The sequence below is a fragment of the Frankia sp. Mgl5 genome (genome assembly GCF_023242985.1).
Lineage (GTDB): Bacteria > Actinomycetota > Actinomycetes > Frankiales > Frankiaceae > Parafrankia > Parafrankia soli.
The window spans coordinates 1-113,805 of the sequence record NZ_JALKFY010000851.1 but is presented as its reverse complement, the minus strand read 5'-3'; the positions used below and the strand labels follow the sequence as shown (position 1 = coordinate 113,805).

The 113,805-nt window shown below is 71.4% G+C and carries 102 protein-coding genes, 6 pseudogenes and 1 riboswitch (1 of these 109 only partly in view); of the genes and pseudogenes, 65 read left to right on the top strand and 43 right to left on the bottom strand.

What is annotated here, in order from left to right; all coding sequences use genetic code 11:
* The 8 genes and pseudogenes from MXD62_RS37285 to MXD62_RS39985 form a co-directional block, all read left to right on the top strand.
* A protein-coding gene (locus tag MXD62_RS37285; RefSeq protein ID WP_248834024.1) for an ATP-grasp domain-containing protein crosses the window boundary here: on the top strand, window positions 1-750 show its 3' portion. The gene continues 603 nt to the left of window position 1, outside the view; only the last 750 of its 1,353 coding nucleotides appear in the window; the start codon falls outside the window, past its left edge; the stop codon is at window positions 748-750.
* Entirely contained in the window at window positions 743-2,200 is a 1,458-nt protein-coding gene (locus MXD62_RS37280; RefSeq protein WP_248834023.1) for a hypothetical protein, read from the top strand. Before MXD62_RS37285 ends, MXD62_RS37280 begins: the two co-directional genes overlap by 8 nt.
* A 10-nt stretch (window positions 2,201-2,210) precedes the next feature.
* Entirely contained in the window at window positions 2,211-3,536 is a 1,326-nt protein-coding gene (locus tag MXD62_RS37275) for an MFS transporter (protein WP_248834022.1), read from the top strand.
* Window positions 3,537-3,609: 73 nt separating this feature from the next.
* A complete protein-coding gene (locus MXD62_RS37270; RefSeq protein WP_248834021.1) occupies window positions 3,610-4,563 on the top strand; it encodes a GNAT family N-acetyltransferase in 954 nt (317 codons plus the stop codon).
* Between the two features lie 109 nt (window positions 4,564-4,672).
* Window positions 4,673-5,353, top strand: a complete 681-nt coding sequence (locus MXD62_RS37265) for a class I SAM-dependent methyltransferase (protein ID WP_248834020.1) — start codon at window positions 4,673-4,675, stop codon at window positions 5,351-5,353.
* Window positions 5,354-5,707: 354 nt separating this feature from the next.
* A complete protein-coding gene (locus tag MXD62_RS37260; protein ID WP_248834019.1) occupies window positions 5,708-6,148 on the top strand; it encodes a hypothetical protein in 441 nt (146 codons plus the stop codon).
* Window positions 6,145-7,113, top strand: coding sequence for a tyrosinase family protein (locus MXD62_RS37255; RefSeq protein WP_248834018.1), 969 nt, complete (start codon window positions 6,145-6,147; stop codon window positions 7,111-7,113). The genes MXD62_RS37260 and MXD62_RS37255 overlap by 4 nt, the downstream gene beginning before the upstream one ends.
* 277 nt (window positions 7,114-7,390) lie before the next feature.
* Window positions 7,391-7,885, top strand: a pseudogene (locus tag MXD62_RS39985) (alpha-hydroxy acid oxidase); the annotation flags it as partial.
* 119 nt (window positions 7,886-8,004) lie between these two features.
* Here MXD62_RS39985 and MXD62_RS37245 read toward each other — a convergent pair.
* Window positions 8,005-8,472 (bottom strand): SRPBCC family protein, encoded by a 468-nt coding sequence (locus MXD62_RS37245; protein ID WP_248834016.1) that lies wholly within the window; start codon window positions 8,470-8,472, stop codon window positions 8,005-8,007.
* Between the two features lie 348 nt (window positions 8,473-8,820).
* Here MXD62_RS37245 and MXD62_RS37240 point away from each other — a divergent pair, with 348 nt between their 5' ends.
* A complete protein-coding gene (locus MXD62_RS37240) occupies window positions 8,821-9,501 on the top strand; it encodes a DUF4232 domain-containing protein (RefSeq protein ID WP_248834015.1) in 681 nt (226 codons plus the stop codon).
* A 380-nt stretch (window positions 9,502-9,881) separates the two neighbouring features.
* On the opposite strand, the gene MXD62_RS37235 is transcribed toward MXD62_RS37240, so the two are convergent.
* The 4 genes from MXD62_RS37235 to MXD62_RS37220 all read right to left on the bottom strand — a co-directional run bounded on the left by MXD62_RS37235 (window position 9,882) and on the right by MXD62_RS37220 (window position 12,713).
* Window positions 9,882-10,478: a GNAT family N-acetyltransferase gene (locus MXD62_RS37235; RefSeq protein ID WP_248834014.1), complete on the bottom strand. Its 597-nt coding sequence runs from the start codon at window positions 10,476-10,478 to the stop codon at window positions 9,882-9,884.
* 73 nt (window positions 10,479-10,551) lie between these two features.
* The gene (locus MXD62_RS37230) at window positions 10,552-10,722 is read right to left on the bottom strand and encodes a hypothetical protein (RefSeq protein WP_248834013.1); all 171 of its coding nucleotides are present in this window, start codon (window positions 10,720-10,722) and stop codon (window positions 10,552-10,554) included.
* Between the two features lie 533 nt (window positions 10,723-11,255).
* Window positions 11,256-12,107 (bottom strand): phosphotransferase, encoded by an 852-nt coding sequence (locus MXD62_RS37225; RefSeq protein WP_248834012.1) that lies wholly within the window; start codon window positions 12,105-12,107, stop codon window positions 11,256-11,258.
* Between the two features lie 105 nt (window positions 12,108-12,212).
* Window positions 12,213-12,713: a hypothetical protein gene (locus MXD62_RS37220; protein ID WP_248834011.1), complete on the bottom strand. Its 501-nt coding sequence runs from the start codon at window positions 12,711-12,713 to the stop codon at window positions 12,213-12,215.
* A gap of 25 nt (window positions 12,714-12,738) precedes the next feature.
* Between MXD62_RS37220 and MXD62_RS37215 the strand changes: the two genes are divergently transcribed.
* Window positions 12,739-13,392, top strand: coding sequence for a hypothetical protein (locus MXD62_RS37215; RefSeq protein ID WP_248834010.1), 654 nt, complete (start codon window positions 12,739-12,741; stop codon window positions 13,390-13,392).
* Window positions 13,393-14,197: 805 nt separating this feature from the next.
* On the opposite strand, the gene MXD62_RS37210 is transcribed toward MXD62_RS37215, so the two are convergent.
* Together MXD62_RS37210 and MXD62_RS37205 are read right to left on the bottom strand one after the other, a co-directional pair.
* Window positions 14,198-14,428 (bottom strand): hypothetical protein, encoded by a 231-nt coding sequence (locus tag MXD62_RS37210; protein WP_071062883.1) that lies wholly within the window; start codon window positions 14,426-14,428, stop codon window positions 14,198-14,200.
* A gap of 398 nt (window positions 14,429-14,826) precedes the next feature.
* Window positions 14,827-15,213 carry a metalloregulator ArsR/SmtB family transcription factor gene (locus tag MXD62_RS37205; protein ID WP_248834009.1) on the bottom strand — a complete coding sequence of 129 codons (387 nt, stop codon included), beginning with the start codon at window positions 15,211-15,213 and terminating at the stop codon, window positions 14,827-14,829.
* 156 nt (window positions 15,214-15,369) lie between these two features.
* A riboswitch (cobalamin riboswitch) is annotated at window positions 15,370-15,585 on the top strand.
* 9 nt (window positions 15,586-15,594) lie between these two features.
* On the opposite strand from MXD62_RS37205, the gene MXD62_RS37200 reads away from it, so the two are divergent.
* The 3 genes and pseudogenes from MXD62_RS37200 (at window position 15,595) to MXD62_RS41175 (ending at window position 17,377) form a co-directional block, all read left to right on the top strand.
* Window positions 15,595-16,170 carry an ATP-binding cassette domain-containing protein gene (locus tag MXD62_RS37200; protein ID WP_308301384.1) on the top strand — a complete coding sequence of 192 codons (576 nt, stop codon included), beginning with the start codon at window positions 15,595-15,597 and terminating at the stop codon, window positions 16,168-16,170.
* Window positions 16,167-16,994 (top strand): (2Fe-2S)-binding protein, encoded by an 828-nt coding sequence (locus MXD62_RS37195; RefSeq protein ID WP_248834008.1) that lies wholly within the window; start codon window positions 16,167-16,169, stop codon window positions 16,992-16,994. Before MXD62_RS37200 ends, MXD62_RS37195 begins: the two co-directional genes overlap by 4 nt.
* Window positions 16,991-17,377 (top strand): annotated as a pseudogene (locus MXD62_RS41175) (hypothetical protein). The gene MXD62_RS37195 and the pseudogene MXD62_RS41175 overlap by 4 nt, the downstream one beginning before the upstream one ends.
* An 86-nt stretch (window positions 17,378-17,463) precedes the next feature.
* Here the strand turns inward: MXD62_RS41175 and MXD62_RS37180 are convergent.
* Complete coding sequence (locus MXD62_RS37180; RefSeq protein ID WP_248834005.1) at window positions 17,464-18,369, bottom strand: SAM-dependent methyltransferase; 906 nt, start codon at window positions 18,367-18,369, stop codon at window positions 17,464-17,466.
* A gap of 292 nt (window positions 18,370-18,661) precedes the next feature.
* On the opposite strand from MXD62_RS37180, the gene MXD62_RS37175 reads away from it, so the two are divergent.
* The 3 genes and pseudogenes from MXD62_RS37175 (at window position 18,662) to MXD62_RS37165 (ending at window position 19,821) form a co-directional block, all read left to right on the top strand.
* A complete protein-coding gene (locus MXD62_RS37175; RefSeq protein ID WP_248834004.1) occupies window positions 18,662-19,216 on the top strand; it encodes a GNAT family N-acetyltransferase in 555 nt (184 codons plus the stop codon).
* An 88-nt stretch (window positions 19,217-19,304) separates the two neighbouring features.
* Window positions 19,305-19,526 (top strand): annotated as a pseudogene (locus MXD62_RS41170) (ABC transporter ATP-binding protein); the annotation flags it as partial.
* A gap of 7 nt (window positions 19,527-19,533) precedes the next feature.
* Complete coding sequence (locus tag MXD62_RS37165) at window positions 19,534-19,821, top strand: hypothetical protein (RefSeq protein WP_248834003.1); 288 nt, start codon at window positions 19,534-19,536, stop codon at window positions 19,819-19,821.
* On the opposite strand, the gene MXD62_RS37160 is transcribed toward MXD62_RS37165, so the two are convergent.
* Window positions 19,793-20,239 carry a helix-turn-helix domain-containing protein gene (locus MXD62_RS37160; RefSeq protein ID WP_248834002.1) on the bottom strand — a complete coding sequence of 149 codons (447 nt, stop codon included), beginning with the start codon at window positions 20,237-20,239 and terminating at the stop codon, window positions 19,793-19,795. The genes MXD62_RS37165 and MXD62_RS37160 overlap by 29 nt on opposite strands.
* A 110-nt stretch (window positions 20,240-20,349) precedes the next feature.
* Between MXD62_RS37160 and MXD62_RS37155 the strand changes: the two genes are divergently transcribed.
* Window positions 20,350-21,219, top strand: coding sequence for an SDR family oxidoreductase (locus MXD62_RS37155; protein WP_248834001.1), 870 nt, complete (start codon window positions 20,350-20,352; stop codon window positions 21,217-21,219).
* A 61-nt stretch (window positions 21,220-21,280) separates the two neighbouring features.
* Here the strand turns inward: MXD62_RS37155 and MXD62_RS37150 are convergent, their stop codons facing one another.
* From MXD62_RS37150 to MXD62_RS37135, 4 genes are all read right to left on the bottom strand, one after another.
* Window positions 21,281-22,153, bottom strand: coding sequence for a helix-turn-helix transcriptional regulator (locus MXD62_RS37150; protein ID WP_248834000.1), 873 nt, complete (start codon window positions 22,151-22,153; stop codon window positions 21,281-21,283).
* Window positions 22,154-22,208: 55 nt separating this feature from the next.
* Complete coding sequence (locus MXD62_RS37145; RefSeq protein ID WP_248833999.1) at window positions 22,209-23,000, bottom strand: SAM-dependent methyltransferase; 792 nt, start codon at window positions 22,998-23,000, stop codon at window positions 22,209-22,211.
* 109 nt (window positions 23,001-23,109) lie between these two features.
* Window positions 23,110-24,159, bottom strand: a complete 1,050-nt coding sequence (locus MXD62_RS37140; protein ID WP_308301383.1) for a hypothetical protein — start codon at window positions 24,157-24,159, stop codon at window positions 23,110-23,112.
* Window positions 24,160-24,607: 448 nt separating this feature from the next.
* Window positions 24,608-26,038 (bottom strand): serine/threonine-protein kinase, encoded by a 1,431-nt coding sequence (locus MXD62_RS37135; RefSeq protein ID WP_248833997.1) that lies wholly within the window; start codon window positions 26,036-26,038, stop codon window positions 24,608-24,610.
* Window positions 26,039-26,523: 485 nt separating this feature from the next.
* Here MXD62_RS37135 and MXD62_RS37130 point away from each other — a divergent pair, with 485 nt between their 5' ends.
* The 9 genes from MXD62_RS37130 to MXD62_RS37090 all read left to right on the top strand — a co-directional run bounded on the left by MXD62_RS37130 (window position 26,524) and on the right by MXD62_RS37090 (window position 37,629).
* Entirely contained in the window at window positions 26,524-27,240 is a 717-nt protein-coding gene (locus MXD62_RS37130; RefSeq protein ID WP_248833996.1) for an FHA domain-containing protein, read from the top strand.
* A gap of 105 nt (window positions 27,241-27,345) precedes the next feature.
* Entirely contained in the window at window positions 27,346-28,461 is a 1,116-nt protein-coding gene (locus MXD62_RS37125) for a serine/threonine-protein kinase (RefSeq protein ID WP_248833995.1), read from the top strand.
* Complete coding sequence (locus tag MXD62_RS37120; protein WP_248833994.1) at window positions 28,458-30,125, top strand: hypothetical protein; 1,668 nt, start codon at window positions 28,458-28,460, stop codon at window positions 30,123-30,125. The genes MXD62_RS37125 and MXD62_RS37120 overlap by 4 nt, the downstream gene beginning before the upstream one ends.
* Window positions 30,118-30,657: a hypothetical protein gene (locus MXD62_RS37115; RefSeq protein WP_248833993.1), complete on the top strand. Its 540-nt coding sequence runs from the start codon at window positions 30,118-30,120 to the stop codon at window positions 30,655-30,657. Before MXD62_RS37120 ends, MXD62_RS37115 begins: the two co-directional genes overlap by 8 nt.
* Before the next feature lie 84 nt (window positions 30,658-30,741).
* Window positions 30,742-33,240: an Hsp70 family protein gene (locus MXD62_RS37110; RefSeq protein WP_248833992.1), complete on the top strand. Its 2,499-nt coding sequence runs from the start codon at window positions 30,742-30,744 to the stop codon at window positions 33,238-33,240.
* Window positions 33,221-34,282 carry an OmpA family protein gene (locus MXD62_RS37105; protein WP_248833991.1) on the top strand — a complete coding sequence of 354 codons (1,062 nt, stop codon included), beginning with the start codon at window positions 33,221-33,223 and terminating at the stop codon, window positions 34,280-34,282. Before MXD62_RS37110 ends, MXD62_RS37105 begins: the two co-directional genes overlap by 20 nt.
* Before the next feature lie 127 nt (window positions 34,283-34,409).
* Entirely contained in the window at window positions 34,410-35,816 is a 1,407-nt protein-coding gene (locus MXD62_RS37100) for a hypothetical protein (protein ID WP_248833990.1), read from the top strand.
* A 230-nt stretch (window positions 35,817-36,046) separates the two neighbouring features.
* A complete protein-coding gene (locus tag MXD62_RS37095) occupies window positions 36,047-36,895 on the top strand; it encodes an SAM-dependent methyltransferase (RefSeq protein WP_248833989.1) in 849 nt (282 codons plus the stop codon).
* 89 nt (window positions 36,896-36,984) lie between these two features.
* Complete coding sequence (locus tag MXD62_RS37090; RefSeq protein ID WP_248833988.1) at window positions 36,985-37,629, top strand: nitroreductase family protein; 645 nt, start codon at window positions 36,985-36,987, stop codon at window positions 37,627-37,629.
* A 54-nt stretch (window positions 37,630-37,683) separates the two neighbouring features.
* On the opposite strand, the gene MXD62_RS37085 is transcribed toward MXD62_RS37090, so the two are convergent.
* Window positions 37,684-38,988, bottom strand: a complete 1,305-nt coding sequence (locus MXD62_RS37085; RefSeq protein WP_248834028.1) for an RNA polymerase sigma factor — start codon at window positions 38,986-38,988, stop codon at window positions 37,684-37,686.
* Complete coding sequence (locus MXD62_RS37080; protein ID WP_071062959.1) at window positions 38,988-39,407, bottom strand: YciI family protein; 420 nt, start codon at window positions 39,405-39,407, stop codon at window positions 38,988-38,990. Before MXD62_RS37080 ends, MXD62_RS37085 begins: the two co-directional genes overlap by 1 nt.
* Window positions 39,408-39,607: 200 nt before the next feature.
* Between MXD62_RS37080 and MXD62_RS37075 the strand changes: the two genes are divergently transcribed.
* Window positions 39,608-39,931, top strand: coding sequence for a YdeI/OmpD-associated family protein (locus MXD62_RS37075; protein WP_248833987.1), 324 nt, complete (start codon window positions 39,608-39,610; stop codon window positions 39,929-39,931).
* Between the two features lie 11 nt (window positions 39,932-39,942).
* On the opposite strand, the gene MXD62_RS37070 is transcribed toward MXD62_RS37075, so the two are convergent.
* Complete coding sequence (locus MXD62_RS37070) at window positions 39,943-40,569, bottom strand: TetR/AcrR family transcriptional regulator (RefSeq protein ID WP_251082909.1); 627 nt, start codon at window positions 40,567-40,569, stop codon at window positions 39,943-39,945.
* Between the two features lie 68 nt (window positions 40,570-40,637).
* Between MXD62_RS37070 and MXD62_RS37065 the strand changes: the two genes are divergently transcribed.
* The 4 genes from MXD62_RS37065 (at window position 40,638) to MXD62_RS37050 (ending at window position 46,218) form a co-directional block, all read left to right on the top strand.
* On the top strand, window positions 40,638-41,561 hold the full coding sequence (locus MXD62_RS37065) for a TIGR03620 family F420-dependent LLM class oxidoreductase (RefSeq protein WP_248833985.1): 924 nt from the start codon (window positions 40,638-40,640) through the stop codon (window positions 41,559-41,561).
* A gap of 206 nt (window positions 41,562-41,767) precedes the next feature.
* A complete protein-coding gene (locus MXD62_RS37060) occupies window positions 41,768-44,137 on the top strand; it encodes an efflux RND transporter permease subunit (protein ID WP_248833984.1) in 2,370 nt (789 codons plus the stop codon).
* A gap of 396 nt (window positions 44,138-44,533) precedes the next feature.
* Window positions 44,534-45,472, top strand: a complete 939-nt coding sequence (locus tag MXD62_RS37055) for an ATP-binding cassette domain-containing protein (protein ID WP_248833983.1) — start codon at window positions 44,534-44,536, stop codon at window positions 45,470-45,472.
* Complete coding sequence (locus tag MXD62_RS37050; protein WP_248833982.1) at window positions 45,469-46,218, top strand: hypothetical protein; 750 nt, start codon at window positions 45,469-45,471, stop codon at window positions 46,216-46,218. The genes MXD62_RS37055 and MXD62_RS37050 overlap by 4 nt, the downstream gene beginning before the upstream one ends.
* 115 nt (window positions 46,219-46,333) lie before the next feature.
* On the opposite strand, the gene MXD62_RS37045 is transcribed toward MXD62_RS37050, so the two are convergent.
* Together MXD62_RS37045 and MXD62_RS37040 are read right to left on the bottom strand one after the other, a co-directional pair.
* The gene (locus tag MXD62_RS37045) at window positions 46,334-46,996 is read right to left on the bottom strand and encodes a response regulator transcription factor (RefSeq protein ID WP_248834027.1); all 663 of its coding nucleotides are present in this window, start codon (window positions 46,994-46,996) and stop codon (window positions 46,334-46,336) included.
* Window positions 46,997-47,061: 65 nt separating this feature from the next.
* Window positions 47,062-48,735 (bottom strand): histidine kinase, encoded by a 1,674-nt coding sequence (locus MXD62_RS37040; RefSeq protein ID WP_248833981.1) that lies wholly within the window; start codon window positions 48,733-48,735, stop codon window positions 47,062-47,064.
* 367 nt (window positions 48,736-49,102) lie between these two features.
* On the opposite strand from MXD62_RS37040, the gene MXD62_RS37035 reads away from it, so the two are divergent.
* Both MXD62_RS37035 and MXD62_RS37030 read left to right on the top strand, forming a co-directional pair.
* Window positions 49,103-49,753 carry an MOSC domain-containing protein gene (locus MXD62_RS37035; protein WP_368862508.1) on the top strand — a complete coding sequence of 217 codons (651 nt, stop codon included), beginning with the start codon at window positions 49,103-49,105 and terminating at the stop codon, window positions 49,751-49,753.
* Window positions 49,754-49,970: 217 nt separating this feature from the next.
* Entirely contained in the window at window positions 49,971-50,198 is a 228-nt protein-coding gene (locus MXD62_RS37030; RefSeq protein ID WP_248833979.1) for a hypothetical protein, read from the top strand.
* A gap of 21 nt (window positions 50,199-50,219) precedes the next feature.
* Here MXD62_RS37030 and MXD62_RS37025 read toward each other — a convergent pair whose 3' ends face one another.
* Both MXD62_RS37025 and MXD62_RS37020 read right to left on the bottom strand, forming a co-directional pair.
* Complete coding sequence (locus tag MXD62_RS37025) at window positions 50,220-51,212, bottom strand: alpha/beta hydrolase (RefSeq protein ID WP_248833978.1); 993 nt, start codon at window positions 51,210-51,212, stop codon at window positions 50,220-50,222.
* 774 nt (window positions 51,213-51,986) lie between these two features.
* The gene (locus tag MXD62_RS37020) at window positions 51,987-52,808 is read right to left on the bottom strand and encodes a siderophore-interacting protein (protein ID WP_248833977.1); all 822 of its coding nucleotides are present in this window, start codon (window positions 52,806-52,808) and stop codon (window positions 51,987-51,989) included.
* A 235-nt stretch (window positions 52,809-53,043) separates the two neighbouring features.
* Here MXD62_RS37020 and MXD62_RS37015 point away from each other — a divergent pair, with 235 nt between their 5' ends.
* Window positions 53,044-53,574, top strand: coding sequence for a pyridoxamine 5'-phosphate oxidase family protein (locus MXD62_RS37015; protein ID WP_248833976.1), 531 nt, complete (start codon window positions 53,044-53,046; stop codon window positions 53,572-53,574).
* A gap of 106 nt (window positions 53,575-53,680) precedes the next feature.
* Window positions 53,681-54,394 carry an NAD(P)-binding domain-containing protein gene (locus tag MXD62_RS37010; protein WP_285224311.1) on the top strand — a complete coding sequence of 238 codons (714 nt, stop codon included), beginning with the start codon at window positions 53,681-53,683 and terminating at the stop codon, window positions 54,392-54,394.
* A 173-nt stretch (window positions 54,395-54,567) separates the two neighbouring features.
* Here MXD62_RS37010 and MXD62_RS37005 read toward each other — a convergent pair whose 3' ends face one another.
* A complete protein-coding gene (locus tag MXD62_RS37005; RefSeq protein WP_248833974.1) occupies window positions 54,568-55,854 on the bottom strand; it encodes a DUF1214 domain-containing protein in 1,287 nt (428 codons plus the stop codon).
* 409 nt (window positions 55,855-56,263) lie between these two features.
* On the opposite strand from MXD62_RS37005, the gene MXD62_RS37000 reads away from it, so the two are divergent.
* On the top strand, window positions 56,264-57,817 hold the full coding sequence (locus MXD62_RS37000; RefSeq protein WP_248833973.1) for an MFS transporter: 1,554 nt from the start codon (window positions 56,264-56,266) through the stop codon (window positions 57,815-57,817).
* 97 nt (window positions 57,818-57,914) lie between these two features.
* Here MXD62_RS37000 and MXD62_RS36995 read toward each other — a convergent pair whose 3' ends face one another.
* Window positions 57,915-58,481, bottom strand: coding sequence for a TetR family transcriptional regulator (locus MXD62_RS36995; protein ID WP_071062980.1), 567 nt, complete (start codon window positions 58,479-58,481; stop codon window positions 57,915-57,917).
* A gap of 103 nt (window positions 58,482-58,584) precedes the next feature.
* On the opposite strand from MXD62_RS36995, the gene MXD62_RS36990 reads away from it, so the two are divergent.
* Window positions 58,585-59,481, top strand: coding sequence for an SDR family oxidoreductase (locus MXD62_RS36990; protein ID WP_248833972.1), 897 nt, complete (start codon window positions 58,585-58,587; stop codon window positions 59,479-59,481).
* 13 nt (window positions 59,482-59,494) lie between these two features.
* Here the strand turns inward: MXD62_RS36990 and MXD62_RS36985 are convergent, their stop codons facing one another.
* On the bottom strand, window positions 59,495-60,844 hold the full coding sequence (locus MXD62_RS36985; protein ID WP_248833971.1) for a cytochrome P450: 1,350 nt from the start codon (window positions 60,842-60,844) through the stop codon (window positions 59,495-59,497).
* Between the two features lie 317 nt (window positions 60,845-61,161).
* On the opposite strand from MXD62_RS36985, the gene MXD62_RS36980 reads away from it, so the two are divergent.
* The 4 genes from MXD62_RS36980 to MXD62_RS36965 all read left to right on the top strand — a co-directional run bounded on the left by MXD62_RS36980 (window position 61,162) and on the right by MXD62_RS36965 (window position 65,536).
* On the top strand, window positions 61,162-62,412 hold the full coding sequence (locus tag MXD62_RS36980) for a cytochrome P450 (protein ID WP_248833970.1): 1,251 nt from the start codon (window positions 61,162-61,164) through the stop codon (window positions 62,410-62,412).
* Between the two features lie 41 nt (window positions 62,413-62,453).
* Window positions 62,454-63,245 carry a dienelactone hydrolase family protein gene (locus MXD62_RS36975; RefSeq protein ID WP_248833969.1) on the top strand — a complete coding sequence of 264 codons (792 nt, stop codon included), beginning with the start codon at window positions 62,454-62,456 and terminating at the stop codon, window positions 63,243-63,245.
* 206 nt (window positions 63,246-63,451) lie between these two features.
* Window positions 63,452-64,597 carry a thiolase family protein gene (locus tag MXD62_RS36970; protein ID WP_248833968.1) on the top strand — a complete coding sequence of 382 codons (1,146 nt, stop codon included), beginning with the start codon at window positions 63,452-63,454 and terminating at the stop codon, window positions 64,595-64,597.
* Window positions 64,598-64,855: 258 nt separating this feature from the next.
* Window positions 64,856-65,536: an NUDIX hydrolase gene (locus tag MXD62_RS36965; RefSeq protein WP_248833967.1), complete on the top strand. Its 681-nt coding sequence runs from the start codon at window positions 64,856-64,858 to the stop codon at window positions 65,534-65,536.
* Here MXD62_RS36965 and MXD62_RS36960 read toward each other — a convergent pair.
* A complete protein-coding gene (locus tag MXD62_RS36960) occupies window positions 65,517-65,990 on the bottom strand; it encodes a MarR family transcriptional regulator (protein WP_248833966.1) in 474 nt (157 codons plus the stop codon). The genes MXD62_RS36965 and MXD62_RS36960 overlap by 20 nt on opposite strands.
* 177 nt (window positions 65,991-66,167) lie before the next feature.
* Here MXD62_RS36960 and MXD62_RS36955 point away from each other — a divergent pair, with 177 nt between their 5' ends.
* Window positions 66,168-67,919 (top strand): DHA2 family efflux MFS transporter permease subunit, encoded by a 1,752-nt coding sequence (locus MXD62_RS36955; RefSeq protein WP_248833965.1) that lies wholly within the window; start codon window positions 66,168-66,170, stop codon window positions 67,917-67,919.
* Between the two features lie 109 nt (window positions 67,920-68,028).
* Window positions 68,029-68,847 carry a DNA-formamidopyrimidine glycosylase family protein gene (locus MXD62_RS36950; protein ID WP_248833964.1) on the top strand — a complete coding sequence of 273 codons (819 nt, stop codon included), beginning with the start codon at window positions 68,029-68,031 and terminating at the stop codon, window positions 68,845-68,847.
* Between the two features lie 21 nt (window positions 68,848-68,868).
* Here MXD62_RS36950 and MXD62_RS36945 read toward each other — a convergent pair whose 3' ends face one another.
* From MXD62_RS36945 to MXD62_RS36935, 3 genes and pseudogenes are all read right to left on the bottom strand, one after another.
* Entirely contained in the window at window positions 68,869-69,360 is a 492-nt protein-coding gene (locus MXD62_RS36945; RefSeq protein WP_248833963.1) for an SRPBCC domain-containing protein, read from the bottom strand.
* A gap of 37 nt (window positions 69,361-69,397) precedes the next feature.
* Window positions 69,398-69,555 (bottom strand): annotated as a pseudogene (locus MXD62_RS36940) (thiolase family protein); the annotation flags it as partial.
* Between the two features lie 6 nt (window positions 69,556-69,561).
* Window positions 69,562-71,181 carry a dolichyl-phosphate-mannose--protein mannosyltransferase gene (locus tag MXD62_RS36935; protein ID WP_248833962.1) on the bottom strand — a complete coding sequence of 540 codons (1,620 nt, stop codon included), beginning with the start codon at window positions 71,179-71,181 and terminating at the stop codon, window positions 69,562-69,564.
* 178 nt (window positions 71,182-71,359) lie between these two features.
* Between MXD62_RS36935 and MXD62_RS36930 the strand changes: the two genes are divergently transcribed.
* Window positions 71,360-72,241 carry an alpha/beta hydrolase fold domain-containing protein gene (locus tag MXD62_RS36930; RefSeq protein WP_248833961.1) on the top strand — a complete coding sequence of 294 codons (882 nt, stop codon included), beginning with the start codon at window positions 71,360-71,362 and terminating at the stop codon, window positions 72,239-72,241.
* A 53-nt stretch (window positions 72,242-72,294) separates the two neighbouring features.
* Window positions 72,295-73,209: an alpha/beta hydrolase family protein gene (locus MXD62_RS36925; protein WP_248833960.1), complete on the top strand. Its 915-nt coding sequence runs from the start codon at window positions 72,295-72,297 to the stop codon at window positions 73,207-73,209.
* Window positions 73,210-73,275: 66 nt separating this feature from the next.
* Here MXD62_RS36925 and MXD62_RS36920 read toward each other — a convergent pair whose 3' ends face one another.
* From MXD62_RS36920 to MXD62_RS36900, 5 genes are all read right to left on the bottom strand, one after another.
* On the bottom strand, window positions 73,276-73,902 hold the full coding sequence (locus MXD62_RS36920) for a peroxiredoxin (RefSeq protein ID WP_248833959.1): 627 nt from the start codon (window positions 73,900-73,902) through the stop codon (window positions 73,276-73,278).
* 144 nt (window positions 73,903-74,046) lie between these two features.
* Entirely contained in the window at window positions 74,047-74,271 is a 225-nt protein-coding gene (gene tatA / locus MXD62_RS36915; RefSeq protein WP_248833958.1) for a Sec-independent protein translocase subunit TatA, read from the bottom strand.
* A gap of 82 nt (window positions 74,272-74,353) precedes the next feature.
* Window positions 74,354-75,292 carry an alpha/beta fold hydrolase gene (locus MXD62_RS36910; RefSeq protein ID WP_248833957.1) on the bottom strand — a complete coding sequence of 313 codons (939 nt, stop codon included), beginning with the start codon at window positions 75,290-75,292 and terminating at the stop codon, window positions 74,354-74,356.
* Between the two features lie 12 nt (window positions 75,293-75,304).
* Window positions 75,305-75,970 carry a TetR/AcrR family transcriptional regulator gene (locus MXD62_RS36905; protein WP_248833956.1) on the bottom strand — a complete coding sequence of 222 codons (666 nt, stop codon included), beginning with the start codon at window positions 75,968-75,970 and terminating at the stop codon, window positions 75,305-75,307.
* A 1-nt stretch (window position 75,971) separates the two neighbouring features.
* Window positions 75,972-77,321 (bottom strand): NAD(P)/FAD-dependent oxidoreductase, encoded by a 1,350-nt coding sequence (locus tag MXD62_RS36900; protein WP_248833955.1) that lies wholly within the window; start codon window positions 77,319-77,321, stop codon window positions 75,972-75,974.
* 93 nt (window positions 77,322-77,414) lie between these two features.
* On the opposite strand from MXD62_RS36900, the gene MXD62_RS36895 reads away from it, so the two are divergent.
* From MXD62_RS36895 to MXD62_RS36840, 11 genes and pseudogenes are all read left to right on the top strand, one after another.
* A complete protein-coding gene (locus MXD62_RS36895) occupies window positions 77,415-78,203 on the top strand; it encodes an SDR family oxidoreductase (RefSeq protein ID WP_248833954.1) in 789 nt (262 codons plus the stop codon).
* On the top strand, window positions 78,175-79,059 hold the full coding sequence (locus MXD62_RS36890; protein ID WP_248833953.1) for an SDR family oxidoreductase: 885 nt from the start codon (window positions 78,175-78,177) through the stop codon (window positions 79,057-79,059). The genes MXD62_RS36895 and MXD62_RS36890 overlap by 29 nt, the downstream gene beginning before the upstream one ends.
* Window positions 79,060-79,336: 277 nt before the next feature.
* Window positions 79,337-80,692, top strand: a complete 1,356-nt coding sequence (locus tag MXD62_RS36885) for a hypothetical protein (protein ID WP_248833952.1) — start codon at window positions 79,337-79,339, stop codon at window positions 80,690-80,692.
* Window positions 80,692-81,987, top strand: coding sequence for a transporter substrate-binding domain-containing protein (locus MXD62_RS36880; RefSeq protein ID WP_248833951.1), 1,296 nt, complete (start codon window positions 80,692-80,694; stop codon window positions 81,985-81,987). Before MXD62_RS36885 ends, MXD62_RS36880 begins: the two co-directional genes overlap by 1 nt.
* A 51-nt stretch (window positions 81,988-82,038) precedes the next feature.
* Window positions 82,039-82,566: pseudogene (locus MXD62_RS36875) on the top strand (flavin reductase family protein); the annotation flags it as partial.
* Window positions 82,567-82,892: 326 nt separating this feature from the next.
* A complete protein-coding gene (locus tag MXD62_RS36870) occupies window positions 82,893-83,828 on the top strand; it encodes an aldo/keto reductase (protein ID WP_248833950.1) in 936 nt (311 codons plus the stop codon).
* A 167-nt stretch (window positions 83,829-83,995) separates the two neighbouring features.
* Window positions 83,996-84,442, top strand: coding sequence for a peroxiredoxin (locus MXD62_RS36865; protein WP_248833949.1), 447 nt, complete (start codon window positions 83,996-83,998; stop codon window positions 84,440-84,442).
* 617 nt (window positions 84,443-85,059) lie between these two features.
* Entirely contained in the window at window positions 85,060-86,193 is a 1,134-nt protein-coding gene (locus tag MXD62_RS36860; RefSeq protein WP_248833948.1) for an ABC transporter substrate-binding protein, read from the top strand.
* 58 nt (window positions 86,194-86,251) lie between these two features.
* Entirely contained in the window at window positions 86,252-87,583 is a 1,332-nt protein-coding gene (locus tag MXD62_RS36855) for an ABC transporter substrate-binding protein (RefSeq protein ID WP_248833947.1), read from the top strand.
* Between the two features lie 81 nt (window positions 87,584-87,664).
* A pseudogene (locus MXD62_RS36845) lies at window positions 87,665-88,163 on the top strand (PadR family transcriptional regulator).
* Between the two features lie 277 nt (window positions 88,164-88,440).
* Window positions 88,441-90,180, top strand: coding sequence for a glycosyltransferase (locus tag MXD62_RS36840; protein WP_248833945.1), 1,740 nt, complete (start codon window positions 88,441-88,443; stop codon window positions 90,178-90,180).
* Window positions 90,181-90,186: 6 nt separating this feature from the next.
* Here MXD62_RS36840 and MXD62_RS36835 read toward each other — a convergent pair whose 3' ends face one another.
* Together MXD62_RS36835 and MXD62_RS36830 are read right to left on the bottom strand one after the other, a co-directional pair.
* Window positions 90,187-91,500: an FAD-dependent oxidoreductase gene (locus MXD62_RS36835; RefSeq protein ID WP_248833944.1), complete on the bottom strand. Its 1,314-nt coding sequence runs from the start codon at window positions 91,498-91,500 to the stop codon at window positions 90,187-90,189.
* A gap of 30 nt (window positions 91,501-91,530) precedes the next feature.
* The gene (locus MXD62_RS36830) at window positions 91,531-92,775 is read right to left on the bottom strand and encodes a hypothetical protein (protein ID WP_248833943.1); all 1,245 of its coding nucleotides are present in this window, start codon (window positions 92,773-92,775) and stop codon (window positions 91,531-91,533) included.
* A 587-nt stretch (window positions 92,776-93,362) separates the two neighbouring features.
* On the opposite strand from MXD62_RS36830, the gene MXD62_RS36825 reads away from it, so the two are divergent.
* Window positions 93,363-93,950 (top strand): TetR/AcrR family transcriptional regulator, encoded by a 588-nt coding sequence (locus tag MXD62_RS36825; RefSeq protein ID WP_248833942.1) that lies wholly within the window; start codon window positions 93,363-93,365, stop codon window positions 93,948-93,950.
* A gap of 68 nt (window positions 93,951-94,018) precedes the next feature.
* Here the strand turns inward: MXD62_RS36825 and MXD62_RS36820 are convergent, their stop codons facing one another.
* Entirely contained in the window at window positions 94,019-94,375 is a 357-nt protein-coding gene (locus MXD62_RS36820) for a group 1 truncated hemoglobin (protein WP_248833941.1), read from the bottom strand.
* A 289-nt stretch (window positions 94,376-94,664) separates the two neighbouring features.
* Entirely contained in the window at window positions 94,665-96,305 is a 1,641-nt protein-coding gene (locus MXD62_RS36815) for an aldo/keto reductase (protein ID WP_248833940.1), read from the bottom strand.
* Window positions 96,306-96,547: 242 nt separating this feature from the next.
* Here MXD62_RS36815 and MXD62_RS36810 point away from each other — a divergent pair, with 242 nt between their 5' ends.
* Together MXD62_RS36810 and MXD62_RS36805 are read left to right on the top strand one after the other, a co-directional pair.
* Entirely contained in the window at window positions 96,548-97,807 is a 1,260-nt protein-coding gene (locus MXD62_RS36810; protein ID WP_248833939.1) for an aromatic ring-hydroxylating dioxygenase subunit alpha, read from the top strand.
* 89 nt (window positions 97,808-97,896) lie between these two features.
* A complete protein-coding gene (locus MXD62_RS36805; RefSeq protein WP_248833938.1) occupies window positions 97,897-98,319 on the top strand; it encodes a PPOX class F420-dependent oxidoreductase in 423 nt (140 codons plus the stop codon).
* Here the strand turns inward: MXD62_RS36805 and MXD62_RS36800 are convergent.
* The 7 genes from MXD62_RS36800 to MXD62_RS36770 form a co-directional block, all read right to left on the bottom strand.
* On the bottom strand, window positions 98,291-98,830 hold the full coding sequence (locus tag MXD62_RS36800; RefSeq protein ID WP_248833937.1) for a nuclear transport factor 2 family protein: 540 nt from the start codon (window positions 98,828-98,830) through the stop codon (window positions 98,291-98,293). The two genes, MXD62_RS36805 and MXD62_RS36800, sit on opposite strands and share 29 nt — an antisense overlap.
* Before the next feature lie 87 nt (window positions 98,831-98,917).
* Window positions 98,918-99,475 (bottom strand): nuclear transport factor 2 family protein, encoded by a 558-nt coding sequence (locus MXD62_RS36795; protein ID WP_248833936.1) that lies wholly within the window; start codon window positions 99,473-99,475, stop codon window positions 98,918-98,920.
* A gap of 173 nt (window positions 99,476-99,648) precedes the next feature.
* The gene (locus MXD62_RS36790; protein ID WP_248833935.1) at window positions 99,649-100,509 is read right to left on the bottom strand and encodes an SDR family NAD(P)-dependent oxidoreductase; all 861 of its coding nucleotides are present in this window, start codon (window positions 100,507-100,509) and stop codon (window positions 99,649-99,651) included.
* Window positions 100,510-100,627: 118 nt separating this feature from the next.
* On the bottom strand, window positions 100,628-101,812 hold the full coding sequence (locus MXD62_RS36785; RefSeq protein ID WP_248833934.1) for an amidohydrolase family protein: 1,185 nt from the start codon (window positions 101,810-101,812) through the stop codon (window positions 100,628-100,630).
* 12 nt (window positions 101,813-101,824) lie between these two features.
* Complete coding sequence (locus tag MXD62_RS36780; protein ID WP_248833933.1) at window positions 101,825-103,138, bottom strand: acyl-CoA dehydrogenase family protein; 1,314 nt, start codon at window positions 103,136-103,138, stop codon at window positions 101,825-101,827.
* Window positions 103,135-104,271 carry an acyl-CoA dehydrogenase family protein gene (locus MXD62_RS36775; RefSeq protein WP_248833932.1) on the bottom strand — a complete coding sequence of 379 codons (1,137 nt, stop codon included), beginning with the start codon at window positions 104,269-104,271 and terminating at the stop codon, window positions 103,135-103,137. Before MXD62_RS36775 ends, MXD62_RS36780 begins: the two co-directional genes overlap by 4 nt.
* Window positions 104,272-104,505: 234 nt before the next feature.
* On the bottom strand, window positions 104,506-105,066 hold the full coding sequence (locus MXD62_RS36770) for a TetR/AcrR family transcriptional regulator (protein ID WP_248833931.1): 561 nt from the start codon (window positions 105,064-105,066) through the stop codon (window positions 104,506-104,508).
* Window positions 105,067-105,349: 283 nt separating this feature from the next.
* On the opposite strand from MXD62_RS36770, the gene MXD62_RS36765 reads away from it, so the two are divergent.
* From MXD62_RS36765 to MXD62_RS36740, 6 genes are all read left to right on the top strand, one after another.
* Complete coding sequence (locus MXD62_RS36765; RefSeq protein ID WP_248834026.1) at window positions 105,350-106,654, top strand: cytochrome P450; 1,305 nt, start codon at window positions 105,350-105,352, stop codon at window positions 106,652-106,654.
* Between the two features lie 118 nt (window positions 106,655-106,772).
* Window positions 106,773-108,368, top strand: a complete 1,596-nt coding sequence (locus MXD62_RS36760) for an SMP-30/gluconolactonase/LRE family protein (RefSeq protein WP_248833930.1) — start codon at window positions 106,773-106,775, stop codon at window positions 108,366-108,368.
* 6 nt (window positions 108,369-108,374) lie between these two features.
* Window positions 108,375-109,220: an SDR family oxidoreductase gene (locus MXD62_RS36755; RefSeq protein WP_248833929.1), complete on the top strand. Its 846-nt coding sequence runs from the start codon at window positions 108,375-108,377 to the stop codon at window positions 109,218-109,220.
* 92 nt (window positions 109,221-109,312) lie between these two features.
* Window positions 109,313-110,695, top strand: a complete 1,383-nt coding sequence (locus tag MXD62_RS36750; RefSeq protein ID WP_248833928.1) for an aromatic ring-hydroxylating dioxygenase subunit alpha — start codon at window positions 109,313-109,315, stop codon at window positions 110,693-110,695.
* An 86-nt stretch (window positions 110,696-110,781) separates the two neighbouring features.
* Window positions 110,782-112,608 carry an NAD(P)/FAD-dependent oxidoreductase gene (locus MXD62_RS36745; RefSeq protein ID WP_248833927.1) on the top strand — a complete coding sequence of 609 codons (1,827 nt, stop codon included), beginning with the start codon at window positions 110,782-110,784 and terminating at the stop codon, window positions 112,606-112,608.
* 42 nt (window positions 112,609-112,650) lie between these two features.
* Entirely contained in the window at window positions 112,651-113,592 is a 942-nt protein-coding gene (locus MXD62_RS36740) for an SDR family NAD(P)-dependent oxidoreductase (protein WP_248833926.1), read from the top strand.
* Window positions 113,593-113,805 lie beyond the last annotated feature (213 nt).

The following is a 113,805-nucleotide window of genomic DNA, read 5'->3' as shown; positions in this document are numbered from 1 at the left end:
GTCACCCGGGCGGACACCCTGGCCGACCTGCGCGCCGCCCACCGCCGGATGGCCGATGACCCGCGCCGTGACCTGGGCCGGGCACTCGACGGCCGGGTCCTCGTCGAGGAGTACATCGCCGGACCGGAGGTCAGCGCCGAAGGCTACGTCACCGACGGGCGGAGCACCGTCGTGGCGGTGACCCGCAAGATGCTCGGACCGGAGCCGTTCTTCGTCGAGACCGGGCATCTCGTGCCCGCCGACCTCACCGCCCCGGCCCGCGCGAAGATCGACCGGTACGTCGCCACCGTCACCGCCGCTCTCGGCGTCACCACCGGGCCGTTCCACTGCGAGCTGCGCCTCGCCGGCGGCCGGGACCCGGTACTGATCGAGCTCGGCGCGCGGCTGCCCGGCGACCACATCGTCGACCTGGTCGAGGCGGTGACGGGGGTTTCGCTGCCGCGGGCCGCCGTCGCCCTCGCCGCCGGCCTCGACGCCGACGTGGCCGTGCGCGCCCCGCAGGCCAAGCATGCGGGCATCCGGTTCTTCACCGCCCCCGGGCTGGCCAGCTACTCGTCGGTCCGGGGCCTGGACGCGGTAGGGCGCGAGCCCGGCGTGTGGGACGTCGAGGTCGCGGTCGCGCCGGGTGAGTCGATCGCACCCGCGGAGGACTTCCGGTGCCGACTCGGCCACGTGCTCTTCGTCGCGGACTCCGCCGCCGAGGCGGAGCAGCGCTGGCACCACCTCGGCGAGCAGGTGCGCTTTGACTAGGCCCAACCCCGGGTCCAGCTCCGGGGCCGGATTCAGGCCCGGGGCCGGGCCCGGGCCCCGGGCGGGGCCCGACCAGATCCACCCGGGCACCCCGGTTCACCTGGTCCTCAACCGGTTCGGCGACGAGTTCGGCGACTACGCGCGCTACACCCCGCCGGGCTGCCGTCTGGTGCACATCACGACCCCCGGCGGTCTGGCGGCCGTCGACGGCAGCCGGTTCGGGCGTCCGGCGGACGCCGACGAGCCGCTGGAGATCGCCGTCGTGCCCGACACCCGGTTCGAGACCGTCCTACCGGTGGCGGAGGAGCTGGCGGCCCGGTGGGGCCCGTTCGCCGGCGTCGCCGGCCTGTCGGAGTACGACCTGACCACCGCCGCCCGTCTGCGCGAACACCTGGACGTCCCCGGTGCCCGGCCCGCCTTCGTCCACCGTTTCCGGGACAAGCCGACGATGAAGGCGATGGTCGCCGCCGCCGGACTCGCCGTCCCCCGGTTCGTCGAACTCACGTCGGCGACGGACGTCGATGTCGTCGTGGAACGACTCGTCCTGCCACTGATCCTCAAACCACGTTCGGGGGCGGCGTCGGTGGGCGTGGTGAAGGTGCGTTCCCTGCCCGAGCTGCACGCCGCCCTGCCGGCCGTCGAGGCGGCCGGGTTCGAGGCGGAGGAGTACGTCGACGGGCCGATCCTGCACGTCGACGGGGTCCGCCGCGGCGGACGGTTCCGTTTCGTGAGCGTGTCCGAGTACGTGCACACCTGCCTGGACTTCGCCGCGGGCGCGCCGCTGGGATCGGTCCTGCTCGACCCGGGACGGCGACGTGACCGTGTGGTCGCCTTCGCCGCCCGCTGCCTGGACGCGCTGGAACTGGCCGACGGCACGTTCCACCTCGAACTGATCGAACCGGCCGCGGGCGAACTCGTCTTCCTCGAGGTGGGTATGCGCTCCGGCGGCGCCGAGGTTCCGTTCCTGCACCGTGACCTGTTCGGCGTCGATCTCGTCGGTGAGGCGTTCCGCGCCGCGCTGGACCTGCCGCCCCTCGGACGTCTGCCGGCCGGCGGGCCGCTGGGCGGGGGGCCGGCGACCGGCCGCGTGGCGCCGTCCGGCGGGTGGCTGATCTTCCCGGAGCCGCGGCCCTGGCCGAGCCGCCTGGTCAGCGTCACATCGATGCGGCACCGGGTTCCCGAGATCGTCGCGGAGCGGATCCCGGTGCCGGGCCGGGTCTTCGACGGCACGGGCGGCTACGAGGACGTCGGCGGGAGCTTCCGGCTGCTGGGACCGGACGAGGCGACCGTCCGCGCCGCGATCCTCAGGATCATCGACGGCTTCCGGATCGTCACGGAACCCCTGGTACCGGCGGGACGGTCAGCGCCGCCGGCCACAGCCGAACCGGCGACTGCGACGGCGACGCCGGGGCTGTCGCCGTCCCGGCCCGTCGCCGCCACCGCCGGATGACGTGCGCGCCATGACACCGGACGACCCTGACGACGGGGGACGCGGGGGGCCGCTGCGGACCTACTTCGTGCTGCGCGCGGTGGGGGCGCTGGCGAACCAGCTGCTGCAGTTCGCCGTCCCCGTGCTGGTCTACGAGGCGACGGGAAGCGCGGCCTGGTCCGGGGCGGCGCTGTTCGTGGAATGGCTGCCCCGGCTGACCTCCCTGCCCCTGGCCGGCCCGCTGGTCGACCGTTTCTCGCTCCGGCGGGTCTATGTCGTCAGCGACGGGGTGCGGTGCGCGGCGGCCTGGCTCGTCGCGCTACTCGTCACGGTCGACCCGTCGGCGGCACGGACCGGCCTGATCGCGCTGGCCCTGATCGCCGGGGCGTCGTTCGAGCAGTCGTTCGTCGCCGGCGAGAAAGCCATGCTGGTGCTGGTCGTCCCGGCGGGGATGCAGCGGGCGCAGTCGCTGCTCGGCGGGATCGACCAGGCCATGCTGCTGGCCGGGCCGGCGGTGGGCGCGGCGCTCCTGCCGGCCGGCCCGGCTGTGACTGTCACGGTGATCGCCGCGCTGTTCACAGTCAGCCTGCTGCTGGCCCGCACCCTCCCGCGCACCGACCACCCCCCGGCGGGTGCGGCTGCGGATGTCGTCGGCGCCGCGGCCGCCCCCGCGACGACGCTGCGCCTCGCCGACCTGCGGTCCGATCTCGCCGCCGGCGTCCGGCGGGTCGTCGGCTCGCCGGTGCTGCGGCTCGTCGTGGCCGTCGCCTTCACGGTGAACCTGGCCCTCGGCCTGCTGCTGGCCAGCGGCCCCGCGCTCGTCCAGACCTCCCACGGGCGCAGCGGCAGCGCCCTGGGAGTCGTCTACCTGCTCGGCGGCCTCAGCTCGATGGCCGTCCTCGGGGTGACCAGCCGGGTGATCAACCGGATGGGGCTGGTCGCGGTCGGCGTCTCCTCAGCCCTGCTCTCCCTCGCCGCGTGCACGGTGCTGGGTGTGGCACCAGGATTCGGCTGGTTCGTGGTGCTGGCCGTCATCTTCCTGACGGCCGAGAGCGTCTTCACGGTGTTCATCCGCGTGGTGCGGGCCCGCCTGGTCCCGGAGGCGGAGTTCGGCCGGGTCGTCGGCGTGATCGTGCTGTTGAACCTGGCCTCGATGCCCCTGGCCGGTCTGCTGGTGGCCGCCGGTGCGGGGTTCCTGCCGCTTCCGTGGCTCGTCACCGCCAGCGGGGGCGTCGCGCTGGTCGTCGGCGCGGGCCTGCTGCGGCGGTTGTGGCAGCTCATGCCGCAGACCCGGACCTCGGACGCGGACGGTCCCTGGGTGGTCCACGCCCTCGAAACCGTCGACCTCCCACCCTGACCCCCTCTTGAGCTGATGCCCACCGACCAGCCCCCGGCCTCGCTCTCGGCCGTGCACCCCAGCGGGAGACCACGTGAGTACTCCGCGACCCCACACCGGTTTCCGGCCCCGTGCGGACATCGTCGAAAGCCGCCCTTCCGATACCCGGACCAGGCCCCGGCCGGCCGCCGCCCTCGCTGCCGTCGACGACCTCCCCGTCGCCGTCCCCGTCCGGTTCGTGGTCGGCTCGGCCCGGGATACCCCGCTGCGCATGGTTTTCCGGCCGGCCCGCCCGGAGGACCTGGTGGACGTCCACCGGATCTCCGACGCCCAGGCCGTCGAACCTTCCGCTGTCGTCCCTTCCGCCGTCGGACGGATTCCCGTCAGGCGCGGCCCTGGTGCCGTCGCCGACGCGGCGGAGTTCCACGTCCTGACAGTGGACGACGTGGTGGTGGCGACCGTGGGCCTGCGACCGCTGACCCCGGGGACGGCGGGGACGGCGGGGACGGCGGAGCTTCACGACCTCTGCGTGGCGCGCGACTGGCGGCGACGCGGATTCGGTCGGCTGCTGCTGGCCTGCGCCCTCACCCGGGCCGCGGCGGCCGGTTTCGACCAGGTCGTCCTGCTGCCCCGGACAGCAGCCGGATGGTTCCACCGCCACGGCTTCACCCCGGTGGGCCTCGACGTCCTCCCGGCCGACCGCCGGGCTTTCGTCGACGAGTCCCACGGCCCGCTTCTCCTCGGCCGCGGCAGCGAACCCGGCCACGCCGTGGACCTGCTGTCCCGGCTGTCGGACCTGCGGGTGACGTTCACCCGCTCGGGCCGGGAACTGCGCTGGGATCCGGCGGAGGACACGATTCTCCTGCTCGCAGACTCGGCCGGTGTCCCGCTCGACTCGATGTGCTGGAGCGGGGTGTGCGGCACCTGCCGGTCCACGCTGGTGTCCGGGACGGTCCACTACCTCTCGGAACCCACGTGCGACCTGGCCGAGGGGGAGATCCTCCCGTGCGTCACGGCCCCGGTCACCGACGTCGTCCTCGACGTCTGACCTGGTCGCTCGTCAGGAGAGGTGACCAGGAGAGGCGACACAGCGCGACCGTCAAGATCATCGGTCGAAGTGTGTGGCGGGGCGGGGCGGTCTCTGCTCAGGTTGTCGGATGCGACAGCGTTACGACGAGTTCGCTGACTGGTACGACGCTTATGCGACCCGGGGCGTGGGACTGCCGTTCGCCCGTGCCGCGGACCGCCTCCTGGCGAGGCTCCTTGGCCCTGGCCACGGCCGTCTGTGCCTTGACCTGGGCTGCGGCGGCGGTGCGCACGCCCCCGCGTTGACCGGCCTGGACTGGCAGCTGATCGGCGTCGACATCTCCGCGCCCCAGATCGACCTTGCCCGCCGCAAGGGCCTCGCCGCGGTGGTTGCCAGCGCCGAGCGGCTCCCACTCGGTGACCGGTCCGTCGACGCCGCCACCATGATCATGACGACCACTGACTTCGACGACCTGCCCCCGGTGTTCGCCGAGGCCCACCGCGTGCTGCGCCCCGGCGGACGCCTGGTGGTCGTCGGCGCGCATCCCTGCTTCGGCGGCGTCTTCGTCGAACGCGACAGCCAGGGCACCTGCACCGTCCACCCCGGCTACCGCCGCCACCGGCGCGTCGAGCGACATCCTCTGCTCGGTGACGGGATCCGCTCCCGGGTCGGGGTCGTCAACGTCCCGCTACCCGTGCTGCTGAACGCGTTGACGGGCGCGGGGCTCGTCCTCGGGGAGACCGCGGAAGACGACGGCGACCAGCCGATCCCGGAACTGCTCGGACTCGCAGCCGCCCGGCCAGGCCACTGACGACCCCGACCACCCGACCACCCGACCGCGCGACCACCCGACCACCCGACCGCGCGACCACCCGACCACCCGACCGCGCGACCGCGCGACCACCCGACCACCCGACCGCGCGACCACCCGACCACCCGACCGCGCGACCACCCGACCGCGCGACCACCCGACCGCGCGACCACCCGACCGCGCGACCACCCGACCGCGCGACCGCGCGCCGCACCATCCTCGACACCCGGCTGTTGTGTCGCGACCGGGTCGCTGGCCGGCCGCCCTCACTGTCGCCATCCCGACTTTCCGTGAGTGTTGCGTCACCCTCCGCGCCTCTGGTGAGATGCGGACGACAACAGTCAGGAGGGTGCGGTGGACGAGCAGGGTGCCGGTTCGGCGGAGGATCTCGCGGCGTACTTCCTCTCCGGGGAAGGCCTGCGCGATGTGGGGGAGCCCCCGCACAACCACGGCAACGGGCCTGGGGACGGCACGTCGACGAGCACGCGTGAGTTCGACTATCAGGGCCATCGGGTGAAGATCGAGACCACCTACCGGATCACGATCGACGGCAGGCCGCTCGCCGGCCACGTCGAGGTGCTGCCATCCGGAGCGGTCCACTACCACCGCTTCCCGCAGTACGCGCCCAGCTCCGCCGTCGACGTGGTGAAGACCGTCATCGACACCCTCTGGGAGAAACCACCCGTCCGCGACGAGCTCGCGGACACCGACGGACCCGGCCAGCCGAACCACGAGCACACCGGGCACCACGAGCACACCGGGCACACCGGAAGCGATCATGGAGACCACCGGTGACCGCCGTCCGGACCAACATTCTTCAGGACCCCACCGCGGCGCGGCGCTACCTCGCCGCGGCCGCCGACCTGAGCAGCGAGCTCACGTCGGTCACCGCGCGCTCGGCGGGCCAGGTCCTCGCCCGGGTGATCCCGGGGTTCCGTATGCGCGGCATCGAGCAGCCCCTGTCGGTGTGGGACCTGTTCGTCGTCTGGCACTGGGCCGCGATGCAGCTGGGAACGTCCTCCGATGCCGCGATGCGCAACCGGGCCCACGGCGGCCCGGTCTTCCTGCCCTGGCACCGGATGTACCTGCTCCGAATGGAGCAGCAGCTCCAACGCCACAGCGGCGACCCTGACGCCGGCCTGCCCTACTGGGACTGGGCGACCGACGGCGGCGATCTCCCGACCACCCGGCAGCGCACCCAGCGCCTGTGGAGCGACACGCTCCTGGGCAGGTCACGCGGCACCGTCACGGCCGGTCCGCTCGCCGCGCACCTCGTCCGCATCGAGGAACGCGACGACGGCATCTGGTCCATCCCGCCCCGGCCGGTCGAGCGCGCCGCCGGCACCCAGACCCCCACCCTTCCCCGGTCCTCCGACGTGCGGGCCGCGTTGGACAACGACGACTACGACAGCGCCCCCTGGGACGCCTCCCCCTCTCTCGTCACCCACCGCAACCTCGTCGAGGGCTGGGTGAACGGGCCGCAGCTCCACAACCGCGTGCACGTCTGGGTCGGCGGCGACATGCTGCCCGGCACCTCCCCGAACGACCCGGTCTTCTTCCTCAACCACTGCAACGTGGACCGCATCTGGGAGTCCTGGATGACCAGCCACGGACGGAGCTACGAGCCCGGGAACAACGAGCCGGGAGCCCCGGCCGGGCACCGGATCGACGACGCCATGATCGCTCTGCTCGACGCGTCGCTCACCCCGCGGCAGGTGCTCGATCCGGGCACCTGGTACTCCTACGACGTCCTGCCCTGACACCGGCCGCACCCCCGGCCACCGCAGCCGCCGGCCGGAAGTAGGTCGGCCACGTCGTCTCACCGGCGCCCGACATCCCGTGACTTGCTTCCAGTCCGTCAAATACGAACAATGCGGGCGGTGCGACGGTGGGGGGCCTGCCGCGCGCGGGCCACGGCGTCCTGACCGCCGGCACGGGCGTGGTGGGTGCCGGTACCCCGGTCGTCGGCGACCGGCCCCATCCCGCCTCCGCGCGCCCTGGTACGGCGGTCACCTCCTGCCGACCGCCGTACCGGGGGACGTCGCCATTGCCACGGACCTCACCTTCGACGACATCACCTGGCTCCGGGAGATCAGCCGGCTGCCCGTCGTCGTCAAGGGAATCCTGCGGGCCGACGACGCGCTGAGTGCCGTGCGGGCAGGGGCCCGCGCGGTCATTGTCAGCAACCACGGCGGTCGCCAGCTCGACGTCGCCATCCCCACGGCCACCGCCCTTCCCGGCATCGCCCGCGCCCTGGTGGGCACCGGCGCCGAGACCTACGTCGACGGCGGTATCCGCAGCGGCGTCCACGTGCTGGCGGCCCTCGCCCTCGGAGCCCGCGCGGTCCTGCTCGGCCGGCCCGCCCTGTGGGCGCTGGCCACCGCCGGGGCTGACAACGTGCACCGGCTGCTGAGCACCGTCACCGCCGAGCTGCGGCACGCCATGACCCTCGTCGGTGCCCGAAGCCCGGACGAGATCACCCCGGACCTGGCCGGGCTGGTCGACACCGCCGACGCTCAGCGACCGGGGTAACGGTCGACTCGACGGCACGATCTCCCATGGCGTCCCCCGACCCCAGCTGAGCCCCACAGCGCCGTCCACATTCCGGCTTGACCCGACTCGTCGCGGTTACGTCCACGCCGGAGATCGGGCTACCGCGGCCGTTCGACCGTGCGGGCGAGGATCCCCAGGGTGGCCCGCAGGCCGGCCTCCGGGATGACCGGGAAGACACCTTCCCGGTACTCGTCACCGATCGCGCTCCAGTCGTAGTACGACGTCACCAGCGTGCCGCCCTCGCTCGCTTCGAGGCGGTAGCCGTACCGGTGCCCGATAGGCGGCCAGTCTCTGACGGTGATCGTCCACTCGATCTCGGTGTTCGGAACGAACCCGGTGATCACGACGGTGACGTCGTACTTCCCCAGCGGGAAGTCGTTCAGGGACTCCCGGTCCATGTGGACGACGAACTCGTCGTCGATCCCGGTGACCGGATTGCCCTGCGCGGACTGGAGCATCCCGGAGCTGTCGATCGCGACGTGTCCGTGCGGATCGCACAGCACCGCGAAGATTCTCTCCGGCGATGCAGCGATCTGCCGCCGTACCTCGAATCGTTCGGTCTCCATCCCGCCAGTTTTGCAGGGGTCCAAGAGACGCGGGCGGGGAGTGCTTTACCACCCGATCGGACCAGCCGGGTTCCCGCCCTCCGGACCAGCCCGCACCCTGGGTGTCACGCACCGTTACCGGGGAAGGAAGGTGGTCGACAAAGGCGAGACACCGTTGCTGGATGCGGTGCCGCGACCATCCGAGAAATCTCACCGAGGCTCCGCAACTGGATGCGTATCAGGCACCGCATGAGCATTCCGGCGTCGCGCCGATCCGGGCGCCGGACTGGGGAGGTCGCCGTGAACGGGCCGCACACGCACGGAAAGCCGACCAGGAGCAGGCGTTCGACTCGACCGGGACACTCGAGCGTGCTGGGGCAGGTGAGCTGGCACCGGTCGTCGGACGGGCCCGGACCGCTGGACCGGCAAGAGCCGCTTTCCCGGCCGGTTTCCCGCCGGCACGCGGCTCGTTCCCGGGAGGCGTTGCTGCTCGCCAGCGCCGCGCTGACCGCCGCCGGTTTCATCGGGCTGGCCGTGGGAGGCGGTGCCAGCGCCGTAGCGGGCGGTCCCCCGGCGGGCATGTCGTCCGGCGGCATGTGGTCGGGCGGTGCCGCTGGTCCGTCCGGGATGTGTCCGGGCTCGTCGCTGACGCTGAGCTCGACCCGCCCGGACCCCGGCGCGGGCAACATCTTTCAGCAGCTCGTCCTGACCAACACCGGCCCGGCGGCCTGCTGGCTGCAGGGATTCCCCCACGTGTCCTTCGTCGGCGACAACGGCCAGCAGGTCGGCGCCCCGGCCGCCCACATCGGCCCGACAGGCCCGGTCGTGTTCCTGAAGCCGGGCGAATCCGCGCGGGCAGTCCTGCACACGGTGCAGCCTGGCCTGCAGATGGGCTGTGACCAGCCGGGGGAGACCGGGCCCGTACGGGCCCTGAAGGTCCACCCGCCGGGGTCGATGCACTCGCTGCTACTCCACCCGCCGGCGGTCGCCACAGCCTGCACATCGACGGCCGTCCACCAGATGGACGTCACCACGGTCATCGTCGGCTGAGCGCACGGCGGGCGTGCGTTTCGCCGCCCGGGAGCGGGATCGTACCGCTCCTGGGCGGCGGAACCTTCTTCAATGCCAGCGGAGTGCGTCGGCGTCCCGCATCAACCATCGCGCATCGTTCTTTTCCGCGAGTCAACTACACGGCGTCGGCCGTGCTCCGCCGCAGAGGCAAATACCGGCCCGACCAGCGCTTCCCGGACCTTCCGTGCCGATGCAGGGCACTCGGACCTTTTGGGTTACTGCGGCTTTGCCCGTCCCCAGGCAACGCGCCGATGGTGGTGAGCAGCAGGCTGCTGGTCCCTGCGCGAACGGGGCGGGCTCCTTCGCCGCCCCGGCCAGGACGAAAGTGGCTCGACGGGTTTTTCTGACTCTGACGACGATTACGTGATGGGCCTGAGCCGGTGGGGCATGTCACTGACGTCGCTGGTGATGAGCGAATAAAGCCACACGTCGCGGCGGCTCCCACCGATGTCCAGATACTGTCTGAGCCGTCCCTCCCGGTGGAAGCCCGCGCTCTCGAGTACCCGGATGGACCCGTGGTTGGCTGGTTCGACGTGGCCTTCCAGCCGGACGATGGCGGCCAGGCCCAGTGCCCAACTGCTCAGGAGGGTCAGGGCGGTGCTGGCGGCCCCTGCACGTCTCCGACTGGCGACCGTCCAGTAGCCGACTCCGACGACACCGGACTGTTGGCGGTGGAGCAACGTCATCAGGCCGATGGCCGTGTCGGTATCGGCCTCGGTTATGGCGAGGCTGAGTCCCTCTCCCGATGTGTGGCGTCCCCATTGCCGCTGGATGAAAGCGTGACCGGCCGCCGCAGTGAAACGGCTCGGCACCGTCGTACCCCGGGGGATGACCGGGTCCCGGCTTGCCTCCTCGACGCAAAGAAGATCTTCAGCGTTCCACGGACGAAGCTGTATCCGCCCCTCCCGCAGCTGGGGAGGCAGCGGAATAACACCGGGTCGATAGACGGGATCCACTCACCCATTCTCGCGAGCTTGGTGGCTCGCGCCCGGCGGCCGATGGACGTCGATGCTCCCTGAAGATCAGGTTCTAGGGCGTCGAGACGGCGTGGATGGTTGCCAGCCAGCTCGGCGGAATGCTGGGAACCGAGACCATGGAGACGATTCGGTCGTAGGTGCCGGGCAGCGGGCCGGTGGCGTCCACGGTCAGCGCCGTCGGGTGCAGGTCGAGGGCGGCCAGCCGGCCGGCGGCGGCGGACACCAGGTACGGGTCGACGCCCAGGGTGGTGACGTGCCGGGACCCGTAGCGGCGGGCGAGCAGGGCCGCCCCGTACCCCGACCCGGTGCCGCGGTGTGTCGACGAGCGCCCGGTGCCAGCGGGAGCCGGGATGGGTGACCTGGTCCGCCAGGGTGCGGGCGTGGGCCCGCCAGCTGGTCATGTCCACGCGTGTGGGCTTTCTGAAGTTCGCCGTTCGTGAGTTCCGGATGAGTCCGGGGCCGGCGGGGCGGTGCGCCGCCCGGGGTTGATCACCGTGCTGTAGCCTCCGGCGTCCTGCCAGGAGCCGACCACCGGCTGTCCGATCCACGCGACGGTGTGAGTCTCCTTCATCGAACCGCATGCTCTCGCCGAAGGTGCTGCGAACCGCCGTAGCCAGGGTGGCGCCGCAGAGGTCGATCTGCCGGGTGGGGCGAATGCCGTCGAGTTCACGGACGCCCGGTGACCTGTTGTGGTCTACGAAGCCGTGCACGATGGCGGGCAGGTCACGGTGCACGAACGCGACACACGATCAGCGGTTACCGGTGGGCGTGCAGCCGTGCGCGAAAGGCGTCCCATTGCGGGCGCAGCAGTGCCAGCCGCTTGTCGCGGAATTCGCCCGCGTCGAGTTCGGTGTGCAGGCGCAGTTCGCGGGAGAGCACCATCGCCTGGTTGATCAGGAACGGCACCGCGATTCTGGCTTCGCCCACCAGCGCGTCGACGGCGTCCTGAGCGCCGGGGGTGTCGGCGAGCAGGGTGTGCAGCATCGCCAGGTCGAAGCCGGGCAGGAACAGGCCGGTGAACTCGAAGTCCAGCAGCGCACACCCGCCGGCCTCGGCGAGCAGCAGGTTGGCCGGCAGCGGGTCGCCGTGCCCCACCTGCCCCGGCGCAGGAGCGGCATCGAGGAGGGCGTGCAGGGCGGCCCGGTCGTCTGCGTCGAAGAACCCGGCGCGGTGGTAGCGCTCGACCCGGTCGGGGTAGTCGAACACCGGCGCCAGTACGCCGGGCGGCGGGGCCCACTGGGCGAAGGTGGTGACGGTGTCCAGCACCGCGTCCAGCGTTGCCGCGGACAGCGGCCGCGGGGGATAGCGCTCGACGTCCACCGGATGGCCGGGAATGCGTTCGATGATCAGGACACTGCGCCCGTCGGTGTGCACCAGGTTGGGCACCCGTACCGGCGGCAGGTTCTCAGCGAATGCCTGGTAAAGCCGGATTTCGTGGATGAACCTGGCCTGCCAGAACTCCTCGCCGCCGCGCAACGCCTTGATCACCACGGGCAGGCCGTGCCGGTCGCCGAGCGCGAGCAGGGACTTGTCGCTGGCACGCAGCACCTCGCCGAGCACTGCGCCACCGAGATTGACGGTCGCCCGGTCATGCGACGTGCTGGTCATCGGCGTCCCTCACAGCCTGGGTCGGCCGGTCGATCAGATCGACTTCGATGGTGGCGCGACGACGAAGACGCGGGACGTGCGACGCCGCCGGCGGGAACGAGGCCGTCAGAACTCGGGTAGCCCCGGGCAGCGCCATCCGCCGAGTGTCCGCAGGGCGGGATCGTCCAGACCGTACACACGATGGGTCTCCGAGAGCTTCGTCCACCCGGTCCCGTTCCACCCGTAGAGCGTTTCGTCGCCCTCGTACCCGGGAGAGGCACCGTCGACGCGGCTGTAGCTGGTCAGGAGGACAGTCGACTGGGTCCCCTGCCGTCCGCAGGTGACGCCGGCGAATCCCAGGGAGGCCGAGTCGATAACCCAAGTGTTCTCGTCGGCGCCGGGTGTGTTCACGTCGGCCAGCCGGCCGTTCCGGTAGGTGTACATCTCGAACGACTGCAGATGTGCGCCCTGGGAGGTGACGAGAACGATCTCGCTACCAGGAGAGCCGTCGACCGCCGCAGTCCCGTGCCAGGGGCTCGCTTCCTCTGCGATAAGACCGGCGGAGACGTTGCGGTTAATGATCTGCCCGTTCGCGAGCAGCGCTGTGAGGCGCCAGTCGTCGGCCAAGCCGTCCCGGCCCAGATGTGTCAGCGTGATCTGGTCAGCCGCGCCGTCCCCGTCGATGTCGGCGTCGGAAACCGATGTGCAGCCCGCCGACCCGCCACAGGCATTCGCCTGCTCGGCTGTCCCGCTGATCGTGTCGCGACCGTGTCGGGACGTGACCGATTTACCGCTGTCGAAGCCGCTGAAAGACTGCCGAGGTCAGAACCGTGACGACTGCCACGACGCCCGCAATGAGGCGCCGGTTGATTCCCCGTCTCGCTGGCCTGCCGGAAGAACACACCGCGTACCCCCGCCCGTGGATTATCCGGGCCAGCAGTATCTCAGCCGGGTCGGGTCGACCCAGGTCGTTCGGGGAATGCCGACCTGGCTGGGACCGGCCAGGGTTCGCTCACCCGGCCGCGCAGCGGTGGCGATCGCCCTCGGCACCAGAGCCGCCGAATCGTTCGACCGTCCGTGTCAGGGCATGGCCCTCGCTCATCTGGCTGCCGCCACCGGGTACGTCCGTAAGGATCATCCGGCCCCTGACGTGGCCGCCGCATCAGCCGTCGCCGCACTCGACATCATCGAACACGCCCCGAACGCGGAAGTGCATGACCGTGCTCGCCGGCTTGCCACCGAGCTGTCCGCGTGGAAATCCGAGCCACTGGTGCAGGAACTCGACCAGCGAACAGCCGCCCTCTGAGCCGCCCCGGGTTCCTTGGTCGGGCCGGCCTGCACTCGAATTCGGGCGGCCCGTCGAGCCTGCGTTATCGACCTTGTGTTGGATCGATAGACGAGGTCGAGGAGAGCGTCCTGCGTCGACGTGGTCGCGTGCTCGTCAGGTCGGGCAGTCTGCACCGAACCCGGGGCGGTTCACCGCCTGACGGCGGGCGGGTCAGCCCACGAGGTCTACGTCTACTTCGACTCGTGTTTCGGCAACGGCATCGAGGATGGAACCACGCTGCGAGCTCTGACCACCGACAACTGCGCCCCGCTCTGGTCAGGACGCGTCGTGCACTGGGGCGGAAGCGCCGCACCCTTCAGGGTCTGCCACCCCGGCAGCGTGCCAGCCGTGAACCCGACGAAGACAAGCTGACGGAGGGCCCGGCGGCCCCGTTCGAGCAGGCCGGGCGTGAAACCCGACCACTCGGCGGTCCACGGGGCATCCGCCCCCGAAAGTGTGGCGCTGGGCTCCTTCAGGGACTTCCAGGACTTCCAGCCCGAGAGGGGTGCCGCTCGGAAGTCGGGCCAGTAATGGCCATTCCGCTGGTGGACACCGGGACCTCGACAGCAACGACGACAACGAGCCGGACAGGTGCACGCCCCTGCCCGGCGGCCGGAGCCCCACATCTCCGGCGGCACGGGCCGGGAGCACGTCCCCCGTTTATCCGGCTCTGTTCCACTCCCGGCCCTGGGCACCTGACCCGGCCAATGGGTCCTCGCATTGGACCGCTCGCGACCTCGGCCGGCCGCCTAGCTGACGAGGTTGCGGCCGGGGGTACTGATGTCTAGGACAGCCCGGTGGCCGCGCGTGCTTCGGCCAGGGTGCTCCAGCCGGTGCCGAGCATCATCCAGCCGTCGTGGCCGGCCAGGCGGTTGATCGGATCGCGTACCTTCACCTGCCAGCTGCCGGGGCTGGTCTCGCGGGCGAGGGCGGCCTTGCCGTCGCAGGAACCGTAGTGTCTGCCGAGTGCGGCCGGTTCCGGCTGGATCGCTTTGAGCAGGTTGTCGGAGTCCATCAAGTCGCTCCGTAAAAGGGCCACAGGTGCGCCCGGGATGGGCGCCGCTCGCGGGTCACGACCCGGGTGGCTGTTGCTCCAGTCCGATGTTACGCCGCCGTCGGCGCCCCGCCAGTGGGAAGGCCTTCCGCCATTCCCCCGGCGCGAGGCGTCAGCGCCGCCCACCGGTAATGGGCAGGGTGGGTCTGACCTCGGGTGTTCCGTCGCGGAGGTCGACGTCGACGGGGAGCCCGTAGATGGTTTCGATGAGGTCGGCGGCGTAGACATCGGCCGGGGTTCCCGACGTGACGACGTTGCGCCTGGCCGCCGGAGAGCTCGTCGACGTGGCGGTCGGCGAGCGCGGTGAGGTCGAGCAGGTCGAGCAGGTCGATTGTGGCTCGCCTGCCGGCCGGCGGGCGTCAGCGGGCGGGCTGGCAGGACCGGTGGTGGAGCTGGGGATCGGGCCGGACGCGGCCCAGCAGGTCGGCGACGGCGGGGTCGGCGAGGCTGTAGCGGATGATCCGACCGTCGCGCTCGGCGAGCACGGCGTTCTGCTGGCGCAGGACCCGCAGTGCCTGGGAGACGGCGGCGTCGTTCATGCCGACGGCGGTGGCCAGATCCGAGACGGAGATCGGGCCGGCGTAGTGCACCGCGAGCAGGATGGCGAGCCGGCCCGGTTCGCCGAGCATGGCGAACCGGGCGGCCCACCGCGTCACCTCGTCGCGGTCACCGATGGCGGCGACGGCGTCGCAGGCCCGGTCGCCGTCGATGATCCGGGCCCGGTTCTGGTCGTCCAACCGGTGCATGTGGAGATTCTCGCATCCACGTCGACCGGGCACCTGCCCGTGGCGGTTGTGCATCCGACCCTCAGACCGTGGCCCGACGAGCCGGATACCGCCCGCCGGGCGGAATCAGCCTCCATCCGTGATGGGCGCGGCACCCGCGGAAACACCTGCATGGTCTTGCAGGTGACTCGCGTTGGTCGTACGGTTTGTCGGCCGTGGTGCTCGGGAATCCGGTGATACGCCGGAGCGGCCCTCGCCACTGTGATCGGGATGTCGCCGGCCAGTCCCCGCCCACCGGGGAAGTCACTGGGCGCCGAGTACCGCCGCCTGGGAAGGCGGCCGGCGACGCACCACCCGTCAGCCAGGAGACCGGCCACGGCACCCGCGAACACCGTCCACGAGGTGCTGGAAGGCGGCCTGTTCTGGCATGCGCGCACGTCTGGTGGCCCTGAGCGCCACACTCCTGATCGCCCCCGCCCTGCTGGCGGCCTGCGGCGAGGACGACCCGTCCCCGACCGCGGCTTCCGCACCGGACGCCCGGGGCTGCGTGCCCTCCTTCGCCCGGCCGGCTTCCGGCGTCGGGCCCGCCGCGAGGTGCTGGCCGGGCGCGAGGCCGACGAGCTCTCCGACGGCGAACGGCAACGGGTCATGATGGCCCGCGCCCTGGCCCAGGAAGCGACGCTGGTGCTGCTCGACGAGCCGACAGCCTTCCTCGACGCGCCGTCCCGCGTCGCCGTCACCGCCCTGCTGCGCCGCCTCGCCCGGGAACGAGACCTCGCGGTCGTCGTCTCCACTCACGACCTCGAGCTCTCGCTCCGCGTGGCCGAGGGCGTGTGGCTCCTCGGCCGGACAGGGACCCTGCACACGGGCCGCCCGGCGGAGGTGATCGCCTCCGGGGCGGTGAACACCACCTTCGACGGCGACGACCTGCGCTTCGATCCGGTGACCAGGACCTTCGAGCTGCGGGAGGCAGTGTGACGGGCCAGCCCGACATGACCGGAGCGGGGCGGCGGCCCGCCCCGACGGTGTCCGCCGCCGAGGTGGCGAGCGCCTTGCGGAGGCTCGCCGAGATCAGCCCCTACTTCGAGGCCGACATCGCGGTCGATCTCGCCGGCGCCGGTGCCTGCGAGGTGGGTGGGGCCGGGCCGGTGCCGGTTCGTGTCGACGAGCTCTACCGGGGCGGGGCGGCCTTGGCCGCCGCGGTCGACGGAGTGAACGAACGGCTTGGCGGCGTCGAACGACGGGTCGCCGCGTCCACCCTCGCGCTCGGCCACGCCGCCCGGCTCTGGTCGGTGGCCCTGGGCTGCTGGGCGACCGCCGGCATCGTCCCCGACCTGCCCCCACCCCGCCTCCGGGTGCAGCCGAGGCTCACCGCGCCCGTGCGGCTGATCGTGGACGAGACCGCCGGCTGGCGCGCCGAGAGCCTGGCGGACGCCGTCGACCTGCTCCGCGAGAGCATCGTCGAGGACCACCTGCGGCCCTACTTCACGGCCCTGCGGGGTGAGACCCGGCTCGCCCCGCGCCTGCTCTGGGGCAACGCCGCGTCCGCGCTGGTCGGCTCGACGCGGGTACTGGCCGCCTCCCCGCTCGTCACCCGCACGAAGGACGTTCCCCGGATGGCGGCCGCGCTGCTGGCGACACCGCCGCTCGCCGGTACGACCGTCCATGCGGTCACCTCCGACGGCGGACTGGCGGTCTCCTCGGTGGTCCGGCGGAGCTGTTGCCTGTTCTACCGGGTGCCGGGCGGCGGTACCTGCGGAGACTGCCCCCTGAGCCCGGCCGCGGAGAGGACACGACGTTGACCACCGACACCGAATACCGGGCCACCGAAGAGCTCGGCAACGGCACCCTGCACGTCTTTGCGCTGCCCACCGACACCGAGACCCTGCTGTCCCTCATCACCGAGATCTTCACCGACCACTGGCGCCAGATCGGCTTCGGCGTGATCGTCCAGGGCGCGGCCTGAGAAGTCGCGGCACCGAACGCGCCGCGGCGGATCGGCGTGTACGACGGCTACGTCACCGTCGACTTCGGGGCCTGGCACTTCCATCTGTGCATCGGCGAGCACACCGCCAGCGGCCCGGATTTCGGCCGGCTCGCCGCCTGGGACGCCCTGCGCGAACGCTACCTGGGCCTGGGCCCAGACCCACGGGACCGCTCCGGCACCGGCTTTCGCCACGGCTGAACGGACCTCCGTCGGCGGTGACGCACTTGGCGATGCCCACCCCGGCGTTGCAGCCGAGCGGTCGGGCGGATGGCTCCGTCCGAGGGTCAGGTACGGGTGAGCTCGGCGGTGAGGAACTGTGTGTCGAACCAGGGCCGGGTGGCCTTCCCGGTGAAGGGGTCGGTCAGATCGCGGCCGTAGCGGTGGGCGACCGTGCGGTCGTCATCCTCGCGGATGGTCCAGCCGTTGGGGCGTAGCCACTGGGCGGGATGGGGGCGGGTCTCGGTGTTGAACAGGGCCCTCGCCTCGATCCCGGACCGGCTGGTGAGCTGGTCCAGCGTGGCGGTGTCGGAGGCGAGGCGCTCCAGGTGGGCGAAGCGGTCGAGCGCGAGTCGACTGCCGGGGACGGAGAGCCGGTGGATCTCCCGGATCAGGCGTTCCTCGGCCGCCGCCGGTAGGTAGCCGAGCAGCCCTTCCGCGATCCAGGCGGTTGGGTCGCTCGGGGTGAACCCCGCCGCGATGAGCGCGCCCGGCCATTCCTCGCGCAGATCGGTTCCGACCGGGACGCGCCGGCAGCCCGGTTGCGCCTGCTTGCGCTGCAGCACGTCGTCCTTGAACGCGAGGACCTGCGGCTGGTCCAGTTCGTACAGCGTGACGTCACCGGGCCAGCTCAGTCGGAACGCACGGGTGTCCAGGCCCGCGGCGAGAAGAACGACCTGACCGACACCGCCGCGAAGTGCGTCGTGGACGAAATCGTCGTAGAACCGCGAGCGCACGCCGATGTAGCGGGAGGTATGCAGAGACAGCGCCTGCCGGTCTGTCACCGGCTCGCCCGCGGCGGGCCAATTCAGCGGGAACGACACGGGTGAGGCCACAGCCTGGACGAACGCGGCCCCGAACGGGTCGTCGATGAGCGCGTCGGGCATCGACGACTCCACCGTCCGGGACGCGGCTATACCGAGGGCCGTCAGCCCGGGACCGGTGACGATGTCCCAACTCCGCTGCTCCGCCATGTCATATTCCTTTCGTGAGGGGAACCTTGTGCCGCCTTACGCAGAGTTTCCCTGTCGAAGTATCGACCTTACCTACGGCTATGCGGAGAAATCCGGCAGTTGAGTTCGTGGGGCCGCCGAGGCTAACAGAACCTGAAATCTATAGATCTGTACCCGGGTGCCGTTCGTTCCTGTGTCTCGTTCACCTGCCTCAAACGCTACGTGGACCGGGAGATACAAATGATTCTCGCCGCGAGACCGCTGATTAAGTCGGAAGGAGGCGAGGGGGTGACGGCGGTGAGATGATCGTCGAATGCGGGTTCGTCGGGGCCTTGTCAGTGATGCCGAGCAGATCGCCCGGGTGCATGTGCTGTCCTGGCAGGTCGGCTACCGCGGGCTCCTGCCGCAGCCGCTTCTCGACGGGCTACACCCGGCACAGCGCGTGCCGAGGTGGATGACGACCCTGAGCCAGGCTGCCTGGCCTGCCCGAGGCACTCTGATCGCCGACGACACCGACGACACCGACGACGTTGGTGACATCGTCGGCTTCGCGGACCTGCGTCCCACCCAGGACGACGACCAGGACGCGGGCGAGGTCGGGGAAATCGTCTCCTTCTACGTCCTGCCCGCCGCCTGGGGCAGGGGCGTGGGACGGCATCTGATGGCCGCGGCGGTCCGCGATGTCGACGCGGCGGGCTTCATGTGCGCGACGTTGTGGGTGCTGGAGACGAACCTTCGCGCGAGGCGGTTCTACGCGCACCTTGGCTGGGAGCCGGACGGCGCCGTCCGGGATGAGATCGTCGGTGGAACCGCGATCCGCGACGTTCGGTATCGATACAGGCTAGATCGATACAGGCTAGATAGGTGACATGTTCGCGGCTCCTGCCATGCATGGGGCGACATCGATCGCCAGGGCGCAGGTCGCCGCTGCGCCTGCAGGGGCTGTGTGTGACGAGCTGACGTCACTGATCTCCGTGGTCTTCCAGGACGTCTACCTGTTCGAGGGCAACGTCGAGGACAACATCCGGATCGGACGTCCCGGGGCGAGCGCCGAGCAGGTGAGCGAGGCCGCGCGGCTGCCCCGGGTCGACGAGATCGTCGCGCGGCTGCCCGAGGGCTGGGACACCCGGGTCGGGGAGGGCGGCAGTGCCCTGTCCGGCGGCGAGCGCCAGCGGGTGGCTACCGTTGCTCACGGTCTCCCTGAGCACCTTCATGGTGCTCTTCGGCGTCACGATCGTCAGCGTGGCGGTGCCGGCGATGGCCGACGCGCTCGACTCCTCGTCCACCGATCTGCAGTGGACCGTCGACATCTACGTCCTGGTGCTCGCCGCCCTGCTGATGGCGATCGGCTCGGTGTCCGACCTCTTCGGGATCGCGGGCTCCCGGGTACCGCCGCACCCGCCGGGCCGTCGGCCGCCGCGGCGGCTTTTAGCCGCCGGCCGGATCACGGTGTGGACGGCGTCGCGCGGGTGACGATCTCGTCGGCGTGCCGGGCGATCCAGGCCACCAGGGGGGCCAGGTGGGTGACCAGGTCGTCTCCGAGACCGGTGAGGCTGTACTCCACGTGTGGCGGGATGACCAGGAGCGCCTCACGGTGGACGAGCCCGTCCTGCTCGAGGGTGCGCAGTGTCTGGGCGAGCATCTTCTCGCTCACGCCCTCGATGGCTCTGCGCAGCTCCCCCCAGCGCAGGGTCCGCCCGGACAGCGTGAGCAGGACGAGGATCCCCCACCGGCTCGTGACGTGGTCGAGGACTGTCCGGGTCGGACAGTCGCGGGGAAAGAAGCCGTCCGCGAAGAGGGCCCGCAGCCCGCCGAACTGGTCGCTGACCTCGTGGCTGACCTCGTGGCTGAGCTGGCCGTTGGACAGGCCGCTGACCTGGTTACTAACCATGAAGACAGTACCTTACCTGAAGGTGGGTACTATGCGCAGGAAAGTGTTCGCGAGAGGGTCCTGGTGGGCGCAGACGGCGCTGTTCGACCACACCCACCGCTGGAGGACCCATGTCCATCGTCGTCACCGGAGCCGGCGGTCACCTCGGCCGGCTCGTCGTCGAGAACCTGCTGGCCCGCGGCGTCCCCGCGGGGCGGATCGTGGCGGGCACCCGCAATGTCGACGCACTGTCGGCGCTGGCGGAGCGGGGCGTGGACGTCCGCCGCCTGGACTTCGACGACCCGGCCTCGCTCGCGACGGCGTTCGCCGGGGTCGAGAAGGCGCTGATCGTGTCGGGGACGGACTTCGGTCGCCGGGTCGAGCAGCACGTGGGCGCGGCCCGGGCGGCGCGCGACGCCGGCGCGTCCCTCGTCGTCTACACCAGCGCGCCGTACGCCGACACCACCGACATGCTGCTGGCCGAGGAACACCGGGGGACCGAGGCGGGCATCCGCGCGCTCGGCGTCCCGTTCACCTTCCTGCGCAACGGCTGGTACTTCGAGAACTACACCGACCAGCTCCCGGTCTACCTCCAGGTGGGCGCGGTCGTGGGCTGCGCCGGCGAGGGCCGCGTCAGCGGGGCCGCCCGGTCGGAGTACGCCGAGGCGGCCGCCGCCGTCCTGACGGGTGAGGGGCACGAGGGCGCCGTGTACGAGCTGGGCGGCGACACGTCCTTCACCCTGCCGGAGCTGGCCGAGCAGATCGCCAAGCACACCGGCCAGCCGATCGTCTACCGCGACGTCACGCAGCCCGAGCTGGAGGCCGTCCTGACCGGCGCGGGTCTGCCCGGGCCCGTCGCGCGCGTCCTCGCCGACGCGGACCGGGCGATCGGCGCGGGACGGCTCCAGATCGACACCGGCGACCTGAGCCGGCTCATCGGCCATCCGACCGTCAACCTGGCGGACGCGGTGGCCGCCGCCGGCGCGCCCGCGGTGCCGTGACCGGCCGGGCGGGCTCGTGGACCGGCGCACCACCACGAAAGGCGGTCAGGACGGCGCGCGGCTATTCCTCGGCGAGGATTCGCTGCAGATAGTCGGCGAAATCTCCGGGCTGTGTGCTGTCAATGATCATGCGGCCCATGACCTCCGAGTACCGGAGCACGTCGGCTGGCTTGTCCAGGTAGACCGCACCTGTGAGGTACCTGCAGTGGACGACGTCGGAAAGCTCCGGCTCGGCGAAGCGCAGGATACTGAAGGTGCCGCCTTCCGCGGCGTGGCCGCCGAAGGCGAACGGCATCACCTGGATGATGACGTTCGGCTGTTCGGAGACCGCGAGCAGGTGCTTCATCTGGGCGCGGGTGACCCGCGGCCCGCCGACCGGGCGCCGCAGGGCCGCCTCGTCCAGGACGACCCAGAGCGTGGCGGGATCCTCCGGATGGGTCAGTATCTCCTGTCGGCGCATCCGCAGGCTGACCCGGCGTTCGAGCTCCCCGGGCGGAGCCGCGAACTGGCTGCTGTTCAGGCCGATGGCGGCGCGGGCGTAGTCCTCGGTCTGGAGCAGGTCCGGGACGAACTGGGCCTCGTAGGCCCGGATCTGCGTCGCGGCGGTCTCCAGGCCGAGGTACAGCTCGGACCAGTCCGGCAGGACGGCGGCGAAGGCGCGCCACCAGCCGGGCTGGTTGGCCTCCCGGGCCAGGGCGAGCAACGGGGCGCGCACGGCCTCGTCATCCACCCCGTAGAGGGTGAGCAGATCCTCGATGTCGCGAATTTTGAACGCGACCCGCCCCAGCTCCAGCCGGCTTATCTTCGAGTCAGAGCTCCGGATCGCATACCCGGCCGCCTCGCGGGTGATCTCCCGCTCCTCCCGGAACCGGCGAAGCTGGCCGCCAAGCAGGATCCGCAGCGCGACCGGCCCGCGGTTCCGCTGGTCTACCATCCTGTCCCCCGTAAGTGATCAGCGTTCGAGAATGTCTTCCCTTCTTTGATGGCGCTCACGCCTTGCGTGCGACACCGCAGAACGAGTCCAGCGCAGTGGGGATGGTGCCCGGGGCGGGTCGCCAGAACGGGGTCGAGATCAGGCCGGGCTCGAGCAGCTCGAGACCGTCGAAATACCGGGCGATCTCCTGGGGTGTCCGGTTGTAGTACCCGTGCCCGCCGGACCCCTCGCTGAGGGCGTGGACCTTTCCGTCGGCGACGGTGCCGTCACCGAGCACGAGATGGCTTCCCGATGGCACGGCATCGAGAAACCGCCGCACGATCGCGTATGCCTCGTCGAGGTCGACCACATTCCCCATGATCCCCATGAGGATGAGCCCGACCGGGCGGCTGAAGTCCAGGGTCTCGGCCGCGCCCGCCAGGATGGTCTCGGGGTCGTGCACGTCGGCGTCGAGGTAGGCGGTGGCCCCTTCGGGGCTGCCCGTCAGCAGGGCGCGGGCGTGCGCCAGCACCAGCGGGTCGTTGTCGACATACACGACGCGGGACCGTGGGTCGACCGACTGGGCGACCTCATGGGTGTTTCCGGTGACGGGCAGGCCGGTGCCGATGTCGAGGAACTGCCGGATGCCCACGTCGCCGGTCAGGTGGCGGACCGCACGGCCGAGGAAGGCCCGGGCGGCCCGGGCGATCTCGACGATGTCCGGGTACAGCTCGACGTAGCGGTCTCCGTACTCGCTGTCGACCTCGAAGTAGTCCTTGCCGCCCAGCCAGTAGTTCCAGACCCGGGCCGACTGTGGCCTGCTGGTGTCGAACGTGGCTGGCGGGTGGTCGTCGGTGGGGCTGTTCACGGGGCGGCTCCCTGCGCGCGGTGGTCGCGGGCGTCGGCGGGCGGAATCCACGGTGGTCCCGAACCCTGGGTTCGGGACCACCGTGGATTCCTGGTTGGCTGCTTCTCGGCTACTTCAGGGAGATCGACCGGTCGAGGAACTCGTTGGTGACCAGGTCCTTCGGGGCGAGGCCCGGCTTCAGCTTGTCGCCCTTGGCCTCGAAGACCGGGGTGAGGCGGCCGATCAGGGTCTGGACGCGCGCGGTGTCGAAGCTGCCCAGGACGCCGTCGCTGCCGTCGGCGATCAGGCCGAGGCTCTTCTGCTGGGCGTTGGCGTTCGCGAGCAGCTCGGGGGAGAGGGTGAACCCGCTGGTGTTCAGCGAGTCGAGGACCTTGAGCAGGAGCTGGTTGGTCGCCTCGGGATCGTTGATGTAGTCACGCTGCGCCTGCTGGAACAGTGGCACGAGCTTGCTGAGGCAGTCGCGGTTGGCCGCGAGCTTGTCCGGCCGGATGGAAAGCTGCGACCGGTAGACCGGGTAGTCCTTGTCGAGGAGTAGATACTTGACGGGCTTGTTCCACGCCTTGACGTCATGCTCGAGCTGGTAGGGCTCATAGGTCACGAACCCCTGCTGCACGATCTTACCGTCGGCCGCGACGAAGCGGTCCGGACTGCCCTGGTAGGAGGTGTCGATCTGCGACTTGTTCAGCAGGCCTTCCCGTTCGAACACCTCGGGGTAGGAGACCTGGCTCGCGGAGACCAGCACCGTCGCGCCTTCCCGACCGATGTCGGCGACGCTGGTGAAGTTCCAGTCCGGGTTTCCCCACAGCAGGACCTGCGGGTTCTTCTCGTACACCGAGAAGACCGCCACCGACGGCGCCTTGGCCGAGTTCTGGATCGCCTCGTCCGTGCTGATGTCGCCGAGCAGGATGTCGTCGTCCTGGGCGAGGAGCGAGGAAGCCGGCTGGAAGCCCACCGCCGGGCCGCCGGCCCGGATCTCAAGCGTCACACCGGTTCCGCCGAGCTGGCCGGTGATGCGGCTGGAGTCCTTGTCGATGGTGGGGTTCGGCCCGAGGAGCTGGAAGAGGAACCCCTGGTCGGCGCCGGGCCACCATGGTTGTTGGACGGTGACGGTATCCGGGCAGCTCCCCTTCAGCGGAGTGCTGTACCGGGATGCGCCCACCGCTCCGGTTCCGGTTGGGGTCGGCCCGGCCGACTGGTCGTCCGAGTCGGCGCACGCGGTTAGCCCGCATAGGAGCACGACGGCGCACACGCTCGTGGTCACGGAACGGCGACGGAATCCTGAAACTCGCACGGGGAAGGATGTTTCCAGACCGTGAAATCGCCGCCGTGACGGGACCGACCCACTCGTCGTGGTTTTCGCGGCCAAGATGTTCTGTAGTCCTGGTGTTGTCTGGATGAGGCCAGGTGAAATTCGCCGCGTGTTGCCTGCCGGACGTGGGGAACTGGCTTTGACCTGGCCTTTTACCTGCTTCGTTCGTACCTGCCGACCGAGTGGTCAAGGATGGGGCGAACCTCGGATTGATCTGTCGTGACATCAGCGATCGGACGGTGGGGCCGGGACGGCGCTCGCCCGATGGCACGCCGGCCGGACGGCGCGGCCCCGGGCGCTACGCGCCGGCCGGATCCTGGTGGGTCCACCACCGCAGCGCCTCCTCGCCGGCGAGGGCGTCGGGATGGTCGGCGCCGAGGATCCTGCGGCGGCCGGCCAGGACCTGCTCACCGAGAGCGCGAGCCTCCGGGTACCGACCGAGTTTGCCCAGGTAGACGGCAAGGTTGTAGGCGGAGGTGAGGGTGTCGGGGTGGTCGGGTCCCAGGGCGCGGCGGCGGCGGGCGAGGGTGTCCTCGCCGAGATCGCGGGCGGCCCGGTGGTCACCGAGCGCGCTCAGTCGTACGGCGAGGGCGTTGGCGGCCTCCAGCGTGTCGGGATGCTCGGGGCCGTGGGTCCGCCGAAGCCGGGCGAACACCTCCGCTGCGGATTCGGGGCCGCCCGGCCGCCCGCTCTCCGGCCGCCGCTGCGCGGCGCCGTCATCGAGAACGGTCCTCGGCCCGCCGGGGCCGGTCGCGGGCCGCGTGCGGACGGTCGACGCCTCCATGCGGACGGTCGTCGACTCGGGGGCATCGGGGGCGCGGCCGGCCGGCGGCTCGGCGGCCGGCAGCCCCTCGGCGATGCGGCGGACGACGTCGTCGAGATGCAACGGCAGGCCGGCCCGGGCGATCCAGCTCGCGCCGAAGGCCGCAGCGGTGGCACGCGCGAGCGCCAACGCGAAGGCGGTGGCGTCCGACTGGCGGGCGGCCGGGTTCTTCTCCAACGCGTGCAGCACCACCTCGGCGACCGGGGCGGCCACCCCGTCCATGGGCGGGGCGGGCTCGGTCAGCTGCCGGCGCCACAGAATGTGCAGCGGCAGCTTCGGGTCGAACGGCGGCCGGCCGGTCAGGAGCCGGTAGAGCACGATGCCCAGCGCGTAGAGATCGGTAGCCGGGACCAGCCGGCCGCCCTCGATCTGCTCGGGCGCCATGTAGACCGGCGTGCCGGCCACCTTGCTGGCGGTCGTCGCCGACCCCTCGAACAGCTTCGCGATGCCGAAGTCGCCGACCTTCACGGTCCCGTCCGCGGCGAACAGGATGTTGTCGGCCTTGACGTCGCGGTGCAGCACGTTGCGGGCGTGGGCATGGCTCAGCGCCGCGGACACCGCCAGGCCCACCGCGCACGCCCGCTCCGGCCTCATCCCGGCGCGCTGCCGGGTCAGCGTGCCACCGGCGAGCAGCTCCATCACCACCAGGCACAGGTCGTCGGCCTCGATGTAGTCGTAGACCCGGACCACATGTGGATGATCGAGCCCGCCCAGCAGCCGTGCCTCGGCGGCGAAGTCGATCCGCTCGCCCTCGGCCGTCTGCGCCGGCATGACCTTGATCGCCGCCGGGCGGCGCATCCGCCGGTGCTCCGCCCTTAGCACCAGCCCGAACGCGCCCGCGCCCAACTGCTCACCGAGGACGTAGTTCGGCACCACCGCGGCCACCCGCGCCCGGTCGACGATCATCAGCAGTCCCGGCGGCCCGGTCGACCTACCGACCGTCGCATCACCACGACCTGTGTCATCGCGATCTGGATCATCATGATGAAACCAGCTTAACGATCGCCCCGGGATCCCGGACCACTACGGATCGCCCCGCTCCGGCGTCTCGGCCCGGTGGCCCTCCTGCCAATCCCGGCGTATGTCGGCTTCACGCGGCTCCGGTGTCGGTGATGGCGGTCGTTGGTCGTCGTCAGCCTCTGTCGGGTTTCCCGCGCCCGGAGGCTCCGGGCCGCCAGGAACGCCGCCTACCTGCGGCGTTGCGGATTCCTGGTGATGGTGGGTGGGAACGAGGGCGCCACCCGGTCCTGATCTGGTCACCGCCGCGAATCCGCCCTAAAATGGGCCCGGCTCGGAAGATCATGTCGGTCGGCACTGTCCGGGCGCACCGCCGGCCGATTGATTGTCCCCAAATTCATCTGTGACGGGCAGCGTAGAAAAAGGGGCTGTGGGTGGGCAACCACGGTACGGGCCGCTCGCCGGGCCCGGTCGTCATGCTGGAGTACTGCGGGCGGCGGTGGCACGTCGCCCGCGATGAGGAGATCACCGTCGGGCGCAGCAGCGCCTGTGCCATCAAGCTTCCCGACGACACCTACCTGTCGCGGCACATGGCCTCGCTGCGGGTTCTGGACGACTGCGTCCTGGTGTACAACAAGTCGCAGTCGAAGCCGTTCTGCCTGCGCCCGCCCGCCGGCGAGGACAGAATCGTCGAACCCGGGGCGGCGATGACCTCGCTGCCGTTCCCCAGGTTCGACATCGTCGCGGCCCGCCGCGGCGGAGCGACCGTCACCGTGCAGGTCGACGCCTCCGCCGTCACCCAGGACCGGAAGTCCCTCGGCCATACGACGCTCTCCGAGAGCAGGGCGACCATCAGCCGGCCGGTCCAGCTCAGCCCCGCACAGCTCGACATCATCATCGAGCTGTGCCGACCACTGCTGACGAAGTCCGGGCCCGACGCCCGGCCGGCCACCTACAAGGAGATCGGCGAGCGGCTGGGCCGCGGCCCGAACTACGTGCGCAACGTCATCTCGGACGTCCGCCGCGAGCTGAGTGACCGCGACGAGCCCGGCCTGGCCGACTGGGAGGACCTGGCCCGCTGGATGATCCTCAACCGCCTGATCACCGAGCGGGACGTCCGGAGGTCCCGGCGACCAGGCGCCGGGGTGTAGCGCTCAACTACCCGGCTGGAAGTCGTTCGCCTAGGTTCTGATCCGGCGGCCGGAGCCGGCTCGCGAGAACAAAAACCTGGAGCTGGGCTGCCGGAGGTCTCACCTATGGTCCTGTTACGCGAGGGGCAGGTAGTCCGGGATACCTACAAGGTCGACCGGCTGCTGGGCGAGGGGGCTTTTGCCGAGGTCTACCGGGTCGAGCACCGCTATCTTGGCCGGCAGGCGATGAAGGTCTTCCGTCAGGTGGGAATGTCCGCGGAACAGGTGCACGACGCACTCGGCGAGGCTATGCTGCTATCCGGCATGGGGCACCCCAACGTCATCCGTGTCTTCGAGGCGAACACCGTCGAGACGGCCGGTGGGGTGTACGCGTACTTCACCATGGAATACGTGGCCGGTGGAACCCTGCACAGTTTCTGGTCGTCGTACGGCACCACGTTCGTCCCCATCCCGACCGTGGTGGACATCCTGCGGCAGATAACGCGCGGCCTGGCGGTCGCGCATCGGGAGTCCCCGCCGATCGTCCACCGCGACATCACTCCGCAGAACATTCTGGTCGGCTACAGCGGGGCCGGTCTGCAGGTGCGGATCAGCGATTTCGGTCTCGCCAGGAAGGTCAGTGCCCTGACCCTGCTGGCGAGCTCCCAGGGAACCATCGCCTTCATGGCGCCGGAGACCCTGCTCCACCCGCATCTCGCGTCGGTTCCGGGGGATGTCTGGGCGCTGGGCGCGGTGCTCTACCTGCTGCTGACCGACCGGCTGCCCTACCCGCAGCGCTCAGGCGGCGACCCGATCACCGCCGCCTGGAACACGGGCACGCTCGTACCGCCCAGCGAGATCCGGTACTCCGTGGACGCAGCACTGGACGGAATCGTCGCCCGGGCGCTGTCCTACGCCCCGGCGAAACGCTATCCGTCGGCCGTCGAGATGCTCGCCGACCTGGAGGCGTGGGAGCCAGGTAGGTCCGTGCCGCCGAGCCCGCCCGAGCGGGAACCCGGGCCGGCCGGGGAGATCGCCGCGGGCAAGAACGCGCTCGGCCGGTCGTCCCCCGCGGACGAGGCCGCGGCCGTGCGGATGGCCCGCCAGGCGGTCACCGTCGCCACCGGCGGCCAGTACGACCGGGCCGCCGACCTGATGGAGGAGGCCTGCAACAAGTGGCCCGGGCTGCGTGACCAGTACGCGTCACGGATCCGGCTGTGGCGCAAGGGGGTGACGATGTGACGGCCCAGGACAGCGACGCCGACGCCCTGCCGCGGGTGTCCGCGCGGATCTACCGGCAGAACGCCTTCCGGGTGACAGGCCTGCCGCTCTCGTCCACCGGACGGGACATCCGTCGGAAGGCCGACATGCTCGCCGTGATCGAGAAGACCGGTGGGCAGATACCGACCTCGGACATCCTGCCGCTGCGGCCGGCTCCGTCCGCCGGGGATGCCCGGGCCGCTCTCGACCGGCTGGGTGACCCGCGTCAGCGGCTGGTCGACGAGTTCTTCTGGTTCTGGCCGGCCGAGTCCGGCGCCGCGCGGGACGAGGGGATCGCAGCCCTGGCCGCGGGCGACCCGGACGGCGCGCTCCGGCACTGGACCGCGGCGGCCGTCTCCGGCACGGGCGCCGCGCCCGGCGACGCGGATACGTCCGGGGACGCGGATACGTCCGGGGAGCCGGCTGCGCCCAGCGAGCCGGTCGCGCCCAGCGAGCCGGTCGCGGCCGGGGACGCCGCGAGCGCGGTTCACAACATCGCGGTGCTCGAGCACCTGCGGGCCCTCGAGGTCGAGATGGGCGCCGAGGGTGAACAGCCCGACTGGGCGTCGGTCTACCGGCGCTGGGGCCACGTCCTGCACGACGACCGGGTCTGGGACAGCCTGGTGGCGCGCATCAGGCGTACCGCCGACGCCCGGCTCGACGTGGGCCTCGCGCCGAGGATCCGCGCGGCGCTGCCGGGCGCGCTGCTGTCCATCGGTGCCGAGATCGTTGTCGCCGCCATCGGGGACGGAGACGACGACCGGGCCGAACGGCAGTTGACGGCGATGCGGGCCGCCCAGCTCGGGGACGGCGCCCGCGAGGCACTCGGCACCGCCCTGCGTGCTGCCGGCGAACCCTGGGCCGACCAGGTCGGTGAGCTGTGCGAGGAGGCCGTCCGGCTCGCCACCGACACCCGGACGGCGGGCCTGGACCAGGCCGCGCACATCCTCGACCACTCCGCGGGGCTGCTGGCGCGGCTTGACCGGATGCTGGCGCCCGACGATTCGACGCTGGTGCGCACGCACGACAAGGTCGCCCTCGACGCGCTGCGCTGCCTGCTCCTCTTCGACCAGGCCCGGGACACCTCGGACGCCTCCGCGGCCCGCGACCACCTGCGGATGATCGAGGTGATCGCCCGGGCCGAGCGGGTGGCGGCGTCCGAGGCCGTCCGCGGCCGGCTGGCCGAGAACCGGGAAATTCTCGACAAGGCCTCCGTACGCCTGACCTGCTGGATCTGTCATGAGAAGCCGGCCGACCCCGGTGCGGCGATCACGAGATGGATGCACGGCGACGTGGTCCGGGCTGTGCGCGAGCTGCGTTGGAACAAAGTGGAGGTCACCGTGCCGCGTTGCCGGTCCTGTCAGCGTGGTGAGAGGGGCCGGGGCTGGCTGGCCGCGCTGCGGTGCGCGCTGTACTTCGTGGTCGCGATCAGCCTGCCCACCATGCTGTTCACCAGCGCCGGCGGCGGATACATATTCCTGGCCGTGCTGGTAGCGTTCTTCGCGCTCATCGTGGATCTGAATGTCGTCGTCGGTTCCGCCGGGCGAAGACAACGGGAACACATCGACCTGTTCCCACCGATCGTGGAACTACGCGAAAAGGGATGGCGGAACGGGGAAAGGCCGCTGGGAGTCGGCGGTGCCTGAGATCCCGCGCCAGTGGCGCCATCCCCGTGAGTTCCGCATCGCCCGGCCCGCGACGCCCGAGGAATGGGCCGCTGCGCTGCTGCGAGCCGTCGCGAGATCCGAGCCCGTTCCGGCGCCCGGCGATCAGCCGGTGAACCCGGCTCCGGCGGGGACGCTGGCCCAGCCGGCGGTGGCCGAGCTCGCGACCGGGCTGTGGCGACTGCGCCGCCGCCTTTCCGGCCCGGCGCCGAGCCCCGGCGCGCGCGACGGCGCGCGCGACGGCGGCGGGGCGGCGGATCTCCGCCGGGCGCGGCGCCAGTTCGAATCGCTCTGGAGCACCCTCGCCGCGGCCGGCGTCGAGATCCAGGAGCACGACCAAACCCGGTACGACTCCGGTCTCGATCTGCAGGTCCTGGAGTTCCAGCAGACCGAGGGCCTGACCGACGAGACCGTCCTGGAGACCCTGCGGCCGAGCGTCTACCTGCACGGACTGCGCGTCCAGACCGGCGAGGTCGTCGTCGGCGTCCCCATGACCCGGGACGAGGACGGCTGACCCGACCCGCATCCGGCCCGGCCCGCTCGTGGGCCCCTGACACCGGCACCGCGCGACCCGCCCCACCGGGCAGCAGGAGGAACGATGGCGCGATCGACGATGGACTTCGGTATCGACCTTGGCACCACCAACAGCGCGATCGCGGTCCTGGACGGCACCGAGGCCCGCATCGTCAAGAACGCGTTCCAGCACGACACGACCCCGTCCGCGGTCTACGCCGACCGCAACGGCCGGATCCACGTCGGTGAACGCGCCCGGGAACGGGTCGAATCCGATCCGGCGAACGCCGCCGCCGAGTTCAAGCTCAAGATGGGGCTACGTGACCAGGCGACGACATTCGCCAACAGTGGCCTTTCGATGAGCCCGGAGGAACTGTCCGCGCACGTGCTGCGGGCGCTCAAGGCGAACGTCAACAGGCAGCTCGGTGAGGATATCCGCGCCGCGGTCATCACCGTCCCGGCCGCTTTCGAGCTGAACCAGACCGACGCCACCCGGCAGGCCGCCGAGGCCGCCGGCCTCGGACTGTCTCCGCTGCTCCAGGAACCGACCGCGGCCGCCCTCGCCTACAGCTTCCAGCGCGACGAGGACAACATCTACCGGCTGGTTTTCGATCTGGGCGGCGGAACCTTCGACGCCTCGGTCGTGCACATCCGGGACGGCGAGTTCGACATCGTCAACCACCGCGGTGACAACTTCCTCGGCGGGAAGCTCATCGACTGGGCGATCGTCGAGGAACTGCTGATGCCCGCGCTGCTCCGGCAGTACTCCCTGCCCGGCTTCGGACGGGGCGAGCCCACCTGGGCGCAGGCGATCGCGAAGCTGAAGGCCGCCGCCGAGAACGCCAAGATCGAGCTGTCCTCCGCTGACTCGGCGCTCATCGACATCAGCGACCCCCCGCTGTGCACCGACTCCCGGGGCAACCCGGTGGAGTTCGTCCACGAGCTGTTCGCCGCGGACGTCGACAAGCTGACCGAGCCCTTCGTCGCCCGCGCGATCAACATCTGCCAGGCCGCGCTCCGGGAGAGCCAGCTCGCGCCGGAGAAGATCGACCGGGTACTGCTCGTCGGCGGGCCCACCCTCATGCCCCATCTGCGGCGGCGGCTGCGCGAGGGCCTCGGCATCGAGCTGGATGTCAGCCAGGACCCGATGACCGTCGTGGCCCGCGGCGCGGCGATCTTCGCCGGGACTCAGCGGCTGCCGGCGGAACCGGTGCGCGCCGACGTCTCCTACACCGTGGACCTCGAGTACAAGCCGATCGGCGCCGACCCGGAGCCTGTGGTCGGCGGGGTGGTGCAGGGCCCGGCCGACCGGAACCTGGAGGGGTTCACCGTCGAGTTCACGAACGCGCAGGCCCGCCCGCCGTGGCGCAGCGGGCAGATCATCCTGCCGGCGGCCGGCTCGTTCATCACCACGCTGCGGGCCGAGCCCGGGCTGCGCAACACCTACGAGATCGTCCTGGAGGACCCGACGGGCACCCGCGAGCGGATCCAGCCCGCGGAGCTGACCTACACCCTCGGCGTGGTCGCCCCCGCCGCCACCCTCACCCACTCGATCGGGGTGGCGCTGGCCGGCAACGAGGTCGCCTGGCTGCTGGAGAAGGGCACCCGGATTCCCGCCAGGGCCCGCGAGATCCTGCGCAGCACCGTGCGGCTCACCCGCGGCCAGTCCGGCGGCCTGCTGCGGATCCCGATCCTGGAGGGGGAGCACCCCCGGGCCGACCGCAACCGGCAGGTCGGCGCGTTGGAGATCCTCGCCGACCAGGTGGCCCGGGACATCCCGAAGAACAGCGAGATCGAGGTGGAGATCCAGATCGACGCCTCCCGGCTGGTCACCACCAAGGCCTACGTACCGATCCTCGACGAGGAGTTCGAGGCGTTCCACGACCTGACCACCGAGACCGCCGCCGACCCGGTCAAGCTGCGCCGGGACCTGACAGCCGAGCAGGAGCGGTACGACGCCCTGCGCGCCGACGCGGAGCGGACGTCCGACCCGGCCGCGCTCGCCCTGCTCGGCGAGCTGGAGGACGAGCGGGCGCTCGGTCAGCTCGAGAACGACGTGTCCTCCACCGAACACGGGGACGCGGACGCGGCGGGCACCGCCGGCAAGCGGATGCTCGACCTGCGGGCCAGGCTCGACGCCGTCGAGGAGGCACTGGAGTGGCCCTCGCTGGTCGAGTGGGCGAACCGGGTGCTGCGCGACGCGCCGGGCATCATCGACGAGTACGGCGACGCCCAGGACCGGCGCCGGTACGAGGTCCTCGCCGCCGACGTCCGCCGGGCCCTGGAGGGCAGGGACGCCGCCCACCTGCGGACCCTCGTCGACGAGCTGACCGGTCACCTGGCGATGGTGGTCGACCGCAAGACCGGCGCCGTCGTGATGGCCCACTTCTCCCAGCTGGTCGAACAGCGTTCCGAGCTGCGCGACCAGGCTCTGGCCGCCCGCCTGATCGCGGAGGGCCGGCGCGCCGTCGACAGCAACGACATCGAGCGGCTGCGCACGGTGAACCGGCAGCTGTTCGACCTGCTTCCGTCCGAGGGCACGCCAGAGCGGCAGGAGGGGAGCAGTGTCCGGCGATCCCTGTGATGTCGGCACCCGCCACCGCCGGGCCGGAATCGGCCCCCTGGGCCGCACCGGGCCGCCGGATCTGGCCGAGCTGACTGAGCTGGCCGAGCCGGTGACCGAGCCCGGCCCGCCGCCGGCCGCGGCGGGGCCCGGTGACACCGCCCGGGCCGTGCTCGTCGGCGAGGTCGTCCGCGGGCAGGCCGCCGTGCTGGCCCGCTCCGGCCGGTACGAGGACGCCGCGCGCCTGCTCGCGGAGCTGGCCGCCGGGCGCGACCACACTGCCGCGGAGCACGACCTGCTCGCCCGGATCCGGGCGCAGCAGGGCCGGTTCGGCGACGCCGAGCGGCACTGGCGGGCCGCACTGGCCCTGGACGGCAACCTGGCGGGGGCGGCGGCGGGTCTGCGCCGCCTGGAACGGCTGCGCACCCGCGGCGGCGGCATCGCCCGGGGCGGCGCGGCCGCCGCCCTTCTCGTCGCGCTCGCCTTCGGCGGCGGCTGGTGGCTCGGCCACGACCGCGCCGAGCCGGCGGCGTCGACCACCACCGCATCAGCCCCCGCGGCCTCCGTGCCGGCGCCCGCGGCCCCCGCTCCGGCTCCGGCTCCGGCCAGGCCGGGGGATCTGACGGCGGACCTGGCCGCGCGCCTCGCCGGCCCGGACGTCACGATCACCAGGGCCGGCGGGCAGGCGGTCGTGGTCTTCCGCAACGCGTTGTTCGCCACGCACGACACCCCCACCCCCGAAGGCCGCGCGGCGCTCACCGCGCTGGGTGCCCGGCTCGCGGCCGCGCCCGGGGTCGCCGTCGAGGTCGTAGGCCACAGCGACAATCTCCCGGTCCGCCCGGGCGGACCCTTCCCCGACAACACCGCGCTGAGCCTCGCCCGCGCCGCGTCCGCCGCGGAGATCCTGCGCGCGGCCGGCGTCCCGGCCGCGGCCCTCACGATCTCCGCGGCCGGCGACGCCCTCGCCCCCTACGCCGGCGAGCCCGCCGGCGATCCCCCCGGAGACGCCGCCGGCGATCTCCGAAACCGAACGGTGACCCTCCGCGTGGCGCCGCCCGCCTGACGCGACGGCGACCAGGAGCCCGCCCGGCAACCGAGAGGCCCACCCGGCCATCGCTCGAAAGCCCGTCCGGCGGGCGAGAGCCGACGAAGCAGGCTGCGACGAAGCAGGCGGCAAGGAAGGACAACCCATGACGCAGGGCGAGCCGACGCCGAAGCCGGCGGCCCGGTCCCACGACCCGCTGGCCGTCGCCGTCGCCAACGCCTCACTGTTCGGCGGCGGCTACCTGATGCTGGGCCGGGGACAGCTCGCCGTCGTCGTCCTCCTGATCACCGTCGAGCTACTGATCATCTTTGCCTCGGTCGCGCAGACGCTGTGGTTCGGGCTCGTCGTGCTCGCGTGGTGGGTGGCCGTCATCGTGCACGGCTGGTACCTGGCCGGGGGACGGCCGCACCGGGGCCGGATCCGACCGTTCCGGTCGAGGCGGCAGTGGGTCATCGCCGTCGCCTGCGTGCTCCCGGTGCTGCTGGCCTTCGGTCTCCTCCGGTTCGACGTCGCGCGGATCGAGGGGGACGTCGCGCAGGCCCGCCGTGCCGGCGACTGCCCGCGGGTGGAATCAGCGGTGGGACGGGTGTCGCCCGCCCATCGCATGGTCGACGTCTCCCCGGGCGCCGACGGCGAGGGCATGGTCGAGGCGTGCGGGCTGCTGCGGACGGCCGCCGGCCCGCTCGACGCCGGACTGGCCGGCGACACGAAAGCGCTGGACCAGGGCTTCCAGCAGCTGACCACCGTGCTCACGGAGCTGCCCGGCAACGAGGGCCTGGTCGAGGTGGCCCTGGACCGGTTCCTCGACGGCCTGCCGACCGAGGATCCCTGCATCACCGTGCGGATCGCCACCTGGCTCGCCGAGCGGCCGTCCGATGGCGGCGAGCTGGACCGCGCCCGCCGGGCCGTCCCGCGGATAGCGCCCGCGGCGCTGGCCGACTGCGGCAGCCGTCTGCTGGCGGCCGCGGACTGGGAGCACGCGCGGGCGAGCTACCAGCAGCTGCTCGACGAGTACCCCGACCACGAGCTCACGCCCGCGGCCCGGGCGGGGGTGCGGCAGGCCGCCCAGAAGATCGAGGAGGCGAGGATCGCCCACGAGCGGGCGGTCGAGCTGGCGAACCTGCGGGATCTGCTGCGGCCGTCGGGTTCCGCCCAACCGAGGTACTGCGCCGCTCCGGTACCGTTCTCCGCCGCTCCCGCCGGGCCGAATCGAGCACTGACAGTCGGCGACACGCAATACACCAGCAAGCTCCCCGCCGAGTGGAAGACCGATGACGTCGCCACTGCCACGCGGGTTCTCTGCGTCGGCGCGTCCGAACTCGGAGCAGCGGTCGAGACCTGCCGCTACACCAGCGGGAACGTGACGTTTCACCGGGTGGCGATACCCGTCCGCGTTTACGAGCTACGGACCGGACAGCTCCTGGCCGACACCAGAGTGGAGATCAGCGGGACCAGCTGTCCGTCCCTGATCTACGGCTACAGTCCGACGAGGTCCGTCACCCCCTCCGACTCCCAGGTGCAGGCAGCCTTCCGGCCACTGATCAGCCCCTGACCGGCGGAGCCGGCACCCGATCTCACCGGCTGTCACGAGGTCCGCGGCCCCGGGTCGCCAGCGTGTCCGGGCCGATCCGGTGGCGGACGCCACGCGTGCCCGCTGCGACGCTCCGCGGACGAACCACCATAATTCGGTAACAGAACTTCCGTGCTCCGCCCGGCGCCCGCGTCCGTCGCAGGTCATCGGCTTGTCGGCGGGGGCGGCACCAGTGACGCTGAGGGGTGGGCATGACCGACGATCCGACAGGTGGCCATCAGTGGAAGACCCTGATGGACCGGCTGGACCCCGTCGAGCTCAGAACGGACGTCCCGCACGCGGCGAGGATGTACGACTATTTCCTCGGCGGAAAGGACAATTTCCCGGCCGATCGGGAGGCGGCGGAACAGACCATCGCCGTCTTCCCGAACTCCCGGATCGTCGTCCGGCAGAACCGGACGTTCATGACCCGGGCGACCCGTCATCTCACCGGTGAGCTGGGCATCCGCCAGTTCCTGGACATCGGTACGGGCATCCCGACCTCGCCGAACCTGCACGAGGTCGCCCAGGAGATCGCGCCGGAGACCAGGGTCGTCTACACCGACAACGACCCGATCGTCCTCGCCCACGCCCGTGCCCTGCTCACCAGCACTCCCGAGGGCCGCACGTCCTACCTGCACTCCGACGTGCGCGACATCGACCACATCCTCGGCGCCCAGGAACTGAAGGACACCCTCGACCTCACCCGGCCGGTCGCGCTGTCCCTCATCGCGGTCTTCCACTTCATCCCCGACTCCGACGACCCGTACGGCATCATCCGGCGTCTCGTCGACGCCCTGCCGTCCGGCAGCTACGTCGCGCTCACCCATCTGACGGCCGACTTCGACCCGGCGATGCTGGCGGTGCAGGAGACCTACCTGAGCCGCGGTGTCCCCATGCACCTGCGTGACCGCGCGCAGGTCGAGCGGTTCTTCGACGGGCTGGAGCTGCTCGAGCCGGGCCTGCAGGTCGTCCACCGCTGGCGGCCGGACGGCGCGGTGCCCGCCGACCTGACCGACGCCGCGGTCAGCATCTACGGCGGCCTCGCCTACAAGGCGTGACGTCCACGCCCCCGTTCGGTGATGCCGGGAAGCCGGGTGAGGAGCCCGTGGCGGCCCCCGCCGGCGGCCGGCGGTGGGAGGATGACCCGGTGGCCGTACCTGAGCTGACCCCAGAGGAACTGCTGACCACGACCCGCAGCGTCCGCAAGCGGCTGGACCTGGACCGCCCGGTCGCACCCGAACTGATCGAGGAGTGCCTGCGGATCGCGCTGCAGGCGCCGAGCGGCTCGAACCGGCAGGGCTGGCACTGGATCGTGGTGACCGACCCCGAGCTGCGCGCCGGCGTCGCCGGGTACTACCGGCAGGGAGCGTCCGCCTACCTGGCCGCCGGCGGGGCGTCCGCCGAGGGGTACGAGGGCGAGCGCGCGGCCACGCAGGTCCGCGTGCGCGACTCGGCCCGCTACCTCGCCGAGAACATGCACCGGGTTCCCGTCCTGCTGATCCCCTGCCTCGAGGGTGACGTCACCAAGATCCCGCCGCACGCCCAGCCCGGGTTCTGGGCCTCCCTGCTGCCCGCGGTCTGGAGCTTCATGCTCGCCGCCCGCCTGCGCGGCCTCGGTACCGCGTGGACGTCGCTGCACCTCGGCTACTCGCGAGAGGTCGCCGAGCTGCTCGGCATCCCGCCCGGGTACAGCCAGGGGGCGCTGATCCCGGTCGCCCACACCATCGGCACGACGTTCCGCCCGGCCGCGCGGGAGCCGTTGGAGACCGTCCTGCACCGCGACCGCTGGTGATCCCGGCGACCTGGTGGTGATCCCGGCGATCCGGCGCCGAACCCGGCGAGGGCGTCACGCCAGCGCGGCTGCCTTGCGCAGGAGCACCGAACGCTCGCGGACGTTGCGGCACAGCCGCGCGGCGAGTTCCAGCTCGGCCCGGGCCTCGGACGTCCGGCCGAGCCGGGAGAGCAGCTCGCCACGCACGCCCGGGAGCAGGTGCGAGCCCGACAACCGGCCGGCGGCGACGAGATCGTCCACGATGGACAGCGCCTCCCGCGGCCCGGCCGCCATCGCCACGGCGACGGCGCGGTTGAGCTCGACGACGGGGGAGGGAGCCACCCGGCCGAGCGCCTCGTAGAGGAGCACGATCCGCTCCCAGTCGGTCTCCGCCACCGAGGGCGCCGACGCGTGGCAGGCGGCGATCGCCGCCTGCAGGCCGTACGGCCCGAGGCCGTGCCCGAGCGACGCGGCCCGGCCGATCGCGGCCATGCCGCGGCGGATCGCCGACCTGTCCCACCGCCGCCGGTCCTGGTCCTCCAGGAGCACCGCCTCGCCGTCGGGCCCGGTGCGCGCCGCGAAGCGCGCGGCCGTCAGCTCGCACAGGGCGAGCAGCCCGTGCACCCCCGGCTCGTCGGGCAACAGCGCGGCCAGCGTCCGTCCCAGCCGGATCGCCTCGTAGGCCAGATCGGGCCGCAGCAGGTCGTCACCGGACGTCGCCGTCGAACCCTCGGTGAAGATCACGTAAAGCACACTCAGGACGTCGGAGAGCCGCCCACGTCGTTCCGCCGCCGGCGGCAGCTCGAACGCCACCCGGGCCGCGGCGAGGGTCTTCTTCGCCCGCGTGATCCGCGCCTGGACCGTCGGCACGGGCACCAGGAACGCCCGGGCGATCTCCTCGCTGGACAGCCCGCCGACCGCTCGCAGGGTCAGCGCCACCCGGGCCTCGGCCGACAGCACCGGATGACACGCCACGAACATCAGCGCCAGGATGTCGTCGTCGATCCGGTCGGGGTCCCACGGCAGATCGTCCGACCGGCCCGCCGGGGCCAGGCCGCCCGAGACGGCCTCACCCTCGGCGAGCTGCCCGGCGACCATGGCGTACCGCGCGTCGAGCGCCGCCCGGCGACGGAAACTGTCGACGGCGCGCCGCCGCGCGGTCGTCAGGAGCCAGCCCACCGGGTTCGCCGGCTCGCCGTCCCGTGCCCAGGAGACGAGCGCCTCGGCCACCGCCTCCTGGGCGACGTCCTCGGCGAGCGCGAAGTCGCCGGTGTAGCGGGCGAGTGCGCCGACGATCCGGGCGGACTCGATCCGCCAGACGGCCTCGACGGCCCGCCGCGCCGGCTCGGCGCTCGGCGGGCCGCCGGTGCCCGCGGGCATCAGAGCTGGCCGGTCCGCTCGCGCCACGCCCGCTCCCTGACGACCCACTCGTTGTCCTGCGGGAACTCGTCGATGCCCGGCACGCGGCGGATCTCGCACTTCGAACCGTTGATCGCGGGCATCCGCTTCGCCCACTCGACAGCCTCCTCCTTCGAGGCGACCTCGATGATGTAGAAGCCGCCGAACAGCTCCTTGGTCTCGCCGTACGGACCGTCGGTGACCACCGGCGTCTCACTGCTGTAGTCGACCACCACGCCCTGGGACGGGTCGTCCAGCCCCTCGGCGGCGACGAGCACACCAGCCCGGATCAACTCCTCGTTGAAGCGGCCCACGACCTCGAGCATCTCCTCGAAGGGCGTGTCCATCATCTTCGCGAGGGACTCGTCCGTGCCACGCATGATCAGCATGTACTTCGCCATCGTCGATCTCCCTTTCCCGAGGTCGCCGTTCGACCCTCTCACCACCAGGTCGAACGGCCCCGCCGCGGATCGACACGGCCGGCCGGCATTTTTCGTGGCCTCCTGTGGACCGGCGCCGTCGTCCTGCCGCCGTCCCGCCGCCGGGCTCGGTGTGCAGCCGCGGCCACCGCTCGATGCGGCTGATCGGTGACAATGTCGCCATGACCGACAGCGAGGGCGGGGACCGCTCGGGGCTCGTGGTCGAGCTGACCGACGCCCTCGACGCGACGGACGGGGCCTGGGAGGGCTGGAACGCCGTCGACGACCCGACCCGCGAGCTGTACGCGACCTGGGTGGCGCAGGCCCGCAGGGCCGGCCTGCGCCGGGACCGCGCCCTGACAACCGCGCATCACGCTGCCCAGGGGATACTGCGGCACGCGGTGCAGCGCTTCGACGCCGCCGAGAGTGCCGGTGAGGTCGTGGGAGCCGTGGCAGAGGGCCTGGCCGGCAAGCTGGTCCGCATCCTCGCGAACCTGATCAACTGAGGCGTCCCGGCCTATGTGACGGGCCCCGTCTGGTGGACGGCGTCCAGGACGAGTGTGAGTAGCCGGTCGGCCTGGCCGGCGTCGCCGTCGCGGGCGGTCGCCAGCGCGATGCCGACGACGATCTGGATCAGATCATCCGGGCTCAGGTCGGGGCGGGCGGTCCCCGTCCGCTGGGCGCGGCCCAGAAGGTCGGCCGCGGCGGCGGTGATTGTCTGATGGCAGTCGATGGCGGCCGTCTCGGGTCCCTCGGTCATGAACGCGCCGGCCAGGCCCTGGTTGACACGTGCGTGGACGAGGAACAGGTGCAGCCAGGCCGCCAGCGCCTCGTCGGCGGAGAGGGCGGCTGACAGCTCCGCCGCCTGTCGGCGAAGTGTCTCGATCCGGTCGGCGAGAACGGCGCTGAGCAGCGCGGCCCGGGTCGGGAAGTGCCGGTAGAGGGTTCCCTGCCCGACCCCGGCCCGGCGGGCGATCTCGACAAGAGACGCGTCGGGTCCGGCCTCGTCGAACGCCTCGCGGGCGACCACGAGCAGGCGCTCCCGGTTGCGCCGGGCGTCGGTGCGTGGGGGGCGCTCTGCGGGCGCTCGTCCAACCACTGCCGTCTCTTCTCCTCTGACGTGCCCATATGGACAACCGGACATCGTGTCCGTATCGTAGCCGGACCGATCCGGACAGCCTGTCCGGATGGTGAGAGGCTCGAAGGAGCACGGTGACAGAGGACCTGGGACACCCACTCGGCCACGTCGGCGTCTGGACGTTCGCCTTCGACGGCCAGCCCTCCAGCCGAGTGCGGGAGGCCGCCGCGGAGATCGAGGAGCTGGGCTACGGCGCGATCTGGTACGGCGAGGGATTCGGCCGGGACACGGTGAGCCAGGCGTGGCTGCTGCTGTCGGCCACCCGGGGGGTCACCGTCGCGTCCGGCATCGCGAACATCGCGTTCCGTGACCCGATCGCCCTGGCGGGAGCGGCCCGCGCGCTCGGCGAGACGTTCCCGGGGCGCTACCTTCTCGGCCTCGGGGGACACCGGGTTGACGACACCACCCACCTGCTGGACGGATACCCCGTGCCGAGCCTGGGCCGAGCCGTGTCGACCATGGGTGCCTACCTGGCGGCCATGGACGCCGTCCCCGCACACAGCCCGTCGCCGCGGCCGGCCGTGCGCCGGGTACTGGCCGCGCTCGGCCCGAAGATGCTGTCGCTGGCGGCCGAACGGACATGGGGGGCGCACCCGTACTTCGTGCCCGTCGAACACACCCGGCGGGCCCGCGAGATCATGGGTCCCGAGGCGTTCCTCGGGGTCGAGCAGGCCGTCGTCCTGGACACCGATGTCGACCGGGCCCGCCAGGTCGCCGCGGCGCACGTCGCCGGCTACGTCTCCGCGGCACCCCACCAGGAGGCGAACATGCGGCGGTTGGGCTTCGGTGATGACGACCTCGTCGGCGGCCCGAGCCGCCGGCTGGTCGACGCGATCGTCGCCTACGGCGACGCCGGGACAATCCGGGACCGGGTGCGCCAGCACCTCCACGCCGGCGCCAACCACGTCTGTGTCCAGGTCCTCACCGTCGATCCGACCGTGCTGCCAGACCGTGAATGGCGTGAGCTCGCCCCAGCCCTGCGCGACGCCGCCCCATGAGGCACAGCTGAAACGCACTGCTGGGGGCGGGGGGGCTCGATCCGGCTACCGAGTAACAGACCGACTACGGACAGGGCCCCCGCCGGCGCCACTCAAATCGCGGGCCATGGCTGTCTGGAAGTATGTGCGAAGAGCTGAGGTCGACTCGGACTCGATCGCTGATGCCAGGATGTTCGCCGGTTGCCAGACACCGAGCAGGAGAACTGATGAAACGGATCGCCGAACTCGCTGTCCGTCGCCGATGGTTCGTCGTCGTCGGCTGGGTTGTCTTCATCGTCGCGGTGCAGGGGATCGCCGGGGCGATGGGCGGGGCTTCGTACAAGGACACGTTCAGCCTCCCGCACACCGAGACCGCGTCCGTCGCGAAGCTCCTCGAGGATGCCGGCCTGAACAATCAGAACGGCGCCCCGGGCACGGTTGTGATCAAGAGCGAGAGCGGAACGCTCACCCAGCCGCCAGCGAAGCTGAAGCCGGCCCTGGCCGAGGTGTGCGCTTCAGGCAACCACGTGGCGCTGATCGCGTCGCCGTGGGAGTCGATCGACTGCGCGAAGAGCGATGTCGCAGCTCCGGGAAACCCGCAGCTGCTCAACACCGCGCGCGGCTCCACCACGGCCCTGGTCACCATCACCTGGGAGAACGACCACTACGACGCCGAGCTGTTCAAGAACGTTTTTGATCAGCTGAAGACGCTGCGCAGCGATTCGCTGCAGGTCGAGTTCACCGGTAACGCCTTCGCCGGCATCGGGCAGAGCGACGGCTCGGGCTCGTCGGTGTTCATCGGATTCGTGGCCGCCCTCATCATCCTGGCGTTGGTCTTCCGTACCGTGGCCGCCACGGTGCTGCCGCTGGCCAGCGCGGTGGCCGCGCTCGTCAGCGGCCTCGGCGTGATCTACATCCTCAGCCACGCCATCAACGTCTCCAACATCACCCCGTACCTGGCCGAGCTGATGGTGATCGGCGTCGGCGTCGACTACGCGCTGTTCATCCTCACGCGGCATCGCCGCAACCTGCGGCGCGGCATGCCCGTCGCGGAGTCGATCGTGAACGCGCTCAACACCTCCGGCCGGGCGGTGTTGTTCGCCGGTACGACCGTGTGCATCGCCATCCTCGGTCTCATCGCGCTCGGGGTGAGTTTCTTCAACGGCATGGCGGTGGCGACCGCGCTCGCCGTCGGATTCACCATGATCGCCTCGCTCACCCTGCTGCCCGCGTTGCTCGCCATCTTCGGCCTGAAGGTGCTGCCCCGCCGGCAGCGGGCGGCGGTGCGGGCCGGCGAGTTCATCGATGACCGTCCGGTGGGAGGCTGGGCCCGGTGGTCGCGGTTCGTCGCTGGGCGCCCCGTCGTCGTCGCGATCGTCTCGGGCGCGATCATGGTCGCGATCGCGCTGCCGTTCTTCTCGATGGAGCTGGGCGCCAGCGATCAGGGCAGCGACCCGAAGAGCTCCACGACCCGCGACGGTTACGACCTGATCGCCTCCGATTTCGGCGTCGGCTACAACTCCACTCTGGAAGCCGTCGTGAGCGGCCCGGGCGCCTCGGACCAGGCCTACCTGCGGCGCGTGACAAAGACGCTGTCCGCTGTCCCGGGCATCGACCCGGGCAGCCTGGGCACGGTTCCGCTCGCTGAGAACGTCGCCTTCGTGACGTTCAAGACGACCACGTCACCGCAGTCGGAGAAGACCTACGAGCTGGTCCGGCACCTGCGCTCGACCACCCTGCCGCCGCTGTACGACGGCACGGCCAACCACATCTACACCTACGGTGACACGGCGATCAACGTCGACTTCGCCGCGGTGCTCGCCCGCAAGATGCCGCTGTTCATCGCGGTCGTGGTCGGCCTGTCGTTCGTCCTGCTGCTCATCGCGTTCCGGAGCCTGGTCATCCCGCTGACCGCCGCGGTGATGAACCTGCTGGCAGCGGGCGGTTCGTTCGGTCTGGTCGTGGCGATCTTCCAGTACGGCTGGCTCTCCGACAGCATGGGCGCCGGACCAGGCGGACCGATCGACGCCTGGATCCCGGTCATGCTGTTCGCCATTCTGTTCGGCCTGTCGATGGACTACCAGGTGTTCCTGGTCAGCCGCATGCATGAGGAATGGGTACACACCCGCGACAACAAGCGGTCGGTGACCATCGGGCAGGGCGAGACCGGCGGCATCATCACCGCCGCCGCCATCATCATGATCGCCGTCTTCCTCGGCTTCGTGGTCAGTCCGGGACGGCCGATCAAGATCTTCGGTACCGGCCTCGCCGCCGCCGTGTTCCTCGACGCGTTCGTCCTCAGGACAATGCTCGTACCGTCGCTGATGCACATTGTCGGCAAGGCCAACTGGTACCTGCCGAAATGGCTGGACCGCATCACTCCGCGAGTCTCGGTCGAACCAGCCGACGAGGCCGTCCCCCACAGCGTGGGCACCGGCTCCTTCGACACCGACCGGTCTGGCGACGACACCGACCGGTCTGGCGACGACACCGACCGGTCTGGCGACGACACCGACCGGTCTGGCGACGAGGCCGACCGGCCTGAAGAAGACGACGACGACCGGCCCGAAGACGAGCGGGAGCTGGCCCGCTCCTGAGACGGTTCAGCACCGTCAAATGAGGCTGCCGCATTTGTCGCGATCAGGGGTTTCGCGATTTTGACGCGGTTAATGGTGCCGGCGGCGGTAACACCGCCGCCGGCACCAGGCACGCCCGCTGTGGCGGAGCCTTAGGCCGCGGTCGGCCCGACCATAGATGCCCTTGGACGCCGTGCTGCTCCGCTGTCCTTCGCGGCCGCGACCAGCCTGATCGCACTCCTGCGTGGGATGAGCCGCAAGGTGCCTGTGACGAGCGCTGAAACGGGCGATCCCTTCGGCATCCGGCAGCAGTGTCCGGAACTCCTGTCGAAAGTAAGGCCGCAAGCCTGTCCTCCGGCCATGTCGCGAAAACCGGGAGGTTCCTAGGTTCGTCGCCGTGCCGAGGAAAGGATCAGCATGATCGAACTACGGGCGGCGACAAAGTGCTACGGCAGGTCGACGGCGGTCGACCGGCTCGAGATCACGATCGTGGCGGGCAAGGTGACTGGCTTCCTGGGGCCGAACGGCTCGGGCAAGTCCACAACAATGCGCATGATCATGGGCCTGGACCGGCCGACGTCCGGGGAGGCGCTGGTCAACGGCCGGCGTTACGCGGACCTGCGGGAGCCCCTGCGATCAGTCGGTGCGCTGCTGGACGCGGGGGCACGGCATCCGGCTCGTTCGGCCCGCGCCCACCTGCTGGCGTTGGCCCGCTACAACGGCATTCCAGGTCGACGGGTGGATGAGGTGCTCGGCCTCGTCGGGTTGTCGGAGGTCGCCGGCCGACGTGCCGGGTCGTTCTCGCTTGGAATGAGCCAACGGCTGGGGATCGCCGCCGCGCTGCTCGGCGACCCGGAGGTGCTGCTGTTCGACGAGCCGGTGAACGGGTTGGACACCGACGGGGTCAGATGGGTGCGTCAGCTGATGCGTTCGTTCGCCGACGAGGGACGCACCGTGTTCGTGTCGAGTCACCTGATGAGCGAGATGCAGTTGACCGCGGACCATCTGGTCGTCATCGGCCGTGGCCGGCTGGTCGCCGACGCGCCGCTGCGGACGCTGGTCTCCGCGAGCTCCCGCTCGGCGGTTCGGCTGCGCAGCCCGGATGCGGCCGGCCTGGCCGCGCTGCGAGCCCGCATGACGGCCGACGGGTATGCCACGGATCAGCCTGACCGCGCCACCCTGATGGTGCACGGCGGGGACCTGGGCCGTGTCGGCGACCTGGCGCACGCCTTCGGGCTGCGGCTGCACGAGCTCGGCATCCGCGAGCCCTCGCTCGAGGAGGCGTACGTCGACCTGACGGGGCGCGCGGTCGAGTACTCCGCGCCTGTCCCAGCCGCGCCGGACGGCCCGCGATGAAGCCAGGGGCCGAGCTGCGCAGGGCGTTCGCCGCTGAGCTGGGCAAGATGGTGTCGGTCTGGTCGACGGCGTGGTGCGCGGTGGCGGCGGTTGTACTGACGGCGGGATGCGCGGCGAGCCTCGCGAACGACGTCGTCGGCGACGCCGAGCGGGGCCAGGCCTCCGTCAGGACGACGACTCCCGCCGTCGACACGACTGCCGTCGTCGACGTGCTCGCGCCGTCGGTCCAGCTCGCCCAGTTCGCTGTCGTGGCACTGGCGATGCTGGTCGTCACCTCGGAGTTCGCTACCCGGCTCATCACCGGCACGTTGCAGGCGTGTCCCCGCAGGGGGACCGTTCTCGCCGCGAAGGCGCTCGCCGTCACCGCCGTCACCGCGCCGCTCGGGCTGCTGGTCGGCATCGGCGGTTCGGTCGTGGCCGCCAGGGTGCTCGGCGAGCACGGGACCAGTCCCGATCCGGCGGGCGACGTCGTCCGGGTGGCGGTGTACCTCGTCGCGGTCTCGCTGTTCACCGTCGGGATCGGGGCTGTTCTGCGCAGCGCGGTGGGGACTCTCAGTGTCGCGCTGGTCGTGCTCGTCGGGCTGCTGCTGATCTCCACGCCGCTCACCGACCTGCTGCCCGCCGGCCTCGGTGGACACCTGCTCGACGGTGACGGCGGTGCCGGCCCGGCCGCTGCCGGGCTCCTGGGCTGGGCGGCGGCCGCGCACCTGGTCGGCTACCTGTCGTTGCGCAACCGGGACGCCTGATGTCCCCAGCCTGCGCCGGTCCCCACCCGCGCCGCGCCGGTTCGGGCGGTGAGGCGCGGGTTCGGGAACCGGTGAGGCACGGTTCGGGAACCGGCGGGCACCGGTGCGGCGCCGGTCAGTCCGGGGGGCCGTCGACCAGGCCCGCCTCGTAGGCGAGGACCGCGGCCTGCACCCGGTTGCGCAGACCGAGCCGGGCCAGCGTTGAGCTGACGTACGCCTTGACCGTGCCCTCGACGAGAAAGAGTCGGCGGGCGATCTCGGCGTTGGACAGCCCCGCCCCCACCAACGTCAGTACCTCACGTTCCCGATTGGACAGCACCGCCAGCCGTTGCCTGGCAGCGGTCGCTCGGGCGGTCCGGTTGTCCCGCATCGAGGCGATAACCCGGTGGGCGACCCGCGGCGACAGGTAGGCGGCGCCGTCGGCCACCGCGTGGACGCCGGCGATCAGGTCGCGGGGGTCGCCGGACTTCAGCAGGAATCCCTGCGCCCCGGCGGCCAGCGCCTGCGCGATGTAGGTATCGTCGCCGAAGGTCGTGAGCACGACGACAGCCGTTCCTGGCGCGGTGCGGCCGATCTGTTTGGCCGCGGCGAGGCCGTCGAGGTGCGGCATCCGGACGTCCAGCACGGCGACGTGCGGCGCGTGCCGCTGGACCAGGTCCACGGCCTGCCGCCCGTCGGCCGCCTCCGCGACGACCTCGATGCTCGGGTCGGTCGCGAGGATCGCCCGGATACCGGCCCGGACGGTCGCCTCGTCGTCGGCCAGCACCACACGGGTCACGTCGGGACGGCTCGCCTCCGGTCGGGCCTGCGGCGGGCCCGCCTCCAGCCGGCATCGCGGCGCGGTCACGGCATCGCCTCCGGTCCCGACTCGGCTCCTGCCCGGACGTCATTCTTGGAGACCAGAATGCCGTCGCGGAAGCACAGGCGATAGGTCGCGAAGCCGCCCGGGAAGTTGCCGTCGGTGTAGTAGTGACAGTCCTGGCCCGGCTCCTCGGTGCCGCCGACCCGGCCGTCCCAGCCGCGCGAGACCTCCCGGCCGGGAAGCACGTTCACGAGGCCGGCTCGGGCCTGCCCGACCGTGATGCGCTCGTAGGTGGCGGCGTCCATGGTCGCATCGTGTGTCACCACGACCCAGTATCCGGCCACGGTCGCCGCGGCGACCGCGACGATGACGGCCGCGACGAGCAGCCCCCGTCGAAGCCGTCGTCGGGCCGAGCCCAGGTCCGGGACGTCCGCCGGCCGGATCGCATGCGTCTCGCCAGCCTCGGCCGGCCGGGGGCGCCGGGCCTCGTCGCCGTTCACGCCGATCGGGACGTGCGCCTCCAGCAGGAACCAGCCGTGCGACGAACTGGTTCGCAGCCAGCCGCCCACCAGCCGGACCCGCTCCTCCAGCCCCGCCAGACCGCTGCCCCCGGCCCGGCCGGGCGCTCTGGACGACGAGCTCGCGGCAGGCATGACCTGGGCCGGGGCCGCCGGGGCCGCCGGGGCGGACGTGCTCGGGCCGGCCGGCAGCGGATTCGTGACCTGGACGTCGACTCCACCCGCGCCGCGCATGACTGTCACGGTCACCGGACTTCCCGGCGCGTGCCGGGTCGCGTTGGTCAGGGCCTCCTGCACGATGCGATGGACGGCGAGGTCAGCTGCGGGGGAGAAGTCGGCTGCGGAGGAGATGTCGGCGCCCGGGTCCAGCTCCGCTGGGCCGCCGTCGTCCTGCCGGCCGCCTGACAGATCGAGCCGCAGGTCGACGACCAGCCCGGTGACCCGGGCACGTTCGACGAGGTCCGGGACGGACTCGTGGATCGGCCGCCGGGCCGCCGGCTCCTCCCTCAGCAGGTCGATGACGTCGTGCAGCCGGTCAACCGCGGTCGCGACGTCCTCACGCAGCGAACGCGCCGCCCGCTGGGCTCCCTCGCCGAGATCCGGGGACAGCTCGAGGGCACCGGCCCGCAAAGCGATCAGGCTGAGCTCGTGACCAAGCGAGTCGTGCATGTCCTGCGCGATCCGGGCCCGTTCTCGAAGCCGCGACCGCTCGGCGACCATCTCCTGCTCCAGTTCGAGGTACGCGGCCCGCTGCCAGCCCGCGTCGTGCAGCTCCCGGCGCACCGCGATGTAACGGCCCACGACCCAGGGCAGCACGCCACCCATCAGCAGCATGAGGAACGCCACGAACCAGGCAGAACCGTCGGGATCGACCAGCCCATGCCGCAGCGACGCGATGGCGAGCGTCACGGCCGCGATCGTGATCGTACGAGCCGCGGCGGACATGCGGCGTCCGGCCTGATAGGCGAAATACCCCTGGGCGGGCGCGAAGCTCACACTCAGAACCGTGAGAACCGCCGAGGCGGCCAAGGCCGCGTGCGGCATCCGCCGCCGGTACCGCACAGCGACCGCCAGAGCCGCCAGGCCGAGCAGGAACGGCCAACGGCTCGTGTCGCCCAGTGCTCGTTCGACGAGGACGACATCGACAGGCAGAGACAGCAGTAACCACAGCGTCCAATCGGCCGCGACCCGTCGCATCCGCCGACGGTACTCAGCCGTTGACAGCCCGCACTACTGTCCATCGTCATGTCTGTTCGGCCGACGCCGGAATCCGTCCGGCGCGTCCGCACCGCCGGGCCGACCTTCGTGGACGCGGCGTCGGACCAGCGTTAGATGATCGATTTCAAGGGGTTCAGCGATCATCGGCGGGCAGCACAGCGTGCGCAGGGCTCGCTGTCCGGTGTGGTCGTTGTGCCGGATGGCGACGGCAGCGCGAGAATCCGCTGCAGGAGGCGGACGCTCACGCCGCCGGGTGCCACCGGCACCACGCATGCCGCAATCGCGGCAGTCGCAGCGGCAGGGAAATGTGTCGCACTCCAGGTGCAGCGGATCGTACCGTCGCCCCGTGAAGCTGCTTTCCGTCAATGTCGGCAGGCCCCGCCCCAACCCTTGGAAGGGTCTCGGTGCGACAGGTATCGACAAGCGGCCCGTCGACGGCCCGGTGGCCGTCATCGCCCCCGGTCCCAAGGGCACCGGCACGGTCGGTCTGGTCGGCGACCGGGTCTACGACGTGAAGCACCATGGCGGTTTCGACCAGGCCGTCTACGCCTATGCCCGCGAGGATCTCGACGGATGGGAGACCGAGTTGGGCAGGCCGCTTGCCAACGGCGTCTTCGGGGAGAACCTGACGACCGCCGGCCTCGACGTCAACGGCGCCCTGATCGGCGAGCGTTGGCGTATCGGGCCAGACGTCGTCCTGGAGGTGTCGTGCGCGCGGATCCCGTGCGCGACGTTCCAGGGCTGGCTGGAGCGTGACGGCTGGATCAGGCGGTTCACGCAGGCCGCGCTGCCGGGCGCGTATCTTCGCGTGATCGAGCCGGGGGACATCCGTGCTGCCGATCCGGTCCAGATCGTTCACCGGCCTGACCACGACGTGACCGTCGCGCTCGTCTTCCGCGCGATGACACGTGAACCGGAACTGCTGCCGCGACTGCTGGTCGCCGACGCGCTGCCGGAGGAGGGCAAGGATCTGGCCCGCAGGCGTGCGACCGCATAAATGATTTTCAGGGGAATCGTTCGAAACCCCGCTCCCCATGGATGCACCGATTCTGCGCCATCGGCGCCGTGGCGCCTACGTACCTACTGGGACACGTTGTGTCATGGGTGCTCCGGTATCCACCGCGTGATCACGCTCCGTTGGAGCGCCCCTCAATGCCTCCGGCACGCTGCCGGTGCCGAGGTGCCGGAGGCCCTTAACGTTCGGCGGAGACGGGGTGAGCGCAGTGGGACTGATCTTGATCGACCGCGCGGACACATCAACATCATCCACCTATGTGGATCACCCCGTGCTGCAAAGGCAGAACCTCGCCGTCCTGGCGCTTCGCCTTCTGGACAGCCTCGACACCGCAACCCGCGTGCGGATCTTCGTGGACGGCAGCGACAGACCTACTGTCGACACCGATGCCCTGACTGATGACATGGCGGATCTAAGCACGCCCTAGGCATTAAGGATGGCTGTTGGCCTAGGTGGCGTGGCTACGGGCACGGCTGAGGACTCGCGCCAACCAGCGTTCGCGGGCTACGAGAGTGTCTATGGCGAGCGGGGCGTTAGGCGCGCAGTCCTCATAGCCGTGAAATCCGCCGGGCCAGACATGGATCTCCGCATCGCCGCCGCACGCCCAGATCGTTGAGGCAAAGGCAACGTCCTCGTCGCGGAAGAGATCGACGGTGCCGACGTCGATGAAGGTTGGAGGGAGCCCGGACAGGTCGGTCGCTCGGCCGGGCGCAGCGTAGATGGATACATCGTCGGTGCCGGCGCGATCCCCCAGCAGCATGCGCCACCCGGTCTCGTTACTGGTACGGCTCCAGGGGAGTACGCCGGTCATGTGGGCCGAGGCAGTGTGCATCCGGTCGTCGAGCATCGGGCACGACAACAGCATTCCGGCGATGCTCGGCCCGCCGTTGTCGCGCACGCGAAGTGCTGTGCCAGCGGCAATGCCACCACCGGCGCTGCCGCCAGCGAGGACGAGCGTACTAGCGTCGATGCCGAGTTCGTCAGCATGATCAAAGGTCCAGAGTAGAGCGGCGTAGCAGTCGTCCACGGGTGCGGGGTCGGGATGCTCAGGAGCGAGCCGATATTCGACGGAAATGACGACGGTGGCGGCCGCCATCGCAAGCCGAAGTGCCGGAACGACCCCGAAACGGTCGCCAGTGACCATTCCGCCACCATGAATCCAGAAAATTCCCGGGCCGGTGCCGCCGTGATCAATGGGCGTGAAAACGGAGATGGTGATCTCTGATTCTGGCCCTGGGATCGTGTGTTCCTCCTCGGTGAAGGGGAATACTTCGAGTAGCATTTCGCGGCTCGGCATTTTGTGGGCACGCGCTTTGGGAATGATGTCTTCGGTGATGTCTATCCTTCCGGCTGCTCCACCGAAGTACTTGTCGAGAATAAGCCGCCACGCGGCCGCGCATTCCTCATCCATGACTGGCGTCGAATGATCCAAAGTATCCACCTCGCTATATACGTCACGTCGCTAGCGCGCGATAGTGACCCGAAGGTGACGGTACCATTTTGGTACTATCGCGCGCAAGTTGTCCCATCGGCGGCTCGGTCTCGCCATCCACGGCGAGATAGGTTTGGCGCCGCGGAATCGTGACGGCGGTCGCGGCGCGCGACGGTGGTGGAGGACTGCGCGCTCTCGATCTTCGGCCCTGTGTCGACGCCCCGGCCGCGAGGTCACGATCGGCGAACCGACAGATCATCGATCATCTTGAAAGCAAGAACTGCAGGTAGAGCACCTGATTGCCGTAGGTTGCAAATGATGGCCTTGACCACTCCGGCCGTTGACGGCTGACGCAGCCGGAGAAGGGAACGTTTGTCTGGGTGGGTCCGTTCGGCGCGACACTCGTCACCCGCCCGCATTCATATGTCGAACCGCGGTACAACTCCGGTGCGGAGGGAGAGGGCGGCGATGAATCATCGGGAAAGACCACCTCGGGGTGGAACATCGCCCACGACAAACAACCGCCCTTCTGACCCCGACCACACCCGAACCCGGACCACGAGGTTCCACCACCGGGCATGGCGCACCCAGGCTGAGGCGGCTGTGACGGCCGCCGCCGTACCTCGCGGCGGCCCTCGGACCCCGCGGCCCGTCGCACCTGCTGACGGTGGTCAGCCGTTGAGAGTCCGTACTACTGCCGATCGCCATGTCTGCTCGGCCGGCGCCTGCCTGGCGCGTCCGCGCCGCAGGGCCGATCTTCGTGGACGCGGCTCCGAGTCGGCGCTAGATCTGGCCGATGGGCTCGCGCTTCTCGGCCTGGAACCGGTCCTCGGCGCGGCCGGTGGCCCAGTACGCGGAGATCGAGAGCCGTTCGCGGGGCACCCCGCGATCCAAGGTGAGCAGGCGTCGGGCGGCTTTGACGGTGCCTCGCTCGCCGTGCACGAACACCTGTGGCGTTCCGGTGGGCCAGGGCAGCTCGCGCAGCGCGTCGACGAGTGGGTCGACGTCCGCCACCGCCGTCTCCCGGTGCAGCCAGCGCAGGTTGACGCCGTCGGGCCGGGGGATGGGGATCTCGTACTTCGCGGAGTCGACGAGCAGGAGCACCGAGCCCGTTGCCGCGGCGGGCATCGCGGCCAGGGCCGAGGTGGTGGAGGGGATCGCGGTCTCGTCGCCGGCCAGCAGGTGCCAGTCGGCGGCCGGGTCGGGGCGGTAGGCGCCTCCGGCGCCGCTGAGGACGAGCAGGTCGCCGACCTCGGCGCCCGCGGCCCAGGGCCCGGCGATGCCCTCGTCACCGTGCACGATGAAGTCGATGGCCAGCCGGCGGGTGTCGGGGTCGGCCCAGCGGACGGTGTAGGTCCGGGTCGCGGGCAGCTTCTCCGGGTGTTCGGCTCGCAGCGCGGCGAGGTCGTACGGTGGCTCCAGGCCGTGCGCCGGATCGGCGAAGAAGATCTTCACGTACTTGTCGGTGAACGCGTTGTCGTTGTAGGCATCGAATCCGGGGCCGCCGAGGACGACGCGGACGATGCCGGGGCTGATCCAACGCTTCTCCTGGACGGCGAGAACCGCCTGCGTTCGAACGGGCCGGGTGCGACCAGTCGTGGCCATGGTCCTGACCTCCTTCGTCGCCGGCCGGGCCGCCGGAGACTTTGAATGAAGGTAAGCCTAACCTGACCAAACCGCCGGTGTCGCTCGGGCGTCGGCGACGAGCAGACCACTGAAGGTCACGGACTTCCTGCCGGGCGCTCGCCCGCGTGGGCGACCAGTCTGGGGCAGCGGGTCTGGAACGGCCGGCCTGGAACGTAAGCGATGAGTTTCGGGGCCGGGGGCGGTCCATGCGTCCATGGACGCAACCAACCTTGCCGATCTCTACGACCTCCCGCTGCTGGACTGGGCATCGGTCCAGGCCCGCCTCGACGCCGGGATCACCCAGGCTCCCGGCTCCGGCGGACCCAACCGGCATACCTGCTGGCTGACCACGATCAATCCGGACGGCGCTCCGCACGTCACGGGCATCGGTGCCCTGTTCGTCGACGGCTGCTTCTGGTTCGAGACGGGGGAGCGCACCCGTAAGGCCAGGAACCTCGCGCGCGATCCGCGCTGCGCGCTGGGCGTGGCCACCGCCGAGTTCGATGTCGTGCTCGAGGGGCGGGCGAGCCGGGTCACCGATCCGGTGACCGTGGCGGCGATGGCCGAACGCTGGGCCGCCGAGGGCTGGCCGGCCCGGGTGGACGAGTCGGGACAGGCCCTCACGGCCGAGTTCAGCGCTCCCTCGGCCGGCCCGCCGCCCTGGTTCGTGTACCGGGTCGGACCGGCGGCCGCCACCGCGCTGCGGACCGTCGAGCCGGGTGGTGCCACCCGCTGGCGGTTCTGACCCCCGCCGCACCGGTGCCCCGTGGCAGCAGGATCAGCGCCGGTCGGGAGAACGCCGCCGGTAACTCGTTGGCGCGTGAACGGGAACACGCCGCCCGCGGGCGAGGTTGCAGCGGCCGCGGGCCGAGGCACGGTGTTCGAGCTGCCGGAGGGAGCCAACAATGCGGATCGGGATTATCGGGGCAGGTCAGATCGGTGGGACGCTGACGCGGCGGCTGGCCGCGCTGGGCCATCAGGTGCGGGTGGCCAACTCCCGGGATCCGGAGACCCTGGCCGACCTCGCTCAGGAGACCGGGGCGACGGCTGTCTGGGCGTCGGAAGCCGCCGACGGCGCGGATCTCGTCATCATCAGCATCCCGCAGAAGCGCGTCCCGGATCTTGCGGCGGGGATTCTCAAGGGCGCGAAGCCCGGAGCCCCGGTGATCGAGACGAACAACTACTACCCGCAGCAACGGGACGGACTCATCGCCGGGATCGAGGCGGGCACCCCGGAGAGCGTGTGGGTCGCCGAGCAGATCGGCTCACCGGTGATAAAGGTGTTCAACGGGATCTGGTGGAAGCACCTGCTGGAGTCCGGCCGGCCGAAGGGCGCCGAGGGCCGCATCGCGCTGCCGGTCGCGGGCGCGGACGGACCGGGGAAGCAGACGGTCTTCGACCTGGTCGACCACCTGGGCTTCGACCCGGTCGACGGTGGCCCGTTGGAGGAATCATGGCGTCAGCAGCCCGGCACGCCGGTGTACGGCAAGGACCTCGGGGCCGCGGCCGCCATCGAGGCGCTGGCCGCCGCGTCCCCTGTTCGCCCGGAGGAGTTCCGCGCCTGACGACGCCCGACGACGCCTGGCGAGGATGCCGCCTTGATGCGGATCTTCGCCGGGCGAGGTGGCGGAACCGGGGGCCTGGGTGGGCCCCCGGCATCGGCCGGCGGCGCCCGCATGCCGGATACCGCAGTCCGGATGTGTAGGAAGCCGAATCCGGCCGGCGGGATTCGCGGGCCCTACAGGGTCCGCTTGTTGTACCCCTCGACCCGCGCGGCCAGCTGCGCCGCGCGCTGCTCGGGCGTGACGCGGGGGAGATCCGGCAACGCGTCCACCTCGGAGAGCGAGACGACCTTGAACTCGCGCACGAGGGTGCTCGTGTCGATCGTTGCGCCGGCCGGCGCCGCCTGCCACCGGATCAGCCCGAGTCCTTCGTCGAGACCGGTCGTGTCGAGCCAGTTGGCGACGCCGGGGTCCTCGTGTGACAGCACGAAGGTGAAGGTGCCGTCCGGATTCGGCGCGGTCTGGCCATGGTTGAGGGAAACCTGGGCCTTCTTGCCGTTCGCGCTGATCATCCAGGGGTCCATCATCTGGAAGCCGGTGTAGGCGGCACCGATCGGATCGGTGGTGACGATGATGGCCTGGTCCGCGGCGAGGTCCCAGCTGAGCGCCGCCATGAAGCCCGCCATGCTGCCGTTGCGGCCCTGAGCGGGCGTGATCTTGTTGCCCTTGAGGCCGCCGAACCAGAGTTCCGGGAACTTCGCCCAGAAGCGGACGTAGGGCGGAAGATCGCGGCTGGCTGCCTTCGCGATCTCCTCGGGATCGAAGGTGCCGGGCGGCACGTCGTCGAGCGGGCGCAGCTCCATGCGGGACGGGCGCTGATCCCAGTCGGCGAGCATGTCGCGGGAACCGAGGGTCAGCCTGCCCGGAGCCGACAGCAGGTGTACCGGGCTCTCCGGTTCCGGGCCGATGGTGATGCGGAACGACCCGTCGGCGGCGATCTGCAGATCGCGGTCGGTGATGCTGGCGAGCGGTGTCAGGTCCGACTTGTTGAGATCGATCGGCGGGGGACTGACCTTGTTCCCCCGGTGCAGCTCGATGTTGAGCTGCGCGGGCCGCCGCGCCAGGTCGAACTGGCCGACGACCTCGTAGCGCCGGTCTCCCTCGAGGAAGGTGGTGCGGTAGAGCGCGTCGGGATTGTCTCCCGAGGTTCCGACACCGGGAAGCGTGTGGCCGAGCCATTCACGCGGCGTGTCATCCGTTCCCCACACCGGCGCGGGGGTCGGCAGAAAGTTCCCGATCTCGGCCATGACGAGCGAATTCGTCCACTGCGAAATCGCCTCGTCAAGGGTGGCCGCGCCCGACTTCGTCTGCCCCCTGGGTGTCGCCGCCAGCTCGGCGTAAAGCTCCGCCCGCACGTTCTTCAGGGCAGGGTCGTCGAGCAGTTGGAGGAGGGTCTCCTCGGCGAGGATCTGCGCGGGCGTCGCGAGCACCGGTCGAGTGTCCGGGTCACCGGCGAATGTCATCGTGACGACTCCTGTCGGGTGCTTTCCATATATGTCACCTATCCCGATTGGGAATATTTAGTGATAGCATAATGTCACCAATGTGGGTGGACCGCAACGCCTGGCGGCTCCCGGGCCGATGGGGCGAGCCCCCCGGCGCCTGGCCGCGGCCGTGTGGGCGTGTCCGCTCTGGCGTAGGGGAGTCCGCGCCGGGGTGGCCGGCGGGGGCGTCCGCCCCGCTGTCGGATCGGCTCCCGATGTCGGTCGACTCCCGCTGTCGGCCGGCCCGGGGTCGGGGCTGTCGCGCCCCGTGGGCTGGAACGGGCGTCGCTGTGCGGAGTGTGACCGACGCCGCCCGGTCGTGCACTGACATTCGCTTCATATGCATGATACATATATTTGTATCGTGCAACGAATGTTGGGAGGAGGCATGGCCTCCATCGAGAACACCGGCCACCGCGGCTCGGCCACCGTCCACCGCGCGGACGGCGCACTGCCCGTCAACGCGATCATCGCCGTCCTGGGTGCCGTGGGCATCGTCGTCGCGATGATGCAGACCCTGATGGTGCCGCTGATCCCGGTGCTGCCGTCGCTGCTGCACACGCACGCGGCGGACGCATCGTGGGCCATCACGGCGACCCTGCTCGCCGCGTCGGTCGCGAACCCGGTGTTCGGGCGGCTCGGCGATCTCTTCGGCAAGCGGCGCATGCTGCTCGTCTCCGGGTTCGTGCTGGGCTGCGGCTCCCTGGTCTGTGCCCTGAGCGACACTCTGGTGCCGATGGTCGTCGGCCGGGCGATGCAGGGCCTCGGGCTGGCGATCATCCCGCTGGGTATCAGCATCATGCGTGACCTGCTGCCGGCGAAGCGGCTGATCCCCGCCATGGCGCTGATGAGCTCCTCGCTCGGGATCGGTGGCGCCCTGGGCCTGCCGCTCGCCGCCGCGGTCGCCCAGCAGACGAACTGGCACGTGCTGTTCTGGGGCTCGACCGTGGCGGTCGCCCTGCTGATGGTCCTGGTGTGGCGGGTCGTTCCCGAGTCGCCGGTGCGCGGCACGGGCCGGTTCGACCTGCCGGGGGCGATCCTGCTCTCCGGCGGGCTCGTCGCGCTGCTGCTCGCCGTGTCGAAGGGAAGCACCTGGGGCTGGACCAGCACCACCACCCTCGGCCTGGGCGGAACGGCGGCCGCGCTCCTCGTCGCCTGGACCTGGTGGGAGACCCGCGCCGAGGCGCCCCTCGTCGACCTGCGCACCACCATCCGGCGCCCGGTGCTGCTGACGAACCTCGCCTCGGTCATGCTCGGCTTCGCGATGTACACGATGTCGCTGATCGGCCCGCAGCTGTTGCAGCTGCCGAAGGCCACCGGGCACGGGCTCGGCCAGTCGCTGCTCGCCACCGGCCTGTGGATGGCCCCCGCCGGAATCGTCATGATGGCCGTCTCGCCCATCGCCGGCCGGCTGATCACGGTGCGCGGCCCGAAGGTGGCGCTCCTCGCCGGCTCGGCCGTGATCTCGGCCGGCTACTTCCTCGCCATCGGTCTCACCGGCAGCCCGCTGGGAGTCCTGCTCGTCAGCGTCGTCACCAGCACCGGTGTCGGCCTGGCCTACGCCGCCATGCCCACCCTGATCATGCAGGCCGTCCCGGCCTCGGAGGGCGCCTCGGCGAACGGTCTCAACACCCTCATGCGCTCCATCGGGACGTCCACCGCGAGCGCGGTGATCGGTGTGGTCCTGGCGAACATGACCGTCACCTTCGGCTCGACCCAGGTGCCGTCCCTCGCCGGTATGCACATCGGATTCCTGATCGGCGCCAGCGCCGCCCTCGTCGCCTGCCTGGTCGCCATCGCCATTCCCGGCCGCCTGGCCCCGACACCGGACGTCGCCTCGAAGCCCGACGTGGCCCTGAAGTCGGACGTCGTTCTCCCGACGCCCCGCCCGTCGTCGCCGCGGACGGCCGAGCCGGCGACGGCAGTCGTCTCCGCCCGCTGACCGGGGCCGGTGACCGCCGGCCCACGGAATAACGGGAATCCTGGCAGCGAGATCACGGTGAGTGAGTGGGGCGAGGCGCCGGCCGTGCCTCGCCCCGTCAGCTGGCGGCTGTGAGGGCCTTCAACTGTTCCAGCGACTCGCGCATGATCGTCGCCAGGCCCCGGTCGGTCGGCTCGCCGACCCAACGCTCGAATGCCACCCGGAAGACGGCGATCCCCGCCTCCGCGGCCAGGCTGGCGTCCGAGTCGGCGACGCCGCGCCGGCGCAGACCCGCGGCGAGGGCACCGGACAGTGACGCCATTTTGATCAGTTCGCGTTCACGCAGCTCCGCGTTGGCGGCGATGACGGACTGGCGCCGCCGGGAGAACTCGCGCCGCTGGCCGAGCATCGTCGCCGCCGCGTCGAGGGCGGCCGCGACGGCCTCCATCGGCGACGCGGAGGCGGGGGTGCTCTCGAGCGCGGCGATCAGGTGCTCCTCCAGGATGGCCGAGCCGGCGAAGAGCACCTCGCGCTTGTCGGCGAAGTAGCGGAAGAACGTCCGGGCCGTGAGCCCCGCCCGCTGGGCGATCTCGGCGACGGTCGTCTGCTCGAAGCCGCGCTCGACGTAGAGCTCCATCGCCGCCTCGCTGAGCCGGCCGCTCGCGTTCGGCTCCCATCGCCCCATGCGACGATTCTAGTGATGACACACGATGACATGACCTGCTAGGGTCATGTCATCAAGTGACATCACGTCCGCCCCCGCGGCGGACGGCCCTCTGGAGGTCCTCATGCGCATCTTCGTCACCGGCGCATCCGGGTGGATCGGCTCGGCTGTCATCCCCGAACTCCGCGACGCCGGCCACCAGGTCGTCGGCCTCGCCCGCTCAGACACCGCCGCGGCCACCGTGAGCGCGCTCGGCGCCGAGGTGCTGCGCGGCGGTCTCGACGACCCCGACAGCCTGCGTGCCGGCGCGGCCGGGTCCGACGGAGTCGTCCACCTCGCCTACGTCCACGACTTCTCCCGCATCGTGCAGGCGGCGCAGACCGACCTGCAGGCGATCGAAGCGCTCGGCGTGGCGCTCGAGGGAAGCGGGCGCCCGCTCCTCATCGCCTCGGGCACGCTCGGGCTCACGGTCGGACGGGTCGGAACGGAGCGGGACAGCGCCGACCCGGGCGTCCACCCGCGGATCGCCAGCGCGCACGCGGCGCTGGCGTACGCGGAGCGAGGCGTGCGGTCCTCGGTCGTGCGCTTCGCCCCGACGGTCCACGGCGCCGGCGATCACGGCTTCGTCGCCACCCTGGTCGCGATCGCCCGGGAGCGCGGTGTCTCCGGCTACATCGGCGACGGCGAGAACCGGTGGCCGGCGGTCCACCGCCTCGACGCCGCGCACCTCATCGGCCTCGCCGTGGACGGCGCCCCCGCCGGCTCGGTGCTGCATGCCGTCGCGGAGGAGGGCGTGCCCATCCGCGTCGTCGCCGAGGCGATCGGCCGCGGCCTCGGCGTCCCGGTGGTCTCCGTGCCCGCCGAGCGGGCCGGCGACCACTTCGGCTGGCTCGCCCCGTTCCTCGCGGCGGACTGCCCCGCCTCCAACCACCTGACCAGCGAGCTGCTGAGCTGGAAGCCGACCCGGCAGGGCCTCGTCGAGGACCTCGACCAGGGCCACTACTTCCAGACGTCCAGCTGATCCTTCCGGTCCGTCACGCGGTGAGCCGGACGGGGAGTTCCCGCAGCCCGCGGATGGTGCTCTGGTCGCGGTACACCGGCGGGCCGCCGATCAGCGCGAGCTCGCTGGTGCGTTCCAGGAGCAGGCGGAAGGTGATCTCCGTTTCCATCCGGGCCAGCGTCGCGCCGAGGCAGTAATGGATGCCCAGCCCGAACCCGAAGTGGCGGGCGACCGGCGCTGAGCCGGCTGCTGCGCCGGCCGCGGAGCCGGCATAGCGGGTGACGAGGAAGCGGTCCGGGTCGGCGAAGACCGCCGGGTCGCGGTGGGCCGAGCCGACGAGCACGAGCGCCCCCTCGCCGCGGCGGAACGTCCGTCCGTCGATCTCCGTGTCGCGCAGGGCCGTCCGTGGGAGGAACTGCACCGGGGCCTCGTGTCGCAGCATCTCGTCCACGGCGGTGGGGACGAGGCCGGGGCCCGCGCGCAGGAGCGCCAGCTGGTCGGGGTTCCGCAGGAGGGCGAGGATCCCGCTGGCGATGAGGTTGGCCGTCGTCTCCTGCCCGGCGACCAGCATCACGGCGCACAGGGCGAGGATCTCGCCCTCGGTCAGTGTGTCGTCCCCGAGGTGGATCTCGACGAGGTGGCTGAGCAGGTCCGTTCCCGGTCTCGTCCGGACCCGTGCGATCAGCTCCCGGAAATAGTCGTCCATCTCCCGTTGTGCCTGGCGGCGGGCGGCGATGTCGTCCGGCGTGAGCAGGAAGTCCGGGTCGATGCCGCGGATCAGCGCCTCCGCCCAGGCGCCGAATATCGGCTCGTCCGCGGCCGGAATGCCGAGCAGGCGGCATATCACGCGCAGTGGCGTCGGCTGGGCGAGCGCGGTGACGGCGTCGACCTCACCGGCGGCCAGCGCCGTGTCCAGGAGTGTGGTGACGAAGGCGGTGATGTCGGCCGTGAGCGCCGCGAGGGCGCTCGGCGTGAACGCCCGGCTGGCCAGCCGGCGCAGCCGGGTGTGGTGCGGCGGGTCGGCCCGCAGCAGCGAGTCCAGCCCGTCGTCGGTGTCGCCGTCGGGCCGGAAGGGACTGATGTTCTCCCGGTGGCCGTGCCCGAAGGCCGGGTTCTGGAACAGGGCGGCGGTGTCGGCGTGCCGGGTGACCAGGGTGATCCGGCGCCCGGCGAGCTCGAGCACGGGCAGCGGGTCGGTCTCGCGGATGGCTCGGTAGGTGGGGTAGGGGTCGATCCGGCGCGCGGCGTGCAGGGCCGCCAACAGCGGCGGACCCTCCAGCGTCGGCGGGGCTTCCGACGGCGGCGAGGCTTCCAGCGGCGGCGGGGCTTCCAGTGGTGGCGGGCGCAGCTCGCTGGCCGGGTCCGGGGCCGGGACGGTGGTCATGCGGCTCCTCGTCTACGCGTGCGAATCCCCACGGGGTTTTCGGGCCGGCGGAATTCGATGGTCATTGTGGCCGCGGCCGGCCGGCCGTTCGTCTCGCATAAGGGCCTCGAATCGACCGATCAGGTATCGGTCCCCCGGACACACGGAGCATCGGGCTGCCGGGCCGAGGGGCGTCCCAAATTCGTGCAAGACTCCATGCATGAAATGGGCTACGCTGCGCCTGACGAGACGCGAGCGCCGCGGGCCCGGCCCTGCCATCCATCGTGATCCGCGCGTTCGTGTCCTCGGCCCCTCTTCGTGACCGTCTGGAGCCGGCTGTGACGACTACCGAACTTCCCAAGTGCCCGATGGACCCGACTCGTGACGACCGCAAGTCGGCGGCGCTCGCCGCGCAGCGGGTGCGCGCCGATGCCGGGGCGCGCGTCGTCGGCAGCTTCGACTTCGGCCGGGCCATCCTGCGCAGCGCGACGATGCTGCAGGCCGGAGCCGGCTCCGAGCAGGTGAAGGTGGGCGGCGACGAGCACGGCCCGGTCTTCTTCCTCGACGGTGAGGAGCACCGGCGGCGGCGGACGGCGATCGCGCGCTTCTTCACCCCCAAGGCGATCAGCACCCGCCACCGCCTGGTCATGGAGCGGACGTCCGACGAGCTCCTCGCCCGGTTACGGGCGAAGGGCAGCGGGCAGCTCGACGAGCTGAGCTACCAGCTCGCCGTCGCCGTGGCGGCGGAGATCGTCGGCCTGACGGACAGCAACCAGGTCGCGATGGCGCGGCGCATCCAGGCGACCCTGCTCGGCACCCGGCTGCGGGGGATGCATCCCGTGATCCGCGTCGGGGCCCAGGCGTTGACCGCCGTCCACGCGATGCGGTTCTTCCTGCGGGACGTGCGCCCCGCGATCAGGTCGCGGCGGCGGGAGCGGCGGGACGACGTCATCTCGCACCTGATCGACGAGGGCTACCCCGACAAGGCGATCCTCATCGAGTGCATGACCTACGCGGTCGCCGGGATGGTGACCACCCGTGAGTTCATCGTGATGGTGGCCTGGCACCTGTTCGACAACGACGAGCTCCGCGCACGGTTCACGGCGGGCGACGAGGCCGACCAGACCGCGATCATCGAGGAGATCCTGCGCCTCGAGCCGGTCGCCGCCATGCTGCACCGGCGCGCGACCCAGGACTCCGACCTCGGGGTGGGCTCCGTCAAGGAGGGCGAGCTGCTCGCCGTGAGCATCCGGGCCGCGAACGTCGACCCGGAGACGGTCGGGGAGTGCCCGCACGCACTCGACCCGGACCGGGCCCGGCGGCTGAAGGCGGTCGGCTCCTACATGAGCTTCGGTGACGGCAGTCACCGCTGCCCCGGCGCGCAGGTGGCGATCAACGAGACCCGCGTGTTCCTGGACCGGCTGATGCGCCTGCCCGACCTCCGGCTCGCGCGAACCCCGGACATGACCTGGTGCGACGGGCTGATGAGCTACGAGCTGCGCGGCGCGACGGTGACCTGCTCCCGGGATCTCACCCCGGCGGCGCCCGGAGCCGGCCAGGATGCTGATCCGGACGGCGAACAGACCTGACCCGGTCGGACCCGGGGCGCCGGGCGAGAGCTGGAGGGCGCGTGTACGCGGCCGACATCGAGTACACGTACGAGGGCCTGCGGCTGGTCGGCGCGCTGGCTTTGGACGACACGGTGTCCTGCCCCCGCCCGGCGGTGCTGCTCTGCCACGGGGGCACGGGGCTCGGCGACCAGGTCAGGGACTGGACACGGCGGGTGGCCGGGCTCGGCTATGTGGCGTTCGCCCTCGACTGTTACGGCGGGGGCAGGGAGTTACCGCCCGCGGACCTCGGCCCCCGCTTCGCCGAGCTGAGCGCCGACCCCGTGCGGGCACGGGCGATCGGCCGGGCCGGGCTCGACGTCCTGCGTTCCCACGAGGCGGCGGACCCGGCCAGGGTGGCGGCCGTCGGCTTCTGCATGGGCGGCACCCTCGCCCTGGACCTCGCCCGGGACGGGGAGGACCTCAAGGCGATCGTCGCGTTTCACGCCGATCTCGCCACGCCTCGGCCGGAGGACGCCGGGAACATCACCGGCCGGGTGCTGGTGTGTGTCGGTACCGAGGACCCGTTCGTCCCGCTCGAGCAACGTCTCGCGTTCGAACGGGAGATGTGCGCCGCGGGGGTCGACTGGCGGATGATCCTGCACGGGGGAGTGGCCCACGGGTTCACGAACCCGGCCTTCGACGGCACCCGCCCCGGGATCCGGTACGACGGACGGGCCGCCGAGCGGTCGTGGCGCGCGATGGTCGACCTGTTCGAGGAGGAGCTCGGTACCCGGATTACCCCGTGCCAGCCAGGCGTTCAGCACGGTGAGGAGGCTCGGCGCGGCCGGGCGGAGGATGGCCGCGGAGAGTAAGAGAGTGTACGTTTACTTTCCAGTGGTTTGCGTCATGCCGGCTGCTACGGGCGTCACGATCGCTTCACGTCGCGCGCGCCGGACGGGTGGCGGGATCCTGCGCGCGGATGGCGGGCGCGACGGCATCGCGGGCGCCACGATCTTCAGTGCGGGATCCTCGGTGAGAACCCGGCGAGTAGTTGTACCGACTGTGAGGAGCTACTGTCATGCGTGACGCGGTGATCGTGGAGGCCCTTCGCACGCCGACCGGCAAGCGCAATGGTTCCCTGTCAGGTGTGCATCCGACGGATCTTTCGGCGCACGTGCTGGCGAGCCTCGCCGAGCGGGCCGGCGTCGATCCGGCTCTGGTGGACGACGTGGTGTGGGGCTGTGTCGGCCAGGTGGGCGAGCAGACCTTCGACATCGCCCGCAACGCCGCGCTCGGCGCCGGCTGGCCGGAGACCGTCACCGGCGTGACCGTCGACCGCCAGTGCGGCTCGGGCCAGCAGGCGGTGCACTTCGCCGCCGCCGGGCTGATCGCGGGGCAGTACGACGTGGTCGTCGCCGGCGGCGTCGAGTCGATGTCCCGGGTGCCGATGGGCTCCTCCCTGATGGACAAGGTCCCCTTCGGCGAGCGGTACCTGGCCCGCTACAACGGCGCCTTCCCGGACCAGGGCATCGGCGCCGAGATGATCGCGGAGCGCTGGGGCCTGTCGCGGACCCAGCTCGACGAGTTCGCGCTGCTCTCCCACGAGCGGGCGGCGGCGGCGCAGGACGACGGCCGCTTCGACGAGCAGATCATCCCGGTCACCCTGGCCGACGGCACCGTGGCCAGCAAGGACGAGGGCATCCGCCGCGGCGGCACGGTCGAGGGCCTCGCCCAGCTCAGGACGGCTTTCAAGCCGGACGGCGTGATCACCGCGGCGAACTCGTCCCAGATCTCCGACGGCTCGTCGGCGCTGCTGATGACGACCAGCGAGAAGGCCGCCGAGCTGGGCCTGCGCCCGATCGCCCGGGTGCACACCGCCGTCCTCGCCGGCACCGACCCGGTGATCATGCTGACCGCGCCGATCCCCGCCACCCGGAAGGTGCTGGCGAAGTCCGGCCTGAAGCTCGACGACATCGGTGCCTTCGAGGTCAACGAGGCGTTCGCCTCCGTGCCCCTCGCCTGGCTGGCCGACATCGGCGCCGACCCGAAGGCCCTGAACCCGAACGGCGGCGCGATCGCCCTCGGCCACCCGCTCGGCGGCTCCGGCACCCGGCTCATGACCACCCTGATCTACCACATGCGCGACAACGGGATCCGCTACGGCCTGCAGACCATGTGCGAGGGCGGCGGCCAGGCGAACGCCACCATCCTCGAGCTGCTCTGACCCTGAGCTGGTCGAACCCTGAGCTGCTCTGACCCACCAACCCGTCGCGGTCGGGCCGGCACCTGTCAGCCCGATCGCGACAGCTCGGGCACCCGGTGACCGCGCCGGTCGTCCCGTTGCGCCTCTCTCCTGGCGTGCCAGCATGGTCCGGTGAGCGAACCGTCCCCGCGGCCTGCCGGCGTCGAGCTTCTGGACGTTCATCGGCTCCGCCTGGTCGAAACCGCCCCGCCTCGGCTGTCACCTGAGGACCGGCTGGCCGTGAACCGCGGGTGGGACGAGGCGGTCCAGGCCAATCCCAGCCTTTTCGACGGGCCGGTGGTGGCGTGCGCCGGACTGGACTGGGACGGGCCACACCGCCTGGTCCTCGCCTGGGCGAGGACGACGTACCGGTTCCACGGCCTGCGCCGACTCCCCGGCGCCAGCTCGCGGCTGTCATCCCTCCTGTTCGTCGGCGTCGTGCAGCCGACCGACGACGAGCGCCTGCTGGTAGGGCGGATGGCGCAGTGGACGGCTTCTGCCGGTCGCTGGCAGCTGCCGGGTGGATCCGTCGAACCGCCCGATGACCACGAGCCCCTCGACGTGGCCGCGCTGCGCCGACATGCCGCTCGGGAACTGGTCGAGGAGACCGGCATCGACGTACCCCTCGAGGACCTGACGCTGTGGCTGGTCATCCGAGGGGAGGACGGCGACGTCGGCGCCCTGTTCCTTGCTCCGCGTAGACCCGCGTCCCTGCTGCGCGAGCAGTTCGACGCCCTCGTATCCGCGGAGACGGCACTGGGTGGCGATCCGGAGCTGGACCAGATGGCCTTTGTTCGTTCTCCGGCCGATCTGGTGGCTCTCGATGGCCCCCAGGCGGACTATCTGGCACCGATCGTCCGTAGGTACGCAGGGGCAGCGCCCCGACGCGACGCCCCGCCGGTCAGTCGCTCCTGGCCGTGAGGGGTCGGGGGCGCAGCGCGTCGGGGATGTCGGGTTCGGCGTCGAGGACGCGCTGGAGCAGGCTGAACAGCTGCTCGTGCTCGGCGGGGGAGAGAACGCCGAACGACACTGGCGGGACTGCCATGAGCTTCTGGGCCCGCGCCACCACGAGTCGGCCCTCGTCGGTGACCGTGACCGTCTTGGCCCGCCGGTCGGTCGGGTGGGGCTCGCGCCGGGCCAGGCCGCGGCGTTCCAGGGTGTCCACCACGCTCGTCAGGTAGGACGGGTCGAAGCGGAACGCGCTGACCAGGTCGCGCATGGGCCGCGCCCCGGAGGACAGCACCAGCAGCATCTTGAGGGCGGCCGGGGTGAGCTCGACCTCCTGGCAGATCTGGTGCAGCCGGTTGTGCCCCTCGCCGCCCATGACCAGGGCCTGCATGGCGCGCCAGGCCTCTCCCGCGGCCGATCCGATCACTCCTTGACGGTACCTGGTCGGCGGCGGTCGGTAAAGGTTTAGTTGTTGCCACTATATGTTTGACAGATCTCAACTATCGACGGATGCTGGGCCTCGACCAGGGCACCGGCGGAGCCGGTGGCCGTCCGTCGGATCGCTCCGGGAGTTCATGTGTCCGATCAAGCGCACGAAGCGGGGGTGACGCCCGCCGAAGTCCCCGCACCGGTCGCCGCCGCCGCGCCCGAAGCCGCTGAGCTCGAAGCCTCCGTGCCCGAAGCCGCTGGGCCCGGCGCCGCTGAGCTCGAAGCCGCCGCGCCTGACGCGACCGAGATCGATCCGGCGCTGCGCCGCCTCGCCCTCACGGTCACCCTCGGCGCGATCATGGCCATCCTCGACACGACGATCGTGGCCGTAGCCATCAACACCCTCGGGCGGGACTTCGACGCCTCACTGTCGACGATCTCCTGGGTGTCCACCGGCTACCTGCTGGCACTCGCCGTCGTCATCCCGCTGACCGGCTGGTCGGTCGAGCGGTTCGGCGCGACCCGGATGTGGAACATCTCGCTGGTGCTGTTCCTGGCCGGCAGCGCGCTGTGCGGCGCCGCCTGGTCGGCCGGCAGTCTGATCGTCTTCCGGGTACTCCAGGGCCTCGGCGGCGGAATGATCATGCCGATCTGCATGACCCTGCTGGCCAGCGCCGCCGGCCCGCAGCGAATCGGCCGCGTCATGAACATCGTCGGTGTGCCTGCGCTGGTCGCCCCGATCCTCGGCCCGGTCATCGGCGGTCTGCTCGTCGACAACCTCGACTGGCGCTGGATCTTCTTCGTCAACCTGCCGATCGGCGCGGTCGCACTGGTCGCGTCGTGGCGGGTGCTGCCGCGCGACGACCGCGGGCAGTCACATCACCGGCTCGACGTCCCCGGTCTGCTGCTGATCTCACCCGGCCTCGCGGCCCTCGTTTACGGCCTGTCCGAAGCCGGCTCGGGCGACGGCTTCGGCTCGCTGAAGGTCCAGATCAGCGTCGCCGCCGGCGTGGTCGCGCTGGCCGGCTTCGTCGTGCACGCCCTGCGCCGCGAGGGCGCGCTGCTCGACCTCCGCCTGTTCGGCGACCGCGTCTTCACCGTCGCCGGGGTGACCACGTTCATGGTCGGCGCCGGCCTGTTCGGCGGGATGTTCCTGCTGCCGCTGTACTTCCAGATCGCCCGAGGGCAGAGCGCGCTGGCCGCCGGCCTGTCGCTCGTCCCGCAGGGGGTCGGCGCGATGATCGGCATGCCGATCGCCGGGCGGATCGCCGACCGCCGCGGAGCCGGCTATGTCGTACCGGTCGGGATGGCCGTCTGCCTGCTCGGCACGATCGCGTTCACCCAGGTGGACGCGCACACCAACACCGTCGTGCTCGGGGCGCTGCTGTTCGTGCGCGGCCTGGGCTTCGGTGCCTCGATGATGCCGGCGATGAGCGCCGCCTACGTGACGCTGCGGCCCACCGCCGTGCCGCGGGCCACCACGACGCTCAACATCCTGCAGCGGGTGGGCGGCTCGATCGCCACTGCCCTGCTCGCGGTGCAGCTCCAGCACGCGATCACCAGCCGGATCCCCGGCTCGGACGGCGGGGTGCTGAACGCCGCCGAGGGCACCGACCTGCCCGCGACGGTCGCGGACAAGATCGGCCATGCCTTCGGCGTCACGTTCTGGTGGGTCGTTGGCCTGACGGTGCTCGGCCTCATCTCCAGCATCTTCCTGCCCCGCCACGCCCCGAAGCCCGCCGCCGCTCCCGCCGCCGCTCCCGCCGCTGCGGACGATGAGCGACCGGCCGGCGCTGCCGCCGTCGGTGCCGATGAGCGACCGGCCGTCGACATCGCCGAGGGGGAGGCCGCCGACGGGGAGGACGAGCCGGTCGGGAAGGGGGAGTACGTCCCGGTGGGCACTCCGGCCTCCGATCCAGGCGTGTGAAAGTGCCAGACCGTCCCACCTGGTCCGCCAGGCGGCGGCGCGCCGTTCCAGGGGAGGGCCCCGTGCCCGGCCGGGCCGTGAACCAGCCCGTCGGTATGCTCGCCCGACTATGCCCGAAGGTCACACTGTGCACAGGTTGGCCGCCGTCCACCGGCGGATGTTCCGTGGCCGGCCGGTGACCGTCTCGAGCCCGCAGGGCCGGTTCACCGACGGTGCGCGCATGCTGGACGGGCGGGTGCTGACCGAGGCGGAGGCGCACGGCAAGCACCTGCTGCTGGGGTTCGGCGACGAGCAGGTCCTCCACATCCACCTGGGCATCTACGGCACGTACGCACTCGGTCCCGGCCCGGCGCCCGTGCCGACGGGAGCCGTCCGCCTGCGGCTGGCCGCCGACACCGGGTACGCCGACCTGCGCGGGCCGAACGCCTGTGAGCTGCTGGCACCCGGTGAGGTGAAGGCGCTGCGCGACAGGCTGGGCCCCGATCCGCTGCGCGCGGACGCCGATCCGGCGCTGGCCTGGCGCCGGATCGAGCGCAGCCGCACCCCGATCGCCGTGCTCCTGCTGGACCAGAAGGTCGTCGCCGGGCCGGGGAACATCTACCGTGCCGAGGTGTTGTTCCGCGCCGGGATCCACCCGCTGCTGCCGGGCCGGGAGTTGGCCCGCGACCAGTGGGCGGCGATCTGGGCCGACCTGGTCGCGCTGATGGCAGACGGGGTGCGGACGGGCCGGATCGACACCGTGCGCCCCGCGCACACCCCGGAGGCGATGGGCCGCCCACCGCGCGTCGACGACCACGGGGGAGAGGTCTACGTGTACCGCAGAACAGGCCAGCCCTGCCTGGTCTGCGCCGTCGAGGTGCGCACGGTGCAGCTGGCCGGCCGCAACCTGTTCTGGTGCCCCGGCTGCCAGCCACCCGCTCCCCGCTGACGCCGAGTGCCGGGCGCCGCGTCAGCCTGCCGGGCGGCCCGCTTCCAGGAACGCGGCCAGGCCGGCCAGGGCCATCCGGGTGCCCGCCTCGTTGTCCGCGGCGGGCACGCCGTCCGGGATGCCCTCGTGCCGGATGGTGACGTCGGTGCCCCCGCCGTCGGCGTCGGCCAGCGTGGTGGTCATCGTCATGACTCCGCGCAGCGCGGCGTCCGCGGTCTCGAACACGAGCTCCTCGACGACCTCGACATCGGGCACGAGCCGCAGGAACCGGCTTCGGTAGGTGTCCGTCCGGGCCGTGGTCTTACCGGAACCGGCGGTCGAGTCGTAGCTGAGCGAGATCCGGAAGCTACCGCCCTCTCCGCCCTCTCCGCCTTCGCGGGCGTCGACCTCGTCGACCCGGCCGGTCATGCCCGCCGGCACCCGCCAGCGGGCGATCGCGCCCGGGTCGACCAGTGCCCGGTAGACCGCCGGCCGCGGCGTCCGCATCCGCCAGGTCACCTGTGTCGCGTACACCCGACTGACTGTAGGGAGTCCGCCCCCTGCGGGTCGAGGCGGCGGGCTTCTCCAGGATGTGCACGCCGCAGGCGCTGCCGAGGCCGATGACGTGCGCGAGCCCGACGCGGGCGCCGTCGGTCTGCCGCTCCCGGCCTCGCCGCGCAGGTGACGGCAGATCTCCCCGACGTCGGCGATGCCCGTCGCCGCGATCGGAAAGCCTCAGGCGACGATCCAGCCGGGGAACCACATGCGGTCGCGCCATGAGCTCAGCGGAATCGTCTGGGCGGCGAGGATCGGGTAGAAGTAGGCGAACATCAGCACGACGGCGGCCAGGTAGAGCCCGAACGACAACGCCCCGATCATGCGGCGGGTGTCCGACGCGTCGCGGGGGCCGAGCGCGAGGCCGGCGGACGCGGTGATCCCGAGGATCAGGAACGGCAGCGACGGCAGGGCGTAGAAGAAGAACATCGTCCGGTTGGGGAACGCCAGCCACGGCAGGAACGACGAGCCGAAGCCGACGAGTACCAGGGCGGCCCGCCAGTCGCGCCGGCTGACCCACAGCGCGAGCATCACGACCAGCGCGGCTGTGCCGACCCACCAGACCGCCGGATTACCCAGGGCCAGCACCTCGCGGGAGCAGCCGGCGGCGGCGTGGCAACCCCGCTCGCCGAGCTTCGGCCTGTCGTAGGCGTAGACCACCGGCCTGGCGAGCACCAGCCAGCTCAGCGGCGTGGACTGCGCCACGTGCGGCGCGCTCAGGTGCTCGTGGAAGTCGAGGATGTCCTGCTGGTAGTCCCACCAGCCGTGCCAGGCGGCGAAGAACCCGTCGCCGTACCTGTGCCGGTTGTAACCGCCGTCGGTGACGAACCAGCCCGTCCAGGTGGCCAGGAACGTCACGATCGGCAGCAGGATGTAACAGCCGGACCATGCGGGCAGGTCGCGGAGCAGCGCCCCGCGCACCGGCCGCCGCGCGCCCGCGGTGCGCCGGGCACCGACATCCCAGGCCAGGGCCAGCGCGGCGAGACCGACCAGCGTGTAGAGCGCGCTCCACTTCACGCCCATCGACGCCCCGAGGCACAGCCCGGCGGCGATCCGCCAGGGCCGCAGCCCGGCGCGCGGCCCGTAGCGGACGAAGCGTTCGGTCGCCTTGGACGGCGCGCCACCAGACGGCGGGCCCGCGGCGACGCGCGCGGCGAGCGCGGCCCGGCCGTGATCGCGGTCGAGCACCAGGCAGGCCAGCGCGAGCACGAGCCCTGTCATCAGGAAGATGTCGAGGATGCCGATCCGGCTCTGGACGAACTCCAGCCCGTCCAGGGTCAGCAGCAGGCCCGCGAAGCAGCCGAGCACGGTGGACCGGAACATCCGCCGTGCGGTGCGGGTGAGTACCAGCACCGCCAGCGTGCCGAACAGCGCCGAGGCGAACCGCCATCCGAGCTCCGGGCTGCCGTGCGCGACGCCGGCGCAGTCGGTGTAGCCGAAGATCTTCTCGGAGGCGGCCATGAACCACTTGCCCAGGGGCGGATGCACCACGAAGGCCGGGCCGGTGCAGGTCTCGCTGTTCACCTCGTAGCCCGAGGTCATCAGGCCCCAGGCGTCCTTGGTGTAGTAGACCTCGTCGAATTTCATGCCCCGCGGCTCGGTGAGCTGCCAGAACCGCAGGATGCCCGCGACGGCGGTGACCGCGAGCGCGGCCACCCAGCCGATCACCCGGTCACCGGGCATCGGCGGGCACAGCCGCATCCGCAGCGCGTCGGCCGCGGACCCGGGCGGGCGCCGCCGGTCGGAACCGGCCTGGTCGGTTCCGGAGCGGGAGAAATCAGCTGTTGTTGCTGCCGTCACATGGCCAGGCTAGGGACTGCGTCGACGAGACGGACAACTGGTGGCACTCGGGTCCGCGCCGCACGCGGGGATCGCTGGTCTCCGCCTCGAGCAGGCCCCTCCGTGTCGTGCGCGGCCCGGGATGTGCCCTCGCGGCGGAGACGTCCGGACTGGTCTAATGGCACCAGAAGGGACGTGGATGACCAGCTTGCAGATGAGGGCCGTCGCCGCGATTCTGCGGCTGACCAGAAAGCCGGGGACGGCCACCGTCGAACGGGCCCACCGGCGGATCGCGGCGCGCAAGCGGCCGTCGGCGCCGCCGGCGGCCCTGCGCCGGCGGCACTCGGTGAGCAGCCGGCAGGTGGAGGGGTTCCCCTGCCACACCGTCGCCCCGAAGGGCCGGCCCGCCACGCGGGGGGCGGTCTACATCCACGGCGGCTCCTACATCAACGGCATGGCGCCACAGCACTGGACGCTGGTCTCCCGGCTCGCCGACGCCGGGGTGCGGGTGGACGTCCCCGACTACGGCCTCGCGCCGCAACACACCTACCGTGAGGCGTATCCGTTCCTCACCACGGTCTACCGGCGGCTGCTCGACGAGATGGACCCGGCCACGGTCACCATCGCCGGGGACTCCGCCGGCGCCGGGTTGGCGCTGGGCTTCGCGCAGACCCTGGAAGACCACGGGCTGCCGCAGCCACGTGGCCTGGTACTCATCTCCCCGTGGCTGGACCTCACCCTGGCCGACCCGGCGGTCGCGGCGGCGGAGGCCCGCGACCCCTGGCTGACCCGCATCGGCCTGGTGGAGGCCGGTCGCGCCTGGGCCGACGGCGACGACCCGGCCGCACCGCGGCTCAGCCCGATGAACGGGCGGCTCACCGGCATCGCCCCGACGCAGGTGTACGTCGGCACCCGCGACCTGCTCTACCCCGACGTCCTGCGTTTCCAGAAGCGGGCCGCCACCGAGGGCCTCCAGGTGGAGCTCACGGTCCGCGACGGGGCCGTGCACGTCTATCCGCTCATCCCGGTGCCGGAGGGCCGCGCGGCGTCCCGCGTGATCGTGCGGGACGTCGCCCGCTGACCGTGGCGGCACCGCCGACCCCACGGCCAGACCGGGATGGGACGATTCCCGCCATGCCCTCGAGAGCCGTGCCGCCGAGCCGGCGGGTGCTGCTGGCCTTCGCGGCGACCGCGGTCGGCGGGGGCCTCGCCGGATGCGCGGACGGCTCCGCCCCGCCCACCCCGCCCGCGTCGTCCCGGTCAGCGGCACCGGCTCCGGCGGCGGCCACTCCGGTGGCGGGTGCGGGCACGCCGGCCGCTTCGGCGGTCGCGGCCGGCCCCGTGGAGGTCTCACGGGTGACCTTCGCGAGCGCGGCCAGGGGTCGGCAGGTCGGCATGGTGGTGATCGCGCCGGGCGGGTCCCGGGACGGGCTGCCGGCCTGCCTCGTCCTGCACGGCCGGGGGGACGACGCCGAGCGGTCGGTCAGCCTGCTGAACCTCGACCGGCATCTCACCGCGGCCCTGGCGGTGGGCGTGGCGCCGTTCGCCCTCGTCGCCGTCGACGGCGGCGAGACCTACTGGCATCGCCGCGCCTCGGGTGACGACCCCGAAAAAATGATCATTGACGAGGTGCTGCCCCGGTTCGCCGGGCTGGGCCTGCGGGCTACCCGGCTGGCGGCGACGGGATGGTCGATGGGAGGGTACGGCGCGCTGCTACTGGCCCGTCGCCATCCCGGACTGGTCGTGGCGGTCGCGGCGAGCAGCCCGGCGATGTGGCCGTCCTACGGGGCGAGCGCCCCCGGCGCCTTCGACTCCAGGGCCGACTTCGCGGCCCACCCGGTCCTCGGGACGCCACCCGTGCCGGGCGTGTCGTACCGAATCGACTGCGGCGCCGCCGACCCGTTCCTCGCCGTGTCCCGCCAGGCCGCCCGTGACCTGGCGGCGAGCGAACAGAACTTCGGCCCGGGCGGTCACACCCCCGAATACTGGCGTTCCGTCGTGCCGGCGCAGCTCGCCTTCCTCAGCGGCGCGCTGAGCCGCGCGGCCTGACGGACGCGCGGCCGGCGGCCGGCCTCGCCCCGCGATCGGGCGGGACGAGACCGGTGACGTGATCGATCAGGGAGCGTCGGCGTAGCGCAGGTAGGGCTTGGTCTCCTCGACGTTCTGGAACCGCTTCTTGGCGTCCTCGGTCGAGACCGAGATCGCGACGATCACGCGGTCGCCGGGCTTCCAGTCGGCCGGGGTCGCGATGGGGTTCGCGTCCGTGGCCTGGAGCGCGTCGATGACGCGGATGATCTCGTCGAAGTTGCGGCCCACCGACTTCGGGTAGGTGAGGGAGAGCCGCACCTTGTTGGCGGGGTCGATGATGAACACCGAACGCACGGTGGAGGTGTCGCCCTCACCCGGGTGGATCATGTCGTACAGCTCGGCGACGCGGTGGTCGGGGTCGGCCACGATCGGGAAGTTGAGCGCGCTGCCGGCGACCTCGGCGATGTCCGGCGCCCAGGCGTTGTGCTGGTCGACCGGGTCGACGGACAGCGCGAGAGCCTTGGTGTTCCGCTTCTGGAACTCGCTCTGCAGCGCGGCGGTGCGGCCCAGCTCGGTGGTGCACACGGGGGTGAAGTCGGCCGGGTGGCTGAAGAAGACCGCCCACGAGTCCTTCTTCCACTCGTGGAAGGTGATCTCGCCGTCGGTGGTCGTGGCGGTGAAGTCGGGAGCGGTGTCGCCCAGGCGGAGACCCACGGGCCGTCCTTTCGTCGTAGCGTCGGGTGGTTGTTCAGGCCAGGCCAAGGCTACGGTCGATCGGCCGCGACCGTACGTGCGAGACCTCATGCGGCCGCCGGACGAGCCTTTTTCTTCCCGCGCCGGGGGGGGGAGCGTCGGTGGCTACTGAGCCGAGGTGACGCTCGGTGGCATCGGGACTTCGGCTGCGGCCGGTGCCGGGCCCTGCGGCGCGGCCGGCGCGTCCGTGTCGAGCGCCCTGATCTCCGACTTGAAGATCCGCAGGGACCGGCCGAGGGACCGGGCGGCGTCGGGAAGCCTCTTGGAGCCGAAGAGGACCAGGACGACCACTGCGATGATGAGCAGCTCGGGAGTACCGATGTCAGCCATGGAACCATCCTCTTCGGGACGAGTGCGTGTCCGCCTTGCCGGGCCAGATCGGATGCTACGTGCTCCGGACCCGGGCCTGCTCTCAGCGCGCGGCCACCGCGGCGCGGCCGGCCGACGGCGCCAGCGCCCGCCGGAGAAAGGAGATCTGGTGGGCGAGCACCGGCTCGTGCCACGGCTTGCCCGCGTGGAGATCGAAGTGGTCGCACGGGTAGTGCCGGACCTCGGCCCGGCCACGGAACGCGGCCTTGGCCGTCGCGTGCGGCGGCGCGGCGCGGTCGAAGTCGGCTATCTGTACGAACCACCGGGTCCGTAGTACCCGGACCGCCGACCGGCCCGGCCGGAACGAACCGATCTCACCGCCCAGGGTGGCCGCGACCTCGTTGCGCCAGGTCGGCCCGGCGATCGCGAGGTAGTCGTCGTAGTAGCCCGCCGGGGTGAGCGCCGCCGTCCGGCCGGGTGGCCCGACCACCGGGATCATCGGGGCCGGGCGGCCGGCCAGCGCCGTGAGCCGGGTGGCCAGGCCCGCGGCGGAGGTTCGAGCCACTGTGAGCGGTGGCTGGGTGCGGAACGCATGGAGCGCGGCGGCCGGCCCGTCCACCAGCGGAACCATGGAGATGACGGCCGCGATGTCGGCCCGGCCGGCCGCGGCCTCCAGCACGGTTCCGCCGGCCAGCGACTCTCCCCACAGCACCAGCCGGGACGGGTCGACCCCGGGCAGCTCCGCGGCGGCGGTCAGCGCGGCCCGGTAGTCGTCCACCTGCCGGGCTACCGACACCGTCTGGCGCGGGCCGCCTCCGCTCGCGCCGAAGCCGCGGTAGTCGAAGGCGAGGACGTCCAGCCCGGCCGCGGCCAGCCCGGCGGCGAACGGCTGCAGCCCGGAATCCTTGGTGCCGGCCAGCCCGTGGGCCATCACCACGGCCGGCCGGCCGGCATCGGTGGCCAGGCTGTCGTCGGCGGCCCGGAAATGCCAGGCCGCGCAGTCGGCGTCCCCGGAGCGGAAGACGCGGTCCTCAAAGGTCATCTGCGGTTCCGATCATTCGCGGGTCTCTTCGGTGGAGGCGGTGCCGTAGATCGTGCGCAGCCAGATCGCCGCCAGGGTCTCGGCACGCTGATCGACGCTGAGCGGACCGCCGGTGCTCAGCTGTTCGAGGCTGCGGTCGTTGAGTTCGAGCAGGACCGTGACGAGTGCCCGGCTGTCGGGGCCGGCGGCGGCGATCCCAGCCGCGCGTTCCGTGTCGATCATCTCCGCGAGCGGGCCGATGAACGACTCTCGGTATTCGTCCCACAGCCTGCGGACGGCCTCGCTGCGCTGGCGGGCGACCAGCATTCCCTGGAACAGGTGCCGGTGCTTCTCCCAGGTGGTGAGCACCGCCCGGATCGTCTTCCCGATCCGCTCCTCAGGGGATCCGCCTCCGGTGATGAGGACGCGCGTGGCCTCCAGAACCTCCTGGTAGACGTCCGAGCCGAGCGCCGCCGCACACGCCGCCTTGTCCTCGAAGTAGAAGTAGAACGCCGACCGGCTGACGCCGGCCTCGGCGGTGATCGCGGCGATGTTGATCTCGTCGAGATCGCGCTTTTTGAGCAGCTCGTCCAGGGCCCGCATCATCGCGGCGCGCCGCTGGTCACCGCGTTGGGGCGCACGCCGGTCGAGCGGACGGCCGGTGCCGGCGCGCTCGATGCCTGGCGACTCGGGAGTCACCTCAGGCCGTCGCCGGTGTTCGGAGGACCGGCCCCTCGGCCAGTGCCCGGCGCCGCCCTCGCGGCAGTTCCCTGGTCCGCATGTCGTGCTCGTAGAGGAAGTAGTCCACCTGCTGAGTGTGCCGCGGGCGGTTGACCATCCGGCCGATGTACCGCTGCTCGTCCGCGGTGATCACACGCTCCATCTCGGTGTCGGACGGCGGCCGGTACACCCCGGCCGCGTACGCCGCGACCAGCCGCGACTGGCACTCGACGAACGGGAACAGCGTCGGCGTCGACTGGGCGAAACCGACGAAGGCCAGGTCGGGCAGGCCTGGCCGGAGAATCCGCTTGTACAACCGGATCCGGTTCTCGGGCGCGCTGAGGAAGTCCTCGTCGAAGAACGGGAAGGTTATGTTGTAGCCGGTGGCGTAGATGATGATGTCGAAGTCGTCGGAGGTGCCGTCCTCGAAATGGACGGTGGATCCGTCCAGCAGGCTGACGTTGGGTTTCGGGGTGACGTCTCCGCTGGCGAGCCGGACCGGTAGTTCCACCGACTGGGTCGGATGGGCGTCGAAAAGCCGGTGCTCAGGCGCCGGCAGGCCCCACCGCTCAGGTCGCCCCGCCGTGTGGACGTTGAAGAAGTGGAGCACGTTGCGCTGCCAGGACAGCGGCACATAGGGAAGAGTGCGGTAGAACTTGTCGCCCGGTTGGCCGGCGACGAACTTCGGCACGATCCAGGCGCCGGACCGGGTCGAGATGGTCACCTGGTTGCGCAGCGTACGGGATGACAGCTCGACGGTGATGTCGGCCGCGCTGTTGCCGATGCCCACCACCAGGATCCGCGAGTCGGTGAACCGCAGCGGGTTCTCCGGGTCGATGTAGTGGTGGGAGTGCAGGGTGTCGCCGGTGAAGGTGCCGGGGAAATCGGGGTAGCGCGGGTCCCAGTGATGGCCGTTGGCGACGACGAGGAAGTCGAACGAACGGGTCCTCCCGTCGGCGGCGGTCAGCCGCCATCCGCCGCCGTCGAGGTGCTCGGCGTGCGTCACGCCGTTCTCGAACTCGATCCGCTCGCGCAGCCCGAACGCGTCGGCGTAGCCGTCGAGATAGGCCTTGATCTGCGAGTGGTGCGGAAAGTCCGGGTACTCGTCGGGCATCGGGTAGTCCCGGAAGGACAGCCGGTACTTCGAGGTGTCGATATGCAGCGACCGGTAGGCGCTGCTGTGCCCGTTCGGATTCCCGAAAGCCCAGTTTCCGCCGACGCGGTCGGAGGACTCGAAACAGGTGTACGGCACCCCGTAGTCGCCGAGCATCTTGCCGGCGGTCAGGCCGCTCATACCCGCGCCGATGACTGCCGTGCGAGGCCCGTTCATGGATTCCTCCAGGGGACTGGACAGCGTGCCCGGCACAGACTAGGAACTGAACTGACACATGTCAATAAAACCTGACACGCGTGAGGAGAGGCCATGGGTGAGGACGGAGCCGGCCGGGTCGCGGTCGTCGTGGGTGGTGCCTCCGGCATCGGCCGGGCGACCAGCGAGGCGCTCGCCGGGCGCGGATACCGGGTCGTGGTGGCTGACCGGGACGGTGCCCTGGCCGCGGAGGTCGCCAAGGTCCTGGGCGAACCGCACGAGAGCGCAGCGGCCGACGTGACCGACGAAACGTCGGTGGCGGCCCTGTTCGACGGGGTCCACGACCGGCTGGGTCGGCTGGACGCCGTCGTCAACAGCGCCGGCATCGGCGGGCTCGGCAGGATCGTCGACCTGCCGTTGGCGGAGTTCCGCGCCGTCGTCGACGTCAGCCTGACCGGCGGCTTCCTCGTGGCCAAGCACGCCGGCCGCCACCTCGGCCGGGGTGGCGCGCTCGTGTCGCTGTCGTCGCTCAACGCGCGCCAGCCCGGCGTGGGCCTGGCGGCCTACTGCTCGGCCAAGGCGGGGCTGTCCATGCTCACCCAGGTCGCCGCCCTGGAGTTCGCCGAGCGGGGCATCCGGGTCAACGCCGTCGCGCCCGGCCTGGTCCACACCCCACTGACCGCGCCGGCGGCGCAGGTCCCCGGCATCATCGAGGACTACCTGGCCAACACCCCGCTGGGCCGTGCGGGCACGCCCGAAGAGATCGCACAGGCGGTGCTCTACCTCTGTTCGGACGCCGCGTCCTGGATCACCGGGGAGGTGCTGGACATCAACGGGGGCGCGCACATGGCCCGCTACCCGGACATGCTCGCCCATGTCGCCCGCGCGTTCGGGGACGGCTGAGATGGCCGCCGAGGTGGCGGCTCTCGCCGGTAGGACCGCGCTGGTCACCGGGGGTGGGTCGGGCATCGGCGCGGCGCTGTGCCGGTCGCTGGCCGGGGCCGGCGCGCTCGTGGTCTGCACCGATCTCGACCCGGCCGCCGCCGCCCGGACCGCCGCCGAGCTGCCCGGCGCCCGCGCCGCCCAGCTCGACGTCACAGACAGCGCCGCGGTCGAACGTGCGGTCGCCGACGTGGTGGCGCGGGACGGCCGGCTCGACCTGCTGGTCAACAACGCCGGCATCGTCTTCGGTGGGGAGACGACCGAGCTGGGCCTGGAGCAGTGGAACCAGATCATCGACGTGAACATCCGCGGGGTGGTCCACGGTGTCGCGGCCGCCTATCCCCGGATGGTCGCGTCGGGCGGGGGCCACATCGTCAACGTGGCCTCGCTGGCCGGCCTGGTCGCAGCAGGCCTCCTGACCAGCTACGTCATGACCAAGCATGCCGTGGTCGGCCTGTCGCTGGCGCTGCGGGCGGAGGGCGCGGCGCACGGCGTCGGGGTGACGGTCGTCTGCCCGTCGAGCGTCGACACTCCGATCCTCGACAAGGGCTCGGTCGGGGACATGGTCAGCCGCGATCTGTTCCTCACCGGGCAGGGCATCAGAGGGCCGTACGACGCCGACCGCCTGGCCGCCGAGGTGCTGGCGGCCGTCGTCGGCAACCGCGCGATGGTCGTCTCGCCCCGCTCCGCCCGGATGGCCTGGCGCTTCTGGCGGTTCGCGCCCGGCCTGACCCGGCGCGCGGCGGTGCGCTGGGTCGCCGGGCAACGCGAGCGGGCCGCCCACCGGACCGGCCGATCGGAGCCGGCGGCACCGTAGCCGTCGGCACCGTAGCCGCTGCGTCAGCCGCCGCGTCGTCCCCCGCGAAGAGTTGGCGAACGACGGCGATGCCCGCGTCGCGCCCATCGGTCGAGGTGATCCGTTAGGCAATATATTGCCCAACGTGACCGGTGTTGGGCAGCGCGTGGCTTCCGCGCAAACGGGGGCCGGGGCGGTGGACCTGCGGCCGTACGGTCGTCCGTGCCGGTGGTCGACCGGTCCGGTCCGCCTGATCCGATCCTGGGCTGACACACCACGCCAGCTCGCGGCGGGCGCCGTGGCCGTCGCCGTCTGGTTGGCGCTGCTCTCGGGCCTCACGACCTTCGTGGCGTTGTCGCGGCACGCTGCCGTCAGCGATGCCCGTGACCGTGCGGGCCAGGTGGTCGTCGAGGCCCAGTTCGTTCGGGGCGAGCTGTCGAGTGCCGACGCGGCCGCCGCGGCGTCGGTGTTCAGGCACGCCCTCTTCGACGTCCAGGCCTCCGACGAGGCCGGGCTGCGCGCCGTGTACGGGCAGATGAGAGACGAGCCCCGGATCGACGAGCGGATCGGGGCGGCGGGGGAAGGAGTCGTCCGGCTGCAGCAACTCGGTGTGCGAAGCTGCCTGGACGCCGACCCGGCCGCCGGGTCGGCGTGCGCCGGCGAGATCCTGACCGAACTGGGCCAGCTGATTCCCCGGTACGCGAGTCTGGTGAGCGCCGGCCAGGCCAACGGCCAGACGGGCGACTCGGTCGCCGAGGCGTACCTGCGGGCGGCCTCGGACCTCGTACGGGACCAGATCATCCCCAAGGTCGACATGTTGCTCGAGCTGGGTGGGCGCGACGTCGACGTGGACTTCCGGCGCGCGACCGACGGTGCGGTCGAGACAGTGCTGCTCCTGCTCTTCGCCGGCGGAGGAGCCGGGCTCACCGCGCTCCAGGTCCACTACTGGCGGCGAAGCCGCCGGGTGTTCGAACTCCGGCTGCTCGCCGCGACGGTCTGCCTGTTGGCCGCGGGTGGCCTGTTCGCCGCCGGCGCGCTGGCTCAGCAGGCCCGGGTCCAACACGGCGTCGACGACGGTTACATGCCCATGGTGACCCTCGCGCAGGCGCGGGTCTTCGCGTTGCAGGCCCGGGCCGAGGAGAACCTCGATCTGATGTCCCTGGGAATCGGAACCGAGTACGACGAGGGCCTCGACACGGCGGTAGAGGCCCTCGGATACGACGCGGCGACCGGCAACCGGCTGCCGCCCGGCGTACTGCCCGGCCGCAGCGGATCCCTGGTCCTGGCGCTCCGCATGCTGCCTGGGGACGTCCTCGACCCGGCCGTCGAGGGCCACCTTCGGACGTGGCTGACCAACCGGAACGAGGTCGTGTCGTTGCTGGGGAGTACCGAGGGAACCGACGCGATCAGCTCGGGGGCGAACTCCTTCGAACGGGCGGCCCGGCTGACCGCCGGCCCTGGGGCGGACGCCTTCGGCGCGCTCGACGACGAGCTGGCCGGCGGGATGGAGGTCAGCACCCAGCGGTTCCGCGACCGGATGTCGACCGCCGCCACCTCGCTGACCTTCCTCGGGCTGGCGGCCGGCGTGCTGCTGGCCGCGGCGGCCGGCCTGGTCGTGTGGGGCATGCGGCGACGACTCCGCGAGTACCGGTAGTGACCGCCCTGGCGGGCGAGTCGCGTCGTCCGGGCGGTTCGCGTCGTCGTCGTGGTCGACGACGGCCGGCCGGGCTCGTCGCGGTGCTCACCGCGGCTGCCATCGCCGCCACTGCCGCCGCCTGCGGGACCACCAGCGCGGAGCTGCCGGATGATGCGCGTCCGGTCCCGTCGGCTCCGGCCGTCACCGACCGAGCCGCGGCGCCGGCCGACCCGCGTCCCGCCGGGCCGCCGGCCGGGCCGGACACCGGACAGGTCTGTGCCGATGGCAGGCCGGTACGGGCGAGCCTGCCACCGGTGGGGCCGCTGCCTTCCCCCGGCCGGTTCCGCCCGGGTTCGACGATGGCAGCCATCTACGACGGCGGGAACGGCTATCTGGACGTCGGGATCACGACCGACGTGCCCCCGGCCGGTTCGATGAACTGGCGGACACTCAAAATCGAGGGCTTCGACGTCGACATAGCAGCGCAGATCGCCGCCGCGCTGTTCGGCCCGGCGGGCACCGACCGGATGAAGTTCCACGCGGTCACCACGAGCGAGCGCGGCATTCTCATCATGGACGACGCCGATCCCGCGCACCCGGACGCGGATACGGCGACCGACTCGGCGTCCGGGCTGGATCTCGTCATCGCGACCTACACGATCACCTGCGAGCGGAAGGCGGACATCCTTTTCTCCGGGGTGTACTTCGAGTCCAGCTTCAAGTTGCTCATCCCGAAGAACGCCGGATTCCACTCGATCGGCGACTTCGCCGGCCTCACCGTCTGCTCGACCCAGGAGAGCACGTCGGTCGAGAAACTGCGCGAGGCGGCCGCCGGGGCGCCGGCGGCCACGCCGTCCCGGCCACCGATTCCCGGCCTGACGGTCATCGAGCTCCCGCGCGCCGCCGACTGCCTCGTCGCGGTCCAACAGGGCAGGGCGGACGCCGCGGCGACCGATGACGTCGTTCTGGCCGGCATGGCCGATCAGGACGAGTACCTCGAGGTGGCGCCGTCGGCCTTCGACAGGGTGTTCGGGACCGACTCCGCGACCCTGGACGAGCCCTACGGGGTAGCCCTGTGGCGCAGCGGGAATCAGGCCCAGGACGACGAGTTCGTCAGATTCGTCAACGGTGTGCTCAAGAACATGATGCTGAGCGGGGAGTGGGACCGGATCTACAACCTGTGGTTCGGCGCTCTCGGTCCCCGCGACAGTCCGCTCGCGCGGAATCCGTCCTGGCCGGAGGCGGTTGCGGCAGGGGCGGTTCCGTCACAGCGCGAGATGCCAGCTGCGTCGGCCCGCCATCCGCCGGGCTGATCGGGGGCGTCCGTGGTTGTTAGATCGGCGTCGCTGGGAAAGGGTGTGGTTATGCCGAAGCAGGTCTCCGCGCAGCACCCGACGCCGCGCCGGTCACCGGCCCGCAGCGTCGCCGACCCGGGCGCGCTCGCGCGTGCCTTCCGGCGTCATGCCGCCGGCGTGACGATCGTGACGATGGCGGGGCCACGCGGTCCGGTGGGGTTCACGGCGACGTCTGTCGCCTCACTGTCCGAGCGTCCACCGCTGGTGTCGCTGGCGTTGTCCGTGCGGTCGTCCATCGCGCCCGTGCTCGAGGCCAGCGAGACGCTCATGGTCCACATGCTGTCGGAGGGGCAGCATGAGCTGGCGGCCCGGTTCGCGCAGCCGGGCGCCGACCGGTTCGGCCCGCCGACGCGGTGGCGGGCGCTCCCCGGCGGCGAGCCGCTGCTGCTCGACGCCGCGGTCTGGCTGCTGTGCCGCATCCGGCGCCGCACCGTCGAGGGCGACCATCATCTCGTCGTCGCCGAGGTGCTCGACAGCCAGACCGGCCGGCCCGAGGCCCCGCTGGTCTACCACGACGGCGCCTACGGCACCGTCCAGACGACGTCGGCGGGCGCGACGTCGGCGGGCACGGCGGCAGCGGGCACGGTGCCGACGGGCACGGCGCCGACGAGTTCGACGCGAGTGTGTGCGAGGCCGGTGCCCTCGGCGCCGGTGCTGTCGGCGGGTGGCGCGGGCCCTCGACCGGGTGCCGGAGAGCCGGATGGGACGATCGGCGACGGCGATCTGAGTATCCGCGGCGCGCGCTGAGGAGCGTGCGCTCCGCGCGGCTGACCGATCGACCGCCTCCCAGGCGTGCCTCCGCGTCAAGGCGCGCCGTCGACCAGCTCGTGCCGTGGTGCCGAGCGGAACCAAGGAGAACCGTCATGCGGACCCGCCCGCTGGGCAGTGCCGGACCAGCCGTCTCGATCGTCGGGCTGGGCTGCAACAACTTCGGGGCCCGGCTCGGTGCCGCCGAGAGCGCGGCCGTCGTCCACGCGGCCCTCGATCTCGGGATCACCCATTTCGACACGGCCGAGATGTACGGCGACGGCGCGTCGGAGGAGTTCCTCGGCGCCGCGCTCGGTTCCCGCCGCGACGCCGCGGTCATCGCGACCAAGGTGCTCCCGCGCCCGCGGGGCGAGGCGTACACGCCCGGCGCGTTGCGGCGGCGGATCCTGGAGGGGTGCGAAGGCAGCCTGCGCCGCCTCGGCACCGACCGCATCGACGTCTACTACCAGCACTTTCCCGACGCCGAGGCGCCGCTGAGCGAGGCGATGGAGACCTTCGAGGAGCTGGTGCGCTCGGGCAAGGTACTCAGCATCGCCTGCTCGAACGTCAGCGCCGAGCAGATCGAGGCGCGGGCGGCGTTCGCCACCGAGCGGGACGTCGCTCCGTTCGTCGCCGCCCAGATCGAGTGGAGCCTGCTCCGGCGGGCCGTCGAGGCGGAGATCGTCCCGGCGGCGCTCAAGGCGGACATGGGGATCGTGCCCTACTTCCCGCTCGCCTCCGGGATGCTCAGCGGGAAGTACCGGGCCGGTGAGCCGTTCCCGGCCGGCAGCCGGCTGGCCTCCAGCTCCTACTTCGCCGCGATGGCGACCGAGGGGAACTTCGCCTACCTCGACGCCCTCATCGCGTTCGCCACCGACCGCGGCCACTCCGTGCTGGAGCTGGCGATCGCCTGGCTCGCCGCCCAGGACGGCGTGGCGTCGGTGATCGCCGGTGCGACCAGCCCCGAGCAGGTGTCGGCGAACGCCGCCGCCGCCGGGTGGTCGCTGACGGAGGACGACCTGGCCGCGCTGCCCCAGCCCGCCGCGGGCTGAACAAGCCGGCGCCCGCCTGACCGGCGCGTGCTCGACCGGCGTGCCCGTTGCCGGTCTGAGCGCGCGCCGGTCCGCTCCACTCGATATGTCACCTACCGTGCACAGGTGGGAGGATTGGTCGCCCGGTGGCCAGGATGCCGGTTCGCGAACGAGTGGAGGGCCCTCGGATGAACGTGGGAGACCGGGTCGGTGACCTGTCCGGTGTCGACGAGACCGGCGCCGAACTGCGGCTGTCGGACCTGCTGGCGAAGGGGCCGCTGGTCGTGTTCTTCTACCCGGCGGCGATGACCCCGGGTTGTACCAGGGAGAGCTGCCACTTCCGCGACCTGGCGAGCGAGTTCGCGGCGATCGGCGCCGGCATCGTCGGCGTCAGCGCGGACGACACCGCCAAGCAGGCCGAGTTCAGCGCCAAGCACTCCCTCGGCTTCCCGCTCCTCGCCGACACCGGCCGGACGATCGCGGACGCGTTCGGGGTCCGCCGCAGGTTCGGCCCCAACAAGCGGGCCACGTTCGTCCTCGACCGGGACGGAACGGTCGTCGTCCGGATCGACTCGGAGTTCGCGATGAACCGGCACGCGGACAAGGCGCTCGACGCGCTGCGCGCACTCGGCTGAGGCCTGACGTCAGGGCCGGATGGAAATTCGGTCCTGCCTATGGGCCGGAGGCATCTCGATCTCCATCACCGTGGGCATTGGAATGAGGGCGGAGTGCTCGACGTCGTCTGAGGGACGGCCGGCAGGGCTGGGGCGAGAACCGGGAGTTCTTCCCGCGGAGCAGGCCCGGTCAGGTCAACGAGTGCGCAATGGATCGGCTATCGGTGGCGCGGCGCGGCGCGTGGCCACCCGACGGTGCTCCACGGGGCGCCGTCGGTGTGGCCTGCCCCGGGTCCCGGGGCGGGCTGCGGCGGAGGTTCTCATGACAGAGCATCAACCCAGGTCAGCGAGTATCTGTTGAATCGCGACCGCTGTTTCGGTCATATTGTTCGCGTCCATCGGAGCATGGTGTCCATGCACGCCGGAGTGATCATTCGCGAGGTGGTATAGGCGCGCCGATTCATAGTTGTGAGTAGGTCGTTACCCATGTTGGGCGTCCGGGATACGGTGGCTGCAAGAACCGGCTCGACCCCCGGGGGGCTTGCATGGCGACAACTCGTTCACTGTCGTGGTTGTCCGCCGTGCTGTTATGTACCGCCGCTCTGACTGGCTGTCAGGGCGGCGCGGCGCAGAGCGCGATGTCCTGTACCACAGAGGGTGTCACCGCGGACGAGGTCAAGCTGGGGCTGTTGTTCCCGGACACCGGGCTCGGCGCGGTGACGTTCAGTGCCGCCCGGGCCGGAATCGACGCCCGATTCGGAGCGGTGAACGCGGCTGGCGGTGTGCACGGGCGCCAGATCGTCTATGACTGGCGAGACGACACGGCCAAGGTGTCGATGAATCTCACGATGGCCCGCACACTGACGGAGCGGGAAAGCATCTTCGGCATGCTCGAGACGAGCACGGTGGCCTCGGGCGGCGCCGCCTATCTCGCGGAGCGCGGGATTCCGGTGCTCGGGATCGCCGTGGAGGACGCGTGGGCGAAGTACCGGAACATGTTCTCCTTCAACTACAGTTTCACGGCGAAGGGCTCGGTCGACACGTTCGGCAAGTTCGTCCATGAGCGCGGCGGGACCAAGGCGATGATCCTCTACAATCCGCTCGACGCGACCGTGTCGACGCACATCGCCGAACAGTTCACCTCCAGTTTCCGGTCGGTGGGGATCGCGACGACCTCGGTCAGCACCGACAACAACCCCGTCACGGCCCAGGCGGACCAGATTGCGCGGCAGATGGCCGAGGAGGGCGTCGACACGCTGGCCGGCACGCTGAGCACGGAGGGCCTGGCCCAGGTCGTCGCGGCCGCGCGGCGCCAGGGCGTCCCGCTCAAGGTCATCCTCAGCAGCAGCCCCGCGCCGAACACCGAGCTGTTGGAGACCTACGGCTCGCAGCTGGCCGGTCTGACGACGTTCGCCGCCTACATACCGCTGGAGACGAAGTCGCCCGCGCTCGACGTCTACCGCGCCGCGATGGCCACCTACGCCCCGCAGTTGCAGGACACCGACCAGACGCTGGCGCTGGTCGGCTACATCATCGCCGACATGTTCATCCGGGGCCTGGAGGAGGCGGGGGACTGCCCGACCCGGCAGGGCTACATCGACGGTCTCCGGGCGGTGAAGGGCTACAACGCCGGTGGCCTCATCGGCGACATCGACCTCGAACGGGACTTCGGCAAACCCGCCGAGTGCTACTCGTTCGTCGAGGTGAACCCCGAAGGCTCCGCCATCGAGATCGTCAGCCCGAACTACTGCGGACATCGGCTCGCCGACTGACGAGCCGGTGCCGCCCGCGTGCGATCCGTGTACTCCGAACGAAGGAAACCGCCCGACCATGAAACGTCATGGCCGCCGCCTGCGCTGCCTGGCCATCCTGCTTGCCGTCGGCGCTCTGGTCGCCGCCTGCTCGAACTCCTCCGACTCGAACACCGCCGCCCCCGCCTCGTCCGCCGGTGGCGGCGCGGTACCGGGTGTCACGAACGCCGAGATCCGGTTCTCCGTCCTGGGTACGCGGACCAACAACCCGCTGGGCACCTGCCTGCTGGACTGCTTCTCCCAGGGGATCAAGGCGTATTTCGACTACCGGAACAGCGAGGGTGGCGTCCACGGCCGCAAGCTCGTCGTCGCCCGGGAGCTCGATGACGCGCTCGGGCAGAACCAGCAGAAGGCGATCGAGATCGTGTCGGCGAAGGACACCTTCGCGACCTTCAGCGCCCCGCAGCTCGCCAGCGGATGGCAGAACTTCGCGGACGCGGGGATCCCGTTGTATGGATGGGACATCCACCCGGCGCAGATGATCGGCCGGAAGAGCATCTTCGGTAACGCGGCCCCGCCCTGCCTGGACTGCATGGACCGCACTTTCACCTACGTCGCCGAACTGGCCGGCACCAAGCGGATCGCGGCGCTCGGGTACGGCGTGTCCGACAACTCGAAGCAGTGCGTCACCCAGATCACCGACACGATCGGGCGGTACGGCGCGACCACCGGCCAGGAGATCGTCTACAAGAACGACACCCTGGCGTTCGGCCTGAGTAACGGGGTCGGGCCGGAGGTGACCGCGATGAAGCGCGCGGGCGCGCAGATGGTCATCACCTGTCTCGACCTGAACGGCATGAAGACCCTGGCCCAGGAACTCGAGCGGCAGGGCATGGGCGACGTCCCGATGTACCACCTGAACACCTACAACCAGAAGTTCGTCGAGGAGGCCGGCGCGCTTTTCGAGGGTGACTACGTCAGCGTCGGGTTCCGGCCGTTCGAGGCCGATCCCGCGGACACCGCCATGGCCACCTTCAAGAAGTGGATCGGCAAGGTCGGCGCCAAGCCCGACGAGATGGCGATGTACGGATGGATCAACGCGGACCTCGCCTACCAGGGCATCCTCAAGGCGGGGCCGGCGTTCACCCAGGCGTCCGTGATCGACGCGACCAACCACCTGACCGACTACACCGCGGATGGCCTGACCGTTCCGGTGGACTGGTCGCGCCAGCACAACCAGCGCTCCAAGGCCGACCCGGTCACCAACGGCTATAAGCAGGAATGCCGGGCACTCGTCCGGGTGCGGGGCGGGAAGTTCGAGATCGTCGGTGGAACGAAGGACAAGCCGTTCGTCTGCTGGCCGCCGAAGGACACCACCTGGTCCGAGCCGAAGCCGACGAGCTTCGGCTGAGGTGACGGGGTCACGGCGGCGGTCCCGGCCGCCGCCGTGACGGGCGGTGTGCGGGCAGCGGCCGTGCTGGCCGAGCGCCCGATGTACGGCTACCAGCTGCGAGCGGAGTTCGAGTCCAGAACCGGGTCGACCTGGCCGCTGAACATCGGGCAGGTCTACACGACGTTGCGCCGCCTCGAGCGCGACGGGCTCGTCGAGGGTGCTGAGGACCCCGGTCAGCCGCCGCACGGCCGGCCGGGACGAGCTCGCCATCAAGCTGGCGCTCGCCGTCACGGTGCCCGGTGTCGACGTCGGCGGGCTGGTGCTGCGGCAGCGCACCGAGACGCTGCGGGCGATGCAGGAGTACACCCGGCTGCGCCGGCAGGCCGACGAGACCGGGGACGTCGCCTGGCTGCTCGTGCTGGACAGTCTGGTCTTCGCCGCCGAGGCCGAGATTCGCTGGCTCGACCACGTCGCGTCCCGCCTGGCGCGGGCCGCCGCGACACGCACCCGCTCCGACGGCGCTGCACCCGGTGGTGCGTCTGCCGGTGGTGCGTCCGGCGGTGAGCGCCCGGGTGCCGTCACGGAGGCCCGCCGATGACGATCACATTGGACGGCGTCGTCCGGGAGTCGGCGGCCCGCCGCGACCCGCCCCCCGCCCCCCCCGCCCCCCCCGCCCCCCCGCACCCCCGCGCCCACCGCACCGCCGGCGGCGGGAAGGGCTGGCAGCGCGCGGGCCGGCGGACGCGGTTGGCACTGCGGTGGGGCCCGGCGAGACCACATAGGTGGCGGCGTCCGGCGGCTGCCGCCCCCCGGCGAACTAGCCCGAAATGACCAGCTGACAGGATGCGTGGCGGGGGGATAGAGAAGGGACTTGTATGGCGTACCAGGCAGCGCCCGCCGACGTGGCCGGCCCGGCTTCACCCGAGTTCGCGCCACCGTCAGCACCGCCCAGCCTGGCTCCGCGTGAGCCGTCCGCGGTAGCGGCCCCGGCCGTCCCGGCGATCCCGACGCAGGCCGTGGCCGGCGACAGCCGCGACGCCTCCCGGGCCGGGATCCCGCCGCTGGACGGCGTGGACACCTGGGTCCGGGTGCCCGTCACATGGTGGAGGGCCGTCGCCGGACGGGTCGTCGGGGTCGCGATCACGCTGATCGGCGCGGTGTACGCGGTGTGGCGCGCCGGGACGCTGGACGGCACCGGCGTGGCCGGCCACCTGTTCTACGCGGCCGAGATCGTCAGCTACCTCACGATCGTGTGGACGGCGGTGATGACCGGCCGGATGCGCACCGGCTACGTCCGGCGCGCCCCGGCGCCGGCCGGCACCCTCGACGTCTTCGTCACCGTCTGCGGTGAGCCGGTCGAGATGGTCGAGGCGACGCTGCGCGCGGCGCTGGCGATCGACTACCCGCACCGCACCTACGTCCTCAACGACGGGCGGATCGCCGGCCGGCCCAACTGGCGCGACATCGACGCGCTCGCCGCCCGGCTCGGGCTCACCTGCTTCACCCGCACCGACGGGCCGCGTGGCAAGGCCGCGAACCTCAACCACGGCCTCGCCCGCACCGACGGCGACGCGATCATGACGCTGGACGCCGACCACATCGCGGTGCCCGATCTCGGCGAGCTCGTCCTCGGCTACCTGCGGGACCCGAAGATCGGGTTCGTCTGCACCGAGCAGCGCTTCGACGTCGGCCGCCACGACGTGCTCAACAACGCCGAACCGATGCTGTACAAGGCGGTGCAGCCGGCGAAGGACCGCGACAGCGCCGCGTCGTCCTGCGGGAACGGCACCCTGTACCGGCGGACGGCGGTCGAGTCCGTCGGCGGCTTCAGCGAGTGGAACATCGTCGAGGACCTGCACACCTCCTACCAGCTGCACGCCGCCGGCTGGCAGAGCGTCTACCACCACGGCCCGGTGTCCGTCGGGATCGCGCCGGCCACCGCGGCGGAGTACGCCAAGCAGCGCAGCCGGTGGGCGATGGACGGCCTGCGCCTGCTGCTGTTCGACAACCCGCTGCGCAAGCCCGGCCTGACCGGCTGGCAGCGGGCGCACTACCTGCACACCGGGATCGGCTACCTGGTGGCGTGCGCGCAGATGATGTTCCTGCTGGGGCCGCCGCTGAGCGTGCTGGCCGGGGTCCAGATCGCGGCCGGGGTGTCGCTGACCGCCTACGTGCTGCACGCCCTGCCGTACCTGGTCGGCTCGCTGCTGTTCATCGTCGCCTACACCGGGCCGCGCGGAGCCCAGCGGACGGTGGCCAGCACCCTGTTCAACGCTCCGCTGTACGCGCTGTCGTTCGTGCGGGTCGTGCTCTCCGGCCGACCCGACTCCGGCGCGACCGCGAAGACCGCGCTGCCGCGGATGTCGCTCCTGCTGCTGCCCCAGGTGCTCTTCGCCGCGAGTCTGGTGGTCACCATTCTCGTCGTCGGCCTCGACCCGGACGTGGCCGACCTGTCCGCGCTGGTGTGGGCCGGGGTGCTGCTGTCGATGGTGGCCGGGCCGCTGTCGGCGCTCTCGGAACGCCAGGACCGGGTGGAGCGGGCCCAGCTGCCGATCCGGGCCGTCATCCTCGGACTGGTGCTGAGCTTCGCCGTCGTCACCCTCCTGGAGGGCTGACCGGGCTTACCCGAGAATGCGGGCGGTGCCGAAGCCGGCGGTCAGCTGATCGCCGGCGGTGAACCGGCCGGGGGCGAACTCGGCCAGGCCGGGGGCGGGCGCTTCACCGGCGAGCAGGCCGGCGACGTGGTCGCCGAGGACCGGGGCGAGCTTGAAGCCGTGTCCGCTGGTGCCGGCATCGACCCACACCCGGTCGGTGATCTGCCCGATCACCGGCTGCCAGTCCGGGCTGACGTCGTAGAGCGCGGACCAGCCGCCGGCCCGAGCCCGAGCCCGGGCCCGGGTCTCGCCGGGCCGGCCGGGGCGCCGGCGCAGGGCGGCCTCGGCGAGCCGGGCGAACTCGGTGTCGCGCACCGGGGCGGTCGCGGCGTCCGGGTCGACCGGCGGGGTGGGCTCGAGGCCGCCGAGCATCCAGCCGCCGTCGGGCTGCGGCGCCGCGTAGTACCCGCCCGCCACGTCGATGATCACTCCGGTGTCGGGGTCGGGGATGTCCGGGGGCGCCGCGCCGCGGCGGGCGGAGCCGGCGCCGCCGGACGTGGCACCGGCGGTCGAGGCGGGGCCGCTGCCGGAGACGGGGCCGAGGAGCGCGACCACGTGCCGTTCGGCATGTAGCGGCAACGGGACGCCGAGCTGGGCGGCCAGGGGCGCGGTCCAGGGACCGGCGGCGAGCAGCAGGCGCTGGACCCGGTGCGTCGTGCCGTCCGCGGTGGTGAGCGCGACCTGCCCGGGAGTCTCGGTGATCCGGACGACCCGGGTGTCGGCGTGGACCACCGCGCCGCGCGTGCGGGCCGCGGCGACGAAGCCCCAGGTCGTCCGGTAGGGATCGGCGTACCCGGCCTGCTCCTCCCGCACGGCCACCGCGACGTTCCCGCCCGTGCCGGCGGAGCCGGGGCCGTCGCCCGCGCCGACGTCGATTCCGGGGAATCGGACGGTCACCTCGTCCGGGCCGAGGATCTCGATGCTGACACCCAGGTCGATCAGGGCGGTCGCGGTGCGCCGCGCCGCGGCGGCGTCGTCCGGGCCGTGCAGGTACAGCCCGCCGGTGCGGACGAAGCCGGCGTCTCCGCCGTCGGTGTGCTCGGCGAACTCCGCGAGGAACGCGATGCTGTCGTGCGCGGCCCGGGCCAGGAACGGCTGGGTGTAGTAGGCCCGGCAGATACCGCTGGAGCGGCCGGTCGGTCCGCCCGCGGGTCGTCCCCGCTCGAACACGACGACGTCGAGCCCGCGGCGGGCCAGGTGGAACGCGGCGCTCGCGCCGTGCACTCCCGCCCCGATGATGCCGACCTCAGCCACCGCCCCGCGGGAACGCGCCTGTGCCATCGTCAGTCCTCTCGCCGGCTTCGGCCCGTGCTAACCGTTGGTGGCCCGGGGCTTGGGCCCGGTGGCGCGCATGTTGACCAGCCGTCCGAGCAGGTCGAACCAGAACGGGGCGCCAGCGGTGAGCGCGAAGCAGCCGATCGCGAGGCCGGCGATCTTCAGCAGCCAGCCGCCGACGGAGTCGGGGACCTCCCGCGGGTCGTCCCGCTCCTCCGAGTTGTGCACCCAGCCGATCGGGACGGCGAGTCCGGAGGCGTCCCGCACGGCCTGGACCGCCTGCTCCGCCGCCTCGCCGGCCGTGGGCTGGTCGGGCTCGGGCTGGTCGGGTGCCACCGCGCCGCCGGAGGTCACCTCGACCTGGGCGGCCGCCACCGCGGCCTGGCGTACCGTCCCGTCCTGCCAGAACGCCCGGGCCAGCCCGATCGCGTCGAGGTTGAACGGGACGGCCAGCAGGATCGCGTAGCAGAGCAGGAAGACGGCGATGCGCCGCCGGTACCAGCCGGAGAGGCGGTCCATGGCGTCGTCGTACCAGCGGGCCAGCTCGGTGACGATCTTCTCGCGGTCCCCGGCGGCCTGGACGGTCGCCGCGATCAGGGCGTCCTTCGCCGGCGACGGGGGGAGCGAGGCGAGCCCGTCCTCGATGGTCCCGACCGCGCCGGAGCCGGTGGCGGCGACGAGCGCGGCCGCCATCACCCGCCCGGCCGGGTGGTCCGCGGGCATCGCGGCGTACAGCGCCTGGGCGGTCCGCTCGTCGAGGGCGTGTCGGGCTTCGTCGTAGGCGCGCCGGTAGGCGGTCCGGGCCTCGTCGGTGACATGGTCGGGCAGGGTCTCCGGGCGGAGCTGGGACAGCATGGCCCGGGCGGGCGGGTCTACCCGGTCGAGGAGCGCCTGGGCGAAGGCGGTCGACGGCACGTACGACGGCAGCCGCAGGCTGCGTGCCCGGCGCACCGCGGCCAGGGCCCCGGAGACGGGCGGGTGGTCCGCCATGGCCGGCGGGGTGGCGTTGCGGCCGGTGGCACGGGTGGTGCGCAGCGGGCCGTCCAGCAGCTCGGCGGCGACGTCCGGCGGGTTGCCGCCGTCGGGGCCGTCCTCAGGGTCGCCGTCGGGGGCGCCGGTTGGCCGGGCGCCGAGCAGCCGCCGCAGCTCGGCCTCGAGCTGGCGTCCCCGGTAGCGGAACAGGGCGAGCACAGCCTCGTTGATCCGGGACACGGCGAGGCTGAACGCGGCGAAGAGCAGCGCCAGCCCGATCAGCACATCGAAAGCGGATGAGTCCGGCATGGCCCCCGGTTCCCGACCCTCGGCCGCCCGTGCGACCGCTCATGGGGCACAGGACGCGCACACCGGGACTCTCCCGGCAGACCGCGCATTTCTACACGGTGGCGCAGGGCCACCACCGAGCGGCGCCACCCACCGCGCCGGATGGGTACCGGGAGCCACGAAGAGTGAGGGCGGAGCCGGGCGGTCGGGGCGGAGTCGCCGCCGCCGCCACCGCAGGCCCCGAGAAGAATGGCCGCACAGCAAGCGACGGATGTGACGAGTAATCGAGTCGCACGGCGCATCGTCCGATCTTCCGTAAGTGTCCGCATTTTCATGGCGGATGAATGGGAGGATTGACGGCCGACAGCTGCCGCGGTGCGTGCCGATGCTGATGTCGATGCCACGCGCCAGCCGCTTTCGGGGCCGCGCCCCGGCGAGCGCGCCCCGCCGAACCGCCGCCCCCGCACGGTCCGATCTCGCCGTTGCTGTGCCCGCCGGTCGGGAGGCCGGGTGCCCGCGGGTGTTGTTGACCAGCAGAAACGGACCGTCGGTCCGGAATACTGTTACGATGCGGGCCATCAGTCCGCCTCCGTAAGGGGAGGAGCGCCGTGGCTCCCGAAAGAGCAGTGGCTCCGGAAAGATCGGACACCGCCTGCGGCCGGGCGGCGATCGTGGCGGCGGCCGCCGTCCTGTTCGAGCGGGGCGGGGTCGAGGCGGTCTCGATGGAGAACATCGCCGAGGCCGCCGGCGTCGGCAGGTCCACGGTGCTGAGCCGCGTCGGTGACCGCGCGGCGCTGATCCACGCGGTGCTGGCCCCCCGCGCCGCCGCGCTGCGGGAGCGGGTCGAGGAGGGGCCTGCGCCGCTCGGCCCCGGCGGCGAGCCCGTCGACGCGCTGAACGCCTACCTCGACGCCCTGCTCGAGTTCGTCTGGACCAACCGGGCCCTCATCCGCACCCTGGAGGATGACAGCCTGGAGACCTACTACACCAGCCCACTCAGCGAGTTCTGGATCGGCGAGCTGGCGCGCCGGCTGTCCGCCACCCGTCCCGGCGGTGACGCCGACGCCGACGCCGAATACCTGGCGCACGTGCTGTTCCCCGCGCTGCGAGCCAACGCCGTCGACTACCTGGTCTCGGCGCGCGGGATGCCGCTGTCGCAGGTCCGCGCCGGTCTGCACAGCCTCGTCGCCGTCTGAGCCCGCGCCGCGGCCCGAGCCCCATCCGATGGGACGGCCCTGTTGGGACGGCCCGGCGTCGGTGAGCGCTACTTCACCGTGACGATGTCGGCACGCAGGGGCGCGAGCGCCGCTCCGATCTGGCCGGTGGTCTCCGCCGGGACACCGAGGCCGCTCAGCGCCGAGACCAGGTGGTCCACCACGGCGTCGAAGTTGGCGTCGGTGATCCGGAGGCCGGAGTGCACCGAGGCGATCGCTCCGCCCTGGTAGACCTCGGGCCCGCCGATCGCCGCGGAGATGAACGCCTGCTGGTGCGCCTTGAGACGCGGGATGTCCTTGCCGGCGAAGAAGGGCGCGAGCTCGGGGTCGGCCGTCACCCGGACGTAGAACTCGTCGACCGCGGCCTGCACGGCGCTCGCACCACCGATAGCGTCGTAGATACTCATCAGAGGTCTCGCTTTCGCAGGATGGGCCCAGCCGAGGTCGGTGACCACGTGCGTTTCCATGGGCCGCATTGGTACATTTTCGACACGTCCACTAAATCGCGCAGGTAACGCGTTCGAAAGAGCCGAATGTCGACGCGAGAGCGACGGACGGCACGCGGTCGGGGGCCGCCCGACTCCTCGCGGCCACGCGTATCAGCAGGCGAAGCCGCCGCGCCGCTGTCAGCGTCGCTGTCAGCCGGGCGGCGCCCCGGCCGCGGCCGTACAGGCCGGCCGGCGCGGCCGCGGACCGTTACCCCTGGGGACGGGAGACCTGTTCCAGTGCTGCCGCGATCTCGGTGGGGATCTCGATGCCCAGGGCCGCGAGGTGTTCGTCCAACTGGGCCGCGGAGGCGACGTCGAGCGTGATCGAGGTGACGGGTCTCGTCAGTTGCCAGGCCAGCGACAGCTGCGTGGCCGTGCACCCGAGCTCCGCCGCCGCGGCCTCCGTGGCGGCGACGGTGGCGTGCCTGTGCCTGTGCCTGTGCATGTGCTCGGGGGAGCGGAGTGAGTTCGTGCTGATCAGGCCGAGGCCTTCCTCCGCCAGCAGCGGGAGGTGCTCGTGTTCGAGCTCCCGCGAGAGCAGGCCGTACGGGCCGCGGAACGAGATGAAACGGGCCCGGCCGAGCCGGTCGCTGACCGACAGCGCCTTCATCACCCGGTAGACGTGCAGGTTGGCGACGCCGACGTAGAGAACCTTCCCGGCGCGCACCAGGTCGTCCAACGCGTCGATCGTCTCCTCCAGCGGGGTCGTCGGGTCGTCGGCGTCGAGTTGGAGGAGGTCGAGATAGTCCGTCCGGAGCCGGCGGAGGGTCGCCTCGCAGGCGGCCCGGATGTGACGGCGGCTGTTCCCGCCGTCGTGGGGGCCCTGCCCGCTCGGCCGCCCGACGCTCGAGGCCAGGACGACGCTCGAGCGCCTGTCCCGAACGGCACGGCCGCAGAGCTCCACCGCGGCGCCGTCCGGGTCCGTGCCACCCCGGCCGACGTCACCCGCGGCAGTGGTGTCGAGGAGGTTGCCGCCGGCGTCGAGGAAGCGGTGGATGACGCCGATCGCGGCCCGCTCGTCATGGTCCGCGGGCCCGGCGCCGAGAGCCGCGACTCCCAGCGCGAGCCGCGAGACGTTCAGCCCGCTGCGGCCGAGCCGCCGGTACTCCATCGACCAGCTCGCACGCGGGACGGCCGGTCCCTCCCCGGCGGCCCTGGCGGCCTCGGCGGGCCTGGCAGCCTCGGTCGGGTGCGGCCTGGTCTCCGGCCTGGCCAGGACACCGTTGAGGAAGAGGCTCACCGCGTGGTGGAGGTGCTCCTCCTCGACCTCGGGGGTCCGGTAGATGCCGTAGGCGGCCAGCCACGCCGGCATCGCGCCGACCATGGCGAAGAACTGCTCGGCGGCGAGGTCGACGTCCCCGACGACCACGGTGCCCGCGCTCTCGTGCCTGCGTAGCACATCAATGATCAGTTGCACCCGCGGTGACCAGGTGACGGCCTGCGAGCTCGCCGCGAACTCGGGGAAGCGCGCGGACTCGGCGATCGCCATCCGGCTCAGGCGGACGATGTCGGGGTCGACCGAGCGGGCCAGGATCGCCCGCGCGATCACGGTCAGGCTCTCGGCGAGGTCGTCGGGCAGCGGTTCGAGGACGCGCTCGTCGCGCTCCTGGCGGGTGAGCGCCCACGAGCTCACCGCGATGAACAGCGTCCGCTTGTCGGGGTAGCGGGCGTACAGGGTGCTCTTGGTGATTCCCGCGGCCTGCGCGACGGCCTCCATCGTGGTGCCGTCGTAGCCCGACTCCAGGAACGTGTCGACGGCGGCCCGCCGGAGCCGCTCGGTCAGCCTGGCCGCTTCCGTCGCCGTCGGGCGCCCGGCCCGTGAACGCTCGCCACCCGCCCTGGACTCCATCCGCTAAAGCTACGGATGCGTCGGATTCTGGTCAAGGCCGACGGTGGCGCCGTTCGGGCGCCCTCGCGGGAGGCAGGGCGGTCCTGGTCCGCTTGTCGCCGCCGGCTGTTGACCAAAACCATACGGACTCGTAGGGTTCATTCTCACGCGGCTGGAGAAACAGCACGCGGATGGATTGTTTCGGAGTTCGCGGCGGCCCGTAGCCACGTGGCTCGTACGTGCATCGGCTCGGAGGTAGACGGATGGCGCACTTCCCGAAGCCCGCGGAGGGCAGCTGGACCGAGCACTACCCGGACCTCGGTACCGGGTTCGTCTCGTTCGAGGACTCGATCTCGCCCGAGCACTATGAGCTGGAGCGCAAGGCGATCTTCGGGCGGACCTGGCTCAACGTCGGTCGGGTCGAGCAGATCCCGAGGACCGGCAACTACTTCACGAGGGAGATCCACGCCGCGCGTGCGTCGCTGATCGTCGTCCGCGACGCCGAGGGCGAGGTCCGCGCGTTCCACAACGTCTGCCGGCATCGCGGCAACAAGCTGGTGTGGAACGACTTTCCCCAGGAGGAGACGCAGGGCACGGCTCGGCAGTTCACCTGCAAGTACCACGCCTGGCGTTACGGGCTCGACGGCTCCTGCACGTTCGTCCAGCAGGAGTCGGAGTTCTTCGACCTCGACAGGTCGCAGCTCGGTCTGGTACCGGTGCGCTGTGAGCTGTGGGAGGGCTTCATCTTCATCAACCTCGACAGCGAGGGCACGACATCGCTGGCCGAGTACCTGGGGCGCTTCGCGAAGGGACTCGAGGGCTATCCCTTCGGGGAGATGACCGAGGTCTACAAGTACCGGGCCGAGGTCGGGAGCAACTGGAAGCTCTACATCGACGCGTTCGCGGAGTTCTACCACGCACCCGTCCTGCACGCGAAGCAGTACGTGGGCGACGAGTCACGCAAGCTGCTGGGCTACGGCTACGAGTCACTGCACTACGACATCGACGGTCCGCACTCGATGCAGTCGGCGTGGGGCGGGATGTCGCCGCCGAAGGACCTCAACATGGTGAAGCCGATCGAGCGGGTCCTGCGCAGTGGCAACTTCGGGCCGTGGGACCGCCCCGACATCGAGGGCCTGAACTCGCTGCCGTCAGGGGTCAACCCGGCCGGCCACCCGGCGTGGGGCCTGGACTCCTACGTCTTCTTCCCGAACTTCATGATCGTGGTGTGGGCGCCGGGCTGGTACCTCACCTACCACTACTGGCCGACGGCGTACAACCAGCACATCTTCGAGGGCACGCTGTACTTCGTGCCGGCCCGGACCGCGCAGGACCGCATCCGGCAGGAGCTTGCCGCGGTCACCTTCAAGGAGTTCGCGCTGCAGGACTGCAACACGCTCGAGGCCACCCAGACCATGCTCGAGTCCCGCGCCGTCTCGCGGTTCCCGCTCAACGACCAGGAGATCGCCATCCGGCACCTCCACAAGACCGCGGGCGACTACGTGGCCGGGTATCAGGGGTAAGCCGGGTACCAGGGGCCAGCACGCGTGGCCGGCGCCCGGTCGGCGCCGGCCCTTGACCTGAAGTCCACTTCAGGTCCGATGCTGGCGGCATGGACTTCACCGAGACCGAACGTGCGTACCTGGCCGGCCAGCGGCTCGGCCGGCTGGCGACCGTCGCCCCGGGCGGCGCGCCGCAGAACTCCCCGGTCGCCTTCCGCGTCAACGAGGCGACCGGCACGATCGACATCCACGGGTACGACCTGGGCGCCAGCCGGAAGTTCCGCAACGTCGCGGCCACCGGCGTGGTGTCCCTCGTCGTCGACGACATCGCCTCCGTCGACCCGTGGCGGGTGCGCGGCGTGGAGATCCGGGGAACGGCGGAGGCGCTGACCGATCAGGATCCGCCGCAGCGCCATCTCAGCCGTGAGGTCATCCGCATCCACCCCGTCCGGATCATCAGCTGGGGTGTCGATCCGGACGGGGTGGCGCTGCGGTCGCGCGGGGTCAGCCGGACTTCTGCTGGAACAACGTGACGCTGTGGTCGCCGTTCGCGCTGCCCACATAGTGGTCGGCGAGGAACGGGGTGCCCATGACCCCCTGCGACCAGTCCACCGACTGCCCGAAGTCCCGGAACCAGTCGTAGAGCATGGTGCGGTGCGCGATGCGCCACTCCCCGTCCCGCTTCTCCAGCCGGTCGACGTAACGGCCGCCGATCACGACGTCATGCTCCTGCTCACCGAAGTCGATCCGGTGATAGGAGGTGACGTGGGTCTCGGCCACCGCGGTGTCACCCGTGACGTCGATCAGGGTCTGGCCCAGCGTGTGCAGGGTGACGGGGATTGAGGGCGCGCCGGGCACGACCCACGCCAGGTACTCCTTGAACGTGCCGCGGAAGATGCCGTGGTCGTCGGTCGCGTCCGGCCAGTACGCCCCGCTGATCAGCTCCGCGTCGCGCCGGTCCTCGCCCCGGGCGAGCCGGGCGAGGAGGTCGCGGATCTGTTCACGGTCCAGGACGAAGCTCAGGTCGTCGGCACTGATACTCATATCCGGCTCACCTCGTGGTCGGCTAGGGGTGGAACGGGCGGTCGCCGCCCCGGGCTGGATCGGTCTGGCCTGGGGAATCGGCCTGGCCTAGGGAATCTGCGGCTTGCGGGTGTTGATCAGCGGCCGCCGGTAGGAGGGGTCCTCCTTGCTGCGGGTGGGAGCGCCGTCGAGGTGGATGTCCGGCACGTCGGAGAACGGGATGTCCATGGTGGGCACCAGGCCCGACCACTCGATGGCGTTGGTGCGCAACGCGATCCGCCATTCGCCTGCGCGCCGTTCCAGCCGGTCGATGTAGCGGCCACCGGCGATCCAGTTGGAGTCGTCGCGGTTGCGCCCGACGAACAGGTAGTACGTCTCGGTGTGCGCGGTGTCGCCGTCGATGTCGATGGTGACGTTGAGCAGGTTGTGGTGGGTGGCCACCTGGCCCTGCTCATGCCCGGCGGACGCCCAGTCGTACAGCTCGACCGGGCCGCCGACGAACGGACCGGCGGCGATCACGGCGTCAGGATGGAAGGCGGAGAGGAAGAGCTCGCGGTCGAACCTGTCCATGCCCCGGCTGAACCGGGTCAGGGTGTCGTGGATGTCCTGCCGCTCGAGCAGTTGTTCGAGCCGGGCGAGCTTCTCGGCGGTGATGGGCTGGCTCATCGTTCCTCGCGGTTGCTGTGCCGACGTCGGCGTCGACGCCGGGGGTGGAGATGCGGGTCTTGGGTGTGGTGGCGTGCGCTCTGCGATGCTGTGCGCGGCGTAGCTGGTTCAGGGAACGCCGCTGGTTGGGGACCGCGCCTCTGGTTCAGGGGGCGCCGGCGGTTCGCGGGCCGCTAGACGGGGGACCAGAGCGGGGCGCCACGCTGGGCCCGCAGTGACGGGATGACCTTCCCGTCGAGGTCGGTGACGCCGTACTCCTGGGCCAGCTCGGCGGTGATGAAGGTACCCCCGGAGTGCCGCATCAGGTCCGTGTCCTGGACGAGCGCCGCGATGACGCGGCCGGGGAACTCCGGCGAGCAGCCGATCGTCGGGTTGGTGACGAGCTGCTCCTTCATCGCGGGGTTCAGCGAGATGTTGCGCTCGGCCCGCTCGGTGAAGGTGAGGCCCTGCCACAGCGAGATCGACGCGATGTTGTGCGGCTTGAGTTCGACGGCCATGTCCCGGGCCATGCGGTCGACCGCGGACTTGCAGGTGCCGAAGACGACGCCGTAGGTGTAGGTCACTCCCACGTAGCCGGAGATCGCCACGATGAGGCCGGCCCGGCGCGGAACCATGAGCCGCGCCGCGTGCCAGGCGGCGACGAAGTTCGACCGCACCCCGACGTCGACCATCTCCCAGTTCGACAGCGGCTTCTCCCAGAACGGGTTCGGCTCCGTCAGGTCCTCGGGCAGGGAGAAGGCGTTGTTGACCAGGATGTCCAGCCGGCCCTGCTCGCGCTCGACCTGCTCGAACAGCGCGGCGACCTGGTCGTCGTCCCCGTGGTCGACCTGCACGGCGATGCCCCGGCCGCCCCGGCGGTCCACCTCCGCCGCGGTCTCACCGACCGTGCCGGGAAGCGGGTGCGAGCCGGGGGACACCGTCCGCCCGGTGACGTAGACCGTCGCGCCCTCGTCGGCGAGCGCGAGCGCGATGCCCTTCCCGATGCCCCGGCTGGCGCCGGTGACGACGGCGACCCGGTCCGAAAGTAAACCCATGCGAACTCCCAGCTGGTGTTCATGGCTGTGGTCCGGCCGGCCGCCCCGACGGCACCGTGGTGGCCGGCCGGACCACGGGCGGGGGACCTACCCCGCGAGGTTCATCAGGCGCTGCCGCTCAGACCGCGGCCGGGACCTTCATGAGCTGGGCGAGGTTGCCGCCCATGAGCTTGCGCACGAGTGGTTCTGGCAGGTGGGCGAGCTCGTCGATGTAGCTGACAGGGTTCGCCAGCCCCTCCGGATGCGGATAGTCGGACCCGAACAGCACGTGGTCCTCACCTAGGACCTTGGTCAGCGCGCCGAGGTCCTCCTCCCAGAACGGGCTGACGTAGACGTTGCGCCGGATCACGTCGAGCGGGTTCTCGGGAAAGTCGTGCGGCATCTTCTTGTACAGGTTCTTCATGGCGTCCATCAGCGGGGCGACCCAGCTCATCCCGTTCTCGACGACGGCCACCTTCAGCCGGGGGAAGCGGGAGAGCGCGCCGTGGCAGACGAGCGCCGAGACCGCGTCCTCGACCGGTCGCCAGGCCTGCAGCATCTGGAACGGGTTCGGCTGGAACGGCAGCATCTCGCGGTTGGCGCCCATCCACTCGCCGTTGTAGCGGGCGTACCCGCTGTCGGACGAGTGCAGTGCGACGAGGATGTCGGCCTCCTGCACGCGGGCCCAGAACGGGTCGAACTCCGGCAGGCCGAACGAGCGCGGCCCGCGCAGGCCCGGCACGGGCGCCGGCCGGACGAGGATGACCCGGGCGCCCCGCTCGAGGACCCACTCGAGTTCCTCGACGGCCTTCTCCACGATCGGCAGGGTGATCACCGGCGTGGTGAAGATCCGGTCCTGGTAGTTGAACTGCCAGGTCTCGTACAGCCACTCGTTGAGCGAGTGGATGACGGCGTGGACGAGGTCCGCGTCGTCGCGCATCCGCTCCTCGATCAGGCTGGCGAGCGTGGGGAACATCAGGGTGCGGTCGAGCCCCTGCTCGTCCATGACCTTGACGCGCGCGGCCGGCTCCCGCCAGGCGTCGATGGACCGCACCGGCTTGCCGAAGATCTCCCGGTACGTCTTCCCCTCGGGGTTGCCGTGCCGGTAGTAGTCCTCCTGCGCCCCCGGGCGGGCGACGACCTCGAAGGTCGGGTTCGGGATGTACTGGCTGATCTGCCCGCGCACGACGATCTTCGTCCGGCCGTGCACGTCGACGTAGTCGATCGCGCCCCGGTAGCGCGCCGGCAGGAACTTGGTGAGCGCGTCCTGGGTCTCGTACAGGTGGTTGTCGGCGTCGAACACCGGAATGTCGTGGGTGGGCATCACACCTCCTGGTCAGGAGCGACCGGATCCCCCGCGGGGCACGTCGCGGAAGGCACGGTCACGGTCGAGGGCGGGCTCGCGGGGCATGCCGAGGACACGCTCGCTGATCACGTTGCGGGCCATCTCGGTGGTCCCGCCGCCGATGCAGGTGGTCTGGCGCAGGAGGAAGTCGTTCCCGCACTCGGCGACCGCGCCGTCCTCGGCGCTCCAGGCCGCGCCCGCCGAGCCGGCGATGTCGTACGCCATGCTGGTGACGCGGGTGGAGGCGATGCCGGCGAACAGGCGCCCGATGGCGGCCGACTGGTCGGGCATCCGGCGGGAGACGACGCCGCGGCCGATCCGGCCCTGCAGCGACTCGCGGACCAGGTCGAGCACCCGGCCCTCGCCGATGAGGTCCCGTACCCGTGGCTCGTCGAGGCGGCCGGCGTCGCGGGCGACGTCCACCAGGACGGTGGCGTCGACGCCGCCGTAGGACCAGCCGGCGGGGACGGTGACGAACGGGGAGTTGTGCAGCATCCGCTCGTGGAACATCCACCGGGTGCCGACGGTCCAGCCGTTGTCGACGTCGCCGATGCGGTCGGTGTCGGGGACCCGGACGTCGGTGATGAACTCCTGGCAGAACTCCTTGTTGCCGTTGAGCATCTCGATGCGCTGGACGTCGATGCCGGGCTGGCGCAGCGGCATGATGAACACGGTGAGCCCGCGGTGCTTCGGGACGTCCCAGTTCGTGCGGGCCAGGCAGAGCGCCCAGTCCGACCACCAGGCCCCGGTCGTCCAGATCTTCGAGCCGTTGAGGATCCAGTCGTCGCCCTCGCGCACGGCGGTGGTCAGCGCGCCGGCGACGTCCGAACCGCTGCTGGGCTCGGAGAGGAACTGCATCCAGATCTCCTCGCCCTTGATGATGGCGGGGAGGTGGCGCTCCTTCTGCTCCGGGGTGCCGAACTCGAGGAGCACCGCGGCGCACGGCGAGAACGTCGGCGCCTGCAGCCGGCCCGGGTACTCGTAGCCGGTGATCTCCTCGTTGAACGCGCGCTGGTGCTCCGGCGACAGGCCCTGCCCGCCGTACTCGCGCGGGAAGCAGATGCCGGCGAGGCCGGCGTCGAACAGCATCCGCTGGATCTGCCGCTCGCGGGCGACGGCGGCGAGCTCCTCCTCGTCCGTCGTGTCCGCCCGCATGACGCCGGCGCCCTCGTTGTGCTCGAGGGGGCGCAGGTTGGCGCGGATCCACGTCCGCGCCCGCCGGCGGAAGTCCGCGACGCTCTCCGTGGCTTCCGCGTTCGCCGCGCCGGCGGCCGAGCCGGTGCCGGTGCTGATGTCGGACGTCATGCCCGCTCCTTGAGGTGCTCGACGACGGCGGCGACGCGCTGGCGGTGCTCGGCCGGCGTGCCGCACAGCGCCCGGTTCACGGTGACGCGGCGCAGGTACAGGTGCAGGTCGTGCTCATAGGTCACGCCGATCCCGCCGTGCAGCTGGACGCAGTCCTGCAGCAGCTCCGTCCCGTAGTCGCCGATGAAGGACTTCGCCGCGCTCACCAGCTCCCCGGCGTCGGGTGAGCCGGCGTCGACGGCCGCCGCGGCGCTGTCGTTGACGGCGTGCGCGCCTTCCAGCCAGGTCTTCATGTCGGCGAAACGGTGCTTGAGCGCCTGGTAGGACGCGAGGGGCCGGCCGAAGGAGTAACGCTCGAAGGCCCAGCGGACGGTCATGTCGAAGGCGGCCTGCATCGCGCCGACCGTCTCGGCGTTGAGGATCACGATCGCGCGCTGGAGCTGGCGCTCGATCTGGTCGGCCGCCGCGCCGACCTCGCCGACGACGGCGGCGCGCGGCACCCGGACGCCGTCCATCCGGACGGCGAAGAAGCGCCGGGTCAGGTCGACCGTGCGCAGCGGCTCCACCGTCACCCCGGGCGTGGCCGCGGGCACCAGCAGCTGGGTGAGCCCCTCCTCGCCGCGGGCGGCGACGAGCAGGTGCCCGGCCTGGGCGGCCGACTCGACCGGGCGGCTCACCCCGTCGAGGACGAGGTCGTCGCCGTCGACCCGCAGGGCGAGGCCGACGCTGTCGAGCCGGTCCAGCGGCGGCGGCCCGCCGAGGCACCACGCCGCCACAGTGGCACCCGACAGGATGTCGGCCAGGACCTCGGAGTGCGCCGGGCCCGCCGCGCCCCCCGCGGGGGGGGCGGCGGTGGTGGCGGGCCGCGGGCCCGGCGCGGCGCGCCGGCCGGACGCGGGGGCGACCAGCGTCAGGTCGACCAGGGCGGACCCGCTGATCGACCCGCCGCCCTGCTCCTCACCGACCAGCAGGGACGTCCACCCCAGCTCGGCTCCGCCCTGCCAGTAGTCGGCCTCGAAGCCGGCGGGGTCGTGGCGCAGGCGGCGGACCGCCTCGGCCGGGACCCGGTCCGCGAGGTATCTCGCGGTCGCCTCCCTGAGGACCTCCTGGTCGGGACTCAACTCCAGCAGCACGATCCGTCACCTCGCGTCATTCGGCTCCCTTGCCCGACGCCTGCCGCGGCCCGGGTCGCGCCGCGTGGGCTCCCGTCCGACCGCGGCCGCACGGGTGCGGTGCACACCGTGGGGTGCGCGCCCGTGGTTCAGGACCGGTCCGGCGGACTAGGCCGTCACGATACGGACCGCCGGTCCACATACGCAAGAGGGTGGTTCGGGCATGATTCGGGCGCCGCGGGCTGACGTCGGCGGTCAGCTGCCGGCGAGGCGGTGCAGGCCGGCGCGGACGCGGTCGGGGTCCATCCGGCGGCTGGAGACCAGGTAGTCGATGACGTCGGCCCGCAGCGCGGTGAACAGGACGTGCGTCAGGTAGTCGGTGTTCTCACCCGGGCGCACGGCGTTGAGGCGCCGGGCGAGCTCGCTGATCCAGTACTGGCTGGACGGGTTGGCGTAGTAGGCGTACGGCCCGTGGTGTTCGAGCGCGCGGATGAGGGTGCGGTTCGTCCAGACGAAGTCGAGCAGCGAGTCGAGGTAGGCGTGCAGCGCGGCCACCGGCTCCCCGCCGGGGCCGAGGGGGGGAGGCCCCTGCTCGACGAGGGTCAGCATCGCGGCGACCCGCGGGTACAGGACGGCCTCGATCAGCGCGGTGCGGTCGCCGAAGCGGCGGAACAGGGTGCCCTTGCCGACCCCCGCGGCCCGGGCGATGTCGTTCATCGACACCTGCTCGGCGCCGTCGCGGTCGAACAGGTCCGCCGCCGCGGCGAGGATCGCCGCCCGGTTGCGGGCGGCGTCGGCGCGCTCGGACCCGGCCACCGCTGCACCTCCTCGCGCCGATGTGCTCGGACCTCTGGTGTGCTCGGACCTCTGGCTCGTGTCGATGTGCCCGGACCTCTTGCCGATGTGGACCGCCGGTCCGTATCGTAGCGGCCTAGTTCGCAGGACCGGTCCGATCGCGGGTAAGGCGATTCGGGGCGCAGCGCGGACCAGGCGTCGGACCGTGGCGGGGAATGGCGCCGAACGCTGCGGACAACGGGTCATTCGCTTCAGGGCCAGCGGGACACGCGCACAGCGGTGTCGAAGGGATGCGGTGCAGACGGTGAAGGACATCGAGGCGATCGACTTCTTCCGGGGCGACGAGCTCGTCGCGGACCCTTATCCCTATTTCCACGCGCTGCGGGAGCAGTGTCCGGTCCACCGCGAGCCGCACCACGACGTGGTGATGGTGACGGGCTACGAGGAAGCCGTCTCGGTGTTCCACGACTCCGACCGGTTCTCCTCGTGCATCTCGGTGACCGGGCCGTTCCCCGGGTTCCCGGTCCCGCTCGAGGGTCTCGAGGGTGACGAGATCTCCGAGCTGATCGAGCGGCACCGCGCCGACCTGCCGATGAGCGACCAGCTGCCCACGTTCGACCCGCCGATGCACACCGATCACCGCGCGCTGCTGATGCGGCTGATCACGCCGAAGCGGCTCAAGGAGAACGAGGAGTTCATCTGGCGGCTCGCCGACCGCCTGCTGGACGACTACCTCGCCAGCGGCGAGGGCGAGTTCATCCGCGGCTTCGCCGGCCCCTTCGCCCTGCTCGTCATCGCCGACCTGCTCGGCGTGCCCGAGGAGGACCACGAGGAGTTCGCCGACCGGCTGCAGCACCGGCCGGCGGCCGAGGGCGGCGGCGTGGGCAGCACCGGCGACCACTCGATGGAACACTCGCCGCTGCAGTTCCTCTACGACCGCTTCACGACCTACATCGAGGCCCGTCGCCGGGATCCCCGCGACGACGTCCTCACCGGGCTGGCCACCGCGACGTTCCCGGACGGCTCCACCCCCGAGGTCATCGACGTCGTGCGGGTGGCCGCGAACCTGTTCTCCGCCGGCCAGGAGACCACCGTCCGGCTGGTCAGCACCGCGGCGAAGCTGATCGCCGACAATCCCGGCCTGCAGCGCCTGCTGCGCGCCGAGCGCGACCGGATCCCGAACTTCATCGAGGAGACGCTGCGGCTGGAGAGCCCGGTCAAGGGCGACTTCCGGCTGGCCCGGGTGTCGACCACGGTCGGTGGGGTCGACATCCCCGCCGGCACCACGGTGATGGTCGTGAACGGGGCCGCGAACCGCGACCCCCGCCGCTTCGCCGACCCGGACACGCTCGACGTCGCCCGCCCCAACGCGCGTCAGCACATCGCGTTCGGGCGCGGCATCCACAGCTGCCCCGGCGCGCCGCTGGCCCGGGCCGAGGCCCGGGCGGGACTTGAGCGGCTGCTCGACCGCACGGCCGACATCCGGATCTCCGAGCGCGTGCACGGCCCCGCGGGCGCCCGCAACTACCAGTACCTCCCCACGTTCATCCTGCGCGGTCTGACCCACCTGCAGCTCGAGTTCACGCCGGCGGCGTCCGACTCCCGGTAATGGCCCTCCCCGGTGAGAACCGGCCCGGTGAGACCGGCCCGCGGCGTGAGTCGACATCCCGCGCGGGCCGGTAGCCGAAATTCTTCATCTCAACGACGAGGTTCGGGAGTCCGTCACCATGTTGTCGCAAGGGGCGCGCTACAGCGCCGCATCCATCGGCCTCGCCGAAGGATGGAGCCTGGACCGGCTCACGTCGCCGAGCAGACTTTTCGGCGCGAACGGATTACGCACCGGCCCGGACGGCCGCGTCTACGTGGCGCAGGTGACCGGCAGCCAGATCAGCGCACTGGACGTCGAGACCGGCCAGCTGGAGACCATCAGCGCGAAGGGCGGCGCGATCATCGCCCCCGACGACGTGGCCTTCGGCCCGCAGGGCGACCTCTACGCCACCGAGGTCATGGACGGCCGGGTGAGCGTGCGCGGCGCCGACGGCACCACCCGGGTGCTGCGTGACGACCTCCCGAGCGTCAACGGCATCACCGTCCACCAGGGCCGGCTGTTCGTCAACGAGTGCCGGGTCGGCGGGCGCCTGATGGAGCTCGACCTGAACGGCGGCGCGCCCCGCGTGCTGCTCGAGGACCTGGCGATGCCCAACGCCATGGAGGTCGGCCCCGACGGCCTCCTGTACTACCCGGTGATGGGGACGAACGACATCTGGCGGATCGACCCGGAGGGCGGCGAGCCGCAGCGGGTCGTGGGGGATCTCGGCGTCCCGGACTCGCTGAAGTTCGACCCCGAGGGCTTCATCGTCTCCACCCAGGTCGCCTCCGGCGAGGTGCTGCGGATCAACCCGCGCAACGGCGAGCGCACCGTGCTGGCCGCCCTCACGCCGGGCCTGGACAACTGCACCTTCGTCGGCGACCGGCTGTTCGTCTCGAACTTCACCGGGTCGATCACCGAGATCCTCGGCGGCGGGGCGACCCGCGAGACGCTGCCGGGCGGGCTGAACTGGCCGCTGGACCTGACCGTGGGCGAGGACGGCAACCTCTACATCGCCGACGGGACGTACTTCTACCTCCTGCGCCCCGGCGGCAAGCCGGAGACGCTCGGCATGCTCTTCTCCCCGGGCTACCCGGGCTTCGTCCGCGGGGTCACCGCCGTCGGCGCGGGCGAGTTCATCGTCACCACCTCGGGCGGGCAGGTCACCCGCTACCGGCCGGCGAGCGCGGAGAGCGAGGTGCTCGCCGACGAGCTCGACCAGCTCTACGGCGTGGCGGTCGCCCCGGGCGGCGACATCGTCGCCGCCGAGCTCGGCAAGGGCCGCGTGCTCTCCATCCGCTCCGGCCGGGTCGAGGAGCTGGCGTCCGGGCTCAACGATCCGCTGGGTGTCGCGTTCGGGCCGGACGGCACGCTCTTCGTCTCCGAGTCGGGCGCCGGGCGGGTCGTCACGATCTCCGGCTTCCGCGTCGACACGGTGGTCGACGGCCTGGAGCAGCCGCAGGGAATCCTCGTGCGCGGCGGGCAGCTCCTTATCGTCGACGCCGGCACGAAGCAGCTGATCAGCGTCGACCTCGGCACCGGGGCCCGGCAGACCATCGCCCGTGACCTCCCGGTGGGCGCCCCGCCCGGCGTGACGCCCAAGCCGCTGCGCGGGCTGCCGCCCTTCTCCGGGCCGCAGGGCCCGTTCGCGGGCATCGCCGCCGGACCGGACGGCACGCTCTACCTATCTGCTGACGCCGAGGGCAGCGTGCTCGCGCTGCGGCGGGAGGGCTGAGGCGACATGACGAACGACTTCCTCAACCTGGACGGGCGCATCGTCATCGTCTCCGGTGCGGGTGGCGGCGGCATCGGAACCTCGGTGGCGAGCACCGTGGCGCGCGCCGGGGCGACCGTGCTCGCGGTGAGCCGCTCCCAGGAGAACCTCGACACGCACATCGGGCCGCTGGTGAAGGAGGGGCTGCCAGTCGTGCCGGTCGCGGCGGACGCCTCGACCGACGAGGGCATCGCGACGGTGCTGAACGCGGCCTCGCGGGCGGACGGCGACCTGTACGGGCTGGTCAACGTCGCCGGAGGTGCCGCCCCCGCGACGTGGATGGCGGCGACCCGGGTGACCCGGGAGGACTGGCGCGAGCTGTTCACCCAGAACCTCGAGACGATGTTCTTCTTCAGCCAGGCGGTCGCCGCCGAGCTGAAGTCGCAGGGCCGCCCCGGGTCGATCGTGTCGGTCTCCTCGATCAGCGGCATGAACACGGCGCCGTTCCACGTCGCCTACGGCACCGCCAAGGCGGGGGTGGTGGCGGCGACGCGCACGCTGGCCGTCGAGCTCGCCGGGGACGACATCCGGGTGAACGCCGTGGCACCCGGGGTGACCGCGACCCCGTCGTCGGGCGCGTATGTGGACGCCGACCCCGACCGCGACCGCCGTGCCATCACCGCGGGCCGCCGCGGCCGCCCGGAGGAGCAGGCCGGAGCGATCCTCTTCCTCCTTTCGGACCTGTCTTCGTACATCACGGGGCAGACGATTCTCGTGGACGGCGGCCTGAACCTCAGGTGGACCCATCTGGGCGCCGACAACACGTCGCTGTTCCTGAAGGACGAGGAGTTCCGCGCGTCCCTCACGCGCTGACACGCCGAAGCGGATCTGTTTGTTTCCAGACAAATCCCGGACCAAAGCCGCACCCGAACCCGATTACCCCGTGACGCGGGTTGGAGAATGTCATGAGCGAGACTCTCGACAACATCCAGGAAACAGTTTCCACTCCAGTCGAGCCGCTGTCGGAACCGCTCGAGATCGGCGTGGAGGCGTACATCTCCCCGGAGTACGCCCGGGCCGAACGGGACAAGCTGTGGCGGAAGGTCTGGCAGCAGGTCGGCCGGGTCGAGGAGATTCCGCGGGTCGGCGACTTCCTGACGTACGAGATCCTGGACGACTCGCTCGTCGTGGTGCGCTCGGCGCCGGACCGGATCCGGGCGTACCACAACGTCTGCTCGCACCGGGGCCGCCGGCTGGTGGACACCCCTGAGGGGGCGCGCGACGCCCGCGGGCAGCTGCGGCAGTTCGTGTGCGGTTTCCACGGATGGCGGTACAACCTCGACGGCGAGAACACGTTCGCGGCCGAGCGCGAGGACTGGCCGTGCGGCCTGACCGACGAGAAGATCGCGCTCAAGGACGTGCAGGTCGACACCTGGGGCGGCTGGATCTGGGTGAACCTGGACCCGGACGCCGAGCCGCTGCGGCAGTACCTGGAGCCGGCGGCGTCGCTGCTCGACCCGTTCCAGCTCGAGAACATGCGCTACCGGTGGCGGAAGTGGCTGGTCTTCGACTGCAACTGGAAGGTCGCCCTCGAGGCGTTCATGGAGACCTACCACGTGCCGTACACCCATCCGGAGTTCATGAACTTCGGGAACTTCCTGGGCTGGGCGCGGGCGCAGGGCCGGCACAGCAACATCGGGTACGACGCGCCGAAGGGCCTGGAGGAGAACCAGGCGAAGCTGCGGATCGGCAGCGGCCCGGACGCCCGGCGCTCGACGATCGAGCTGCAGAACTTCACCTGGGAGAACGCGAACACCAACACCACCCGGACCCTCGTCGACGCCGCCCAGCGGCTCACCGAGGAGCTCCCGGAGGGGACGCCCCCGGGCGAGGTGCTGCAGCACTGGCTGGCCTCGGCCCGCCGGGACGACGCCGCCCGCGGGGTGGTGTGGCCGACGGTTCCCCCGGAGATCGTCGCGAAGAGCGGCACCGCCTGGCAGATCTTCCCGAACTTCCAGATCGGGCACGCGCTGAACAACATGCTCTGCTACAGCGCTCGGCCGTACGGCTACGACCCCGACAAGTGCATCTTCGAGGCCGCCGTCTACGAGCTCTACCCGGAGGGCGGCGAGCCGGAGACCAAGTGGGAGTTCACGCCGCCGGAGGACCCGGGCTGGCGCACCGTGCTGCCGCAGGACTTCGCGAACATGTCGGCCGTGCAGCAGGGCATGAAGTCGGGCGGTTTCTCCGGGCCGAAGCCCAATCCGTACCGCGAGCGCAGCGTCGTGAACCTGCACCACAACCTGGCCAAGTACATGGGCACCGGCGAGCCTCACAAACTCGCCTAGACCCGCCTGGAATCAGTTTCTCCCGCGAATCCCGCCGCGGCGCCTGACGAGTGACCCGAGCACCAGCCCAGATACGAGGAATGTGCATGCAGAACTGTGCCCCGACCGAGACGCCCGAGGTCGACCATGACGCGCTCCGGACGAAGTATCTGGCAGAGCGGGACAAGCGCCTGCGTCGTGAGGGGCAGAAGCAGTATGTGGCGACCGAGGGCGAATTCGAGGAGTTCTACGAGGCCGACCCGTACACACCGGTCGTCCCTCGGACGCCGATCGTCGAGGACATCGACGTGGCGATCTTAGGCGGTGGCTGGGCGGGCCTGGTGGCCGCGGCGCGGCTGAAGCAGGAAGGTGTCACCGACTTCCGGATCATCGACATGGCGGGCGACTTCGGTGGCGTGTGGTACTGGAACCGGTATCCCGGAATCCAGTGCGACACCGACAGCTACTGCTACCTCCCGCTGCTCGAGGAGGTCGGTTACATCCCGAAGGAGAAGTACGCCCGGGGCGACGAGTGCCTGGAGCACGCCCAGCGCATCGGGAAGCACTTCGGCCTGTACGAGCACGCGGTGTTCAGCACGATGATCCGCTCGCAGGAGTGGGACGAGCAGACGAATCGCTGGAAGATCACCACGAACCGCGGTGACGAGATCAGCGCCCGGTTCGTGGTGATGTGCCAGGGGCCCTTCAACCGGCCGAAGCTGCCGGGCATCCCCGGCATCGCCGACTACCAGGGCCACACGATCCACACCGCCCGGTGGGACTACGAGTACTCCGGCGGCGACCTGCACGGCGGGCTGGACAAGCTCGCCGGCAAGAAGATCGCGGTGATCGGCACCGGGGCCAGCGGTGTGCAGGTCATCCCGCACATCGCGCAGACCGCCGAGCACCTGTACGTGTTCCAGCGCACCGCCTCCTCGATCGACGAGCGCGGCGACGTCCCGACCGACCCGGAGTGGGCCGCGACGTTGCAGCCGGGCTGGCAGGAGGAGCGGCGGCGCAACTTCCACGCCGCGGCCTATGAGGCGTTCGCGCCGGGACAGCCGGACCTGATCTGCGACGGCTGGACCGAGATCAGCCGTAACCTGCAGGCGCAGCTGGACGCCACCAACGGCTGGGCGGCGCTGGCGGACCCGGCGAAGTTCATGGAGCTGCGCGAGCTCGTCGACTACCAGGTGATGGAGCGGCTGCGGCAGCGGATCGACGCGATCGTCGAGGATCCGGCGACCGCCGAGGCGCTGAAGCCGTACTACCGGTTCCTGTGCAAGCGGCCGTGCTTCAACGACCTGTACCTGCCGACCTTCAACCGCCCCAACGTCACCCTGATCGACGTGGCGCAGACCAAGGGCGTCGAGCGGATCACCGCGAAGGGCCTCGTCGCGAACGGCGTCGAGTACGAGGTCGACTGCATCGTGTTCGCCAGCGGCTTCGAGATCACCAGCGACCTCGACCGGCGGCTCGCGATCCACCCGTACGCCGGCCGCGAGGGCCGGTCGCTCTACGAGCACTGGGTCGACGGCTACCGCACCCTGCACGGGATCATGACCCACGGCTTCCCGAACCAGTTCTTCACCGGCTACATCCAGGGCGGCGTCACGGCGGCCGTGCCGGCGATGTTCGAGCAGCAGGCCGTGCACATCGCCCACATCATCTCCGAGACCCTCGCCCGTGGCGCGGTGACCGTCGAACCCACCTTCGACGCGCAGGAGGGGTGGGTCGCGGCGGTCCGGGCCGCGGAGATCGACAACACCAACTTCGCGCGGGAGTGCACGCCCGGCTACTACAACAACGAGGGCGAGCAGCAGATCCGGTCGGTCCTCGGCGACCCCTACTGGGCCGGCTTCTACGCCTTCGGTGAGCTGCTGCAGGAGTGGCGCGACTCAGGCGAGATGGCGGGGCTCGTCCTCGGCAAGTGACGGCCATCCGTCTGATGACAGAACTCGCGAGAGGACCATTCGATGTCTGAGGCCACACTGCCCGCAGCCCGGTTCGATGACCGGGTAGCCGTGATCACCGGTGCCGGCCGGGGGCTGGGGCGCGCCTACGCCCTGCTGCTCGGCTCGCTGGGCGCCAAGGTCGTCGTCAACGACCCGGGCGGCAGCATGAGCGGGGAGGGCCTCGACGCCGGCCCCGCCGAGCAGGTCGTCCAGGAGATCATCGCCGCCGGCGGCGAGGCCGTCGCCTCCACCGACTCGGTGGCCACGGCCGCGGGCGGCCAGGCGATCATCGACACGGCGATCGACAGCTTCGGCCGGATCGACATCCTCATCCACAACGCCGGGACGCACCGCCCGGCGCCGCTGGCGGAGATGACGTACGAGGACTTCGACGCCGTCCTGGACGTCCACCTGCGCGGGGCGTTCCATGTCGTGCGGGCCGCGTTCCCGCTGATGGTCGCGGCGGGGTACGGCCGGATCGTGCTGACCTCCTCGATCGGCGGGCTGTACGGCAACGCCGGGGTCGTCAACTACGGCGTGTCCAAGACCGGCATGATCGGGCTGTCGAACGTGGCCGCGCTCGAAGGGGCCGCGTCGGGCGTGAAGAGCAACATCATCGTCCCCGCCGCGATCACGCGGATGGCGGAGGGGATCGACACCTCGGCCTACCCGCCGATGACGCCGGAGCTGGTGGCCCCCACCGTGGGCTGGCTCGCGCACGAGTCCTGCTCGATCACCGGGGAGATGCTCACCTCGATCGCCGGCCGGGTGGCCCGGGTCTTCATCGCGGAGACCCCGGGCGTGTACCAGCCGTCCTGGACGGTCGAGCAGGTCGGGGAGCAGCTCGCGACCATCCGCGACACGAGCGACCCCTGGATCCTGCCGGTCGTGCCCTCGGCGCACGTCGACCACATCGTCAACAGCTTCGCGATGGCCGCCAAGGGTGCCGCGAACGCGTCCTGAACCACCGCACGGCCGCGCTAGCGGCACCGCACGACCGCACCGACACAGCACCGCAGCCACGGACCAGCGCACACCCGGATCGGAAGGGGGATGGGAAACCGTACCGCGGGCCGGTACCGGCGTTCCCTGACTACCAATGGCGGTAAAAGTCTACGAGCGCATCCTCCAGTTGTTCGAGGCCGAGGGGATCAAGACGATCTTCGGTATTCCGGA

Bases quoted from the DNA above. Each gene is read 5' to 3' on its own strand.
- MXD62_RS36995 (WP_071062980.1), bottom strand. From the start codon at position 58,481: ATGGGGCGATGGGAGCCGAACGCGAGCGGCCGGCTCAGCGAGGCGGCG.
- MXD62_RS36750 (WP_248833928.1), top strand. From the start codon at position 109,313: ATGAGCGAGACTCTCGACAACATCCAGGAAACAGTTTCCACTCCAGTC.
- MXD62_RS37205 (WP_248834009.1), bottom strand. From the start codon at position 15,213: ATGCACCGGTTGGACGACCAGAACCGGGCCCGGATCATCGACGGCGAC.
- MXD62_RS36855 (WP_248833947.1), top strand. From the start codon at position 86,252: ATGAAACGTCATGGCCGCCGCCTGCGCTGCCTGGCCATCCTGCTTGCC.
- MXD62_RS36985 (WP_248833971.1), bottom strand. From the start codon at position 60,844: ATGACCACCGTCCCGGCCCCGGACCCGGCCAGCGAGCTGCGCCCGCCA.
- MXD62_RS36900 (WP_248833955.1), bottom strand. From the start codon at position 77,321: ATGAACGGGCCTCGCACGGCAGTCATCGGCGCGGGTATGAGCGGCCTG.
- MXD62_RS37175 (WP_248834004.1), top strand. From the start codon at position 18,662: ATGCGGGTTCGTCGGGGCCTTGTCAGTGATGCCGAGCAGATCGCCCGG.
- MXD62_RS37015 (WP_248833976.1), top strand. From the start codon at position 53,044: ATGGACGCAACCAACCTTGCCGATCTCTACGACCTCCCGCTGCTGGAC.
- MXD62_RS36950 (WP_248833964.1), top strand. From the start codon at position 68,029: ATGCCCGAAGGTCACACTGTGCACAGGTTGGCCGCCGTCCACCGGCGG.
- MXD62_RS36990 (WP_248833972.1), top strand. From the start codon at position 58,585: ATGCGCATCTTCGTCACCGGCGCATCCGGGTGGATCGGCTCGGCTGTC.
- MXD62_RS36910 (WP_248833957.1), bottom strand. From the start codon at position 75,292: ATGACCTTTGAGGACCGCGTCTTCCGCTCCGGGGACGCCGACTGCGCG.
- MXD62_RS36860 (WP_248833948.1), top strand. From the start codon at position 85,060: ATGTCCTGTACCACAGAGGGTGTCACCGCGGACGAGGTCAAGCTGGGG.
- MXD62_RS37040 (WP_248833981.1), bottom strand. From the start codon at position 48,735: ATGCGACGGGTCGCGGCCGATTGGACGCTGTGGTTACTGCTGTCTCTG.
- MXD62_RS37070 (WP_251082909.1), bottom strand. From the start codon at position 40,569: ATGTCCGGTTGTCCATATGGGCACGTCAGAGGAGAAGAGACGGCAGTG.
- MXD62_RS36870 (WP_248833950.1), top strand. From the start codon at position 82,893: ATGCGGACCCGCCCGCTGGGCAGTGCCGGACCAGCCGTCTCGATCGTC.
- MXD62_RS37075 (WP_248833987.1), top strand. From the start codon at position 39,608: ATGACCGACAGCGAGGGCGGGGACCGCTCGGGGCTCGTGGTCGAGCTG.
- MXD62_RS37080 (WP_071062959.1), bottom strand. From the start codon at position 39,407: ATGGCGAAGTACATGCTGATCATGCGTGGCACGGACGAGTCCCTCGCG.
- MXD62_RS36895 (WP_248833954.1), top strand. From the start codon at position 77,415: ATGGGTGAGGACGGAGCCGGCCGGGTCGCGGTCGTCGTGGGTGGTGCC.
- MXD62_RS36810 (WP_248833939.1), top strand. From the start codon at position 96,548: ATGGCGCACTTCCCGAAGCCCGCGGAGGGCAGCTGGACCGAGCACTAC.
- MXD62_RS36930 (WP_248833961.1), top strand. From the start codon at position 71,360: ATGACCAGCTTGCAGATGAGGGCCGTCGCCGCGATTCTGCGGCTGACC.
- MXD62_RS36790 (WP_248833935.1), bottom strand. From the start codon at position 100,509: ATGGGTTTACTTTCGGACCGGGTCGCCGTCGTCACCGGCGCCAGCCGG.
- MXD62_RS36815 (WP_248833940.1), bottom strand. From the start codon at position 96,305: ATGGAGTCCAGGGCGGGTGGCGAGCGTTCACGGGCCGGGCGCCCGACG.
- MXD62_RS36890 (WP_248833953.1), top strand. From the start codon at position 78,175: ATGTCGCCCGCGCGTTCGGGGACGGCTGAGATGGCCGCCGAGGTGGCG.
- MXD62_RS36835 (WP_248833944.1), bottom strand. From the start codon at position 91,500: ATGGCACAGGCGCGTTCCCGCGGGGCGGTGGCTGAGGTCGGCATCATC.
- MXD62_RS36740 (WP_248833926.1), top strand. From the start codon at position 112,651: ATGTCTGAGGCCACACTGCCCGCAGCCCGGTTCGATGACCGGGTAGCC.
- MXD62_RS37225 (WP_248834012.1), bottom strand. From the start codon at position 12,107: ATGACCAGCACGTCGCATGACCGGGCGACCGTCAATCTCGGTGGCGCA.
- MXD62_RS37085 (WP_248834028.1), bottom strand. From the start codon at position 38,988: ATGCCCGCGGGCACCGGCGGCCCGCCGAGCGCCGAGCCGGCGCGGCGG.
- MXD62_RS37265 (WP_248834020.1), top strand. From the start codon at position 4,673: ATGCGACAGCGTTACGACGAGTTCGCTGACTGGTACGACGCTTATGCG.
- MXD62_RS36800 (WP_248833937.1), bottom strand. From the start codon at position 98,830: ATGAGTATCAGTGCCGACGACCTGAGCTTCGTCCTGGACCGTGAACAG.
- MXD62_RS37050 (WP_248833982.1), top strand. From the start codon at position 45,469: ATGAAGCCAGGGGCCGAGCTGCGCAGGGCGTTCGCCGCTGAGCTGGGC.
- MXD62_RS37155 (WP_248834001.1), top strand. From the start codon at position 20,350: ATGTCCATCGTCGTCACCGGAGCCGGCGGTCACCTCGGCCGGCTCGTC.
- MXD62_RS36925 (WP_248833960.1), top strand. From the start codon at position 72,295: ATGCCCTCGAGAGCCGTGCCGCCGAGCCGGCGGGTGCTGCTGGCCTTC.
- MXD62_RS36820 (WP_248833941.1), bottom strand. From the start codon at position 94,375: ATGAGTATCTACGACGCTATCGGTGGTGCGAGCGCCGTGCAGGCCGCG.
- MXD62_RS36970 (WP_248833968.1), top strand. From the start codon at position 63,452: ATGCGTGACGCGGTGATCGTGGAGGCCCTTCGCACGCCGACCGGCAAG.
- MXD62_RS37000 (WP_248833973.1), top strand. From the start codon at position 56,264: ATGGCCTCCATCGAGAACACCGGCCACCGCGGCTCGGCCACCGTCCAC.
- MXD62_RS37125 (WP_248833995.1), top strand. From the start codon at position 27,346: ATGGTCCTGTTACGCGAGGGGCAGGTAGTCCGGGATACCTACAAGGTC.
- MXD62_RS37055 (WP_248833983.1), top strand. From the start codon at position 44,534: ATGATCGAACTACGGGCGGCGACAAAGTGCTACGGCAGGTCGACGGCG.
- MXD62_RS36865 (WP_248833949.1), top strand. From the start codon at position 83,996: ATGAACGTGGGAGACCGGGTCGGTGACCTGTCCGGTGTCGACGAGACC.
- MXD62_RS37135 (WP_248833997.1), bottom strand. From the start codon at position 26,038: ATGATCGTCGACCGGGCGCGGGTGGCCGCGGTGGTGCCGAACTACGTC.
- MXD62_RS36760 (WP_248833930.1), top strand. From the start codon at position 106,773: ATGTTGTCGCAAGGGGCGCGCTACAGCGCCGCATCCATCGGCCTCGCC.
- tatA (WP_248833958.1), bottom strand. From the start codon at position 74,271: ATGGCTGACATCGGTACTCCCGAGCTGCTCATCATCGCAGTGGTCGTC.
- MXD62_RS37245 (WP_248834016.1), bottom strand. From the start codon at position 8,472: ATGGAGACCGAACGATTCGAGGTACGGCGGCAGATCGCTGCATCGCCG.
- MXD62_RS37110 (WP_248833992.1), top strand. From the start codon at position 30,742: ATGGCGCGATCGACGATGGACTTCGGTATCGACCTTGGCACCACCAAC.
- MXD62_RS36785 (WP_248833934.1), bottom strand. From the start codon at position 101,812: ATGCCCACCCACGACATTCCGGTGTTCGACGCCGACAACCACCTGTAC.
- MXD62_RS36795 (WP_248833936.1), bottom strand. From the start codon at position 99,475: ATGAGCCAGCCCATCACCGCCGAGAAGCTCGCCCGGCTCGAACAACTG.
- MXD62_RS37095 (WP_248833989.1), top strand. From the start codon at position 36,047: ATGACCGACGATCCGACAGGTGGCCATCAGTGGAAGACCCTGATGGAC.
- MXD62_RS37020 (WP_248833977.1), bottom strand. From the start codon at position 52,808: ATGGCCACGACTGGTCGCACCCGGCCCGTTCGAACGCAGGCGGTTCTC.
- MXD62_RS37100 (WP_248833990.1), top strand. From the start codon at position 34,410: ATGACGCAGGGCGAGCCGACGCCGAAGCCGGCGGCCCGGTCCCACGAC.
- MXD62_RS37275 (WP_248834022.1), top strand. From the start codon at position 2,211: ATGACACCGGACGACCCTGACGACGGGGGACGCGGGGGGCCGCTGCGG.
- MXD62_RS36805 (WP_248833938.1), top strand. From the start codon at position 97,897: ATGGACTTCACCGAGACCGAACGTGCGTACCTGGCCGGCCAGCGGCTC.
- MXD62_RS37210 (WP_071062883.1), bottom strand. From the start codon at position 14,428: ATGGACTCCGACAACCTGCTCAAAGCGATCCAGCCGGAACCGGCCGCA.
- MXD62_RS37180 (WP_248834005.1), bottom strand. From the start codon at position 18,369: ATGGCGGAGCAGCGGAGTTGGGACATCGTCACCGGTCCCGGGCTGACG.
- MXD62_RS37150 (WP_248834000.1), bottom strand. From the start codon at position 22,153: ATGGTAGACCAGCGGAACCGCGGGCCGGTCGCGCTGCGGATCCTGCTT.
- MXD62_RS37160 (WP_248834002.1), bottom strand. From the start codon at position 20,239: ATGGTTAGTAACCAGGTCAGCGGCCTGTCCAACGGCCAGCTCAGCCAC.
- MXD62_RS36745 (WP_248833927.1), top strand. From the start codon at position 110,782: ATGCAGAACTGTGCCCCGACCGAGACGCCCGAGGTCGACCATGACGCG.
- MXD62_RS36755 (WP_248833929.1), top strand. From the start codon at position 108,375: ATGACGAACGACTTCCTCAACCTGGACGGGCGCATCGTCATCGTCTCC.
- MXD62_RS36780 (WP_248833933.1), bottom strand. From the start codon at position 103,138: ATGACGTCCGACATCAGCACCGGCACCGGCTCGGCCGCCGGCGCGGCG.
- MXD62_RS36830 (WP_248833943.1), bottom strand. From the start codon at position 92,775: ATGCCGGACTCATCCGCTTTCGATGTGCTGATCGGGCTGGCGCTGCTC.
- MXD62_RS37005 (WP_248833974.1), bottom strand. From the start codon at position 55,854: ATGACATTCGCCGGTGACCCGGACACTCGACCGGTGCTCGCGACGCCC.
- MXD62_RS36840 (WP_248833945.1), top strand. From the start codon at position 88,441: ATGGCGTACCAGGCAGCGCCCGCCGACGTGGCCGGCCCGGCTTCACCC.
- MXD62_RS37060 (WP_248833984.1), top strand. From the start codon at position 41,768: ATGAAACGGATCGCCGAACTCGCTGTCCGTCGCCGATGGTTCGTCGTC.